Below are 115,343 nucleotides of genomic sequence, written 5' to 3'. Positions count from 1 at the left end.
GTACAATAACCTTCTGATTTTATTTTCGAATATATATGTTCATTTTTATTAGCGATATCTTTTTTCTTGAAAAATAATTCTTCTTTAATTGAAAAATGTTTATCTGAACTTATAAACATTGATGTTATTATAACTATCGACCCTAATTTGTCATTATTAGTATCAGTTTTACCTAAATACTTATTAATTTTATTAATAGTACTAACATTATCCTTGTATACCCAATCTTTAGCATTATCTTGTTTAAAATATAATTTACCTTCTTCTAACTTATATTCCTCAATCGAAATAACCTCATTTTCTTTTGTATAGTTAGATAGTTTGCCATTATTATCTTTTGCAGAAAATTGTTCTAATTTACATTCCCACTTACCAACAAGGTACTTATCTGAATTAATTGTATCCTCATTATCTCCACAACCAGATAACGCAAAACCAATCAAGACAACTAAAATTATTCTTTTCATATTATCCTCGTAACTTTTAAATAATGGTAAGTTATTTAAAAAATCTGAGCAATAAAAAGAATGCATTGCGAGTAAATGAATTTTGATGATGAGTTTTATTACTAGCTACATGACGGTTAATATCCCAATATCTAAAGGAAAAAATTAACTTTTATCTATAATAATATTGTGTTGCTTAAATTAAAAAAACAATATATCCCAATTGTTAATTTTTGACCATTTCCCTTACATCCATAACGAAATTAGAATTCAATAGTTTCTTTTTGTGATATCCTTAAACCTAAAATTGTCATCTATAATCTCAGGTAATCTCTTTAATAATGTTAAGAGTTACTCTTAAAGTGCTATTTTATTTTTTTATCTGCAGGAAAAAACTAAGAGCATAATTATGTACACAGCTGCAAATCAAAAAATGAAAAAATATTTAAACTAAAATGAGTAAAATTAAACAAATCAATAATTAATCGAAGATTAATAAATAAATGAACAGATGAGATCAAAAAACAATAATGGAAAACAGCACAAATCAACCTACTTTTTACTTCCACGATTACGAAACATTTGGCATAAATCCTGCTTTAGATCGCCCCGCCCAGTTTGCTGGCGTAAGGACTGACAGTGACTTTAATATTATTGAAGAACCTTTAGTCATTTATTGTCAGATAGCTCAAGATTATTTACCTGATCCTGAAGCCGTGCTAATAACAGGAATAACACCCCAAAAAACGAATCAAAATGGTATTTGCGAAGCTGAATTTACCAAATTAATCCATCAAGAATTTAGCCGACCAAATACCTGTATCTTAGGCTATAACAATATTCGTTTTGATGATGAAGTTACTCGCAACATCTTATATCGTAACTTTTATGACCCTTATGCCTATAGTTGGCGCAATGGCAATTCCAGATGGGACCTGCTTGATGTCGTTCGTGCCTGTTATGCTTTAAGGCCGGAAGGAATTAATTGGCCAACAAATGATTCAGGTTTTCCTAGTTTTCGGTTAGAAGATCTCACTAAAGCTAACAATATAGAACATGAGCATGCGCACGATGCTATGTCTGATGTCTATGCCACGATTGCGATGACAAAATTAATTAAACAAGCACAACCCAAATTATTCAACTATTTTTTTAATCTACGCAATAAAAATAGAGTTGCCGAACTGATTGATATTGCCAATATGACACCAATCATTCATGTGTCAGGCATGCTAGGTAGTCATCGTGGTAACATGACATTAGTTAGTCCTATTGCTTGGCACCCGATGCAAAAAAATGCTGTGATTGTTTGTGATCTCAGCGGTGATATTGATTCGCTTATAAGGCTACCAGTTGAAACTATTCGGGAGAAACTCTACACCAAAACCGAAGATCTTGAAATTGATGAACAGCGGATTCCATTGAAATTAATTCATATTAATAAATGCCCAATAGTCGCACCATTTAGCACTCTTCTACCTGATAATGCTAAACGTTTCAATCTTGATAAACAAAAATGCCTAATCAACCAACAAAAATTGTTAGAAAACCAAAATGCATTGCAAAGTAAAATGTATGAACTATTTAATGTGAGCAATGAATATTCTAACAATAATATTGATGTTGATGCGCAAATCTATGCGGATTTTTTAAATGGTCAAGATCTGTTGAAATGTGAGACAATACGATCAACTCCCCCCCATTTATTAGACAGCTTATCTCTAAATTTTGACGATTCACGATTAGCAAAATTATTTTTTCGTTATAAAGCAAGAAACTACCCACAAACATTAACTGAACAAGAGCTGCGTATTTGGCAAGATCATTGTCGCGACAAATTAAATCCGCATAAGATTCAAGATTACTTACAAACCCTTGAACAATTTGCAGAAATTTATATACAACAGCCTGAAAAGTTGGGCTTATTAAAGCAGCTATACCAATATTGTCATTATTTAGTTGGATAATTGAATCTGAGGAGCGTATCATATAATTCTGTTCGGAGTTCTGTGTCATTTTTCAATCAATAACTAACAGCCAAAATTTTAGCTTAAAATATCTAGCATTTAACTTATGAAACACTTTTTAGCCAAACATGCAACAATTAAGCATCGACTCTATTCTTTATATTACACACTATTTAGTTATGGTCGAGGCCTACTTATTTTAACTCTCTGTCTATGGGCAGGTAATATTGTATCTGCAATATTACCGATCATGATCCCTGGCAGCATTATTGGTTTATTGATTTTGTTTTTCTTATTAGCTTTTCAATTAATACCAACCTGTTGGATCAAAAATAGCTGTAATCTTTTCATGCGATACATGACTATACTCTTTATTCCAGCTGCAATGGGTATCATGGATAATTATTCATTACTTTTAGCTAATTGGATCCCGATTATCTTTGCTAGTGTTGGTGGTTCGATTATTGTCCTATATTTAACAGCTTATTTAACTGAGCATTTACATAAGCCAGTAGCTAAAGCGTCTGACAATAAGGAAAAACAATCATGATATGGATGCTACCATTAACTATTGTGGTTTTTCTGATTATTCGAAGAATCTCATTTAAAGTAAAAAACCCGCTATTTAATCCATTAGTTATTTCGGTAATTGTCTTAATTCCTATTTTATTAATAACTAGAACGAGCTACATTGAATATGTTAAAAATGTAAAAATTATTAACGATTTACTTCCCTATTCTGTCGTAGCTTTGGCTTATCCTTTATATGAACTTATTCCACAAATAAAGGCTCGTTGGAAATCTATTATGATGATTACCTTTACTGCTTCTATCGCTTCTATGGTGACAGGTGTCTGTATTGCATTATGGCTAGGTGGTAGCAAAGAAATTGCAGCGTCAGTATTACCTAAATCTGTAACCACCGCCATTGCAGTCACCATTGCCAGTAATGAAGGTGGTGTTCAATCTATCGCAGCATTATGCGTAATACTTGTTGGGACATTAGGCGGTATTTTTGGCCATCAATTGTTAAACTTTGCTAAAATCAAAACGGCTTCAGCAAGAGGATTGTCAATTGGCGCAGTGTCACATGCCGTTGGCACGGCACGCTGTATTGAAATTGATTATAATGAAGGAGCTTATAGCTCCCTATCACTGGTATTATGTGGTATTATGACCTCATTAACAGCCCCATTTTTATTTCCAATAATGATCTTTATTTTTGATTGGTTTTAGCATGACGTTAAAAAAGTTTATTGCTTATTTTATTGCCTTTTTGTTATCACTATTTGCTTTGGTGATTGCTCTCGACTTTTGGATTAGCTATAAAACAGCGCCTTACATCTATCATGATGAAAACCAACTTCCTTATCAAAAAATTGGGGTGGTATTGGGTACTTCAAAATATGTCAAACATGGGGGAATTAATGGCTTTTATCGAAATCGAATAGATGGTGCTATTGATTTATATTGGCAAGGTAAAGTCGACTATCTATTATTAAGTGGAGACAATGCTCAATTAAATTATAATGAGCCAATTATGATGCAAAAAGATCTGATTAAGGCTGGTATCCCCAAAGAAGCGATTGTATTAGACTATGCTGGATTTCGCACCTTTGATTCTGTTGTTCGTGCCAATAAGGTCTTTAACGCGGATAAATTTACCATTATTACTCAAGAATTTCACTGTCAACGTGCGATTTTTATAGCACTCGCTCAAGATATCCAAGCACAATGTTTTGCTGTTCCTACTCCTAAACAAATGAAATTGGTTCGCATCCGAGAAATGTTTGCGCGCGTTAGTGCTTTTATTGATCTTTATATCCTTAATAAAGAACCCAAATTTCTTGGTCCATCCATCCCTATCATTAATAATGAAAATTAATAAAGATTAAGCGACTAAAACAAGTTGAGGAATGCTGTTTTAGAGCTTATATAGGATTAAATTATAAGAACTAATTTATAAGAGCTATAGTATCTTTATGCTTTTTTTACAATTTAGATGATTATCTATGACATTATTCTTAATAATCATAAAGATAAATTTATATAGCGTTAATATTATGAGCATAAAAAAGGTGAGGAACAGAATTTTATAGCATAAATATCAGACTAAAACACGTTTGTCTAATAATTTAGATTGCATTTTTATGCAGAAAAAAGTAATATTTAGTCAATTAAAATTTAAACAATTTATCAAAAAATAATGAATATTGAATTAAGCCATATTAACTGTTTTTATGGTAAACATCAGGCATTGAATGATGTCTCTTTATGTTACCCTTTAGGTGAAACGATTGTTTTACTAGGTCAAAGCGGTGCAGGTAAAAGTTCTTTGTTGAAAGTATTTAATTTACTTGAAATTCCATCATCAGGCGAAATGACGATTGCTGATTCACATTTCGATTTTTCGCAAAAGATAAGTGAATCAACGATTCGGTCGCTACGCAAAAATGTTGGCATGGTTTTTCAAAATTACAACCTATGGCCACATTTAACCGTGTTGGAAAATTTAATTGAAGCACCATGCCAAGTATTAAAATTATCGAAACAAGAAGCTAGTTATAAAGCGATGTCAATTTTAGCTCGTCTACAAATTGATGAAATGGCTCATCGCTACCCTCTCCATCTTTCAGGTGGACAACAACAACGCGTCGCGATTGCTAGAGCATTAATGATGGAACCTAAAATTTTGTTATTTGACGAACCGACTGCGGCATTAGATCCAGCAATCACATCGCAAGTTGCCGAAATTATTAATGAACTTTCACGAACCGGCATTACACAAATTATTGTTACTCACGAAGTCGATTTTGCGCGTAAAGTGGCTTCACAAGTGATTTACATGGAACATGGTAAAATTATAGAGCAGGGACAACTCGAGTGTTTTGCTCATCCCAAAACCGAAGAGTTCAAAGCTTATTTATCACATTAATATTAATAAAAATCTGATTGGGTGGATATATGAAAAAAACATTACTAGCTATTTTACTTGCAGGATCTGCATTTGCTGCTCAAGCAGCGGAAACTTTAACCATTGGTACCGAAGCAACTTATGCGCCTTTCGAATTCACTAATGATAAAAATGAAATTATCGGTTTTGATATAGACGTTATGAATAAACTTTGTGACGAAATGAAAGTATCTTGTAAGATTGTTAATCAATCATTTGATGGTTTAATTCCTAGTTTAAAAACCCGTCGAATTGATGCCGCTATTGCCGGTATTGATGTGACCCCAGAACGTCAAAAACAAGTTGCTTTTACTAAAATCTATTATGATGATAGTTCAATCCAATTTATTACCTTGAAAGATACATTAACTAACCTTGACCAATTAAAAGGTAAAAAAGTAGGTATTCAAAAAGGTACCACTTACTTGAAATACTTAACCGAAAAATATCCTGATGTTAAAGCGGTAAGTTATGACAGCTATCAATTTGCTTTCCTTGATTTAAAAGCTAAACGTATTGACGCCATTGTATCAAGCTCTTTTGTTGCGGGGGAATGGTTAGGAAAAGATACTGAGATCGTTCCTTTAGGCGATAAGATCACCGATCATGAATTCTTTGGTGAAGGTTTAGGTATTGCTCTGCGTCAAGGTAATGATCAATTACTTGAACAATTTAACCAAGCAATTGATAAATTAAAAGCAAATGGTGAATTGGATGCTATATATAAAAAATGGTTTAGCAAATAATCATTAATTATAAAATCTGTTCTTTGAGATCTCGCCGCAAATCTTGCGGCGAGTTTATTTTTTAATTTAACTACGGTTTTTTTATGTCAGACTTTTTTGCACACAGTATGGAGTTGTTACTCCCTTCTATGGATGGGTATATTTTGCCGCTTACGAAAGCAACCGCGATTACGTTATCATTAGCGTTAGTATCATTAGTCGTTGGAATGTTTTTTGCGTTCATTTTTACTATTTTAGAAGCGGTACCATTCAAACCTGTTGCATGGCTAATGTCGTTGTTCAATTTAACCATCCGGGCATTACCGGAATTATTAATTGTAGTTGCAATCTATACCGGTTTACCTCTGTTATTAATGGCACTAGATGATGGTTTTACTATTCCGCTAACATCAATCACCATTAAAATGAATATTGAAAATACTCAGCCCGATCCATTTTTATGTGGTGTTTTTGCTTTATCTTTACTTTATGCCGTTTATGCCTCACAGACATTACGTGGCGCCTTCAAAGCGATTTCCAGCGGTCAAAAACAAGCGGCTCAAGTGTTAGGATTAAGTAAATCTCGTACCTTTTTTCGCATTATCATGCCGCAAATGTGGCGACATGCATTACCAGGTTTAAGCAATCAGTGGTTAATTTTATTAAAAGACACCGCGCTTGTTTCCGCAATTGCGATAGATGATTTAATGATGCAAACCAAAACAATTGTTGCTAGAACCAATCAACCTTTTTTATGGTACTTTATTGCGATGATTGTTTATTTAGTGATATCAATTTTAAGTCAAAAAGTTATTACACGTATTGAAAAACGTGCTACCCATTTTGAACCATCAGTCAATAGTCAGTAAGGTCATTTTATGTCTGATAATTTTATTTTCTATCTTAAAATCATTCTTCAAGGTCTACCTGATACATTAAGCCTGAGTATTTTTGGAATATTATCGGCTGGTATTTTGGCTATTGTCTTTTCATGTCTTTTATCATTGAATTCTAAGTTGTTAACGAAAACAATTCGGACTTATATTATTATTTTTACCGGCTCACCATTATTAGTGCAGTTATTTTTAATCTATTATGGACCGTCACAATTTGGTGAATTCTTAAGCAAGTATCCTGCGTTTTATGATTTTATTTCGTCACCTTGGTTTTGCGCTTATATAGCATTAACCCTTAATAGTGCCGCTTATACCACCCAAATTTTTTACGGTGCATTAAAATCTATACCACAAGGGCAATGGCAAGCATGTAGTGCTTTAGGGATGAATAAAATACAGACTCTTAAAATTTTGATGCCATATGCATTAAAACGAGCGCTTTCTACTTATTCTAATGAAGTCGTATTTGTGGTTAAAGGAACAGCATTGGCGTCAATGATTCCGGTTATGGATTTAATGGGTTATAGTAATGCACTAAATGGTGAATACTATGACTTCTCAATTTTTGTGGTCGCGGGGCTTATTTACCTCTTGATAAATGGCATTTTAAGCACCATTATGAGGATAATAGAGAAAACAGCCCTCACCTTTGAAAACTAAAATGAGCCAATTTGATTCAACAGCTTTCTTAAAAACAGTCCCACATAAACCTGGTATCTATCAAATGTTTAATGATAAAGATACCATCATCTATGTGGGAAAAGCGAAAGATCTAAACAATCGTTTAAAAAGTTATTTTAATAGTAGTAAAAAAACCATCAAAACGGATCGATTGGTGAGCCATATTCATCGTGTAGAATTTACTATCACCAATACTGAAACCGAAGCACTATTACTTGAACAAACTTATATCAAAAAATATCAACCAAAATACAATGTTTTGCTTAAAGACGATAAAAGCTACCCTTTTATCAAATTAAGTAAAGAAAGACATCCACAATTGTCGTTGTATCGTGGGGCGGTTAATCGTAAAAAGGATGAGTTTTTTGGTCCTTATCCTAGTGGTTATGCGGTTAAACAAATTTTAGCTTTATTACAAAAAACCTTTCCGATAAGACAATGTCTAAATAGTACTTATCGAAATCGAACGCGTCCTTGTTTACAGTATCAAATCAAACGCTGTCTAGGCCCATGTGTACCGGGTTTAGTCAGTGATGAAGATTATAATGAACAAGTTAATTACGTTAGATTGTTTCTTTCCGGACAATCAGACCAGATTTTGCAAAAAATTACTGCAGATATGCAAAAAGCCAGTAGTGAGCTTAATTTTGAAAAAGCGGCCGCACTGCGTGATCAGTTACAAGCAATTAAACACATTAATGAAAAACAGGCGATATACAATAATAATGATAATTTAGACGTGATTGGCTTCCACTATGAACTTGGTTTAGCCTGTATTTATGTACTCTTTATTCGAAATGGTCAAACATTCGGGCATCGTTCTTATTTTCCGAAAGTGCCGTCTAATACCGAACTTGAAGAAGTGATCGAGACATTTTTAGGGCAATTTTATCTACAAGGCAATCAAAATAGAAATATTCCGAAGAAAATTCTTCTCAATTTTTCATTGTCTGATAAACAGGCAATGGAAGACACTTTATCACTCGTTGCTGAACATCAAGTTAAACTAGTCGATGAGCCTAAAGGTGATAATCTAAAATTACTAAATATCGCGACAGTTAATGCACAAACTGAAGTTAAAAATAAATTACTTGAAAACTCAACCATTAAACAAAGATATGATGCATTAAAAGCCTTTTTGGGCATTGATAAAATCAATAGAATGGAATGTTTTGATATCAGCCATTTTATGGGTAAAAACACCATTGCCTCTTGTGTGGTTTTTGATGATAAAGGCCCAGTTAAATCTGAGTTCCGTCGCTATAATATCACCGGTATTACTCCAGGTGATGATTATGCAGCAATGGAACAGGTTCTAACTCGCCGTTATAGTAAGAAAGATCTTCCTGAAGATAAAGTGCCTGATATCATTTTTATTGATGGCGGAAAAGGCCAGCTTAACCAAGCATTGAGAGTTTTTGATAATTTACAAGTAAACTGGGATAAAAATCACCCTATTTTAATTGGTGTCGCCAAAGGTGCTGAACGTAAAGAAGGCTTAGAAACACTTTTCTTTGAAGCGCATGGTAAAGGTTATTATTTAGATTATCACTCCCCTGCTTTACTATTGATCCAACAGATCCGTAATGCATCACATGATCATGCGATAGTTGGTCAACGGAAGAAAGGCGTTAAGCAGTTAACCGACAGCGCTTTAGAGCATATTGAAGGCGTTGGAGGCAAAAGACGCCAAGCATTACTTAAGCATTTTGGTGGGCTTAGAGAGTTAAAAAATGCCAGTATTGATGAAATTGCCCAAGTACAAGGCATTTCAAAATCATTAGCTGAAAAAATTTATCTAAATTTACAGCAATAACACATTGAAAAATTAACATTTTTCAGGCAACATAAGCAAGCAGAAAACCCTGTTTTTTTAATTATCACTAACCATTTGATTAATAAAACAATATGAGCTAATGTCACATGAAAATTAATTTACCTACATTCTTAACGTTATTTCGAGTCATACTGATTCCATTTTTTGTGTTGGCATTCTATCTATTTCCTCATGAATGGTCCGGTTTTTTTTCGGCATTGCTATTTTTAATTGCTGCCGTTACTGATGTTTTTGACGGTTATCTTGCCCGCCGATTAGGTCAAACAACTAAATTTGGTGCATTTTTAGATCCTGTTGCCGATAAAATAATGGTAACAATCGCCTTAGTACTCATAACCCAATATTATCAAGCGTGGTGGATTTCTATTCCGGCTATCATCATCGTTTCTCGAGAAATCATTATCTCTGCATTAAGAGAGTGGATGGCTGAAATTGGCAAACGCAATAATGTTGCCGTCTCATCAATTGGCAAAATTAAAACTATTGCCCAAATGACAGCATTAACTTGGTTACTTTGGCGTCCTTGCGATCTGGTTATATATGCAGGGCTAGCTGCCCTACTTATTGCAACTGTGTTAACTTTATTATCTATGTTGCAATATCTTTGGGTTGCTCACAGTGATTTATTAGACGAAGATTAAACATATTTATAAAAATGGCAAAATTATCTATACAGTGCCTTAATAATTAAGTTCGCTAAATAATTTTGCAAAAATAGGCAAAATAGCCTAATTTAACAACTAATCAGTCAAACATTGAGCAATCAAACGATTAATTTGAAATTTTTATTGACTGAAATGATAAGATAGGTAAAATGCACAGCATCCAAAGCGCAGTTACCTTTCGGTACTAAGCTTTGAGCCCGGGTGGTGAAATCGGTAGACACAAGGGATTTAAAATCCCTCGGCCTTTTTGGCCGTGCGAGTTCAAGTCTCGCCCCGGGCACCATTTAAAACACTTCTCATGCGGGAATAGCTCAGTTGGTAGAGCGCAACCTTGCCAAGGTTGAGGTCGCGAGTTCGAACCTCGTTTCCCGCTCCAATTTATCATTATTATATAGTTTATTATTTACCACAAGTTAGACAAGAAAATAATATTTCCACTATAGAGATGATTAATACGGAACTATCCTAAAATATTTAATTAAGCAATTAGTCAAACCAATATACTATTTTGATAACGTATTTTTGAACGTTTATCTAAATATAAACTAACTATCCTTACGATTATTCATCAAAAAAACGTTTATTGTAAAAGAATTTACTAAATATAAAATAAGGTAGAAAAAGCTCAACATAAGAAATATGCCTTAAATTTCAATTAATTAAACAGATTAATCATGGTTAAATTAACCTGTTCAATTGATTATTCGATAAGATGATATTTAGTTATAACAAAAATGAAAATAAATTTTACTACCTTTTGTTAAATTTGTAGTTTTTTCTATTAAAATTTCATCAATTAAATTATAACCCCTTTATTGTTGGATATATTCTATATTTATCTACGTAGACGTAATGCGCTGGCTACAGATGAAATTGCTGCTATAGCACTTGCTATACCAAATACCCAAATGGCAAATTGTGTATTGTCGGAATCAGTTAATCCGTTTAATAATGCTATCACCGCAGCTACAAGAGCTGCACCTATGGACTGTCCAGTTGTTCTTGCTGTAGATAATACTCCAGAGGCAGTTACTGTTCGATTTGCTTTGACATTGGTAAACATTTCTTTATTGTTTGGAGGAAGAAATAAACCATAACCTATTCCGCAAATAGTCACCCTCCACAGAAAGTCTTTTACTGTAGCCATCTCAGGTAAAAGAGCTAATGAGCCCAATCCCAGACACAAAAATATTACACCGATAGTGGATATCTGAGTAGGATTAAAACTATTTGAAAGTTTTCCTGCTAACGGTGCACAAAATGCAACTGCTACAGGCCATGGCGTAAAAATAAATGCTGATTCAAGTACAGTATAGTGATAAGTATGTTGTAATACAAAAGGTAAACTAACCAATGCCATACCCTGAGCAATAAACATTGAACTTGATGATAGAACTGCGAACGTATATGCGCGAGAACGAAATATATCTAAAGGCAATAAAGGATACCTAGAGCGTATTTGAATTACGAAAAAAATGCCAAATAATAATATCGATAGCAAAGAACAAAGTAATAGTGTACTATTTCCCCAACTCCCAATTTGATCGACCACAACAACCATCAAACCCAATGCAACAGCTGAGGTAATTGCCCCACTCCAATCAAAGCCTTTCTCCTTTCCTTTTTCTTCATCATCTCCTAATGAAATAAATGCAAAGATAATAGCAAGTAGTCCAAGTGGGATATTAATATAAAAAAGCCAAGGCCAAGATAAATAAAAAATAATCAGACCTCCTAAAGCCGGACCTGCCGCTGTCCCAACGGCAAAAGCCATTGCATTTAACCCCAATATTGTTCCTAATGCGTGAGGTGGAAATATAACCCTATACAAACCCAATCCAACACTTATCATTATTGCATAGCTCACTCCTTGAATCATCCGCATAGTGACAAGGATGGCAAAGTTTGGTGATAGGCTACAACCCAGAGAAGAAAGTGTAAATAAAACTATACCTAACTTATAAAAACGCTTTTCACCGATTCTCGATCCTAACGATGCACAAATTAACATCATAGCAGCACTAGCTACTTGATAGCCGTTGACAATCCAGATGCTTGATGACGAATCAATTTGTAATGACATGGCAATTGAGGGTAATGCAATATTGACAATAGAACTATCCAAAGCCGACATAAGTACACCTATTAAAATAGCCGTGGCAGCTAAATAACGTCTAGGAGCCTCAAAACCTTGTTCAACATTACTTCCATTGTTTATCAACGACATATTCACTAGTCCTGTATTAGAATTAAATTATGCACAACAATTTTTACTTTTTACATTTGTTCCTTCAAGATAGTTCAACATTCCCAACATGAGAACCTCCTCAGGCTTAGCTGTTGTAGGACAACAAGGTGCTTTCCATTTCTGTTTACTGCCATTGATACGAATGCTTCTGAGGAAACAGTAAGTTGTTAATACATAAAATCTATTCCGCATAGATTTATCCATAAATGGCATGATACCGTCAATATTACCTACTTCTGGAATTTCACTTAAAATATTACTATAATCTTGCTTCGCAAGAACAAACATAAGCGAGTCAGGCATCGGTACGATTTTAACTGCGTCTTGAGCTTCTGTTGCAAGTTCGTGCCAGAATGAAAAAGCAAACCGCGAGAAACCAAAAACAGGATCGATTCCATTAACAGAGAAATCCGGATCAATGAAATTGGTCAATGATTGAGCTTCATCATAAAGTACATTACCAAAATGAAAATTGAAATGTGCTTTCTTGACAGATAGAAATTTTTCGTTGCCTGCGAGGGCTAGAGCTTTTTCAAAAATATCTTTGGCTGTAAAATTAAAACGATTACCATTGAGCAAAATTGGTTGTTCAAACAAAGCGTGAGCAAAGCTCGTTCCCTCCCATTCTTCCTGTAATTTAGAAGTCATATAATCCAACGTTGGAATCTGTTGATCAATCTCTCGTTCAATCGCTTTTTTTATCTTTTCCAATGTATTTTGAACTATTTTTCTCCTTTCTGAGAGAGGTCTAAATTCATCAAAAACTATATTGGATAAAGGTAGTGAATTTTTCTTTTCAAGAATATAAAATTGACGTCCACCAGCTAACCCTTCATGTAAAATAGGTACCATAAATTCTGGATAAAGCGTATGTAACAAACGGATCTGCTCCACTTCAGCCTTCAGTTTATTGTTAAACGTTTCAGCCATTGCTGTTTTTACAACAAAACCTGAGTTTAAAAAGTCAACAGTATGCGATTTTGCCATTTTAAATCTCCTTGAAAGTTGCCACAGGAAGTCCATGTGCAATATTGCTCGCAACTGCGCGGACAACTGCTGTATAACCTACTGTATTGTTAACAAATGATTGAATTATGATTTCACTTAAACCTTTCTTTGCTAAATAATCTGGGCGAAGAATAAGTAAATGGTTTGAGTCAGATAAGATAGTCGAGCAGCGACGTTCATATGAATAAGCTCGACCACCTAGAGGCGATTGTGAATGCGTTACAACATAAGGGAGAGCATTGCTCACACTTTCAATGGATTTTTCAATTAAGTTAGTTGTTAAAGCCCCATTATCTTCTACAATAAAACGATTTATTTGATAACCTGGTGCGTGAACAGGAGCTCTTAACGATACAGTGTTTATTAATGGTGCCCAAGGCATAACTTTTTTCTGGCTCATAGATATTTGTGAAAAACTTGGACGCAAATTATCACGAGCATCTTGCATTCGACCTTCAAACGATCGAGTACCTAATACTCCGTTTGGGGTATCGGGATGCACGATATCAGTCTCAATTGACAAAATATGCGAAGCGTTGCGATTGATAGCATGCAAGGCCTCAACCATTACTCGTAAAGAAGCATGCATACCATTTGTCTGGCACGAACCTAAGCAGTACATACCTGCACTAACAACCATACTGTTTATTGTACTAATTTCATTACTTGTCAAATCAACAAGACAACCATAGATACTTTTTAGGCTATCTGACTCAGCAACACCCAAGACGATATCCGACAGTCTAAGCATATTGAGAGCCACTGGGCTATTGAGATCCATATCCTTTTTGTTCGTCGCAATAAAACCAATATCGTAATGTTCTTGAATCGGTGGGCATTCTTTAGATATATCCCCGAAAAAAAAGTGAATTTCTCGACCTTGAATTTTTAATGTATTGTCATTAATAATTTCAACTACAGACTGTATTCCAGGTTGTGCCATAGCCAATCGAGCAACTATACCATCGATTGGACGTAGTTTTGGATAATGTTTATCAATCGCTGGGGGATTTGTGACTACCATCTTAATGGCGAAACCATCTTTTTCAGAATCATTTTGAATCAATAAATTCGCACCAATTTCGGCACCACAGCCAACTAGTATTGCTTTTTTCACTTAAATCTCCTTTAACTATATTAAGTTATGTAATTTATTAAGTCCTGATTAATCTATGCAAAACATTTGTAAGAATTCTATAATTGATAAATCCTCCAATTTATTATCAGTAGTAAATATCTCAGAAAGTTCATCTGTCCGCTCGCTTAAGCGACTGTCGGAAAGATTAAGTCGAAATTTTGTAATCAATGCATCTAAACACTCTTCGCGACGTCGAACATGACCAAGTGGGTATTCAATTAACTCAAAAATTTCATCCTTCATACCATGACATTTAATATAGAGAGCATTTGGAATCGCACGTCTTTCCGAATCATAATAACTTTCAGTAAAAGATATCTGTTCGACGCAAGTAATTTTTTGACGTAAAATTTCCAGCTGCAAATTTGAGGCCATTGGCTCGTGAAAATCTTTGATCGTTAGATTTCCTGTTTGCAGTCCAACCGCTATCATATATTGAAGACAGTGGTCACGATCTGCTGAGTTATTCAGTACCCCTGATTTATCAATAATTTGAATAGCCGGACGAGTGGTTTCTACACGGACATATTCTATATTTTCAATAGAGTATCCGGCAGAAAGAATTTTGTTACGTAGAATAATGGCGGCTTCCACTGCAGTTTGTGCATGATATTCGGCGGGATTGGGAACTTTGAATAATATATTTTTAATGACGAAGTCAGATGGTTTCTGCTCTAACTTAAAAGATTGTCCACGTAAAACTGCATCATTAAATCCCCATTTTTTCGCTGTTAACGCGGTTGGATATCCCATCTCCTCTGCTTCGGCAAATAAAGCAAATAACAATCCTCGTGAAGTAGCATCACCGGCCGCCCAAGATTTACGGGTACCTGCATTGGGTGCATGCCGATAAGTTCTAAGGGCATGACCATCTATAATCACGTTAGATAACGCACTCAGCGCTTTATCTTTCGATAATCCCATGATTTGTGCTGAGGCAATTGTTGAGGCCACTTTAACTAACACCACGTGATCAATGCCTAACACATTAAAACAGTTCGACAAACACAGTAATCCATGTATTTCATATGCACGAATCATTGTGTTCAATACAGTAACCATGTTAATTGGGGCTTGAGTATTATCCGTAAGGCTTTTCCATGCTGCAGCCGCTAATATAGCTCCCAAGTTATCAGATGGATGCCCCCATTCTTGAGCCAACCAAGTATCGTTGAATTCAAGCCAACGAATCATCGAACCTATGTGAAAGGCCGCTTCAATTGGCCCCAACCGTAGTGAAGTCCCTACAATAGGAACACCATGGCTGTTTTTACTGAACTGAATACTTTTCATCAATCTGCAACAATCAGAATCTGTAGATGCAGCGATAGCACATCCCACAGAATCTAACAAACACAAACGTGCCATTCGAAGTGTTTCATCATTAAATGGTGTTTGTTCATATGCATAATCAACCAAATCGACCATTGTTTTATCATACTTAAGCTGCGACATACTTCATCCTATAAGTAAAAAATTTATCATTATTTCTAATTAATATCTGACAGAAGATACCAATAAAATAAATCAACCTTACTACCTGATTATTACGGTATTTGATTCTGTAGATATTTGGTAATAGAATAGGTAATTATCTTATCCTAGGAAAAATAATAATTATCAGCATATTAAAAAACCAGCGAATAAAATCGAGTCAATCATCGAAAAGATAGATATCTTAATGATGTTGAAGTGTGGACAGTTAAGATGGTGAAATTATTTTGTATGTGTGATAGAAATAAATTATCGATGTAGTTTCATTTTACTTCAAGTTTGGTGTGAGGATGGAACCACAATTTGCATATTCCATTACAATATTGATGGAAGAAAAATAGTTATTGATATTTTATCAGCATCAAATTAACTTTTAGTATGAGGTATTACATGAAACTAAGTGAACTTCTCGCTTTCGTGACAGTCGTGGAAACAGGGAATATAACACAAGCAGCAGAGCGATTGAATCGTGTACAATCTAGTATTTCTCACCGGATAAGATGTCTAGAAGAAAATCTAGATGTGACCTTGTTGGATAGGAAAATTGAAGGCTGTATTCCAACTGCACAAGGTAAAATACTTTATGAGTATGCACTTAAAATTTTGAATCTAGCAGATGATTGTAAAAACAATATATCTTATTCCAAAGGTTGTCAATTGACTATAAGAATAGGAGTAATAGAATGTTTACCACCTTATATTATTAGTTCTTTGATAGATTTAGGTCAGGAATTGGGTTGGAATATTAATATTTCAATTGGCAACACAGTTAGCCTACTCAAAGCTTTTGATAAAAATGAATTTGACGCAGTCATCATTGGTGCTGGATTTTCTAACGATCGCCATGCAAGTACTATCTTATTATCGAGTGAACTTGTAATTGTTACTGAAAAAAGTCATCCACCAATTACCGATATATCATGTTTGAATGGACAAGTCTTTTTGTTAAGTAGCAAGAAATGTGCAACCTCGACAAGAAATTTCAACACATTATTTAATGAAGGCAATATTACACCTAAACGCGTAGTTGAGTGCGGATCATATCTCGTTTTATTCTCAAATATAGCGGCTGGAAAAGGAGTATCATTGGTATTGCGATGCTCAATTAGCGATGAAGTTAAAAATAAGATAAAAATTCATAAGTTGGACTCTCAATTTAATGATTTCAAAATTGAGTTGGTTTACCGTACAGATTGTCCGTATCTAGATATAACAAAGTTAACAAATATGATGGTTTCGGTGTTTCAAGATCCGAGATTGCAAAATGTTGGTTATTAGAAGTATTTTACTCATTATTTTCGGCTAATATTGAAGAGTAAAACCTTTAAAGGACAATTTGTAAAGAAAAAAATCAATTGACAAACAAAATACCACAATAAGCTATCCTAATTGGGTATTTAAATATGTTGAAGGTCACACTGATACCTTTTACCCATGTGAGTAAACCATCTCGTACCATTAAGATGATTTACTGATAACAATTCTAATTTTGCATTTGATTTGTCTTCATGCACTTTTCGCTATAGTTCTTCGAAATCTAGACAAAATGATTTTCATCATAGGAACTTCGAAGTATTTATATAAAAAAGCTGAACAAGAAATTGTTAAAATCAACGAAATAACAATAAGCCCTGTTCCTTCTGCCAAATTATATTTATTGCCATTAGTTAAGTTCAAGAAATAGAATAACACTAAAAAATGAACCATATAGAATGCATAAGAGATTTCTCCTAACCAAACTGACGTTTGAGAGTTAAATATTGTTTTTTTCATTTTTAGGTCATCACCAGCTAATGAAGTAATCAGTAAACAAACAGGAATAATAAATATAACACTCATACTAAATTGAAATGGAACATACATTGAACAAATATATACTATAGCTAATAACGCTAGCGACACTGATTTAGCTAGCATAATTGTTTTCCCACTTATCAACATTCGTGCTGCATACATACCAGCGAGAAACTCAAAAATATGTGATGGCGGAAATATATATGAGATCCAAAAATGATTCTGAGATATTGGGAACGCTCTCATCATTTGATTTGGTTCAACTTGTAGATAAGTATATATTTGAAATATAAAGGCTAACAATATGACAATCAACAGAGCTAATAGATTGTGTTTTTTGGATATAGCATTGGTTAATTTATATAGGAATGGAAAACAGAGATAAAAAATAGCCTCAACACATAACGACCAGCTAGGTCTGTTAGCTACAAAAAAATAATGAACATCATTGAACCAGGTATTAATCAACAACAGGTTTGATAACCATAGTTTATACTGAGTTATACTTATCGCACCAATTATAAATGCAATTATCCATGTCAAAAAATGGGTTGGATAAATTTTAGCAAAACGTCTTAGATAAAAATTACCAACAGTATCTGACTCTTTTGCTGACCAGACCATAATAAATCCACTTAGAATAAAAAAGAATGACACGCCTAACCAACCTGCTTTCGCAACAGTTACGGTAAAAATATGCTCTACAGTTGGATCAGCAAAAGGGGCAAGATCACTTGGCAAAGAGGAATGAAATAGAAAGACTAAAAGAGCCGCCCAAAATCGGCTTCCTGTTATGGAAGGTAGTTTAGGACGGACTGATACTTTATTTGAGGATAGCGGATCAAAATCAGACTTTTTATGTGTTTCATTACAAAAATGATACTGAACAATTTTTTTTGTTATTGCTAAATTCATTGTATTACTCCATAAGATAATATCTTTAAATATCCAAATAACTCTGAAATTAAATCATGTGACTTATATTAGATAATGATATCAACTAGATTAATAAGCCATGCACTTCAAAATAACAATATGCATAAATTAGTTACAATAATGCATAGCCTGTTTGATTTTTTTTGATATAACCAAAACCATCATTTCCAAAGTGCATCCCACCTACGAGAATATGCTCGGAACTCACCATATCAAGGACTCGAAGACGAGTTTCTATTGCTAATTTTGGATCATAGTCAAAAGCAATAGAGACATTAGGTTTTAAAAGCTGAATATGTGGAAAATGAACGATGTCACCCCAAATTAATAAGCTTCCATTACTACCTTCAATTCTATAACCAGTATGTCCTGGAGTATGGCCTTTCATAGGAATTGCATCTATACCCGGTAACACCTCCCCTTGTTCAATTATCTGTAAATGACTCTTATATTGCTCGAAAACATTACGAGCAAAAATGATGTTACCTTTGGCGCGATCATTGAATGAATTAAAGTATTTATCATCTTGTATGAAATTATACTCATCGTGACTAATCAATAATTCCGCACCTGAAAATACCGCTTGTCCATCGGATGTAATCAAACCTCCAATATGATCAGGATGTGTATGGGTGAGAAGAACCGCATTTATGTCGGTAGGCTTCAAATTAAGTTTAGCCAAATTATTAACTAATTCGCCACCCCAACCTTTTATGCCGCCTGCACCACTATCAATCAGGATATTTTTCCCTTGCTGTCTTACTAAGAAAGCATTAATATGTACTGAATTGAGTTTATTTGGACATGCCTTTTGCTGAATAGTTTTACATTCCGTATCATCAATATTTGCTAACAAGTCAAAGCCAACTTCGAGGTAACCATCACTAATTGCAGTCACTGAGACATCTCCCAATTCTCTCATCGGCAGTTTCTCTTTCATCATTTCTATCCTTCAGTTTTTTCCGAAAATATAATTTTTTTCATAAAGAAAACATCGGATTCTTGCAACGACGCCTATATTTTCTTTAATCAATAAATCAACTTGCTTTAGAAATTCATTCATGACCATTTCATTACGAAAAACTTCATTTCTAAGCTTTGCTTCAAGGTAAACAGGTGTTCCATAACCTATATCACCTGTTAAGTAGGTTATATGGATATTACTGTCTTTTGCTTTCAAAATATCTTTAGCTAGATTAGCCAAAGAAACCGCAAATTCAGCAAAAACAGGAGGATCCATCTTGTAACTGGTTGAAGTATATATGGTAATACTTGGCATTTAATAACCTCTCTTATGTGTAAGTATTTTGATGACAGTTTATAAGGTACCTCGATTTACACTAACCGCATTTTTTTAATCATATGTGGGTTAACAACCGTACCCAATTCGGCATCACCACACCGAATTTGGTCAATAAATTCCATCCCTTTTATAACTTTGCCAAATACAGTATAATTTCGATCTAAAAATCGAGCTCGATCGGTAGTTATAAAAAACTGATGGCAAGCACTGTGCAAATTTCGCGTTCTTGCCATTCCTAAGGTGCCTCGTTCAAATGGGAGATGCGTAATTTCTGTAGCTAATTTAGGCAATCTTTTATGATCAAATAGCGGTTTCTTTATCGGCTCGCCAGTTTGTGCCATAAAGCCGTTTATCACTCGAGCGAAAGGCATTCCATCATAAAAATTGAGATTGATTAGAGTTTTAATTCGTGAAACGTGATTAGGCGCAAGGTCAGGAAATAGCTGTATCATGACTATGCCACTGCTAAGTTCCATTTCAATTATATTACCTTTAGAATACAAAAATTTTATAACAGATGGCAGAATGACCGCCCCGGCACACATACCCAAACAGCCACTTATAAATAACCTACGGTTCATATCATTGTCTCCATTTTTGACACAAGCATTATTTACTATCACCTAATTTACTATCACCTAATTTACTAATTAAATTAATTAGTTATAAGCTTATTAGGTGCATTGGCTTTTTCAATAAATGAAATAATTTCTTCTGTAAGCTCATCTGGTTTTTCTAAATTTGGTAGATGTGAGGCTCCAGAGATAACATGTAGTTCAGCATTACGCTTTTGTGCTAGACGTTGAGCGTAATCCTGTGGAGTTAATTTGTCTTCCTCACCTCTGATCACGACTGCTCTCACATCAGAGATATGCATATTCGTTAAATCGGTATCAGCAATCGCTAAAGAGCACCCAGAAAACGCCTCGACAGTCGTTCGCCTTAACATTTGCCTTAGACCATCAGCCTCAGGAGAATCAATGAATTTTGCAGTAACCCAATTACCGATAATTCCTCTCTCAAGATGTTCTAAACCATGCTGAAAAACATCTTCTGCTCTTGCACGCCATAAAGATGGAGGCGCGGCATTTACCAGTGAAGTATCGATAATTACCATTCCTTGAACTTGTTTAGGTAATTTAAAGCCAATCCATTGTGCTATCGTGCCACCAATCGAAACACCAACTACATAAAATTTATCGATTTTCAGATGATTAATAACCGCAATAACATCATCAGCTAGATCTTCCATTGAAAAAGGTAATGCATCAACTGCACTAAGCCCATGCCCTCGAATATCTAATCTGATTACTCGATAACGTTCAGTTAACCTTGGCATTTGCAGATCCCATAGGTGCATATCAGTACCTAAAGAATGAAGAAGAATCAAAGTAGTGGTGTTTTCTGAACCTTGTATATCAATATGTTGAGTGAGTTTCAGTGGTCTTATAAACATTTGTATCTCCATTTACTTTTTTTATTGCTGCAATAAGGTTCAAGTGAATAGATTATCCCTTGTAATCCATCATCTTTTTAGTTATTACATAAAAGAAATCATTACTAATTAACTGATGTTGTTTTCAACAACAATATTGGATAAATATATTTATCTTTTTAGAACAGATAATATTATTAGAATATTTTGTTATTTTGTTCTAATGGATAATTTCGATGTCACTATCGAATTGTTTAATATATGCTAAGAAGTTATTCAGACTTCTCATTTGTAACACTAATATCCATTATTTATAATGGTGAGCATAAAATGATTTTTTATAAATAGATAAAATTACTAAATGAAATATAATTCACTTCTGTACATATTTCATTGTTAAAACACGAACTATCTATAAAACTATGTTATTTGTTTGATATATCATAATTTAACAGGTGTCATATTATTTAATGCTAGATGTGATCTTTCTGTGTTATACATCTTTAACTATTCTTCCGTTATTTTTTCTTACTTGTTCCAGATTTTTAATTAAATGAAAATCTAATACTCTGTTGAATATGTACGATTAAATCCTTCTATCTAGGAGTTTAGATAAAGATCGTTAGGTTTATAGTGTAATCTATGATTATTTCGTGTGATTTTGCCCACTTTATAAATCTGTTGCGTTAAATTCCGCTCCATTATCAACTGATATTTTTAATGAATACTATGGTATTAAGCTAATCAGTCTAATTAACCAGTAACTCTACCTGCGGAAAACTGCCCCATATATCAATAGCTAATGCTTTATGATTAAAGTCATCAATAACATTTAAAGTTCTAAATCGACAATGGTTTTCTTAACTATCACTCATAAAATACATAGAACAATATTCTCTCCGACGATTTGGTGATGATAATGGCTTTGACTTACGCTGAGGCAATGGTTTATTTCGCATAGAATGAATTGAGTTTTGATTGACAATAAACTTGATAAAGTAGCATATGATTCAACTTATATCCCTGTTTTTTAATTCGAACAAAATTTAGGAAATCTCAATGTAGCTACTTATCTGTTATTGACTTGAGTAGCAAAATAATCATTGAGTCATCTACCAACATACTTTGGTAGCAATAAATCTAGCGACTGAAATTCACAATAGCAAAAATCATTTTAATTGTTACGCAGTATTGCGACTGTCTTAACTGCTTAATATGCGATGTTTGCTTACCGCCATACTAATCTGTAATTTATAAAAAATTGAGACTGTTATATCACTATATTTATGGGAAAACTCTTTGACAAGCACTAAAAACTTCAGCTTTTTTAAAATGGTAACAATTTGATAGTCTAAAAATTTTTTATATTAAAATTCTCCTTAAAAGTATAGAGGTTTAATAAACCCCGATACCAAGTTTGATGACAAAATAAAACCATAAACGAGGTGAAAAGAGTCGTCGATATTTTATACAGCAGAATTTAGATAAGAAGCAGCAAATTTAGTGATTGAACTTGATTCTTCTATATCAGAAACCTCCCTCGACCACCGCCATACCCCAAATCCATCGACACTTTAGCCAACACCTCTTGTGCGCTGTGTTTTACTACCTTCATTTTAGTAAGTACCATGATACTTATCCGGTTTCATAGACTGATGAGTTTAGGTAATTTCATATCTGTTTAGGCTATACGTTTCAATTTTTATGAAGATTGCTGACGAGCATATTCAACCATATCTTTTGGGTAATACATAAAACGATGTAATGTACTATCATCAATATTTTTTAAATATGCAACGGCTGTTGCTTCAAAACACCAGTAGCCATAAAAACAACAACATTCTCGTGAATCACCTTGTTGAATTAAATGGCTATCAATATAAACATAGCCTGTTTTACGTAGACCATCATACCAACGACGTAAATATTCATCTAAGAATTTTAAAGTATCTTTAGGTTTTTCTGCATGAATCGCTTTATAAAGAGGATTACGAAAGCTGAGTGATCGCGGTGTTTTTTCTTCAGTAATCGGATAGTTAGGAATTTTCATTGCAATCAAACTATCTAATGCTTTTTCTCGATTTTCATAATCTAAATCGACCGCTTTAACAATCGTTTCTAACCAGTCTTGCCGTCCAAATAAAATACATAAACCTAATAAATTTGATAACATTTCTGCTTCAAAGTACTCGGTTAAAATTGAAATATATTCCCTATCATCAGGATGAGCGTGATTATATCGCTCAATACAATCAATTGAATTTTCAGTATAATTTATTATTTTCTCCATCGTCGGCAATAAATCAGCAATCGGTTTACCTGCTGTATAATCAAGACATAATTGTTGATAATAGAGATCTATCAATGATGCTAGTAAAGGATCTTCAGTAGCTTGTGCCTTTTTTTTAAATTCGTTTATCTCCCATTCAAATCTTTCTTGAACAAATGGATAAAAATCTTCATCCAATAATTTTTGGCGACGTTGTTTTTCAAATTCTGACATATTTATTTCATTTCCTTGGCTTATTTTTTATTTATTCTGCTTTTTACTACCTTCACTTTAGTGAGCAGCATAATACTTATCTAGTTTCATAGACTGATGGGCTTAGGTAGTCTATATCCGTTTAGGTTATGCGCTTCAATCGATTATGAAGATTGCTGACGAGCATATTCAACCATGTCTTTTGGATAATACATAAAACGATGTAATGTACTATCATCAATATTTTTTAAATATGCAACGGCTGCCGCTTCAAAACACCAGTAACCATGAAATGTACAACATTCTCGTGAATCACCTTGTTGTATTAAATGACTATCCATGTAAACATTACCTGCTTTATATAATCCATCATACCAACGGCGTAAATATTCATCTAAGAATTTTAAGGTATCTTTTGGTTTTTCTGCATGAATCGCTTTATAAAGAGGATTACGAAAGCTGAGTGATCGCGGTGTTTTTTCTTCGGTAATTGGATAGTTAGGAATTTTCATAGCAATCAAACTATCTAATGCTTTTTCTCGATTTTCATAATCTAAATCGACAGCTTTAACAATCGTTTCTAACCAGTCTTGACGTTCAAATAAAATACATAAACCTAATAAATTTGATAATTTTTCAGTCTGAAAGTATTCGGTTAAAATTGTAATGTCTACCCTATCACCTGGATGAGCGAGATTATATCGTTTAACGTGCTCAATTGTATTTTCGGTATAATTTATTACTTTCTCCATCGTCGGCAGTAAATCAACAATCGGTTTACCTGCCGTATAATCAAGGCATAGTTGTTGATAATAGAGATCTATCATTGGTTCCAGATAAGGATCTTCAATAGCTTGTATTGTTTTTTTAAACTCGTTTATCTCCCATTCAAATCTTTCTTGAACAAATGGATAAAAATCTTCATCCAATAATTTTTGGCGGCGTTTCTGTCCAAACTCTGACATATTTATTTCATTTCCATGACTAATTTTTTAGTTATCGGTTTATTTTTACTATTTTGATTTTAATTGAAAACTTCTTGTGCAGTAAAGTTCTGTTCGATTAATGGCTCAATAACTCATCAATTGATAAATTTTGATGTTTAATAATGACATTTTAAACTTAGCCAACTATTGCATTAACTTCCTTGTCATTGTTTATCATGTTTTTTGATTTATGCATCCCAAAATTTAAATTTTTCTTCATCCAAATTATAGATAAAAGACCTACGCCAAGCAGTACTGAAGTTACAAATTAGATGATGCTACTTAAAATTATTATAAAAAGTGAATTATTATTAACACTAATTGAAGTAACAAAGAGCATACAAAAAAATACCTGCCCAAATAGAAGTAGCATGATATTCGTCAATATTTCATAGTCTGATGGACTTAGTTATAGATAGTTTTGTAATATTTGTTTTAACGGATACGTACACTTCAAACACTTTTTTTACAATGAATTATCTTGAATATTATCTACTTTGCATTATTATCTACCTGATTAAAAATGAGATTTTAATTATTTTTCATCCTAACTAAAAAAACATATGAATAAACAAATATGATAGTAAGTACGATGAAAGTAATACCCCATAATGTTTGATAGTTAGAATTGTACTCTAATGGAGAAATATCTATTTCTAACAACGCTAAAGAGCATGCCGCTCCAATAATAATTCCGCCATTTTGAAAAAGTCTTAACAAGCCACCAATCGTGGATTGTTTATCTTTTTTTTGATCCATTGCTATCTGTATTAATGAACTTTGAAACAGTCCGCCACCTAATCCGTAGCACACAGCAGCTATAACATAATTAAAGACTGAAATATTAAAACTAACCAAGAAAAGCAAGGCAAAAGCAGATAACATAAGCGGTAAAGCATAAATTAGTATAATTTTTTTATAATTTGGATTTATTACTTTTTTGACAAACACACTTAAAATAACGCCAATGGGTGAAGCAGTACAAATTAATCCTATTTCGTCAATAGGATAGCTAGTCTCTCTAGTAAATATGATAGGTGATGCTGAAAAAATAATGCCCGCGGTCAGTCCAAAAATCAAACTGCCAATTGAAATGTATCTAATTGACGAAATTGATAATAATTTGACAGGGAAAAAAGGATTGGAGTGTTTTGATTCAATCTTCCCAAAAAATAAAAATATGATCAAAGAAGAAAATCCGATGAAGCTTGTTTCAACCGACGATAGTTTTATATTATTAGAATAAATGAGAGAAACACAACCGACTAACATTATGAAAAATAGTATCATTCCTTTTAAATCGAAAGTCTCTTCATTTAGTAAGATTACTGATTTATTTATTCTCAAACAAAAAAGAGAGCCCACAATACACAAGGGAACATTAATTAGAAATAAGAATTGCCACCCCCATAATTTTAAAATAATGCCGCCAAAAGAAGGGCCAAGAATTGGTCCTAAACTTATCGCCAACATTATGAAAGAATTTAATTTTATTTTTTGTTTGCTTGATTGTAAACCAGCCAATCCCAGACAATTTGCTTGCAATAATGCGGCACCTATTCCTTGTCCACATCTAGATAAAATAAGCTGATTAGCAGAATCTGAAAATCCAGCAATCATTGAGGTTAGACCAAAAAGCAAGAAGCCTACTATTAACGCTATTTTTTGCCCTAAAAAGTCACCAAGCCAACCGCTAGGAACGAGAAAAATAATTAGCAATAATAAATATAAAGTAATTGATAATCCGATATATTCTAAAGAAACATCAAAATCGATTGAAAAGGAATTTAACGCTAAGTTTATAATCCCAGTATCTAATGTTGATAAGAATAATCCTAAAAAACATATAATATAAATAGAATACATTGGTTTAGTACTATTAACTGCTTGAGTCATTTAAAGGTCTCACCTTACTAAAATTTCGCTTTTAACTGACTACCTACAGAAAAAAGTGAATGCAAAAGTAACCAACCATTAGAATAGAAGTTGCAAAAATGAAATATTTTTTTTCATAGAGTTTCATGTACTTTCTTTTTGTGTTGGTGAAAATATCCAATTAGCTTATTTACTTTTTATAAATTATGTTTAAAAAGAAATTTAAACAATTTAGCTAAAAAGCATATATTAATATGCTTTGCTTTGTTGGTTGCCAATTGAATAATAACTAAAAACATCATTGATTTTTTTTGGAGATTATAAAGAGTGAATAAATTATATTGTGAGGATTTAATACGATTTTCGGATGTAATGTCTGACGTTAGTAGAGTTATGATTATTACGGAATTAATGAATGGTAGAGCGCTTTCAGCCTCATGGTTAGCAAATCGACTGAATTTATCACCACAAGCTACTCGTTTTCATTTAAAAAAATTAGAAGATGTTGCACTTATCCATCACAGGACATGTGGTAAACACCGCTACTATGAAATAAAAAATCAAGATACAGCAACGTTTATAGAGTCAACGTTTAACATTATTCCACCAAATGATTGCTTATTTTTATCTAATTCTAAAACTAAAGAAAAATTTAAAGAGGCAAGAACATGTTATAAACATTTAGCTGGCTCATGGTCTGTAGCACTGACCCAATCATTTATTAATAATGAATTTATTGTTATACAAGACAATTTTTTTGTGGTTACTGAAAAAGGTAAAATCTTTTTTAATGAACATAAGTTATTATTTAACACATCTAACACAACTTGTGTTGGCAAGCGCTGTATAGATTTTACTGAACATCGGGATCATATTGGTGGCACCTTAGGGACTTTACTACTGCAATCAATGCTACAACAAGGATGGTTTAAACAAGAAGATAATAAACGTGAATTAACAATAACCCAAAAAGGAAGGAAAAGCTTAAATCTATTATTAATTGATATATAAGGGATCTAAAATAAACATCAATTTTTCAATTAAATCTTTTAAAACTAGCAACTAAGTTACTTTAACGTATTAATTATAATAAAAAACACCATTGCGTTTAGGTTGTTAATCATCCATTGAAATTAAATGATATCCCCTAACCTTCTGCAAAATAGTCCATTGCAAGCAAAAATTTAATTCATTTAGTCAAGCTGACACGCCAAAACTAAATCATATTTCGTTAACGCAGTTAGAGCACAGTCTTAACGTTGGTAATAGTTCTTTGAACTTGAACTTGCCTGACATTAATTTTCGTTTTTAACAGATCTTACTGTAATGATAGGTATAGTTAGTTACATAACCGAATAAATAAATTTATTGGTTAAAACAAATTTTCTTAATAGGTCATGGATATCGAATAATTAAGTATAATAGTCAATAATTAACGAAAAGGATTTCCTTATGTATGTAAAGAAAATAAGATCATTTATTGTATTAGCGACAAGTGATAGTTTTCGCGATGCTGCTGAGAAACTGAATATAACCCAACCAACACTTACCAAACAAATTCAACTTCTTGAGGAAATATTTGGTTTTAAACTATTTCTTAGAGATAATCAGGGTTGTTACCTAACTGAGGAAGGTAAAATAATCTACAAATATGCGGTTAATTTAGCCAATGAGTTAGATAGATTATTCTGTGTTGTAAAAAAAATAAAAAATGGTACAACGGGCGTCTTGAATATCGGCTATACATTTTCCTGTATAAATAGATTACCGGAAATAATAAATAATTACACTGAACATCATCCAATGATAAAAATTCAGCTACATGAGTTGTCTTCAGAAGAGCAGGAAAAGAAGCTTTTATCAGGCGAATTAGATATCGCTTTTATGGAAAAACCGACGAATAAACAAATAAAGTATACCGAAATAGGCTCAGATCATTTAGTCTTTATATTCAATCAAAAAGAAAATTTTCAGATAAATGATTTTAATGATGTTAAGCAAATTTTGGATAAGAATACACTTTGTCTACCTGATTATGATTCACATTTTGATCTGTCACAAAAAATTACCAAATATCTTTCTAGTAATGCGTTAAATTATCCAAATGTATATTACACAAATAATGTTTACAACATTATATCTATGGCTAATTTACATTCGAATGTAACGATACTACCCCATAGTTTAGTTGATAATCTTAAATCAACCATCAAATATAAAAAACTTATGGGGAAAGGATCAAAATGGAAAATTGGCGTGTCATGGAATGAAGAAAAAGCAGGCAAAGATGTTCTCACATTTATTAATGAGATAAGAGATAAATAAATTTTTTATAATTATTAAAATTCATGACGTTAGTTGCAATTATATTGTTTAATCATTAATTAACAATCATCTCTGCCCTACTCTAAAGCAAAAATAACCGTATAAACTAAAGAGATATTACAACTACATCTTTTCATAGATACTTATATGAAGAAACATATAAGATGACAAGTAGTTCTAAACCTTTGGATATTTCTCAATATAACTTAAGTGTTACTTTGTTTTTTATACAATTTTAATAATTTCATTAATATCAATGGTGAATTTAAGGTTTTCAGCATAGGTTAATAATTCTGACAAAGGGGGCTTATTTGCTTCATTGTTTTTATTAATTATACTATTTACAAATAGAGGAAAATGGAAACCTATCACGACTTAATCTATTGGTCTTAAACATATTATTGTCATAATCAATACTTCCATCCTAATACATTGGTTTAAATTCTATACCTTAAAGTATTTAGACATTATCTTGATTGCTCAAAATTAATGCATTGATATTTAAGACATCTTTTCGCTGAGGAAAATCATCTAGTCCGAAATATGTTCAGTGATCCAGATGATTACCCTTTTTGCTTTTTAGTCAGCTTTATATGTTTGGATACTAAACTATATCTACAACATCTTTTAATAGCGTAAGTTTGCAAATCAATTAGCTATTGAATCCCCCCGCTTGGATTTGTAACACCCAATTTACCGGCATATAACACCAGACAAAGTGCAAAAATTAACAAAATAGACATTATGATAGGTAAAACTTTTGCATCGAAAACATTTAGTAACATTCCCCCACAAAATCCACCACCAGCTATTGCTAAATTCCAAAGTGAGACAAGTAAAGACTGTGCAATGTCGGCTGATTGTCCGGTTATTTTTGCTGAAGCAGTTTGAAATAATGTTGCGCCACCGCCAAAGGCCAATCCCCAAACTACAACTGAGATTAAAATTAGCCCATAAAGATGGTCAAAGGCATAAAATAACAATCCAGATATAGCAAATAAACTGAGGGATAAAATAATTAATTTACGTAAATAATTATCGATAAAGATGCCAACAATGGTAATACTAATTATTGAAGAAATACCAAAAATAAATAGCACAACATCGACATTTGCATCATTACCAGATAGTTGTAAATATGGTGATATATAGGTGTAAAAAATATTATGCCCAAATGCAAAAATGAAGTTTATTGCTAAGATAGATTTTACGTAACGTATAGATAATACAGAAAAAATGGAATTCTTTTTCGCTGCTTTTAACGCTGCTAAATTAGGTAATTTTAGCCATATAAAAATAACCAACAACAAAGAGATGATAGTAATCATATGAAAAGTTAATCGCCAACCAACTAACTGCCCTATTGCAGTCCCCAATGGAATACCTATAGATAAGGCAATTGGAACCCCTAACATAACTAACGTTATTGCTCTGCCTTGTTTATCAGCACTAACCATTCTGGTTGCATAACTTGCTACCATTGCCCACAAAAGTCCGGCAAAAATACCTGCTAAAAATCTAGCTATTAATATCAGGATAAAAGACGAAAAATAGGCAGTCATAAAATTAGTAATAGCAAAACCAAGCATAACAATTACTAATAATTTTTTTCTATTCCAACTTTGTGTAGCAATTGTTAATGGGATAGCTGATAGTAGAGAACCTAATGCGTATAGCGTCACTACTTGTCCAGTTTGAGCCTCGGTAACACTTAGATCTTCACTTATTAATAGTAAAAATCCAACAGGCAAAGCTTCAGTCATAATAGAAATAAATAGTGCGGTTGCTAAAGCAAGCAGACTCAATGTGGGGAAGGTATTATTGGTTTTTTCCATGTCATTCACTCATATTATAATATTTTTTAGTGGGAGATATAGTGAATTTATGCTAGCAAACAATCTTATAACTGTATAATTCCAATCATTTATTGCATTATGAAAATTATTTATCGCAATTAACTATATTGACTATCTAAAAAAATGAACACCACGGAAAGTACGTAAATCCTTCTGGGTATTTGTTTGGGATGATTCGAAAGGCTCACTTAGGGCCGTTTCGAGCAACTGAGTTGGTGAGCAATGAAGAGAGTATGTACAATATGATTATTGTACTTACTGACCATGCCCCAACACGTCCCATAAGAATTTACCGGTTATGTACCGTTTTATGAGCACCAGATCGTTCACACTCCGTAACTCACTATGGGCAACAGCACATTAATGCCACAAATGAGGTTAATTTTGCTGAAGATACCAAAACTCATTATAAATCCCATTTTGTTGCAATAACTGCTGATGAGTACCACTTTCCACAATTTCGCCTTTATCAATTACTACAATTTGCTCAGCACCGATGATAGTAGAAAGTCGATGAGCGATCACTAATACCGTTTTTCCTTGCACTAGCTTATTAATCACCTTTTGCACTGCCAGTTCATTCTCAGTATCGAGTGCGGCAGTTGGCTCATCGAGGATAAGAATAGGGGCATTTTTCAAAATAGCTCTGGCAATAGAGATACGTTGCCTCTCCCCACCAGAAAGACTTTTGCCAATATCATTGAGTTGTGTTTGATAACCGTCGCGAAAATTCTGGATGAATTCGTGGCAATTTGCTTGTTTACAAACTTCGATGACCTCCTCGTCACTAGCGGATAATTTTGCCATTCTAATGTTATTAATAATGGTGTCTTGAAACAAATAGACATCCTGAAATACTACAGAGACTAGACTCATTAACTGACTCTGAGACATATCTCGAATATCAATACCACCGATTTTAATACTGCCTGATTTTACATCAGCAAACCGAAGAATAAGCTTGGTTATTGTAGTCTTACCGCAACCACTGGCACCGACCAAAGCGGTTAATGCTTTTTCTGGGATCTGAAGGGATATATCCTTAAGAACATATTTGTCTTGCCCTCGGTAGGAAAAGTTAACTCGTTCAAATTCAATATTATAGTGATCAGGCATAATCTCTGCCTTTTTTTCAGGTAATGATGGTGCATTCAACAGTTCCTGCAATTTTTCGTACCCTATAACTAATGATTCAAGCATTGATGACATTTGTACAAAATAGTTTAATACATCCGTGGAACGAGCAACGATTAATAACACGCTGGCTAGTAAGAGATAGGAAATGGTCGCAGCATTCACCAAATAGGCACCTAACGAGATGATAAGGATCAAACCAACTTGAATTACAATGGTGATAATTAAGTTAGGTTTTTCGCCTTTTTTTGTGCCAATACGCAGTATATTTGCCACATCTGTTGTTACCTTAATAAACTCTGTCATCTTCTCTTCGGTTTGGCCTGTGGATTTCAATACATCAAGTCCTTGTACAAACTCAACAGCTTCCCCTTTTAATTTGGCATTGGCTTCTGCCAGAATGCTAAAACCTCTGCGATAGGCCTTCCTACGCCACAGGTAGAGTGGAATTGCCATTGGAAAGACCAAAAACATCATCAAAGAAAGTTGCCAGCTGTAAAAGAACAAGGCGATTGCAGCTGATAGTGGTACAACCACGCCGGTAATGATGATATTGAGTAGCATAAATGTAAATACTGCCGCTTCATTGACACTTTGCATCATAAGGTAATTTATTTCCCCAGATCTAAACTGACTTAAATAATCTAAGGAAATATGTCTTAGCTTGTTACCTAATTTTTCCCTTAGCTCGGTAACTGCCAATGTCGAATAACCATCCGCATCATAGCGTTCACAAAGCACCTTAAAAATAAAACTACCCATCAATAGAACAACGACAATAATTAAATGAGTAACTGTTGCAGTAACATTTTTGGTTTCTAGCGCTGCAAATAAGGGATATAGTAAAACCAACGAAACGCCAAATAGACATGAGGAGATCACAGTATAAATCAGACTGCGGATCAATATTTTTTTTTGCTTTCCAGCCGCATTGATTAAGCCAATATACGTTTTCAGCAATGATTTTGTTGTGCGTGTGTCTGTATTAATATACTCTTTCATCACTTTTCTCCATCAGCCAAATTATTGACTGGAATCGACCAATCTTTTGCTTTGTTATACTCTTGCCATAACAATTTATAATCACTTGAATTTTCGATTAGATCATTATGTGTCCCATGAATTTTAATCATTCCTTTATCCAATAATATTATTTGGTCAGCATTGACAATCGTCGATAAGCGGTGGGTTACCATAATGACAGTTTTATTTTTATCAATTAAACGGTTAAAGGCTTTTAACAACAAGGCCTCATTTCGAGCATCAGAAAAAGCCGTCGGTTCATCTAAAATAACGATCGGTCGATTTTGTAAAAAAACTCGGGCAATGGTGATCCTCTGTTTTTGACCACCGGATAATAACTGCCCTCTTTCTCCTGCCAGAGTGTTATATTGTTGAGGAAGTGTCAAAATGAAGTCGTGAATTTCAGCTTTTTTGGCGGCTTCAATAACATCTTCATCAGAGATATCGTCTAACCCATAGCGTATGTTATCTGCGATCGAGCATGAGAATAAAAAATTATCCTGAAAAACAAATGAAATTCTCGACATAAGTTCAGCGTATTCAATCTCTTTTATATTAACTCCACCTAAAGTTATCGTTCCAGAGGTTGCATCAAGAAAACGTGGAATAAGATTTGTCAGAGTTGTCTTACCAGAACCAGATGTACCAATAAGAGCGGTAAATGAATTTTCAGGAATTTTGATATTGATATTGGATAAAACAGTGTCAGAATTCAGGTAAGAAAACCCAACGTTTTTGAAAATTATCTCATTATTATCAGGTAATAGCGGGGTGGAAGGCGCTTCTAAAATTGGCAGATTTTCAACTTCAAATATCCTCTCTATTGCTGCTTTTGACTTTTGTAATATCTGAAATAGACTCATCACTGGATGGACACTTTCTGTAATACCGATAGCCAACAATAAAAAACAGAAGATTGTAATAAATGAGATTTGGTCATTTAGTTGGGCTAAACTCAATCCAACAACTAATATGATACTCATCGGCATAGCGGAGAAAAGGCTGCGAGCAATTTTTGTAGACAATCGCATAGATTGCAACCAATGAAAGACCACCTGGCTATAGTTTTCCAGTGCTTTTTGATATTGACCAAATGCTCCCTCCCCAGCATCAAATGTTCTTACCGCACTCATTCCCTGAATATATTCAATTATTTTACTGTTGATTTGAATAGTTGCATTATTATAGCTTTCCTTCAAAAGCTTAGCTTTTTTCATGATAAAACTCAGCAGTAGAAAAGTAACTAAAGTGATGGCAAATACAATGCTTGCAAAGACCCAATTAAAGATAAATAAAACCAGTAAGGTAAAAATTGGTGTAACGAATGCCTCGGCTTTTAAGGGCGGAGCATCAGCCACAAAAGCATGTAATTCTTTAATATCATCGATTAATGTTTTAACAAGATTCCCGTTGCCCATGTTTCTAACCGTTTCAATAGGCAATTGATTGATCTTTTTGATAAGCCTAGTTCGTAATATTTTTTCTAGTTCAAATGCCGCATAGTGAGACTTATCGTGAGCATAAGTTCTCAGCGTATAAAAAAGAATGCTCAGAACAAGTAGAGAGACAATCGGCAATCCCGGGAAGACGCTGGTATCCAACATCAATTGGTGTAAAACCCAGATCAACATTAGCCAGATACTCAGTTTAAGCACCTGTGCAATTGAAGCCAAAAATATAGAATGAGATACTTTATTCTTTACTGGCAGAAATATATCCGTGTGATTCATAATTAAGTGTCTCCTTAGCCTATATCTATCATGCACAAACTAAATAAACTTAATTTTGACTTTAAACTGCTCATATACAAATCCTATTACAATGTTATTCTCATATTGCAGCATATTAATGACCAGCTAGTACCAAATCCAAAATTCCGATTTCTTTTTGTTAGTGTATGTGTTTGATTGATTGAAAAAACAGGGCAACTATATATTCCAATCATTCGAAAATAAGTGTGAAACTCTTACTGAAATATGTATATCAATTCGAAATTAACACCAACTTCCCCTCAAGGTTTTGATTTGTCACTTTTTATTCAATAATATTTTATTAAATAGCTATTTTTTACTTTTTTGAAAGAATTTTATTTATCGGTATATAGATAAAATTGAGCGCCAATGATATTGATAACCATTATCAATTAAAGATTTTTATCATATTGAACACTTATTGTCAAACCCATCGAACGCTTACTTTTGTATCATGCAAAACTTAATTAATGTATTGATATTAAAAGAATTAATTCAAATAACATTTGTATTGAGCCATTTTTTAACGATATACTTTCCCTTTATTATCATAGGTTAAGGTCGTTTTTGGGGCAAAATTGAATTATTAATTGCAATACTAAATATTTTGATTTTGATCACTTATTTATAAATTTGATTGTCATCTTCAAATCTGTTGATGCAAGACGTTTATCATGAGGCAGGCTTATCAGAAAGCAGTAATCAAAATTAACTGTAAATATTTAAATTGAAACGAACTGTCAACAAGTGTTTAGGATCTGAAAAATTTCGCCACCCCCTCCCCCTTGAGATCAGTACTCTATTGGTGTTTGTATGAATATCTGGTGGTTTTATGAAAAATTTATACTTACCACGGTTTCTTTCGCCTTGCTTATCTATGTTTTAAAGCAGTTTATGCAATAAATTTAATACAATTTAAACAGCATTAAAAAACCGCTTGTTTATGTGGAGTCGTAGTTCTTACATAACTTAGATGTCATAAATACTTATATAATTTGCTTTGTTTACAACTATATAGCAAGCAAAAGAGACAAAAAATAATAAAGTAATACCAACACTCGATATCTTCAAGAATAAGATGGTTAAAAATCTACTAACATTAGAAAACAAACATCTTTGTAATTTAAGAGAGATTTACTCAGTTCACTCTATACGATGTAGTAGAATTGGTTGTTTTATGTAATCAAAGAACGACATAAGTATTTATTCTTATAATTCACTGTTTTCAAGAATTATTTTGCTCATATACAGCGCTTTACAGATGCGGCTACAACCTTAGCACAAATGAAGTAGATAATTTTTGAATAATGCCAGACCATGCTGAAAATTTTAGATTAATTCATCTTGATTATATTCGCTTAGTTGTTGTAATTCAGAGCTCTTTCGGCCAATGTCCTGTGGTTTGATATAACCATCTTAAAACCCGTTTGGCATAGGAACGATCATTAAGATATGAAAATAGCGTATAAAATAGTAACAGAAGTAAAGGAATAATTTGTGCTCCGGATATTATCCATAAAAAACCATTCATTATAAAATCAAACTCTTTAATTGGATATATAATTATCAGTAATAAAAATGGGGCAAAAATAGTATAAAAATACCAATTACGTAATAACGTTTTCGCTTTTTGTTTACTTATCCAACTACAATGAGGAATTAAATAACTTGAACCATCGGTATGATTAATAATCCCTTGTATTTTGTTATTTTCAAATATTAAACTGAGTTTATCTCCTGATGCAATAAACGTCGGATGGCAAAAAGAATAAACAACCGGTATATGATAATTATCTAAAGCAAGTTCATCGAAAAATAGTCGAACACCATTAAAATCAAATAAAATTTTCCTTCGTTGTGATCGATAAATTAATTGGCTATCTATATTAGTCGCAATCCCTTCATATATAGGTAAGTCTGTGGATGAACAATTAAGGGTTTTACGATGTTCTAAAAGCGGGGTTTTCATAAAACCAAGATCGCCTTTTTTTAATTTATAATATCGTTGACGTAAAAAAATTTGTTTAGGTAAAACCAAATTTATTAGACGAAATAGCGTTGAGCAAATACACCATATCAAAATTAGAAATAGCCCAGCAGCTAAAAATAGCGTTATAAATTGAAGATCTAGCCAAAATCCAATCAAGATCAAAAATGGTAAAATTAACGTAGAAGGATAAGGGATAGCACAATGTAATTTATTACGAATAGCTAAGTCCCCTTTGCATGAAACCAACCAGTGGAGCCAAAAAGTGCCATCATTAAGTGCGTGAGAAGCAATATGGATAACATCGCCTTCATCTAATTTATCTAAGACACTTACATCGATAAATTGGTTTTTATAAAAAAAATAAACTCCCTCATTGGTAATAAGACGATAACAATCAGATTGTCCATAGGGAATGCAGTCATATCGATAAAATTTAGTAGTAATAAATTGGCAATTATCTCTCATTTTGTGTTCTTAGTTTGTTAGATCACAATCCACTTATTCGTTGGTTTATCAATGTATCAGCATTGTTTAGGTTGTGGTATTACATTATTTCAATAGTAAATATTATTTATTATTTTAATCTTTTATTGCAAATTTAACAGATCTGTAATAGTGTAAATGTGAGTATTATTCAATACATATCAATCTACACTATCTTGTCTAAAAAATGGATTTAATTATCTTATTCAGATAAATTCCTAATTTCTTTGTTATTCTGTGGTAAAAAGCTAATCTTGCCAAATCTCTTTTGCTAAACGAAACGCAGCCCAAGCTTTAGGCCAACCAACGTAAAATGCTACATGAGTTAAAACTTCTGCTATTTCTTGCTTCGTGATGCCGTTATTTTTTGCAGTCTGTAAATGAAATTGTAAAGAACTATCTAAGATACCACTGGCAAGTAATGCCGTAACTGTGACTAAACTTCTGTCTCTTGCTGAGAGCTCTTTTTCTCGAGACCAAACTTCACCAAATAATACATCATCATTAAGCTCAGCAAACTTAGGTGCAAATTCGCCAAGTACATCTCTTCCCGCTGTTACTTTGTTCATAATTTTTTTCCTTCTATTTTGTGTTATGAAAAAATCAATTTAAAAATCTAACAAATTTGGAGATTTCAATATAGTATAGTTCTCTTTTAGTCATAATGGATAATTATCCTAATAAAGAAATAACTGAAGGAAACTATTATTATCAATAAATCTTTTCAGTTAATTACAGTTTGTTTATTTTCTTTTTTAGTCATTAATCGCCTACTTTTCCTATTCTACCTAAATATCAATATCTAATTTATTGAATATATTATGGATTAATTAAAATATATTCTCGCTACCTATAGTTAGAATTTTCATCTTTTTATCAAGACAAAAATATTAGCAATTACCTTCACTTGCAAGTAAATTGAAAATAACGACGGGCCATATTCTAATTTCCATAAAAATAGACAGATAAAACACAAGAACTCAAACTAACTTATTCCCCGACCAATTTGATTGCAAATTTAAGTAGCAAAATTATTCACTATCCGCCATTTATAAAGAATAAAAATCACTCATTTAACAATATTACCTAATACGAATTAATTAAATAATATTCTGAATATTGTTAAATATTTAAAGAGTCTCAAATTTATTTTCCTTAAAAATTAATTTATTAAATAAAAAAAAATAAAATTTAAACGAATTTAAAACCGATACGGCTTTTTTAACCCGATCTGGGGAGAACTTTTTTAGTAAAACCTTTACTTTATAAATGATAATTATTCTTATTTAAATTTATCTATTGTTATGAATTAAATGGAATGTCAAAGAGTGTTTATACCTTTATAGAGCATATCAGAATGCTTTTTATATGTAGTTTTAGGAAAAAATATATGAGATACAAATTAGCTTTTATTGATAGAGTAACTAATCTCCCCATATCTTCGAAAAAAATTATTATTAATTCACCGTGGTTAATGGCCGGTATTTTCTGTTTATCGTTCAATGCTATGGCAGATACAGTTGAAAAAAAAGACGATAGTGATCAAGTAGAACAATTAATCGTTACCGCTAGGCATGTAAAAGAGTCTGCCAAGGATATTCCGTTTACGGTTAATATTGTTGACGATAAAAAACTGGTTGACCGACGGGAAACAACTTTAGAAAAAGCTTTAAATGATACTGTGGGCGTGCAAGTAATTAGTAATATGGGAGCGGCGAAATCGATACGGATGCGTGGCGTCGGTTCGGTATTACCAATGAGTGGCGATGACAGTTCGGTTAGTATTAATGTCGATGGGATGCCACAATCAAGAAGTAATACGACCTTAAATTTACTTGATGTTCAGCGTGTCGAAGTATTAAAAGGTCCACAAGGAACACTATTTGGCCGAAATAGTGAGGCTGGCGCCATCAATGTTATTTCGAAAAAACCAACTAGTTATTTTGAATCAACTTTTAGAACCGAATTAGGACAAGACCATCAAATATTAACAGAAGGTGTCATCAGCGGTCCTTTAACCGAGCAGCTAAGTGGCCGTTTTGCTGTCCGTTATGATGAAGCAGATAGTATTTTAGAAAATGTTAATGATCATAAACCAGTGAGTATTCTTAGAAATAAAATCGCTAGAGGTTCATTGCTATGGGAAGCTTCAGAACTCACATCTATCTCATTTATTACTGAATTAGAAGATGCAATGGGTATGGATGATATGTATGTTATGCGTCCTTACGGTCACCATCCAAAAATTAACATTCCTAATAGCAGCGATAAGAATGACAAAAATATTTATCGTTTTAATTTTAAAGTTGAACATCAACTTGATAATAGTGTTTTAAGTTCTATAACAAGTTATTCTTACTCTAAAAATGACAATCGAGCACCGATTTACGAAGGTAAATTATATAACCATTTAATAGGTATATCTCCTCCTTCAAATTGGTCGTTTTTAACTAAAGAGAATCTTTTCAATCAAGAATTTAGAATCTCTTCAAAACCTGATGCATCTATATTTTGGGTGGCAGGAGTTAATTATTATACTAATAACCGACATAGAAACACCTATGATGTTATAGATGTTTTTTACCCTACTAATCCTTTAAATGCAGATATTAAGAGAAAATTCGAGACAGATAATGTAGGTCTGTTTGGGGAAATTACTTATCCTCTTACCGAAAAATTGAAATTAACAACCGGCATTCGTCAATCTTACGAAAAGAAAAATTATCGAGCAAAATGGTCAGCTAACGCAATTTATACCGACAATGCGCCGGGGATGCCAACTTTAGCATTTGATAAACAAAAAATAACTGATCATTATACTACTGGTCGACTCGGATTAAACTATCTTCTCAACGATAATGCCACCCTTTATGGACTCTATTCTAGAGGTTATAAAACAGGTGGCTTTAATGATGAAGGGACCGATTTTGCCACATTGGGTTATTCAGACCAAGCCTATAAATCAGCTTATGTAAACACTTATGAAATTGGATTAAAAACTGAAAATAATACCGTCGGACTAAACACCGCACTCTTTTATAACGATACAAAACGTGAACATTTAATGGCTTACAATCCAGCAACATTTGTATCTGTGGTTGAAAATTATGATATTCGAAGTTATGGTGTAGAGCTAGATGGTTTTTGGAAAGCACCTGGAAACTTAGACTTTACCGGCGGCATAGGTTACACCAATGCTAAAATCGTCGGCACTCCAAGCCAAAGTTTAGCTCATGTGAAAAAACATAACCAAGTACCGGATACATCGCATTGGAATGCTAACTTAACCATTTTGCACTCTATACCGCTTAATTTAGCTTCAGGAATATCATTGGAAACACAAATAACTGATCGTTATATTGGCTCTCGTAAAGCCGATGTACAAAATAATTTTGGTTTGAAAGCTTATAACAAACTTGATGCTCGAGTTGCCGTTAAAACTGAAAATGCTGAATTTTATGTATGGGGCGATAATCTGCTCAATAAATCTTATGATATATGGGGATATTATATCCCTGCCATGTATCCGGATGGTCCAGATGCAACCATTGGATCACCAGGCAGAGGGAGAACAATCGGCGTTGGTTTCATTTATAACTATTAACATGCATTATGTAACAACCTAATATTACTAGCTTTGAACTGTGCTGCCACTATTTAACATTATTATATGAATGCTGGCGGCGCATCTCTTTAGGTAACATACCAAACTGTTTCCTAAATGCTGAACTGAAATGACTAATATTACTATATCCCAACATAATAGCTGTTTCGGTAACACTATTTTCGGTTAATAATTGTTTAGCTTTATTCATTCTTTCCGTCAAATAATAGGCGTAAATACTTTTACCAAAAATCTGCTTAAATCCTTTTTTTAACTTGCTATGATTAAGACCAACCTGCTTAGCTAACCAATCAATGGTTGGTGGATTGGTTAAATCACGGATTAAATAGTCACGTGCATCATTAAATTGTTTATACTCCCATTGGGTAAATTCTTGATGTCCTAAATGATTATCAAAAGATTTGAAGTACCAATTTAAGTATTTTAATACATGGGCATAGACTAATAATCGATTTGACTGGTCCGTGTTTTGCATCAAGTAAAATAGCTCGCGAGCACAAGATAATACATTGCTATTTTGATGAATAGGATGATGATGCAGGAAAAAATTCACTTTCTTATCCAAATTAGAAAATTGAAAATCCATTTCGCCAAGTAAAACATCCAATAATTCAGGCATTATCATAACTTCAACGTTACAAAAATCTTTAGAGTGCTGTAGATGGAATGTCTCACCATCAGCAAAGCCGAAAGTCAAATCCCCTTTATGGGTAACAAGTTTCCTATTTTTAACTTGCATACTCAACTTACCTTGCAACTGACAATTAAAACATAAACATTTATCACTACTAGGAAATGCTTTACTGATATCGATGGCATTTAGATCATCGGCACTATTCACACATACCGCTAAACCAGGTTGTAACTCAATGAATGAACTGTTCTTTTTATTATTGGGTAATTTATCTAAATGCATATATCCTCCAAACAAATAAACGATAACAAATATCATTTGCGTTTACAACAAAATAAAGCTACCATTTATCAGCTAATATCCTTTGGAGCATAGAATTTATAATATTTTTATTATAGAAGCTTATAAAACACCACATGGACGATAAAACCATCTCCGCAGATAAACAAAAAAACTATTTTTTATATATTATTGCTCAGCTCTATATTATACAAGGAATTCCAGTAGGACTAGCTTTTGACGCCTATCCTATCTTATTACGAGATTCAGGTGTTTCACTGGCAGTGATAGCCATGATTCCGCTAGCTGGTTTACCATGGGTCGTTAAATTTTTATGGGCCCCTATTGTTGAAAATCACTGGATAGCTAAAATTGGCTATCGGAAAAGTTGGTTACTACCTATGCAATGTTTATTAGCAATACTTATAACCATCATCGCCTTCACCCCTTTTACGGCAGAAACTACCACTTATCTTCTTCTAGTTATTATTTTATCTTGTATCGTTTCTGCAACACTCGATATTGCAACTGATGGACTGGCAGCTGATTTATCGCAAAACAATACTATTAGCCAGATAAATAGTATTCAAGTGATGGGCAATATTACTGGTATGCTTATTGGTGGAGCTGGAGTAACAGTTTGTTATGATTATTTAGGAAAAACCTATAGTATCTTAATTTTAGTAGCTCTTATCATATTTTCAATCATACAGCTTATTATATGGAGAGAACCTGACTTATTGCGTAATTTGCAAAACAATCGAAGAGCAAAAATTAGCCAATTTTTTAAAAGACAAAACGCTTATCATATGTTGTTGATTGCTTTGCTAGTTCCTTTTGCTGGTGCTGTAATCTTATCCATAACTAAATTTATTTTACTTGATGTTGGATTTTCTGTGGGTGATATCGGTATTTATACCGGTATTGGTGGTTATATTACCATGCTGTTCGGTTGCATAATTGCATCCTATTTATTAAAAATCATGCCTCCTTATCAAACACTGAAATTAGGCTTTGGTATATTATCTTGTTTAATTATGTTGTGGTGTGTCATTTACTATCTACCCAATTTTATTAATCCTATTATTATCATTATTCTGATGACCATATTAGGTATTGGTATTGGCATTATAAATGTTAGTATTTATACCATTACGATGATCTATGCAAAACAAGGCAAACAATCAGCTACAGATTATGCTATTTTTCAAAGCACGCTATTACTTTCCGAAATTATCGCATCCTCACTTTCAGCGGCAGTTGCAGAATATTTCAGTTACATAACCGCATTTTTATTAGCTTTGATAAGTATTATAGTTATCCACTTAATAAAAAATAATAAATAATAAATTAGGTCGATTATTATTGGCAAAAATAATAACCGACACTAACTCTATTTAAAATTGATTTTAATAAACAGACCAATTAGTCACAATTTATTTTCTCTTCGGTAGAGCGATATTGCCTAGATTCTTGTTATAGTCCGAAGAACTGTTATTAAAAAATAGTGCCCAAAAAAGAGTTAAAATAATACCGCTAACAACAATAGTTAAAATTGTTAAGAGAATTTTTAATAGATTAACATATTGAAAAATATTGACATCCCATATCAATAATATTATGCCCATTGAAAAAGCAAAAAGTGCAGCAAGAAAAAAGCTGGCTAAGATTGTTTTCATTTTTTATTCCTTAATTAAAGCTTATCAATATATTCTTTTTTCTTCATATTGAATTCATCTTGGGTTATAGCCCCAATATCTAAAAGTTGTTTTAATTTAGTCAATTTGCTATATATATCATCATCCGGCTCTGATGATTGGTTAGTTGCAGTATTTTGCTGAGGTTCGGTGTTTGTCATTGTTTGTGAGTAGGTTTTAGACAACTCTGCCCCTGCCACAAACTGAGCACCTAAACCAGCAACACCACCTTCATTTTTTGCTGCATCTCTTAAAGCTTGCAATTTTTCCATTTCCACATAACTTAAATTCGCTTTTGAAGCAGCAATAACATCTGCTGAAATATTGGCTATTTTGGCGATTCTATTTTCAGTTTCACTATCAAATTCTGAAGCTAAAATACGAAAATCACACAAGTTAAGACCAAGTTTATTGATATCATCATATAAACGGGATTTTACTAGCTGGGAAATTTGACTAAGTTGAGAATCAATTGTTTGATACGCATATTGATTTGCAGCCAGTACACTGGTTATTTCTTGAATTATACGATTTGAAATAAGTTCCTTTGCTTCTGTGACGGAATACTGTTGACGATTCCCTATAATTTCCTGATAAAACTTGCGAATATCATTAATTGAAAACGAGTAATTACCATTCATTTTTAATTGAATGGGGAATTGATACTCAGGATCAATATATTTAACCGGAGATGCAGTTCCCCATCCTTGATTAACAACTTCCGTCGTCTTAAAGAAATAGAGATATAATTTATGCTCACTATTAAAAGACTGTCTTATTTTTAAAATAGTAGTAATAAAAGGATGATTATCAGTTTGTAAATTATAGATACCTGCATCTAAAATTACATCGGCAATCTTACCTTCATATACCAATATACACCCTTGTCCAGGCGCTACGATAAGTTTACTAGCATTGATAATCTGATTATTGTTTATGGTTGGAAATTGATACCATAATATATCAACTGAATTATCATTCCACTCTATAACGGAAGCTAATTGTTTTTTGAAAAATTTGAGCATAATTATTCCCTACTATTTAGCGATTGGATATCAAGAAGAAAATCTTGTTTTCCTTCATGATTTAGTCCAATAAAATGATCCTCTGTCATTAATAAAATATGATCTTTAGTTATTTCAGCATTTAATTGCTTAAACTCAAATGGAAAGTTGTAACTAAATATAATATCGGTATTTTTTGCATTTAATAATTGGACAATATAATTTTCTGTTTTTACTGGCGATGTGGTAAAAGCAATTAAAACCGCATCGTCATTAAAGGTCAGTAGTTTTGGAAAAAAGTAAAGACGATCAGGGGTAAAATCGGCATATTTTATAATTCGCGAATCATTTTTTTTCGTTGGATGAATTAACAGTTTTTTAAAAGGTGTGTTTTCATATATAACAACAACTGCTTGATTTGAAGGATTATCATATATTTTTCTCCAACGAAACATTGGTTCTTCTCTTGGAAAACCAGGCAAATATTTATACTCATATTTTATTAATTGATGATTCTCGTCCGGATAATCATAACTTTCTAAATCAAATTGATAACTAATACGTGTGGATGCATTTGCTGGTAATGATTTAAAACCATCCCTAGCATTATAAAATGCATCTTCATCATAAAGTTTATCAATCATTGGATAGTAATAAAAATGTTTACCTTTATTGGTGTAGACATACAAACCGCTACCCCATTGTGGTCTAACGAACTCTATTTTAGCCAAACCTTGTGAAAACTCAGTATGATTAGTGAAAAAGCGCTGTTCAACATCTTGAAATGTTTTATTTTTTTTGTTCAACTGATAAAGTTTTTGATTATTAATAAGTAATAAAATTTCATCTTGATCCCAAGTTTTTATTTCATAGGATATTTTTTTATTATTGTCATCAGTCACATTAAATTCACTAACAAATTGTTTGGCATTGAAGTCAAAAATCTTAATAAAAAATTGATCTTTTGATTGCGCAAACAGGTCTGGATCTTCTACATGTAATTTGCTTTCCATGATTAAAAATGGTGTTTCATTGTCAACAAACATTTTGATATTTTTATGTGTCCATTCTTCTTTTTTAATCTTATTTATTTCTGATGAACTAATAGTTGACTGATAACTATCAGATTCAATAACCGGATCAATATCGTTGCTGTTTTCAGTGAGATAAAAATATAAAACAAGAACCAATGGAATTAGACAACCCAATAAACCCAATATTTTGAAATTTGTGATTTTGTTTACTTCAAGTGTTTCTTGAGATTGATTTTGTTGATGAATATAAATATGTTGTTCATTTTTATCAATAAAATAAATAGCGCCACAGCTTTCACACTTATATTTATCATTTCCTAATGAACTATGTTTAATGCTACTACATTGAGGACATTTGATGGTTAATATATTTACAGTCATTGTCTAATCTTAATTTTATATCATTTCATATTATCAAATTAACATATATTATAATCTTTTGTATGAGTAAACAAAATAGATTAAACAATTCTTGATAAAAAATTCAGTTAAATATTTAATTGATTAACATTAGTTTTATTTTATTATATTGATTAAAGACATAAACTGACAAGGTTTTGTTATAAACGACATTTATCTGAAAGGTATTTTTGGCAAAGTTGCGAATTGCCTACATAGGGTATCAAAGAATATCGAAGAAAAATTAGTTTTTTTGAATTTATGAAATATCACTACAACAAAGCTGATGATGCTATAAAATCGAGAAAATAATAGACAGCAATTATCATTAGGTAAAAAAATCACTACCAGAGAATCGTTAAAAAATTAATTATCACCAATAATAACGATTATTGATTATTTAGATAAATGACAATATTCCCTAATTCTCATAGAATAAATTTGGGAAAGATAGAATAACTATCGAGAATTAGGAATATTTTAAATATTAAAATCGATATGAAAGACTCGCTTTAAAGTTGCGCGCCAATCCATAAGTATTTTCACCAAGATAGAGTCGATAATCCTTATTAAATAAATTATCTACAGCTAGTTTTACCTCTGCCTTTGGTAAAAAAGTAGGTTGCCAACTGGCAAACAAGTTATGTAACGAATAACCAGATGAAGGACCTAAAGCGTAAGCGCCAAGATCAGGCAACCCATCATGATTTCTATCTTCATGCCCTGTTCTATCCTGTTTTCGGACAAATTGCGCATTCCAACCAGCTCTTATATTCCATTGGGGTACTTTAAAACCTGTCGTCAATGTAGCCGTTCGAGGAGCAACAGTTGCAACATAGGTTTTATTATGCATCCAAGGAGCTTGAGGGGCTGTATCTCTCTCCCCTTTTTGCATAGAATATGTCGCACTTGAAAACCAATATTTACTATCGTAAAACGCTTCAAGTTCAAAGCCTTTAACAATTAATTTACCAGGAAGATTTCGATAATTAGATTGGCCTAATGGGCATGGTTTACCTGGCCCGCAGATAGATCCATTAAAGCCACGAGTAACAAATATTTCGTTAGTCACTCGTTGTCTAAAGAGTGTAGCGCGAATCTGCAATTTATCATCATCCAATACTAAATTATTAAAATCTAAAATATTACCAAGGCGGATGGATAAATCACGTTCTTTATCTAAATTGCGGCTTGTTGCAGTGATCTTACCACTTCCACCATTTTTAGGGGTAAATTGCACTTCATAGCTTTCATCTACTGTTGGAGCTTGCCAAGCGTAACTGATATCACCGAAAAAACCAATATTATTGGTCGCTTGCCAATAAGTACCCAATCTTGGTGTCCAACCACTATATGTCACTGGTGAATAATTATGTCCAAATTTTGGATCAGGATCATTATAAGCGGAAGCGTAATTCTTTTTACCATGATTGCGCACATAATCGTAACGGAAGCTTGGTGTTAACACCCAATTACTTACCGAAATTTCATCTTGCACATAAAAACTATAAGTCTGTTGTTTACCTGATGGCATATACGCCGGTTGAAAATAACCATAATGATAATTTGGTTTTTTCTCATAATTTTTATAATACATTAGCGTATCTCGATCATGTAAATGAGTTTGTACGCCAATCTTTAAGGCATTATTCACATCACCAATATTAATTAAACTTACATTTTCCAATTCAATCGTTTTATCGGTATAACTAACCCAACTTTTGTTGCCCATTGTTCCTAACGAGGCAACCGGGTTATTTTTAGCTGGACGCTTATCATCTTGTTTGGTTTTGGAGTAAGTTGTATGTAGTGTTAAATCAATGAGTGGGTTATAAGTGGGTTGGTAATTCCATTTAAATTGTGCTGAGTCATCCGTTTGGTATCTTTTTACCAATTTCCTTAACCATGCAGCTTTATAACCATATTTTTTAATCTGTGCTGCTGTTGGCGGCATCATTTTTTCGACATACTTTGCCGCCCACGGTTGCCAGGAATCACGTTTTGAGTGAATGCCAGATAAGGTAAAAGTGTGTTCTTCGTTAGGCCTAATATTCAACTTACCCATGTAGCTTTTCATATCATCTTCAGAAAAAACAAATCTTGAACCATCTGGACGTTTAAAATTACCACTATTTCGTTTGGTATAGTAAAATAAACCATCAAAAAAATTATTCTTAGTTCGACCGTAGACGGCACCGGTTTCCATATTTTGATGATTATTGGAATGAAAACTATATTTAAGCAATCCCCCCACATATCTATTTGGATCTAGTAAATCAATAGCATCTTTAGTCTCCATTTTAACCACACCACCAAATCCACCATTACCAAATTTAACATCATGTGGACCTTTATTGACTTCAACTTGCTTCAGTAGTTCAGGCTCCACAAAAACTGAGCCTTGTTGATATTTTTGGAAACCTTTTTGAGCACCATCAACGATTATTTTGACATCTTCAACTTTACCAAATCCCCAAATATTTAATGTCTGCCCACCCGGTCTTATCGAACCAGCCGAACTTACACCAGGTAAGGTATTAAGTAATTCCGCGACATTATCTGCCTGCTTTTGCTCAATCATACCTAAAGACAGTGTAGAACGACCAGCGATCACACTATTAATTTTTTTTAACTCATCTGGTGATGAAGATCGCGCAATAACAGTGATTACATCCTCAATATCTTCATTAACAGTTTTGTTTTGATTATTTTTTTGTTGATCAGCTATATTGTTAGTCAATTTATTCTCTTCAGGCTGTGGTGTAGCTTGAAGAGAAAAACTCATAAAGAGCATTAGGGCACTCACCTTTTTATAATCCATATCTCAATCCTTCATAAAATGCATATTTAAATTTAGATTAACCACACAAATAGTAATGATAATGATTATCATTACTATTTGTGTGGGGTGGCAAGTATATTTCGTTTAACAAAAAATAAACAGCAAAATATAAAGTTTATTTTAATTTGTAATATTATTTTTAATAAAAAAGCCATCATAATAGATGGCTTTATTTTTCGATAAATAAAAGGAACAATTAATATCGATTAACTGATCCAAATAATTTCATTCTTTCGGTTATTTTTTCTGCTACCGGATTTAATCCATGATTAATTACCTTACGAGGATCATTGATATCATGATCTTTTTGTTCAGCAAATAATTTTCCTACAGCAACGCACCAAGTATACATATTTTCAGTATTAACATTAATTTTGGCAGTTCCTAGAGAAATTGCATGCAACATATCTTCGTCGCAAATCCCTGTTCCGCCATGAAGTACTAATGGTATATTTATTAAATTAGAAATATGCTGCATTTCATTAAATCCTAATTTAGCTTTTCCTTTATATAGACCATGAGTAGAGCCTAATGCCGCCGCTAAACAATCCACATTCGTTTCTTTAACCATGGTTAAACATTGATGTGGGTCGGCATAGATGACTTGAGAATTAACTATGCCATCTTCACTTCCGGCTATAGTTCCTAATTCAGCTTCTACCGAAACCCCTCTTTTGTGCGCATAATCCACTATACGTTTGGTTATTTCGAGATTTTCTGCAAATGGTAAATGCGAACCATCAAACATGACTGAACTGAATCCAGCATTAATTGCGGCGAAACAGGATTCATAACTTTGACCATGATCTAAATGTAAAGCAATGGGCACATCAATATCTAAATAGTCCATTGCATTTTTGACAATAGCATGGATAGTATTGAAGCCCAGCATATGCTTAATTGTACCACCTGATACACCAAGAATTGCTGGCGATCGATTCTCTTTTGCTGTTTTTAAAACTGTAGCTACCCATTCCAAATTATTGATATTAAATTGTCCTACCGCATAATGTTCATGATAAGCATTATTTAGCATGTCTTTCATTGAAACTAACATAATCTACCTCTTAATCCTATATTTATTAATTAGTTATTTAAAATATTCAGTTAAATTTCTTTCAAATCGGCGTTGTGTTTTATTGACTTCAGATAAATTAGGCATTGCTTTACGGACACCTTTACGTTCAATCGAAATTGCTGCGGTTAAACTTGCAAATGAAATAATCTTTTCAATGTTCCAACCGTAACTCACGCCATAGGCAAACGCTCCATGGAATATGTCGCCAGCACCTGTCGTATCAATTGATTGACATATAAAGCTAGGAATAACTTTAACTTTTTTATCTTCTATATAAGCACATCCCTTTTCACCTAATGTTATAAAAGCCGAACCTCTAGCTATTGATGTTAATTTTTTCAATGCGAGCTCTAATGACTTTTTATTTGTAAATTCATCTATGTTGGCATAAGCGAGTGCAAAATTTTCACTAGCAACTAGATAATCCGTATATTTGGCTAAATAAAGATTACTTTCCCGTAGCGACCCAGCATCCATGACAACTTTGACATTAGGTAATTGTTTAATGACATATTCACTTAACTCTGGCTCATGCCCATCGATGAGAATAACCAAATCACGCTTATTCTCTTGTAAATATTGAATAAACTGATTTAATTTAATTTTTTCAGTAGTGGTTATTAATGGTGGAGTATTTAATTTGCGCGTAATAATCGTTCGCGAGCCATTTTCTTTATTTACGGTAATAGCCGCGAGTGGAGTAATCATCTCATCTGAGAAGATAATTTGATCGGTTTTCACGCCTATTTGTTTAAATTCAGAGACAATTTTGTTGCCATATATATCATCATGTAAATGTCCTAAATGGTAAATATCTTCTCCCCATAAACCCAATAAATAAGCAGCATTGGCACATGGGCCACCACCACTTTCAAAAAAATCATAAGCAAATGATTTACTGTTTTCCTTTGGATAACTCGTGGTAAAATAAAACTGATCATAACAAGCAAATCCAATTGTCAGTATTGTCATAATTAATCCTTAATTCATCATTTAACTATAAAAATTGTTTTTCCTAAGATTCATTCATGTAAATAATTATTAATTCATGGTTGAGTATTAAATTACTCGACCATGAAGTTTCAAATTATGCTTGGTTTACATTTCTGGAATCACCAACAACTTTGATAGATTTAAAGAAGAATGGCGCACAAAGAACAATGATTAAAATTAAGCAGATAACATAAATCGCAGTTTGACCGAAAATATTAAATAATTTACCAATGATGATCCCCCAAACGGCAAAGTCAAAATCAGCAAAAGTTGAATTTTGGAAACCTAGATCGCCTAATGTAGGTAATAATAATGCTGGTAAGAATGCTAATAAAATTCCACCGATAAACGATGCAATAATACATCCACGTTTACCACCTAATTTGTCAGCAAATACACCTGAAGTACCGCCACAGAAGAAATGAGGCACCATGCCAGGAATAATTAGTGCCATACCCATTCCACCTAAAATGAACATGCCTACTAATCCACCGATAAATGAACAAATAAAACCAACGACCACAGCTGTAGGGCTAAAGGTAAAAAATACAGCACAGTCTACTGCTGGTATTGAATTAGGGATAAGTTTCTGGCTAATACCTTGGAAGGCAGGAACAAGATCACCAAGAATTAATCTAACACCGTTATAAACAATGGCGACACCAACCGCGAATTGTAAACCACTTAGGATCGAAAAGATGATTGGGCTTTGTTCTGTGATAGTAGACATATATTCACTACCCGCAACTAAGCTACAAATTAAATATATGATTACCATTATGATACCTGTTGTCACAGTAGTATCTCGTAAAAATCCCCATTTTTCAGAGATTTCGGTATCGGCAAATGAATTATTTTTATCGCCAACTATTTTAGCAATAAACCCAGATAAATAATAACCAATTGAACCAAAGTGCCCCATGGCAATCCCGCCGTCATCTGTAACTTGCTTGGTATAATTTTGACCAATTGCCGGGGAAATAGCTGACCATGAACCTAGTAAAAAACCACCAATAATAACGAGTTCCCAACCATCGAATGTAGCGGCTCGTAGAACTGCTGAAAATAAGCAGGCAAGAAAGAATGAATGGTGACCAGTTAAAAAGATATATTTATATTTAGTAAACCGAGCAAGAATTAAATTTATAACAAAGCCGAGTAACAAAATACTCATAGTTTCAACACCTAAAACTTTTTGTGCTACTGATACTATTGCTTCATTATTAGGAATAACACCGCGAATACCAAATCCTGCTTCAATAATGCTACCCAATGGATTTAAGTTGCTAACAATAACACCCGCTCCGGCACTCAACATGAGATAACCTAAAATAGGTTTTAAAGTTCCTGTTAAGAGTTTATTTAATGGAGAACGCAAACAAACTAATCCAACAAAGGCAATAATTCCCATTAAAAAAGCCGGTTGACTAAAAATTTCCGTTAAAAATGAAAGTAATAACTGCATAATAATATCTCCTTTGAAAGCACATCAAATTTCAGCTAATTGCTGTAATTTTTCACTAATGTCTTCCTCAATTTGCTTTTTATTGACATAGCTACGAATAACTGCAACTTTTGATTGATCAGAAAATTGTTTAGCTAAATCTTTAATGGTCACATATAAATCTGCTTTTTCACCTTCGGCATTAGCAAAATCAATTGACGCTACATCAGCTTTGATATTCAAAGCGGCACAGATATTCTTAACGTGATTGGCTGCCATTAATGAACTACCAATACCATTTCCACATACTGTTCGAATTTTCAACATTGCTAATCTCCTTTTTTGACTTTTTAAATAACGTTGGGTTATTTTTTTACTTAAAACTAAAATATAAATTTCTTACAAATTTCTTATTTATTAAGCTATTTGGTAATTTTTATATTAAATAAGGAAAAGTTACTGATTCGTGATGAATATCACACTGTTCGATACAGCGGGTGATTCAAGTCACAAAGTAATCATAAAGTTGAAGTCAAAATAATTAGATGAAGTGAAAAGATAAAAAGTTAACATTATGATTATTATCAATAAATAAAAAATTCATTAAAACCACTAAAAATTGATAAATTGAATTCTTCAAGGTAAAAACGCTTATTTTTGTGATCTAGTTCAAAAAAGACACTATCAAAAGAACAAAAAAACAGCGATTTTTTTGTGAAAGGCAAATAATGAGATCGAATATCGAAATAAACAGTAAATTTTACTTAATAATTAAGTTGAAAAAATTAAAGAAGAATTAAAAAGCGCCATTAAGGCGCTGATAAATTATAGAAACAATCCTCAAAACATTGTATTGCTGTTTTCAGCATGTTCTGGTACGTTTTGGATCACATCCCAATGCTCTACAATCTTGCCATCTTTAACCCGAAATATATCCACTACCGCTTTACCAAGATCATCATTATTAACTTTAGAATGGACATGCAACCATACGATATCCCCATCCACTGACGAGCGAATTATCTTAGCACTTGATTGAGGATTTTCTTTAAAAAAACCTTCGAAATAAGTAATTGCCGGTGATCTACCATCTGGGACATATGGATTGTGTTGTTTATAATCTTCAGCAAGCGTTTTAGTTGCCACATCGACTTGGTGTTTGTTAAAAAAGTTATCATAAAAATTGATAACCAGTGCGCGGTTTTCTTCCTCTTGAGTTAAATTTCTTGGAGTTAAATCTTTTGCAGCAACAATACTGGTAATACTTAGCAAACAAAATCCAACTAAAAAACGCTTTTTAATTACATTCATATAAGTCCCACTCCTATTTGACTTTAAATTAATTCTAGCTATAACATATAATTAGTCTACAATATAGACTATTTGAATGGTAACAATAAAAATAAAATAAAACAAGAAGTAACATAAATATGACTAGGTCAATCCAAAATGACTTAACCTTTTTAGGAAAAAAATAAATATGAAAAAAAACGCAAAAAATGAATTGATCAAATACGATCATCCTTGCCCTATTCGTGATGTTCTCGATAGAATTGGTGATCAATGGAGCCTTTTAATTTTAAAATCGTTAGAACATGATGTGATGCGATTTAATACATTACATAAAGAAATCGGTGATATATCTCGGCAAATGCTTTCGCGAACATTAAAAAGGCTTGAAAATGATGGCTATATTACTCGAACCGTCTACGCTCAAGTTCCTCCTCGAGTAGAGTATGCTTTAGCTGAACTTGGCTTATCGTTCCTTAAACCAATGAATACCTTAATACAGTGGGCGGATGAAAATCATGAAGCGATTTGTCGAGCGAGAAAAACACAAAATTTATGATTATGCAAATATCTCTTTTTGAAAAAGTTAAAAACTAGCTAACCCAAAATATTGGCTAGCTAGTGATTAAATTACTGACAGATAAAGTTTTCAGGATTGTTAGTATCACCTTCACCTTTATATATCGTTTTTTGTGGATATTGGCAAAGAGGACGTTGTAGGGTTATTTCACCATCTTCAATTTTTTGCGCGATAAGTCTAGTCGGTGCTTGTTTTTTTTCTACCCAAACAACCATTGACTCAAAGCCATTAACTTTATCTGGACCTTCACCACCATTACAATGGTCAACACCCGGCGCTAAATAGAGTTTTAAAAAATCATCTACCGAATCGTTGCCACCCATCATTTTCCATACATTATTATAATATTGAATGGTTCCTTTGGGCGCTATTAAACGATCATTCAAACCATGCCAAATTATCATTTTACCGCCCAATCTTTTAAATTCGGTTAAATCTGGGTTATCTGTTCCCATAATTGGGCGAAATAGTTCAACCGATTCATTAAAATAGTTCTCAAAACCTTTGTAGCCTAACCTTCTCCAGTCAAAATTCGGCGATTTTTTAACCCAATATTTTAAATAATCAATTGGAATTGGAAAAGGACCTTTACTACTAGCTAATACATCAAGTGGCGCAGTCGGCTCAATACCAAACCATAAAAACTTGCCATTACTATCTGTTGGGCCTTGCCAAATTTTTTGCAATGCTCGAATTTCATCATCATCAAGCCCGGCGTTAATTAACAACTCTTGATTAACGAATAATGTTGTTGGATCGCTAACTAAGCCATCATTAATACCATCTTTTTCATCAGCAAGCTCAATAATCATTTTTCTGACTTTTTCGAGTTTTTCTTCTTCGAACGGCCTACCTAACTCCTCTTGCATGACCACTTGCGGCCATAATTCTGCAGGTACAAATTTATCCCAATGGATTGCGGGTGCGGCTATGAATAAACCATCATAATCATCAGGATATTTTTGTGCTTCCATTAACCCTTGTCTTCCCCCGGTTGAACAACCATTCCAATATGCGTAATTTGCTGCTTGACCGTAATATGACATTATTATTTGTTTGGTTTTGACAGTCATTTCATGCACACTACGATAAGCAAAATCAGTTAGCAAATCGTTTTGTAATTTTCTATCTTTCAGCACAAATTTACCGTCCATCAAATTACCTTTATGTCCGGTATCGGTAGACGCGGCAACATAACCATGCTTAACGGCTTCAGCTAATTTATCAAATGGTATAAATCCAGCATAACCACCACCACCAATTGATTGTAATCGTTGATTCCAATTAGTAGGCAACCATATTTCAACATTAATAGAGGGTTGAATTGTTAATTCGACGCGGCAAAACTGTGGTAAATCAACAATCTCTTTGGTGGTAGCACCTCTTAAGGTGTCAGATAATTGAGAAGATGGTGAAAAGCTATCAACAATTATTTCGGTATTTACAACTCTTGCATTATCTAGATGCAAGTTATTTAAAGCGAGACAACGTTCTTCTACATTAGCATTGATCGCCATCGCATTAGTTGAAGCTCCTAAATAACTTAAAACTGATAAAACCAATAAACCATATTTTATCATTTCCCTATTCCTACCCTCAAAATATAATTTCTATTACTATTTTAGAATTAATATTAGTCATTAGTTCTGTAAATAACAACATTAATAATTATTATTTCCCATCATTAAATATCATTTTGACAGATTTTAATCTAAAATCTAAATTATCTTGTCGCATCTATTTCAGCTAAAAAAATATGAAAAAGAATCTATCTGCTTATAATACAGAAATTTTTTAATTTTTCTTTATCATTTTTTCTCCTGAAATTTTTCACCATAGAAGATCAATTGGCTATTACCTCTTAATATAGAATAGTGGAACTGTTGACGGATATTTTTTTGTTGTTCATGTTGATCCACCTCATATTGCGCTAATTTGTGCGCCAATAGTAATTTGGCTAACCGTTTATTCGCATGTTGACTACGTTCGGTTTGCACTTTAACACTAATACCGGTCGCTAAGTGTATTGCTCGCACAGCTGATTCTGTTTTATTGACATGTTGACCACCTGCTCCTGATGATTTCATAGTAGTAAATTCAATGGTATTATTCTTTAACTCCATAGGGTTAGGTAAACAAGTTACCCCCAAAAACCAATTTTTACGCTTATGGGTTGGACGATAAGGACTTTGACATATCCATTGTATTGTACCTAGCCAACGCTGTATTAACGCCTCACTTTCTATACCTTCAACCGACAATAATACTGACCGAAAAGTATTGGGCTTATCGCCCAATACACTTTCGATAATTTCAGTAGTTACTGACTTTTGATCGGCCTCTATTAAAAATTGCGTTACCGCTTTAGCAACAGCTAAAGTACACTCATCAGGTCCTCTAGCGGAGGAAAAAAACAGCAATGCCATTAGTGACCTCCTTGTGTTTTATAGTTCAATATTGGTGTTAATTGTGCAATAACAGTAACAATATTCGCTTGCTGCATTGATTCAATTACACTATCAATTGATTTGTAAGCTTGTGGTGCTTCTTCAAAAATAAGACTACTATCCTCACAAATAACACGACTACCTAGTTTGGTACGTTTAAGTTCTTGCATTGAATAGCGATTCTCCAACTTACCTTTACAATCAGCTCGACGCCATTTACGTCCAGCACCATGTGCTAATGACATAAGTAGATCTTCGCGTTGAATCGGTTTAACTAAATAGCTGTAATCACCACGTGATCCTGGCACAATCACTAGCTCATCCATTGCTGATGATGCACCTTTACGATGTAACCAATAACTCTGTTTATCTATAGTAACTTTTTGTAAAAAATTATGGCAAACATTAAGCACTTCTTGACCTTGAGTATTCAAATTAGTCATTAATCTGTCAGCCACTACTTGACGATTTAACTGAGCAAAAGCCACCGCATTATCATGTTTTTCAAGATATCTTAATGCATCATCACTATTATCTGCTAAGCCTTGATAACCAAAGCGTGATAATTGATTTTGCAAAATAGCATGTCCTAAACCTCTTGAACCACTATGTACTAATAAAAACAGTTTTTCGGCATTAAGTTGGTAGTGATTAAATAATGTTGCATCAAAAATCTTACTGACTTTTTGAATTTCCGCAAAATGATTCCCGCCACCAATAGTGCCTAAATTATATTTATGATGAGTATCAGGCAAATCAATATTACCTATTTTCTTAGCTAATTTATCAATACTCAATTTGGCAAGATTAATATCAGTTTGCCAAAATCCCATGCCACAACCGATATCGCTACCAATTAATGCCGGATAAATTATTTCACGACTTAAATATGCTGCACCAATCGGGTAGCCTTTGCCTGGATGAAGATCGGGCATCCCCATGACTTTAACCATATTGGGTAAATCGGCCGTTGTCAGTAATTGTTGTATTGCTAAACCTTCGATCCAAGTATTTTTAGATGCTATTAGTGACGCTTTATCAGATAGCACCTGTATAGAATTGTCCATATATCAATCCATTTAAATAAATATTATTGTTATTTTTTCTAATATTGTTTAAAGACAATTTTTTAAATGAATTATTTAAATAAAACGCATAGGCAAATCAAACATTGGCCGTTAAGAAATGTTTAATTTTATCTAGTGACGATGTGATCACTATTAATACGTTTTTCAATAATTAGTTTTACTTGAATAGTATCAAGTTGTCTTTAAACAATGGGTATAAATTAATTGGCAGGTTAAGGTCAGCTAACTGAATTGAAGTAAGAATAGAAAAAGTTACTTAATTATTGGCTGATCAGCCCACAAAGGTTTGTTAAATAAATCATAATAAAATCTCCTTCGCTATTTATAATGGCGCATATCCTAATTAAATTTTAGTGACTTGTAAAGTAACAAATTATCCTTTTTAGTAATCTATTTTTATCTTTTTTTACACTCATTTTTATTGAATTAAGAATTTTACACTGTATATTTATACATATTTCTTTTTTTAATGCGAATAATCTTGCATTATTCGTTTTTTATTATTTTGTTGGAGTATTTTCTTGAATAAATATTGTGTAATTCTTGGGCAGGCAAATAGTTCGCTCGCCGTTTATTTACCTTTGGTTGATACACCCGTAAGAGCAGGATTTCCTTCGCCTGCTGATGATTATTTAGAAACAAAATTAGATCTTACTAGCCACTTAGTCAAACATCCAAGCGCCACTTACTATATTAAAGCGATTGGCGACTCAATGATCGATTATGGTATTTATAGTGGTGATTTGCTTGTTGTTGATCGCTCTTTAGAACCGAAAATCGATGATATTGTTGTTGCTGCTGTTGACGGTGAATTAACTTGTAAATGTTTAAGTTTTATTAATGGCGAACATCATTTATTGTCTGGTAATCGGCTTTATCCACCTATTTCACTAGCTGGCAAAGAAGTACATATTTGGGGAGTAGTAATACATACTATTCACTCTCTACGCAAACGGGGGCATTGATGATTGGTTTAATTGATTGTAATAATTTTTATGCATCCTGTGAACGAGTATTTAATCCCAAATTAGAAGGAAAACCAATTGGAATCCTTTCTAATAATGATGGTTGTGTAATCGCTCGTTCTAATGAATTAAAACCATTAGTCGCTATGGGTATGCCGGCCTATCAAATTCCACCCCATATTCAAAAAAAAATTACCTTATTAAGCTCTAATTATGAGCTTTATGGAGATATGAGTCAGCGAGTATTTGATACCGTTCGCCATTATACTGCGGATATCGAGCTTTATTCTATCGATGAAGCCTTTATTCATTTAAACGGATTTAGTCATGTTTTAAATCATTGCCAAAATTTAAAAGCAATAGTAAAACGAGATACGGGCATCCCTGTCAGTATAGGGGTTGCCACTACTCGCACATTAGCAAAGTTAGCTAATCATATCGCCAAAAAACAACCCATCTATCAAGGTGTTTATTGTTTTCCTACTAATCAAGAAGAGATAGCAACCACTTTAAAACAATTTTCGGTTGAAGATATATGGGGAGTTGGTTGGCGAATTGCTCAACGGTTAAAAGTATTAGGTATTCACACCGCTTGGGATTTATATCAAGCTAATTTAAAACAAATCAGACAGTTATTTTCAGTTGTCCTTGAGCGTACTGTGCTTGAACTTCGTGGTATTAGTTGTATTGAATTAGATGATCTGCATACCGCTAAAAAAAATATTATGACATCACGTAGTTTTGGCCATTTAACCAATAATCTATTTGATATACAAGAAGCAATTCGTGTGCATGCCAGCCGTGGCGCAGAGAAACTAAGAAAGCAAAAATCAGTTGCCAGTTCCGTATTGATCTTTTTAAAAACCAACCGATTTCGACCAGAATTACCTCAATATAATCCGTCAGTTGTGGTGCCATTATTATCGGCGACCGATGATTCAAGATTAATCATTCATGCGGCTCAAAAAGGGTTACGATCCATTTATAAACCAGGTTTTTTATTTATGAAATCAGGTGTGATGCTACTTGATTTAAAAACTAAAGATAATTATTGTCAATCGGATTTATTTACTGCTGAAACATCAGCAACTGAAAAACACAAAAGTGAACAATTAATGAAAACCATAGATGACATCAATCAGAAAATGGGAAAAAATACTATTCACTTAGGTGGTATCAGACAAACTGCTGCATGGCAAATCAAGCGAGAGCGACTTAGCCAACGATATACGACTCGTTGGGATGAGTTACCTTTGGTAAAATAGATAACGGATTAACCGCTAAGATAATAATTTAATCAATTGATTGAATTGAATTACCTTGTTCATTTCTTACATCAACATATACATCCCATTTTCTATGATCACTATCAATAGATTTTTGACAAGAGATTGAAAGCACATATTTGTGAGGAAGATTTTTTAAGCCTAAATGTAGTTTATGCCACTTTACCTTTAATGGTAAAAGGCAGTTAGATGCGTAAAATTTTCTATTTGCTTCAAGTGTATGTAAATTAGTATGATGTTCTTGATTATAGGTGGCTATAAATTCAGTCGCCTTATTATCAATTTCACCGAAAACTTCATCAAGCGTCATAGCCTGTGCCAAAGGAACTGTAATAACAGCTACAATTGCGATACTATATTTTAGTAAATGAATCTTTTTCATAAAAAACTTTAATAATTTAAATTGTTAAGTGAAAAAACATTATTTTCGTAACTTTAACATTGATAAAAAATAGATGTCAATATCAACAATTAACTACCAAAACGTTTAAGCGCAATAATAAAGAAGATAATACCACTAGCAACTAACCACGCATGCAACAAAACAGCCAAAAAATACTTAAACCACGATAAGATTTGTCGGTTTTAATTCAATAGAATGAATACTATTTACTAGGCAATATCAGACAAACCGTTGCTTAGCAAATCAAGCGAAATTTACTCAGTTAATGGTATATTAATCATTGGTACAAGTTAACTTTTGCTAAATAGACAATTGATTAACTGATAAATCAAAAAAATAGACCTTTAATCAATCGATTGAATTGATTTTCCTTGTTCATTGCGAACTAGCACATCAATATACCATTCTCTATATCTATTATCCGTCGATTTTTCACAAGAAACAGAAATAACATATCGAAAAGGAATTTTACCACCATGAGCTTGAGATATCTTCCAATCAGCTTTTAATGGTACAAGGCAACTAGGTAAACAATATGTTCCATTTACTTCGACAGTATGTAAATTAGTATGATGCTCTTTGTTATAAACGGTAATAAATTCAGTTGCCTTGTTATTGACATCTAAAAATTGTGCTCTTGGATTATAGACGTGAATAGCTTCAGTTGTATTATTATCAATATTATCTGAAGATTCGGCCATTGCAAAAGGAATAGTAATAACAGCTACAATTGCGATAATATATTTTAATAAATGAATTTTTTTCATAAAAAAACTTCAACAATTTAAATTGTTAAGTGCAAATAAAGTTAATTTTTGCACTTTTATTATTCATAAAATTAAGAACCCATATTAACAATTGAGCTACGAAAACGTTTCAGTGCAATAAGGAAAAACACACTACCGATTCCTAATAACCACGCATACGAGGTCCAAACCACACTTAAACCAGCTCCTCGATATAAAATTGCCTGCCCTAATTCGACAAAATGAGTGGTTGGCGCAAATAACATAATATTTTGTACCACTTCCGGCATACTTTCTCGCGGCGTACTACCACCAGAAAGCATCTGTAACGGTAAAAGAATCAAAATAAATAGCATCGCAAATTGTGCTGTTGATTTAGCCACGGTTGCCATAAAGATCCCAAGTGACGTTGTCACGAATAAATGTAACGCTGCACCTATTAAAAATAAGGTAATCGAGCCTTCAATTGGCACATTTAACCAACCATGAACGACAACTAACAGTGCACCCCAAGTCGAAACTAGTACCACTAGCCCCATAGACCAAACTTTTGAGATCATAATTTGAAATGGTGTCACAGGCATTGATAGCAAGTGATCGATAGTACCATGCTCGCGCTCTTTCATTAACGCAGCACCGGTTAAAATAATCGACAATGTGGTAACTATATTAATAATCTCCATGACAGAACCAAACCAAGAACGGGTTAAATTAGGATTAAAGGCCGCATGAACTTCAATATTGACCGGCAAACTGGTTGGTTTATCCATTTGATTAAAGTATTTAGTTATTTCACTGGTGACAATTTGCGTAATATAACCATTACCAACAAAAGCCTGCCCCATTCGGGTTGCATCAATATTAAGTTGAATCTCTGGACTTTGGTTATTTAACACATCGCGTTGAAAATTAGGCGGTATATTTAATGCAAAGGTATAACTATCGGTATCCATTCCGCGGTCAACTTCATCCATTGAATTTAATTTAACAGGTTTATTAAACATTGGTGGATAAAGTGCTGCGATAATTTGCCTAGATAACGGTGAATCATCTTCATCAACCACCGCAATTGAAGCATGATGAAGTGAGTCTGAAGTTGCGGTAGCTGCGGTATAAATATCCAGTGTAAAGCAGTAGGCGATTAACAGTAACATGATTGGATCACGAATCAATCCCCATAACTCTTTAATACCTAAGCGATAAATATTAATAAAACTTTGCATAATATCTATCCTTCTTGTTTCTTGAGGAGGAATATACTTGCACCAAGTATAATCGGAATAGTAATCAGTAAGGTAAATATCGAGTTATGTAAATCAAAAAATCCTAATGCCTTATTGAAAACACCACGGGCAATAATAAGCATATGGGTTGTTGGATAAACTTCACCTATATATCGCCCACTCCCTTCTAATGATGCTACAGGATTGAGTAACCCCGAAAATTGTATCGCCGGTAACATAGTACCAACACAGGTTAAAAAGATAACCGCAATTTGGCTACGTGTTACTGTCGATGCAAGTAAACCAAAACCAGTAGCAATAATACAATAAGCTAATCCGGCTAAACATAAAGTTAGCAAACTGCCTTTTATCGGTACACCAAATATAGTAACGGCCATTAGCAACAGCAATAAAAAGCTAAGCATCGAAATAACAATATAAGGAACCTGTTTACCTAGTAAAAACTCTGTTCGTGTAACTGGGGTTACATATAAGTTAATTATTGATCCCATCTCTTTTTCGCGCACTACGGATAATGCCGCTAACATTGACGGAATCATCAAGAGTAAAATAGGAATGACGGCTGGCACCATGGCTTGCAAACTTTTAATATCCGGATTATAACGATAACGCGTTTCAATATTTGCCAATGAGCTAGATGCGGTGCCGGTGGTGGTTTTGATTTTGTCACTTAACCAAGCAAGGTGCATACCTTGTACATATCCTTTAATGGTATCGGCACGTAATGGCATGGCGCCATCAATCCAAATACCGATATTAACCGGATCACCACGCTGAATATCACGACCAAAATTAGGTGGAATTTCAATAGCTAATGCTATCTCATTACTTCTCATTCTATGATCCATATCATCATAATCAATGATTGGCGGTTTCTCAATAAAGTAGCGTTTAGAACCAGAGAGATTAGTAACATAATTTTGGCTAGTAATCGTTTGATCACGATCTAATACCGCAAAATTTAGATCCTCGACATCCATAGTGATACCATAACCCATCACTAACATTAAGATTGCCGAACCGAGTAGTGCTAACAATGCTCGCAGCGGATCGCGTGATAACTCTAACGTTTCACGCCATAAACATCCAATCAGACGTGTTAAACTAAACCCTTGTAGATGTTGAGTACCTGTCTGAACTGGTTCATTCGGTACAGTTTTCGGCTCTTCACTGATTTTTTCATCGCTATGAGTATCATCTGCTCCGGCATCGACTAAATATCGGATAAAGGCATCTTCAAGGGTTTTCGCGTTTTTGGAATGGATGATATTGTCAGGCGTATCACTCGCTAATACCTTACCTGCATGCATTAATGAGATCCTATCACAACGCGCCGCTTCATTCATAAAGTGGGTAGTGATAAATACGGTGACTTTATCTTTTCGAGAAAGTTCAATAATTAAACGCCAAAAGTCATCACGAGCAATCGGATCGACCCCAGAGGTAGGCTCATCTAGGATAAGAATTTCAGGATTATGCACCACAGCAACAGATAAAGAAAGTCTTTGTTTCACCCCTAAAGGTAGACTATCTGGCAAACTTTTCAACTCATTTTCCAGACCAAAACGCTTAACTAACTCCTGAACTCTTGCTGGTATTTTGCTCTCTTCAATACCAAATAACCGGGCATGTAATACAAGGTTCTGTTCAACAGTTAATTCACTATAAAGTGAAAACGCTTGCGACATATAACCTAAATGCCGTCTAACATTAATATCACTGGCATCAACCGGTTTACCAAACAACCAAGCTTCACCAGATGAAATCGATAATAAACCGGTTAACATCTTCATGGTTGTTGATTTACCACAACCATTCGATCCTAAAAAACCAAAAATCTCACCTTGCTTTATAGAAAAATTAACGTGATCAACCGCAATAAAATCACCGAATTGCTTGGTTAAGCCTTTGGCTTCAATCGCTACTTGTAAATCTTTGTTCAGATCTAATGGTGGGATTTCAACCGCTTGATAACCTTCTCTAGCATCTTCTGGCATCAACTGAATAAAGGCATCATCTAAATTATCTTTGCCTGTTTTAGCCAATAAGGCTTGTGGCGTACCGGTTTCAAGGATCTTACCGCCATACATCGCGACTAACCAATCAAAGTTTTGCGCTTCATCCATATAAGCAGTAGCAACAATAACACTCATTTGCGGTCGTTGCTGGCGAATTTTATTGATTAATTGCCAAAATTGCGCGCGAGAAAGTGGATCAACACCGGTGGTCGGTTCATCAAGAATAAGTAAATCAGGATCATGAATCAAGGCAGAGCATAAACTTACTTTTTGCTTCATCCCTCCAGACAAACGTCCAGCTGGTCTGGATAAAAAAGGATATAAGCCAGTGCTTTTAGTTAACTCATCGATGCGGCGTCGTCTTTCGGCGGCATCATTACCAAATAGACGAGCAAAGAATTGTAAATTTTCTTCAACGGAAAGTGTTGGATAAAGGTTTTTTCCTAAACCTTGTGGCATATAAGCAATACGGGTACACACGTTTTTACGATGTGATTTATCTTTCATATCACCATCTAAAACGTTGACTATTCCTTCTTGAATGACGTGCGCACCCGCTATTAATGACAACAGACTAGATTTACCTACTCCATCAGGACCAATCAATCCCACCATACATCTTGGTGGGATTGCAATACTAACATCATTAAGTGCACAGGTTTTTTTATAATGCAATGTGACATTACTCACATTTACCACCGCATCATCAATGGCCTTACCATCCGCAAGTAACGTCAAATCCTTTTTACCTGATTCTGACATATGCTATCTCCAATTATTTTGTTTGGCATTTTGCAACATCAGATAAACCTGAAGGCCACTCCGTATTAGGATCAAGTCTTACCCAAGCCACACCAGGAAGACCTGTTTTAACGTGAGTAATATAACATCTTAACAATTCTGGGCTTAATTGAGCTTTAACTCTAAACATCAATTTTTGACGCTCATCTTTGGTTTCAACAGTTTTAGGTGTAAATTGCGCAACACTTGAAACAAATGAAATTTTTGCTGAAATCGCTTTATTCGGAAGCGCATCAAGTACTAATCTTACTTCGTCGCCAATACCTACTTTACCGGCAATGGTTTCTGGTAAAAAGAAAGTCAAATAAACATCAGAAAGATTAACTAGATTTAGTACCTTACCGCCTGATGGTAAAACCTCACCGAGTTGCGCAATACGATATTGAATCCGACCATCAACTGGCGCAGTTAAAGTACTGTCATTAATATCAGCTTGAATTTGATTGATATTGGCTTGGGCAACATTGATTGCTGATTTAGCACTTTCTACCCCAGCTTGGGCGGCTTCAATAGCCGCATCTGCCGCAGTCACTTGTGATTTAGCCGAATCTAGTGCAGCTTTGGCACTATTTACTTTAGCGGTATCATCATCAAATTGTTGCACAGAAATCGCCCCTTTTTGATAAAGAGTTGCCGTACGTTGTAAATGTTTTTGGGCGATATCTAAATCACTCTCTTTTTGAGTGACGCCAGCTAATGCCGCAACCTTATCACTCATCTTTAAAGCAACTTGGGCTTTTGAGGTAGCTTCATTACTCATTGCTTGTCGATATTGTGCTTGAGCTTCATTTAGCTGAGCTTGCAAAGTATCCGTTTGCATAATGACTAAAGGCTGACCTGCAGTAACAAAATCACCTTCATCAACATTAATTTTTTCAATTCTACCGGCTAATTTTGTCGAGATATTGATTTCAGTCGCTTCGATGCGCCCGTTACCACTAGTAAAATCGGAACCATAACCATCAGGTTTAAATTGCTGCCACAAGATAAAACCGAGAGCAAAAACCGCAACGACAATAATAATCCATTTTTTGTTTATTTGTTTCATGAATAATTCCTATTCTAAAGTGCCCAATTTATCATAACCATTAACAAAAAATTTAACTGTTATAAGCTATTTATTTTCAATTAATTCATAATAACAGATGTTTTTTACAAATAAAATCGACTCTGAAAGCAAGCGCAGTAAATGCTAAAAAAAACAATTTATAATTTTGAGCGTAATTGAAACTATTGTAAATTCTTAGTTATTTAGAAATGAATATTAATATAACCACTGACGATGTACATTGTAGATTAATAGAGGAAAGTTATTAGTTAAAGGTAGAAAAGTAGCAAACGAGAGTTATTCATGCAAAACTCCAAATAACAGTAAGCTTTATTTGGAGTTTGATGATTAATGTTGAAAAAAATTATAAATCAGGTCTAAAACGTCTTAATTCTTTTATTGGAATATCGCCCTGAATAGTACATTTAATCGTCATTTCATAACTATCTTTATCCACCCCAATAAAGAATAAACTTTCAGCTGTACCTTTTGCTGGCTTGGTGTGGGTTATAACATAGCGATTTTGAGACCAATAGCCATTTTTATAAAAAAACGCATTGGCAATATTGATATCAGTATTTTTAGGTTTTTCCCATTCAATCCAAGAAAATGCTTTTTTAATCTCTTCTAATGATGCATCGGTAGTAAAACCCCAATAATGGAACTGTTCTTCATCATTAGTAAAATCACTATTTTCTTCATAGCTTTCTAATTTAACACCATTAAAAATGATCGGTGGATCAAATTTTATGCTCTTTTTTCCTGACTTCCCTTCTGGTTTAACGGCAAATTTACTATAACCAGTAGGTAAGGCTTCAATCGGAAAATATTGGTGATAGTTTTCTTTATTTAAATCAGAAAAAAAAGTTCTATCACATTGAGTAAAACTTTTTAATAAATCTGTAACGTCATCATCAAATGATGAATTTTGTGCGCTTACCAAAAAAGGCGCAAATAATCCAATTAAACAAAATGATTTAATTTTCACTTCCCATTTCCTTGTTAACGATGAATGAAAAATTTTTTACTTTATGTCGAGGTAAAATAAGATATTATATAAGTAATTACAAGCAATATTTTCGTTAGCTTGATGAAGCATTAACATAATTATAACATTAAAAACTTTCAACTAGTAATATAGCTAGACGTTTTTTCTTAAATAAAGGTGATTTTATGGCACTTCCCTCTTTTTTGACCATCTATAACGAATTGATCTCTACCCCAACAATTAGTAATGTAACCAACGAAAAATTAGACTACTGCAATAAGCCATTAATTGACAAACTAGCAACTTGGTTTACCGATTTAGGCTTTAGTGTTGAACTTCAAGCTGTGCCTAACACCCGCGATAAATTCAATATGTTGGCAACCTATTCAAACAGTGAAAATCAAAGCCAAGGAGGCCTATTACTAAGTGGTCATACTGACACGGTTCCTTTTGATGATGGACAATGGACCAAAGATCCCTTTAAATTAACCGAAGAAAACAATAAGCTTTATGGATTAGGTACGGCGGATATGAAAGGATTTTTTGCCTTTATATTAGATGCCTTACGAGATATCGATCTAAAAAAACTCACTAAACCAATTTATGTCTTGGCCACCGCTGACGAAGAAACGTCCATGGCAGGCGCTTCATTTTTTGCTGAGCAAACAAAATTAAAGCCTGACTGTACTATTATTGGTGAACCTACCTCATTAATTCCGATACGTGCCCACAAAGGATTTATATCTAATGCAATTAGAGTCATTGGTAAGTCTGGCCATTCAAGTGATCCGGACAGAGGCATTAATGCCATCGAAATCATGCATTTGGTGATTGAACAATTACTTCTTTTAAAGCAGAAATTCAAAGAGCAATATCATAATGATGGCTTTAGTGTCCCCTACCCAACGATGAATCTAGGTGTTATTCATGGTGGTGATGCCGCCAATCGTATTTGTGGTTGTTGTGAACTGATTATCGATATTCGGGTATTACCTGATAATGATGTTGACGCAATCTACAATGCACTTTGTCAAGCATTACAACCTGTTATGGATCAGTACCCAAATCGAGTTTCCATCGAATATGAGGTCGCGCCGATTCCTGGTTATGAATGTAAAAAAGATCATCCCGCTTTAACGCATATCGAAAAACTGGTTGGCCACAGCGCGCAAACCGTTAACTATAGTACCGAAGCACCGTATCTCAATCAAATTGCCCCGACCATTGTTTTAGGTCCTGGTTCAATAGAACAAGCCCACCAACCGGATGAATTTATCTCAATGGATTTTTTAAAACCAACTAAGTTAACCATTGAAAATTTGATTAAAGATTTTTGCTTATAAATAGATACATTCGTCGACACAGTCGACGAAAAAGCTTATCGCAGTATAGGTAATAATTAAATATCTCGAGATTTAGACGATATTGACTTGGTAATATTTTTTACAAAAACCCTCTTTTTCTTCTTACCTATAGCGTTAAATGAGCAATTTATCTCAATCGATTTTTCAAAATCAACTAAGTTAACCATTGAAAATTTGATTAAAGATTTTTGCTTATAAATAGATACATTCGCGATACAGTCAACGAAAAAGCTTAACCCAGTTAAAGAGAATAATTAAATATCTTGATATTTAAATAATATAGATATTGGCAATATTTTTTACAAAAACCCTCTTTTTCTTCTTACCTATAGCGTTAAATGAGCAATTTATCTCAATCGATTTTTCAAAACCAACTAAGTTAACCATTGAAAATTTGATTAAAGATTTTTGCTTATAAATAGATACATTCGTCGACACAGTCGACGAAAAAGCTTATCGCAGTATAGGTAATAATTAAATATCTCGAGATTTAGACGATATTGACTTGGTAATATTTTTTTCAGACCTATTGTTTAATTAATCTAACTCATCATCTTTATGTATATTTCCCCATTGGCAAAGCATATCTAAAATAGGTACCAATGTTTTGCCTCGTTCTAACAATCCATATTCAACTTTAGGCGGAATTTGAGGATATTCTTTTCTAAAAATTAATTTATCTCTCTCCATCTCTTTTAGAGTATTACTCAATGTTTTAAATGAGATTTCCTTTATGCTTCGTTTTAGTTCATTAAAACGCATAGATGGTTGATTTTCATTTAACCAATAAAGAATAACGATCTTGTATTTTCCTCGGATCATCGAGAGCGTGTAATTAAATCCGCTATTCTCGAAATTGCCTTCTGCACAATGATGATTTTCCATATTTACGCTCTCCCTAAAGATAGTACATAACGATAATTACCGTACTTTAAAAATAGTTGTATCAATACTACTATGAATACAATATTTATCACAATAAATAGGAATAGTTAAAAATGAAACATACTTTAGTGATTGTTGCTCACCCTGATTTATCATCATCAAGCGTTAATCGCTGCTGGCTTGATAGATTAAAACAATACAAAGAACAAATAACCATACATGATCTCTATTCATGTTATCCATCCTACCAAATAGACACTAAGTTCGAACAAAAGCTAGTTGAAAATCATCAAAATTTAGTGATTCAGTTCCCAATATATTGGTTTAATTGTCCGCCATTGTTAAAACAATGGTTTGATGATGTTTTTACATATGGATGGGCTTTCGGTGCCCTAGGCGATAAATTGAAAAATAAAAAAGTCACTTTAGCGGTTTCTGCCGGTATAAAGAAAGCTGACTATTGCCAAACAGGAAAATATCAATCTACGCTTGAAGAAATACTAAAACCTTTCGAATTAATAATGAATTACGTTCGTGCCGATTATCAACCGATATTTGCAATTTATGGCGCTAACAATGAGCCTGACTATCCAGATAAAATTACCTTGAATGAGATAAATAAAAGCGCGGATGATTATATTAATTGGATGAAGAGATTAGGAATGTTAATCTAAAAGGCATAACGATTACCAATGGCTTAATTAAAATGGTTTTATTAAGACCGTTGAATAACAAATTAGTCCTAATGGATTACGTTCAGATAACTAAAAATAAAATGGTATAAACTACTCAATATTTTTTACCTAACAATCATCTTAGACTGGTAAAAATACACGAGAAAAGTCATACTTTAGCTTCAACTTTGATAAGTTTAATCAGCAATGGCCGACGATGTCGGCGTTATTGATTAAATTTGAAAATTGGCAAAATCAGTGGCAATTTCAGTATTAGCAAAGATGCTCCTAGCTTCAGTAACCAGTTTTTGATTATCTTGTAAACTATACCTAGGGCTAATATGCGTTATGATTAACCGTTTAGCATTAGCTTGTTTAGCTATGCTAGCGGCGTGCACTGTCGTTGAATGTCCTCGCTCAATAGCTTTTGCCTCAAGAGCTTGCTCTTGAGTGGCCTCATGCACTAACAAATCGACGTTTTCAGCTAAATCAATGGACGCCTGACAAGGAATGGTATCACCCAAAATAGCTAATTTTTTGCCTTGTTTAATAGCACCTTGATAATCCTTACCATTAATTGTTCTACCATCTTCTAAAGTAACGGTTAAACCTTCTTTTAAATAAGTGTAATGTGAATCTATTTGGATGTTATCTTTTTTTAATTTATCAATATTCAGTTTTGCTGGAAGATCCTTTTCAACAATACGATAACCAAAACTAGGCACTCGATGTTGTAATAATTTGGCTTCGACGCGAAATTTACTATCTTCAAACACTAAGCTATCTTGTTCAAGTTCAATAATATTTAAAGGGTAAGTAAGCCATGAAGAACTAATTTCAATCACTGTTTGAATAAATTGCTTAATACCTTTAGGTCCAACTAACGTTAATGCCGATTGCTTTTGCATTAATGAACGAGAGGTCAACACACCAGGTAGACCAAATAGATGATCACCATGCAAATGCGTCAAAAAAATCATTTCCAATTTAGATAAACTAAACTTAGCCTTTTGCATTTGCAACTGCGTTGCTTCACCACTATCAAACAGCCATAATCTCCCTCGTTCTTGTCGAAGATCAAGCATAATACTACTTACATTACGTTCAGCGGTTGGAGAACCGGCACTTGTTCCTAAAAAAGTTAAATTCATACCAAAATCAAATTGTGATTGAAAATCTTATTATATACTGAGAATAACTATTGATAATTTTATTTTGTTATAAAGAACAGAAAAATTTTTATAGTAGCTTTGTTCATTAATTCATTTATAACTGTACGATAAAGCCCAAATGTTGATATTGCTAAAATTAGTAGAATAATTTAAATAATGATTTTATCTTCTACGCGGTTTAATTAAAATTAGACCGATAAAGATCAAGTTGTTTTGTTCGTTGAAAATTTAGTTCGGCAAGGCAAGAGAATTTAAACATATTAAGCGCATTTTCAATTGCCCCACCACCTAACGAATACGCAAAGTCACACTGCAAATCACGATATTTAATAAATTCTTGGTTAGTTCTTTTCAGTTTGGTTTTAGCAATTATGATGTACTGTTTGTCTTCATACCAATTGGTAAGTGCATCGAAAAATTTCTGCTGCGATTTATCTAATTCAGCTTGACTGGTATAAAAAATTTTTTCTAAACATTTAGTCAATTCTGCTTCTGAAGAAGTAGACCCACTACAGTAACTGCGTAATTCAAGCTGATTTAAATCAGCTAACTTCGAATTAGCATAAATTTGTAGTGGCATAGAAATAATAAATATAGTCATTAATTTTATTAATTTCATAACACATTGAAACTCAATTTATAGTGCAGAATTTAGTTAAATTCGTGATTTTTAGTATAGATTAGACGTTTTTACGTTCAATGGTCTGTTCGCCCCAGAAGAGCTTATCAGCTTTAGTTTTAGCGAAAGCGCGTTGTAATACTTCATCGCTGCCTTCTTCCCAAATTTGTTCTGCTAATTTTTCATCATTATTAGCTAATTCAAAAATAGCCTCGGCAATTTCGATAGAAGTTTCACGAATGTTTGCCCAAGAACGAATATCATGTATTTCTTTTTTGGTACTATTCATTTTTATTCTCCTTATTTGCTAAGATTACAGGTAAAATAAACCCAATTGAAACAAAACACAATAGGCGGTATTCTTTATGCTGACAATTATCTCTCCATCCAAAACGCTTGATTATCAAAGTCCCCTCACTACCCAAACCCATAGCTTACCCGAATTTTTGCAATCGACAAAACAACTTGTGGCGGTTTGCCAAAAACTTAGCAGTGATGACTTAACTAAATTAATGTCAATCAGCCCAAAACTTGCTACCGCCAATTATGAACGTTTTCAAAACTGGCAGGCTGATTTTAATTTTGATAATGCAAGACAAGCTATTTTGGCTTTTAAAGGTGATGTCTATGAGGGGTTGCATGTTGAAGATTTTAATGATGGTGATCTAAAATTTGCCCAATCCCATTTACGCATTTTATCAGGATTATATGGTTTATTACGACCACTTGATTTAATTCAGCCCTATCGTTTAGAGATGGGGATCCGTCTTAAAAATGGTAACTATACTAATCTATATCAATTTTGGGGAGATAAATTAACCGATAAACTCAATGATGAATTAGCCAAATCATCGCAGCCAACATTAATTAATTTAGCTTCTAACGAATATTTCAAAGCAATCAAACCCAAACAGCTAAAAGCCAAAATTATCCAACCTATCTTTTTAGATAAAAGTAAAGAGGATTATAAAGTGATTAGTTTTTACGCCAAAAAAGCACGTGGCTTGATGAGTCGATTCATTATAAAAAATAGCATTAATAATAGTGACGATATTAAAAGTTTTAATTTGGCAGGTTACCAATTTGATTCACAACGCTCAACTGAATTAGAATGGTACTTTACCAGAAATCACGCATAAAAGAGTCATGGAATTTCTAATCACATTATGGCAACAGTTTTTAACAACTTTGCCTCTGTTCGTTTTGATTTTATTAGGTTATATAGCGGTAAAAGCAGGTCGTTGGCAAAAAACGGTAACAGATAGTGTTACCAAATTTACCTTCTATATTGCCTTTCCGATTATGTTATTTCAAATTATGAGCCACTTTTCCGAACATTCTGAAATTGACGCCAATCTTTTATTGGTCTTTTTTGGTGGCTCATTTATGGTGTTTGCCTTAGGTTGCTTTATCGCCGTTAAATTTTTCAAACTAAATGGCTCACAAAGTACCATGTTTGCGATGGGGGGAATTTATACTAATACGGTGTTTGTCGGTATTCCAATTATCAAAATGTTATTAGGTGAAAAAGCCATTCCAATTGTGGCCATTATTGTAATCTTTAATGCTCTCATTTTATGGACATTAGCAACCGTATCGATTGAATTTGTACAGATGGGCAAACTATCAGCTAAAGGCTTTATAAAAGCGTTTAAAAATGTATCAAAAAATCCAATTATTATTGGTATCTTTGCTGGAATTGTCGTCAATTATGTGCGAATTCCACTACCATTCTTTATCAATCAAGCGACAAAGATGGTAAGCGATATGACCGCGCCACTCTCATTAATTGTATTAGGAATGGGACTTGCTGAATATAAGATCCGCGATGACTTACCGATCACCATAACAATCTGTATTTTAAAACTGTTTATCTTACCTATTGTTACCTATATCCTAGCAATACTGGTGGGATTGCCGCTATTAGAACTGCAGGTTATCGTATTATTAAGTTCAGTATCAATTGCGATAAATTGTTATATGATGGCAAGACAGTTTGCAGTATTGCAAGGGCCTATTGCTTCGAGTTTATTGATATCGACGGCATTATCATCTGTGACAACGCCGTTAATTCTATCAATAATGTTACAGTTACCTTTTGCTTAGACAAGATTATTTCGATCCTTTGAATTTATGATGAAGAATCAAGGCAAAAACAATAACTGCACTACCTACAGAAAACCGGCCCCAATCAATCGATTGGTGCCATATAATGACGTTGACTAAAATTCCGGTTGGAATAACCAAATTATTCATAATCGCCAGTGTACCAGAATCGACTTTAGTCGCACCTAAATTCCACAAGAAATAACATAATCCCGAAGCCACAACACCTAACCAAATAATAATCCCCCACTGTAATTGCGTGGTAGGAAGTTTGTCAGCATTACCAAATAATAACCAACCAATAGTGGCTACAACAATCGCCCCAAAATAGACCCAAGCAAAAGCTTGATGTTGCGGTAATGGATAGAGTTCCATAATACGTTTATAACCGACTTGTCCTAAAGCAAAGACAATATTGGCGCCCTGAATGAGTAAAAAGCCGATGATGAAATCTCGACTAATGTGATCATAACGGATAATTGCCGCACCAATGACCGCTATAATCGCCGTTAATAGATAATTAAGTCTTAGTCGATGTCCCTGCAGTAAATCATAGATAATGGTGACATAAATTGGCGTGGAAATGGTAAATAATAAAACCTCTGGCACCGAAATATATTGGAAAGAGTTGTAATAAAAGAAGTACATAATTCCTAATTGGCACGCACCTACCCCCATCAATAGCAGCATCTGCTTAATAGAGACATTTTTGAAACGTAAAAAAGGAATAAAGGTAATAAAAGCCAGCAAAACGCGCATGACTACCGCAAACCAAGTATCCACTTGGCCACTTAAATAAACCGCAATAAAACTAAATGAAAACGACCAAACAATAGTGACAAAAATAAGGTAATACATAATAGGATAATTGAATAATGATAAACAGGCACGCATCCTAGCAATTCATATCGCAGTTGTAAACCTTTTGAAATATAAATTGATTACAATACTTATACTAATTAATTTCTATATCGAATTATTAATTGATTGTCTTTTCAATGTAGATAAATTTATTTTCATCCGTTATAGGAATATCGTCAGCATTCCACATATATTTTCTAACAATTTTAAACAAAAACTTATTATCTTTGTTGTAAATTGAAATAAAATATTTTGGATTAATATAAATTTCATCAAAATTTTCAGCACTATAGTTATTCAATATTGATAACTGTTCATTATCTGTAACGTTAGAATCCTGTAATAATTTTTTAGCTTCGTCAAACGAATAGATACCAGCTCTTCCATAATCAAGGTAGAAATGATTAACCAACTTAGTTTTATCCAAGATTAAAACATAATAACCTACTGTACCACGTTCAGACTCCCCCTCAATAAGAAACACGTTAAATAAATTATTTGCAGAACTTTTGTATAGATATGCATTGAATGAAGTACTGTCTAGGAAATCAGGAATTGCTATTGAAAAATCAAAGTTTTTCTTTGACTTTAAAAAAATTACATGACAATTATATTCCTCTTTATCTGGGAGCCAATCGCAACTAATTTGATTATCATCAAATGTCCAAGAGTCACCACTAATTTCTTTGAGGGGAATTTCATGATTATAATATTGCCAAGATGTTAAATTCTTATAATTTGTGGCTTCACATAAACCAATATTACCAATCATAAAAAACATGATAGCGAAGAAATAAGATTTCATGCCATATCCTTATCTAATTTTGAGAGTGATCTTTAACAAATTTAATTAGCTAGCTAAATTAATAAATCGTAATATAAATAAATCCTATCTTAAGACTTAGCGACTAACTGATTACTGATATAGTTTAACAAATCAAAGATCCTCAAAAAAGTCATTTTATGGCATAATGTATGCCAATTCACATTTCAACGGTTTTGCTTAAAATGATCGATATCTTCAAGGCAAAACGTATTAAAAACGAGAGAAAAGCTTAGTGTTAAGTACAAATAACATCACAATGCAATTCGGCAGTAAGCCACTATTTGAAAATATTTCCGTCAAATTTGGTAATGGTAATCGTTATGGATTAATTGGTGCCAATGGTAGTGGCAAGTCCACTTTTATGAAGATTCTTGGCGGTGATTTAGTACCAACATCAGGAAATGTTGCATTAGATCCTCATGAGAGATTAGGTAAATTACGCCAAGATCAATTTGCTTTTGAAGACTATAGCGTACTTGATACCGTAATTATGGGGCACACCGAGCTATGGCAAATCAAACAAGAGCGTGATCGCATTTACGCATTAGCTGAAATGAGCGAGGAAGATGGTTTTAAAGTCGCCGATTTAGAAACCCAGTACGCCGAAATGGATGGTTACAGTGCCGAAGCTCGTGCGGGTGAATTATTGTTGGGGGTTGGTATTCCTATTGAACAACATTATGGTTTAATGAGTGAAATCGCACCCGGTTGGAAATTGCGAGTACTTTTAGCCCAAGCCCTATTTTCAAATCCGGATATTTTATTATTAGATGAACCGACCAATAACTTGGATATCGATACCATTCGTTGGTTGGAAGATACCTTAAATGAACGCGAAAGTACCATGATCATCATTTCGCATGACAGACACTTTTTAAATATGGTCTGTACTCATATGGCGGATATGGATTATGGCGAGCTTCGAATCTATCCAGGTAATTATGATGATTATATGACTGCCTCCACACAAGCTAGAGAGCGACTATTAGCCGATAATGCGAAAAAGAAAGCGCAAATTAGTGAACTGCAATCTTTTGTCAGTCGTTTTAGTGCGAATGCATCAAAATCAAAACAGGCGACCTCTCGGGCAAGGCAAATTGAAAAAATTAAACTTGAAGAAGTTAAAGCATCAAGCCGACAAAATCCATTTATTCGTTTTGAGCAAGACAAAAAATTATTCCGTAATGCTTTAGTTGTCGAAAATCTAACTAAAGGATTTGATAATGGACCACTATTTAAAAATCTAAACTTAATGGTCGAAGTCGGCGAAAAAGTGGCTATTTTAGGGACGAATGGTATCGGTAAAACCACGTTACTAAAAACCTTAATGGGCGAGCTAACGCCAGAGCAAGGTGATATAAAATGGTCTGAAAATGCCAATATTGGTTATTATGCGCAGGATCATGAATATGAATTTGAAGAAGATCTAACTGTGTTTGATTGGATGAGTCAATGGAAACAACCAACCGATGATGAGCAAGCCGTACGCAGTATTTTAGGTCGCTTATTATTTTCACAAGATGACATCAAAAAACAAGTTAAAGTCCTATCAGGTGGTGAAAAAGGCCGTATGCTATTTGGTAAATTGATGATGCAACGCCCTAATATCATCGTGATGGATGAACCGACTAACCATTTAGATATGGAGTCAATTGAATCACTGAATATGGCATTAGAGCTTTATCAAGGAACGCTATTTTTTGTTTCCCATGACCGGGAATTTGTTAGCTCACTTGCTAGCCGAATTGTCGAAATCACCCCAGAGAAAGTAATTGATTATACGGGTAATTACGAGGATTACTTGCGTAGTCAAGGAATTGAGTAAAACAAGATATCTTTCTATATAAATAGCCACATTTGTGGCTATTTTTAATTTAACGTTTGGAAATTAGAAATCTAATTCATCCCACCAAATGTCAATTAATTCGCTTGTTTTGACATTTTTTAAGCCATGGCTTTCAAGCCATTTAGTGACAACGTCACGGTTTTCTTCGGTACAATTACCCAATTTTTGCGTACAGACGATCCCTTTCCAACTTAAATAACCACTTCCTTCATAGGCCAAACCATTTGCTTGAATCACTTCTATGATAAATTGATCGACAACATTATCAATGGTTTCTTCACTGGTACCTTCGTCAAATGACCAACTTACGGTGAATCCTAACTCTTTAAACTCTTCGATATGTAATTTTTTTCTTAAACGACGACTACGATTAACCTTTGCCATAATAATATCCTTCTACTGTAGATAATTTAGTTAGTTTTAGAATCTGTATGATGGCTAGATTGCTTCATACTATTCTGGTTTTTTTTAGAAGTTGATGTTTTATCAACACCTCTTCTTTTTGCTGGAGCACGCTTTGTTGCTTTCTTTACCGGCTCCGCTTTAATTCGAGGATCAACTTCGAATCCTTGGGTAAAAATTTCTGGGATCGATGTTTTGAGCAATTTTTCAATTGATTTTAATTGAGAAAGCTCATCAATACAAACTAATGATATCGCCTGCCCTTGATTTTGAGCTCGCCCTGTTCTACCAATACGATGCACATAATCTTCTGCCACTTGTGGTAGTTCATAATTGACAACATGAGGTAATAACTCAATATCTAAACCTCTGGCCGCGATATCGGTAGCGACAAGCGCTCGTATTTGTCCCGACTTGAAGTCAGCTAAAGCTTTTGTTCTTGCCCCTTGACTTTTATTACCATGAATCGCCGAAGCTTTAATACCATCTTTGGTTAGCTGTTCAGCCAAATGGTTGGCTCCATATTTGGTTCTGGTAAAAATTAATACCTGCTGCCATTGATTTTTACCAATCAAATAAGAGAGCAATTCACGTTTACGACGCTTATCTACCCGATGTACATACTGGGTAATTTGCTCAGATACGCTATTGTCTTTAGCCACAGCAACAGACTCAGGTGATTTTAAAATGGTTTGCGCTAATGCTTTTATATCATCTGAAAAAGTCGCCGAAAACATTAAATTCTGTCGTTTTTTAGGTAATTTGGCTATCACACGCCGAATATCATGAATAAATCCCATATCTAACATGCGATCGGCTTCATCCAGTACTAACACTTTTACCGAAGAGAGATCCACCGCATTTTGATGTACTAGATCCAATAATCGTCCTGGTGTAGCGATTAAAATATCCACTCCACCACGAAGTTTCATCATTTGCGGATTGATACTGACACCACCAAATACCACTAGGGAACGAATGGCTAAATAACGGCTATAATCGCGAATATTTTCACCAATTTGTGCTGCTAATTCGCGAGTAGGAGCTAAAATTAATGCATATAAGCGACGTTTACCTTTTCTCGGCTCTGCTTTAACGGCTGTTTTGAGTTGCATTTCATGCAATTTCTGTAAAATAGGCAAACCAAATCCGGCCGTCTTCCCTGTACCTGTTTGTGCACTGGCCATTAAATCTTTGCCTGATAAAATAACGGGGATAGCTTGTTGTTGAATGGGAGTGGGTTCAGTGTAGTTTTGCTCGTGGATGGCTTGTAAAATCTTGGTATCTAAACCAAGAGAGTCAAATGACATGCAATGATTCCTAAATAATCGAAAAAGTGAATAATCTTAACCATTATAAAACAATTTGATAATAATTGTCTGATTATTTTATCTTTTCATGATAACTTGTTTATACTATGCTAATATTTAAAAGAATAGACCTATAAAGTATAGTGTTATACAAAAGTTAAACTGAATAATAGTGTTCGCTTGTAAGATAATCAAATGATATTGATTATCATTATCAATCATTGTATCATTTGCATCCCTTATATCAATTATTTCGTGGAATAGGTATGTCTTTTAATTTCCCTCATTTAAAAAAATTACTTATCGTTTTGATTTTAAGCTGCTTTAGCCTTAACTGTTTTGCTAAAGATGATATTACTTTCGCCAATTTTCGTGATATTCGTGATTTGAATCCCCATTTATACTCAGGTGAAATGTGGGCGCAAAATATGTTGTATGAATCTTTAGTTCACTATAACGAAGATGGCAGTTTTTCTCCTTGGCTCGCGGAAAGCTGGGCTATCAGTAACGACGGTAAAACTTACACATTCAAACTCAGAAAAGATGTTACATTCAGCGATGGCGCAAAATTTGATGCGCACAGTGCCAAACTGAATTGGGATGCTGTGTTATCAAATAAAGTCCGTCACACTTGGTTAGAAATGGTGCGCTTAATTACTGAAGTCAAAGCGGTAGATGATTATACGCTACAAGTTAACCTTTCTGAACCTTACTACCCTTTCATGATTGAGATTGCCGTAACTCGTCCAATGCGTTTTATTTCACCTAACTCTATAATCGACGGTGAAACTAAAAATGGGGTTAAGTCTTACATTGGTACCGGCCCATATGTTTTAGGTGATCATAAAAAAGATCAATATGCGGTATTTAACGCAAATCCTACTTATTGGGGAGCTAAACCAATACTAAAAAAAGTGACTATGAAAGTTATCGCGGATAATCAAAGCCGACTAATGGCTTTGGAAAAAGGCGAAATTGATCTGATTTATGGTAAAAATATGGTTGATGCTGATTCGTTCGAACGTTTTTCTAGCATGGATAAGTTTCAAACCTTAATGTCTAAACCAGTTTCAAGCCGAATAGTTCTAATGAATACAACCCGAAGCCAACTTAGTGATGTTAATGTGCGCCAAGCGATTGAACACATCATCAGTAAAAAAGATATTTCAGAGGGTATTTTCAATAACAGTGAAGCACCCGCTGATACATTAATGGCAACCAATATTCCTTATGCTAACCTAGGTTTAAAACCTTATGAATATGACACTAAATTAGCCGAAACCTTACTTGATAAAGCCGGTTGGGTGAAAGTTGAAGGTAATGATTATCGTCAAAAAGATGGTAAACCTTTTGAAATTACCCTCTACTACGATAGTAATACCGCCTCTCAAAAAACGATTGCCCAATATATGCAAGATGAATTTGCCCAAGTCGGATTAAAACTTAATATTCATGGTGAAGAAGAACAAGGTTATCGTGATCGTCAAAAAGCCGGCGATTTTGATATGGTGTTTGATATCTCATGGGGTACGCCATATGATCCACAATCATTTTTATCAGGGATGAAATTACCAGTATATGGTGATTACATGGCCCAACAAGGCTTAAAAGAAAAACCACAAATTGATGCAAGTATCAGTAAAGCATTAATTTCAACTGATGAAAAAGAGCGCCAAGATCTATTCCGTTATGTGCTAGAAACCTTGCATAATGAAGCGGTTTATATTCCACTAACTTATGAACGTAATCGTGCGATTGCGGTTAAAACTCTAAAAGGAATTGAGTTCGCCCCTTCTCAATTTGATATTCCGTTTGAGAAAATGCATTTTTAAAAGACTAATATTATTGACCAATAATGTTAAATTATATTATTAAACGCTTAACGATGATGATACCGATATTATTCGGTATCTCTTTTATCGCCTTTTTGCTTATCAATCTAGCGCCTTCCGATCCGGCTGAAGTTGCATTACGCTTAAACGAAATCATGCCAACCCCTGATGCTATTGAAAGTATGCGCCAAGAGCTAGGGTTAAATAAACCTTTTTTTGAACGATATTTTATTTGGCTCTATGATGTTTTACATCTTGATTTTGGTCGTTCTTTTATTCATCGAGACAGACTCGTTTGGGATGAGATGATCCGTAGCTTAATTCCCACATTAGTTTTAGCAATGTCATCATTTGCATTTACCCTCATCATCAGTTTAATTTTAGGCGTGTTATGTGCGATTTTTGCTAATTCAGCGTTTGATCATATCGTTCGTATTGTTATTTTTCTTGGTACGGCAATGCCAAGTTATTGGTTAGGTTTACTCTTTATTTGGCTGTTTGCTAATTATTTGGATTTACTGCCCACTAATGGTTATGGATCATGGCAAAATCTGATTCTACCAACTTTAACGTTATCGTTTGTTTATATCTCAACTTATATCCGTTTTATTCGCAATAATATGCTTGAAAATATGCATAATTATTCGGTCTTTTATGCTCGTTGTCGAGGTTTGAAAGAAAAAACGATTATAGTTAAACATGTGCTTGTTAATTCACTGCACACCACTATCACCGCCTTAGGCATGACTATTCCGCAATTAATCGCTGGCTCTTTTGTTGTCGAATATATATTTTCTTGGCCGGGATTAGGGCGTTTGTGTATCGCGGCTATCATGAATCGCGATTATCCCGTCATTCAAGCTTATATATTGATTATGGCTATTTTATTTGTAGTGTGTAATTTTATTGTAGATGTTATTCATCAATGGCTAGATCCCCGATTACGTGATAATGGTGGTGCCATATGAATCTAACTAAGAAACTGATTAACAATAAAACGGCGTTAATTTGCCTGATCATCATCACCACAATGATTATTTTAGGGATATTAGCCCCTTATATTGCACCGTTTGATCCCAATAAAGTTCGTATCGTTCGTAAATATGCTGCGATATCGAGCGAACATTGGCTTGGATGTGATCATCTTGGTCGTGATATTTTTTCACGACTACTGTATGGTATTCGCACAACCCTATTCTTATCACTGTTAACCATGATCATTACAATAATCGTTGGTAGTGTCATCGGCCTTATTTCTGGTTATAGACGCGGTAAACTTGACGAATGTATCATGCGCCTTTGTGACATCATGCTGTCATTTCCTAGCCAAGTGATGATTTTGGCGATTGTTGGGGTATTAGGCGTAGGTATTGAAAACGTCATTATTGCTAATATTGTTGTTAAATGGGCTTGGTACAGTCGGATGATTCGTAGTTCAGTAATTAAGTATAGCAGAAAAAATTATATTCTTTTTTCACGAGCCATTGGCGCACCACATTCTTTTATTATTTGTCGTCATTTATTGCCTAATGTAATGTCAGAATTGGTTGTATTAGCAACCTTAGATACTGGTTGGGTAATCTTAAATATCTCAGCTTTATCTTTTATTGGATTAGGCGTCCAAGCTCCTACTGCTGAATGGGGATTAATGTTAAGTGAAGCAAAAAATGTAATGACGCAGCACCCGATGCAAATGGTCTTCCCGGGGATAGCCATTTTAATCGTTGTGGCAGCATTTAATATGTTGGGTGATTGTTTACGAGATATTTTAGATCCAAAGGAAAAACTGCATGAGTAGCCCATTGTTAGCCGTAAAACAACTGACCGTTACCCTTGATAATGGTAACAAGCTACTGAATGATATATCGTTTATGGTCAATCATCATCAATGCTTAGGCATTGTTGGGGAAAGTGGCAGTGGCAAAAGTTTAACCTGTAAAGCCATCATCGGCTTATTAGAATCCTACTTTAGCGTGACTGGGCAAATCCTGTTTAAACCGCAAAATGCTAATTTAGCGTTAGATCTATTAAAACAGAATAAAAAGACGTTGAATCAAATGCGTGGTAGTATCATTTCGATAATTTTACAACATCCAATGAGTGCATTTGATCCACTTTATTGCATTGGTAAGCAAGTGGTCGAAACCCTGCAAGCACATCTCTCTATAGACAAAAACGATGCTATTGCTAAAACGTTAACGATAATTGAAAATATAGGGCTTGAAAAACCCAAAGAGATTTATAAAAAGTACCCGCATCAGTTAAGTGGTGGCATGTTACAACGTATAATGATTGGTATGGCGTTAATGCTTGAGCCTGAGCTTATTATCGCCGATGAACCCACAACGGCATTAGATTCGATTAGCCAGTTTCATATTCTAAAAATGCTGGAAAAGATCAAATCCAAAACGACCATGATCTTTATTTCTCACGATCTAGGCGTCATTCATCATATTGCCGATGAGATTATTGTGATGAATAAAGGAAAGATTGTTGAATCGGGGAGTCGTGATCAGATTTTTTATCATCCCAAACATGAATATACTCGTTACCTAATCGATACTCGCAAGCAATTATTAAATAAATTTAATGCCGTTGCTTGTGCGAAACATTTAAGTTTAATCTCGGAGACAATTTAATGCCACCGTTATTACAAGTTGCTAATGTTAAAAAATCTTTTCTACAACCCAACCAAAGTTTGTTTCGCCATAAAAAAACGGCGGTTATTAAAGGGGTATCGTTCGATTTAAAACAGGGTGAGTGTCTCGGTATTATTGGTGAAAGTGGTAGTGGCAAAAGTACATTAGGCAAGCTAATTTTAGGCTTAGAAAAACCTGACAGTGGCAAAATCTATTTTAATGGCCAAGATATTAGTACTCGAGCATGGAAAAAATCAGCCATGCGTAAAAATATCAGTGCAGTATTTCAAGATTATAATGCGTCTGTTAACCCCTATTTTACTGTTGCTCAGATTATTGCTGAACCACTTGATATTTATGAAAAGTTAGCTAAAAATGATCGAAAGCGGCGTATCAATGCTCTGTTAGAACAAGTAGGATTAGACAGCTCTTTTTATGAACGGTTGCCACACGAAATGAGTGGTGGTCAATTGCAGCGCGTCTGTATTGCAAGAGCAATCGCCTGCTCTCCTCAATTTATTTTATTTGATGAAGCAGTTAGTTCGTTAGACATTTCAGTCCAAACTCAAATTTTAGCACTACTTGCCGACTTACAAAAAGAGCTCAATCTGACCAGTATTTTTATTACCCATGATCTCACCACAATTACTTACCTTTGTGATAAAATCGCCTTTTTTTATAAAGGTGAAATCGTTGAATACATTGATAAAATAGATCAACTTAGTCAAGTTAAAAATCCTTATTCTAAACAGTTACTTGAATCAATTTTAGGTTTTTAAAAATGACCCATTCATCAACATCGAATCATCAATATCAGTTTAAAGATTATCTTAAATTAGTTATTCCATTTATTCTCTCAACCATCACTACCCCACTACTGGGTGTGGTCGATACTGCTTTAGTTGGTCATTTGCCTAATCCTGCCTTTATTGCTGGTATTGCCATAGGAACAGTAATATTTAATACCATTTATTGGTTATTTGGATTTTTAAGGGTCAGTACCACTGGTTTTGCCGCGCAGGCTTTGGATGATTGTTTATTATTAAGATCTTCTCTTATCAGACCTCTGTTTATTGCTATCTTTTTAGGTTTGATATTTATTATTTTTCAAAAGTTAATTTTTAGTGCCTCAATGCACATCATCCAACCTAATCAAGATGTAGAGCATTATGCGGATCTCTATTTTTCGATTTTAATTTGGGGGGCGCCTTTTGTTCTGATTAATTATGTCCTAGTTGGTTGGTTAATGGGGATATCAAAAGTTAAAGCCGTGCTTTTTTTACAAGTCTTTATCAATCTACTGAATATTATAATGGCAATGCTTTTTGTTGGGTGGATGCATTGGGACATTCAAGGAGTGGCTTTTGCAACATTGATTGCGCAAATATGTTGTACTTTGGTCGGTATTTGGTTTATTTATCGGTACTTACCGAAAACTAAGCAAAAAATAGATGTTAAATCTATTTTGTCATGGCAATCATTAAAAGGGGTCATTTTAGTTAATACAAATTTAATGATTCGCACCATCTGTTTATTAACGGTAACTAACCACTTTATTTCGATTGGCTCAACGTTCAATACTGAAGTATTAGCCGCCAATGCCGTTCTATTTCAGATTCATTATATGATGGCTTATCTATTTGATGGTTTTGCGAATGCTTCAAGCGTCTTTAGTGGTCGAGCTAAAGGTAACCAAAATATTCAACTTTATAATCAAACTTTGCGATGGTCTCTACAAGCTTGCATCATTTGTCCAATAATTTTGATTGTCATTTGGTTAACCTTTGATACGGCAATTATAAAACTACTAACGAATCAAATTGAGATTATAACCCTAGCGCTCAAGTATCAATCTTGGTTAATGGTATTCCCTATTGTTGCAGCCGGTGGATTAATCTATTATGGCGTGTTTTCAGGTATTAGCTACACCTCATCTATACGCGACTCAATGCTATTGGCGTTATTAGTTTGGTTTATAGCGCAATACTTTGCCGTACCTCTCTTGGGAAATCATGGATTATGGCTAGCTTATAGTTTATTCAGTTTTGGCAGAACGATATTTTTAATTATCTGGATAAAAAAATCACGTACCTACATTACCGGGTAATTGTCATTATAGCCGAATAGCTAGAGTACTTAGTTCAATATTAAACAATTTTTTTGAACGCGTTACTTCTATCTTTTTCAGATGAACAGGCGTAAAATTCGCCTTCATTTGCCAAATTATATTCAATATTGTGCCTAGTTATTCTGCTATCAAAAAAAGGATCCAACTTTATCATAAAATACGTAGTTTTCAGGATAAAGCTCCGCTAATTGTTTTAATCGTTGCTGGTATTATCGGCTCAATTACGGGTATTGTTGGCGTGTTATTTCAATATGCGGTGAATTGGATTATCTCTCTGCGTAAAACGCTGTTATTTAATCTTGTTGATGATTTAGTGATTAATTATCTTTTAATCTTCACTATTACTGGAACGATGGGATTACTGGCATATTATTTAGTAAAACGCTTTGCGCCCGAATCTGGTGGTTCAGGAATACCAGAAATAGAAGGCGCATTACTCAATTTAAGACCGGTACGTTGGCGCGCGGTTTTACCGGTTAAGTTTATCGGTGGTGTGGGTGCTTTAGGTTCAGGAATGGTGTTAGGTCGCGAAGGTCCTACCGTCCAGATTGGTGGTAACATCGGGGCAATGGTATCAGATCTGCTTAAAGTCAAAAATCAAGCCTATCGACATACATTTTTAGCTACAGGAGCCGCCGCTGGCATCACCGCCGCTTTCAATGCCCCTTTAGCGGGAATTCTATTTATTATTGAAGAGATGCGACCGCAGTTTCGCTACAATTTAACTTCAATTAAAGCTATTTTTGTTGGTGTCATCATGGCTAGCATAATGTACCAATTTTTATACAATCAAGAATCCGTTTTCCAAATAGGTCACTTTAGTGCCGTTCCTATTGAATCTTTGTGGCTTTATCTTATTTTGGGGACATTTTTCGGTGCTATTGGGGTTTTATCCAACAAATGCATATTAACGTTACAAGAACGTTTCAAACAGTTTTATCAATTAAATCAATACTGTTTTATTTTAACCGGATTTTGTTTGGCCGGATCGTTTGGCGTTATAAGTTTTATCTTTCCAGAAATAACCGGTAGCGGTTTTGATTTTATTCCCGATGCTGTTTCCGGTAATTACGCTATCAATACTTTGATGATAGTTTTATGTTTACGCTTTATCACTACGGTTTTATGCTTTAGTTCCGGCGCGCCAGGAGGAATATTTGCTCCAACCTTAGCTTTAGGAACAACGGTCGGTATTACCTTTGGTTTAATTGCACAACTGCTCTATCCCAATTATCATATCGAACTTGGCGCCTGCGCTATTATTGGTATGGGTGGGCTGTTTGCCGCTACAGTGAGAGCGCCACTAACCGGTATCGTTTTAGTAATGGAAATGTCCGATAATTATCAGCTTATTTTACCGATGATTATTACTTGCTTGGGAGCGACATTAATTGCCCAAGCGTTAGGTGGAATGCCACTTTACACATCTATATTGGAAAAGATATTATTGCGAAGTAAATATCAGCAGGATTTAAATACTCAAATACCAACAAAAGCATCTTAATCAATTCTGTTATTTGTTAAACGAAAAAGATAGGTGCGTATCAACATTGAAAAACGTCAGTAGGTTATTCGACATGAGCCGTTTACCAAAAAAGGTAACACTTAGTGTTACCTTTTGAAGTTACAACATAAAATTACTACTACTTTTTAGTATGATGAGGATCTTTAACTGAATCACCTTGACCACTAACTACATACCAACCATTTTTACTGTGTGGTTTTTTGTTATGCTCTGGACAAGGAGGTAAGGATTTTTTACTTTGGTTTGAATATATATAGCCACAATCAGCACACTTATAAGTGCCAGCCGAAACATCACTACCGTACGCAGCAAATTTTTGTACCATTATAAGCTCCTCTAGTAAAATGTTATAAATAATAAGCCGATTTGCTTATTACAGTAATATATAAACGCTGATTGAAACAAAAATCAAGTCAAGATTGAATAAACTCTCAATATCTTCGCTAAAATAGCTTTAAAATATAAAAAAATTTAGATTTTAAAGCTTAAATACTTGATAACAAAAGCAATGCAATTCTATCTTATTTTAAATTGATAATAATGGGTTATTAAAAGCAATTAACAAAAGCTACCCAATCATCTTAAAATAACTGGCGAATAGTTAATAAAATTCAGCTAATTTTTTAAAAGACCTTTTTAAAATATTTTATTTTACGGATAAGACTTATTGGCTTGTTTAACAAGGAAAAAACAACATAAACATCTTAAAATTTTAATTAAAACTAAAATAATGTAACCAATAAAACAACCGTATGCAGGAATAAACAACGCAATGATAAATCCTATATCACCATAACAATTACTAACATATTCTAAATAAAAATATAAAATACCAAACCAGCAAAAAGAAAAAATTAATCCACAAAATAATCCTAAAAAAGAAGTTAATACATGTGTTTGAGGGATGATAAATAATTTTATTAATTGTATTAGGAAAAAAACAATTTCAGAGATTATTATTATACAAAATATTATCAAACAGATATGTGGAACTATATGACTAATATAGAATTCGATTTTTAATAAAAAAAAATCAAAAGTAATTATGAATGTCAAATAACTAACCCAAAAAAGACAGATCCATAATTTATCTTTAGATAAATATTTAATAATTTTTGGCATAATTAATCCCTATAAACTTAAGTTAACTTCACTGTTAACCTAAAAAATCTCATCCAAATAAATATGGTTTCACTCAGATAAAATTAATATTTAACTGCTTAATAATCAGTTATGCATTCTACTTTAGATGGCGAAATAATTCTCTCAAGCAATATCGAAAAATGACAGTTAATCAAGGAAAAATGTTATTTAGATCTTTCAACAAATATAAAACAACATAAAGAATATAACATTTTGATAAATATTAAAATAATATAACACATGAAACTGCCAATCGCAGGCAAAAACGCCCAAACGAGAAACTTTAAACCATTCCATCCCGCACCATTATATGAGACGAAATAAACATATAAAATAAATAGCCAAACAAAAGAAAATACTAACCCCAATATTAATCCTAAATAAGAGGTTAACAAATGTGTACTATTAACAACAAAAAGTTTTATCAACATTGAGAGAAAGAAAATTATTTCAACTACAACCGCTATAATAAATAGAACATCAACAATTGACTTACCTATATTGGTAATAAACGAGTGGCGATTTTCTAAAACTACATAATATGTTATGTCCATACTAAAGTAGAATATGAAAAAGAGACCGATCAATACAGAATCTTTAAGCAAATATTTGATCACGTTTAACACATCTAATCCTTAAAAATATCATTAAACTTCCCGTTAATCCTTTGGAGAATTGTTTATAAATGATGTTTTTTTAAGGATACAGATTAGTTTAATATTATTCAAAAAGCAATTTAGATATGGTGAAATTGATATCTATGTTTTTATAAATTACTATCACTGATAGTGCATAAACGATCCCTATCAAATAAAGAAATCGAATTATTCTTAATATCTCACATTGAGCATTCGAATGAATGCTGATATATGGTTTTTAACTTACATAATTGAAATCAGCATTATGATTTCAACTTTTTTTTCTGTGAAAAACTACCTTTATTGAAAATCATTTAAGATCGTTTTAGTCAAACAAATTTGTCTTACCAATTCTCCCCTTTCTTGACCAATCAATTTACAAACCATTAGTTTACTTATCAATTGATAATATTAATATTGGATAATTCCTAACTAGCCACTACCACTTATAGTTGTTTTAATTTCTTAAATATAATTAATACATTATTCAAAATTTGCCTAGATAATGTTGGCTCCATAAGACTTGATAATACTAAGCAAAATCCTCTTGATTGATTATCAATGAAACGGTGATATTAAAAGTTATTATACCTTTTTAAAAGGCTTAAAACAGGATATTAAATTAATTAAATTAAATTTTTTTGTGATCGCCATCACTAAATATGGTTTTTATATTTGTGAATTACAACTTTATTATTTAACTTATTATACCAATTATTTGCTTTTAAATATTTATCTAAATTAGAGGGAATTATGTTTTTTACTGAAAGGAAATTAAAGCAACGAGTTGAAGAACTATTGCGGTTTGAATTACATGATCTTCAAACAATACAAAGTTTTGATTTTTGTTATGACCGTGAAGGAGTTAATGGCGCCCCGCCCCCAGATGAAAATGCCGATTGGCAAAAAATTGAGCAAGGATTTGAATGGAAAGAAAAGGATATCTATGTTTGGTTAAGATTAAGTCATACTTTCCCTAAAGCCGATCCGAAACGTTCCACTCATATAGGTCTTTTTAATTTTTCTTTATCTTTTTTACGTGATGAATATGAAGCACTACTCTATGTTAATGGTAAACCATGGCATGGTTTAGATAAAAATCATAATGTTATTTCATTTCCCGATGACTTTTCTGGTAAAACAGTTCAATTTGATATTCGCATATGGTCAGGGGTACTTGAAGGAAAAGTTAGACAACATTTTGATGAGTTTCATGTAGGTAATAGTATAAAACAAGTTGCCTTCGGTTTAAGAGATAAAGCCACTCATGATTTGTACGTGACTTCTACCGCTATATTACAAACGTTAGATGTTATCTCTACCAACGATTTTTATTATTCGCGATTACTTAATCTTTTAGATAGTTCATTTCTACTAGTTAATTGGCAAAATCCATCTAGTAAAGAATTTTACCAATCAATCAGCAATGCATCTAGGTATTTAGAAGAAAATTACCATAAAGATGCGGTGAAATCTCCAGTTGTGATTAATAGTGTTGGTCACACTCATATTGATCTCGCTTTTTTATGGCAGATAAAACATACCAGAGAAAAATGTGCGCGTTCGTTTTCGACTGTTTTGAAGTTAATGAAACAATTTCCAAAATATAATTTTTTCCAGTCTCAACCACAACTCTACGAATATATTAAAAGTGATTATCCTGAAATTTATGATCAAATAAAACAACGTGTCAAAGAGGGGCGTTGGCAAGTTGATGGCGCTATGTGGGTCGAAGCTGACTGTAATATACCTTCTGGTGAATCGTTTGTCAGACAAATTATGTATGGCAAAAATTTCATGGAAACCGAATTTGGTATAACACCTGAATGTTTATGGTTACCTGATGTATTTGGATATTCTTGGGCATTACCTCAAATTTTAAAAAAATCAGGCATTAAATATTTCATGACAACAAAAATTAGTTGGAATGAATTTAATCAACTACCACACGATACTTTTAAATGGCGAGGAATTGATGGTAGCGATATTTTAGCTCATTTTGTTACAACACCTGAAGAGGGACATCCGCGATATACCTATAATGGCATTGTTAATGCTAAGTCTGTTCAGGGTTTATGGGATAACTATAAAGATAAAGGTTTAACCAAAACACTGTTGTTACCGTTTGGTTATGGTGATGGTGGCGGTGGGCCAAATGAGCAGATGCTAGAATTATTAGAACGATTCGAAAAAATGCCAGTATTGCCAAATATTCAATTTGGTACCGTTAAGCAATTCTTTCATGAATTAGAAGATAACATTAGTCACAGTAATGATTGGTTCCATACTTGGGATGGCGAATTATATTTTGAAACCCATCGCGGAACATACACCAGTCAAGCGCAAATAAAAAAAGCGAATCGACTAGCCGAATTAGATATTCGTTTCATCGAGTGGTTATCGGTGACCAACTCAATCTTAAATAATGACTGGTCTAGTTATGAAAAAAATAAACTAGACTATTGTTGGAAACTCATTCTTAGAAATCAGTTTCATGACATCATTCCTGGTTCATCTATACATGAAGTTTATCAAGATGCCAAACTTGAATTTCAGGATCTAAATAATAAACATAACGAAATTCTTAACCCACTGTTAAAAAATATTACCGACAGTGATGATAATAGCAAAATTATCCTTAATAGTTCTAACTTTGAGAGAAAAAATGACGTTGTTTATTTTGCTACTTGTGCAGAAAATCTAACTATAAAAGATGACTCCAATCAACATTTCACTATACAAAAATCAAAACAAAATGATGGTTATTTTGTTGAAATACCATCAATTGCACCACTAAGTTGTATAAATGTAAGTTATGAAAATAACGCTACACATGAAAATGATAAGGCAAAAGATGCTTTTATCTATAATGATGATGAGATAGATACTCCTTTTTATCTCATTAAGTGGAATGAATTTGGCCACCTTACCCGTATTTTTGATAAGAAGAATAATCGAGAAGTATTATCAGGTTGTGGCAATGTATTGACTGTGTATGAAGATAAACCAATGAAATATGATGCTTGGGATATTGAAATATTTCATATTCAGAAAAAATCGCCAGTTGTACAATTGCAATCGGTTGAACTTACTGAAATAGGGCCATTAATTTGTGAAGTCACATTTAAATGGATTTTTAATAAGAGTTCAATTTGCCAGAAAATGCGAGTCTACAATAATAATCCAAAAATTGATTTTATTACTGATATTGATTGGCATGACTGTAATCAATTACTTAAAACAGTATTCCCTGTGGATATTAGAGCGGTTGAAGCAACCTATGATATTCAATTTGGTAATGTTAAACGTTCAACTACCTGGAATACTAGTTGGGACTATGCAAAATTTGAAAGTGTAGCACATCAATGGGTCGATTTATCCGAATATGGTTATGGCGTTAGCCTATTAAATAATTGCAAATATGGTCATGCTATCAGAGACAATATAATGCAATTAACCCTGATCAAATCAGCTATAAGCCCTGATTTACAAGCTGACCAAGGACAACATCAATTTACCTATTCTTTATTTCCTCATACTAAAAATTGGCAAGAAAGCAATGTTGCCCAAGAAGCTTGGTTCTTAAATGAACCGCTAAGAATTTATGATGGCAAATTAAAACCATTTATTAAGCCATCTAACCTATCAATTCTTACATTAGATAATCAATTAGTTCAGGTTGATGCTTTGAAAAAGGCAGAGTCAGGTGATTGGTTAATTCTCAGAATTCATGATTTCTCCGGTGGAACACAAAGTGTCAATATCAGCTCTCACTACAATATCAACTGGTGGAGAGAGTGTGATTTGATGGAGAACTTTATTGATCAAAACATAAATAAAGGGAATTTAAAAATAAAATTAAGCCCTTTTGAAATTAAAACGTACGCAATTTCAATAAATTAATTGCTTAATTCTATTACGAGGTTTGGAAAAATGAAAAATCAAAAAATAATCACTATCCCTAAAGCTATAGGTTTTGGGATGATTGATATCATTGGAGGGGGAGCATTCACCATTATAGGTGCATGGTTGTTATACTTTTTTACTACTTTTGTTGGATTAAGCCCGATTGAAGCCGCATCTATTGTAGCAATTGCTCGAATATTAGATGCCATATTATGCCTTTTCATGGGTAGTTTCACCGACCACTTTTATAAAAATAAATTAGGTAAAAAATTTGGGCGCAGAAGATTCTTCTTAATAATTGGCGCACCATTAATGCTTTCCTATGCATTATTATGGATTAATGGTATGGGCTACCTATATTATCTAGCTATCTATTTAACTTTTGAGGTAGTTGTTGCCATGGTAATGATTCCTTGGGAAACCCTACCATCTGAAATGACCAGTGATTATGCTGGAAGAACAAAACTATCTACTTGTCGAATGTTTATTTCTGCGGTGGGTACTTTCATGGCAACATTTGTACCGGGCAGATTAATTGCAATTTATGGTGAAAATGATCCAAATGCTTATTTATTTAATGGTATATTTTTTGCCGTATTATTCATGATTTGTGTAATTATATCCTATTTTTCAACATGGGAGAGACCACTTACTCCGGAGATGCTAAAAGAATTAGAAAAATCTAAAGCTGATAAAAAAGTTAATCCAGTTATCTTTGTTTTTGGTCTATTTAAAGAATATTTCTCTACTCTGAAAGTTAGAGCATTCAGAAAGCATTTAGCTATCTATTTATTATCTTTTACTGGTAAAGATATTTATAACACTGTATTTGTATTTTTCTGTGTATATTGTTTAACGCTTGATGCTTCTGTAGCCGGAAGTCTATTATCTTTAAGTATTATTGGATTACCCGTTACATTAGTAGCAGGATTCGCATTCGTTAAATATGGTCCAAAAAAACTTCTTGTTAGTGCTTATTCGACCATGCTTTTATGTTTAGCTGCTACCTATTTCGTTTTTGTCTTTAATCCATCATCAAAAATAGCCATACTATTTGTTATTGGTACTGTATATCAAATAGGCAGATGTTTGATGGAGTTCACACCATGGAATATTTTCCCATTCATTCCAGATATTGATGAAATGATCACTAAAAAAAGAAGAGAAGGTTTGTTTGCCGCTGTTATGACATTCTCTAGAAAAACAACGGTCGCCCTATCAACTCTATGTGTTGGCTTAATATTAGAATTTGGCGGTTTTGTGCAAAAACAAGCAGATCAATCTCCAGAAGCTATAACCACCATTGCATTAATTCTATTTTTAGGAACTGGATTACTGGTTTTCTTAGCGATGTTAGTTACATTTACATTTAATCTAGATAAAGAAAAACATAAATTATTAGTTAACGCAATCGATGTCTTGCAATCAGATGGAGATATTAATCAGTTATCTGAAGAAACTAAATTCATAGTTAAAGACTTAACTGGTTATCCATGCGAAAAATTATTTGAGAAAAAATAAATTCTATTTATAGGCTGAAATTACTAATAAAAATGACTATAAATAGTCCTAACATAAATTAGTAACCTTTGAAATTAGATACTAGATGAAATTCAGCTAGTATCTAATACCTGGTATCTTATTTAAATAATCAGTTAAATAATGTTTATATACTCTTCATTAATCATTTTTTCTTTATTGTTCCTCTGGCTTACGCCATTCTATCGATGATTACCTGTGAAACAACGCAACCTACTATTGACCAAAGAGATATCGCAACATGCTTTTACACTTGTATTATCTTTATTGGAACAGGTTTAGGTTTATTTTTACCTATTATTTTCATGTCTAATACTCTAATTTTACTCATCTCAATTTGTGCCTTTACTGCTTTGGTACAACTGATATTACTTAATAAAAAATGATTAATCGTAAATGATAGATTTGATGAAAAATAGCACCAGATTTAACTTAGTTCGGTAAAGATTATGTTTCATTTCTATTTGATAACCATTTAGGAAATTTACATGATTTTGTTAGATAAATACCCGAATATATTTCGACTAAAAATCAGATATCAAAAGAAGATACATTCAATGTAATAATAAATTTATTAGAAGGTTATACAATAGATAAAAGTATTATATTTTTTAAACGAGATCTCACATGTGAATTTATAAAAACAGGCCTTTAGACACAGAAATGGATATATGACGGTTAGTTGAGTAATTTAAAACAGCAAAAATTTATCCTTAAAATAAGAAATAATTTTAAGAACAATTAATATCTATTCACAAGATAATAACCCTACTGGACTTGAACCAGTGACCAATCGATTATGAGTTCTTTGCAAGGTCTTTTTAAATCAATAATTTACATATTAATCAATAGGTTGAGATTGCATATAAACACATATAAAGCGCTATAAAATCATATTCGATCGCCAGTTTACCGCCTTTTTTTGTTTAAGTGGCGTTTATTTTTTGTTTTATAGCATCTGTAAATCACGGTGTTATTAATCATGTTCTAGCGGATTTAATCTCACCGCATCTTCGAAGTGATCTGGTGCAAAGTGGGCGTAGCGCATGGTCATTTTGATGTCGGTGTGGCCTAAGATTTTTTGTAGGACTAATATGTTGCCACCATTCATCATGAAGTGGCTGGCGAAGGTGTGGCGTAATACATGGGTTAATTGGCGTTCGGGGAGTTCGATGCCGGTTCTATCTAGTGCCGAGCGAAAGGCTGAATAGCAGGCGGTAAAAAGTTGGCCATTTTTGTTTGGAATTTGTTGATATAGTTCGTCACTGATTGGAATGGTGCGGTTGCGTTTACCTTTGGTGTTGATATAGGTGATTTTTCCATCTTTGACTTGTGCGCTTTTTAAGCTTTCAGCTTCACTCCATCTGGCGCCGGTTGCTAAGCAGATTTTGACAATGATGGTAAGATCTTTAGCACTACTTTGCTCACATGAGTTGAGTAGTGATTGGATTTGTTCTTTGGTTAGATAAGCCATCTCTTGTTCGTCAGTTTTAAATGAGCGAACCAGTTCTAGCGGATTTTTATGTTGCCACTCCCCCAATCGAATCAACTCGTTAAACATCGCTTTGAAATAGGTTAATTCAAGGTTCATTGTTCTGGGCGCAACCGTTTTAATGCGGTCGGTGCGATATATCTCACCCTCAATTCGTTTTTGGCGATAAGTTGTGAATTGTTTAGCGGTGAAATTGTTTGCTAATGGATTATCCATACATTCACTCGCAAATAGCATGGCTTTTAAGCGAGTTTGCCCATCTTTAAGGGTTTGGCCATGCAGCGAATACCAGCTTTGGATTAATTCCGATAAGCGGCGTTTATCGATTTTTTCATTAATCCATGGTTTTTCATTAGCTTGCTCTTCAAGATAGTTTTCATATGCCAATGCCTCTCCCTTGGTGGCGAAGTTCTTACGGATTCGACGGCCACCAGGGAGATATTTTTCAAATAACCACTTTCCATTAGGTTGTTTTCTTACTGACATAACGGCAATTCATCCTAACTTAATTTAAATTAACTGCGCTTTTAATTCATTAAACTCTTGTTCAGTAATAGCTCCCTTTTCTTTTAAGCTTGCTAATCGTTCAAGTTTTATTAATGTTTCGTCAGATATTATGGTTTCTTTAGTCTGATCTGCAGGATTAAATTGCCCTTCTCCGGTCGCTAGCCATTGTAATGATGCCCCCGTTTCATCCATACATTTAACCACCAGATCTGATGGAAATAAATCTCGTCGATAACGGATTGATAAGCTTGCTGCCGATGTACCTAAATAATTGCTGTATTCCACTTTGGATTTGAAACCATATGCTTCAATAATCCGGTCCAATACTTTAGCACCACCAGAATTAAAATTAATACTCATATTAAATTAAGCCTAGGTTAAATAAAAGATAAAAATATAATTGACATTAAGCTAAGCTTAATGATAAATTATATTAAGTTTAATTTTACACATAAATACACATAATTACACATAAGCATATTTATGCTAGGAATAATGCACTATGATGACAACAATTTCAATCACTATTTCTGCTCCTTATGTCACGGTGGATGAATTTGCCCGTGTTTCGGGTATGAATCCTCGTACTGTTAAAAAATATGTCCATGAAGGATTGCTGCCAATTCGTAAAAAGAAGATCACCGGTAAGCATGATCGTTCAACCACCTTAATTAACATGACTGCTCTGACGCTTGAAGGGGCGAAAGCATTTAATCCTGAATTAAATTTGCAGGAGCATTGATATGAAACGATCTATCTATTTAAGTCAAAAAACGACCACTGAACCAGTAGTTATTTTAATTGCAACCAATAGACATAATCCTAATGGTTGGATTGAAAAAAGTAACGGTAAAGCCATTAAATTATGGCCAGTTAAGCATCGCTAAAACTAACTTAATTCAATTTAAATGCCTTTGGCTTTTTCGAAAGACATGGCTCTTTTTTGGATCTCACGACAGTCAAGGTAGGAGTAGCGATGAATAATATTGAGCGGTCTCGTCAACTTGAACATATCAGGCGGTTATATCAACTGATTCATGGCCATCGAAGTTTGGTGCGCAGTAATTTTAATCGGTTAAAACCCGGACAAAAAAGGTTGTTATTAGCCGCCGCGGGAATCACACCTTTATATGCAGGATTCTCATCTTCAGCGCGTAACCTTAATTATGATCTGCTGAATGATGAGGAAATAGACCATTTAGAAATCGGACTTCGCCGTTTGCAAGCCATCGTTGATGTTTTTGCCCACTGCGAGCCTCAAGATTTTACCAAACAATAATAACTAACCAGATGAGGAAATATGATGTATTTAAACAATATCACTCAAAGTAAATTACAAGATTTAACCGAGCAAATTAAACAAGAAACCGAGCAACGACTTTGTGATCGCTATATCAGCCGTTTAATGCAATTAGGCGGACATATTGTTGATAAAGGTTTAACCGCCAGCGAAGTAAATGAACTCCTTTATCAAGAAGGGCAAAAGCTTCGTAACCAAAGCTATGAGACTGAAGCCTAATGCGAGATATTATAGACCAAGCTAACGATTTGGCTCAACTTGAACTGGATAATCTACTTGCTAATCGCCAAGTTTTTAAGGGTGAATCAGCAAAGGATTGTATAGAGTGTGGTGAGCCAATCCCAGAAAAACGCCGACAATTGTTAAAAGGTTGTCAACTGTGCGTGGATTGTCAAAATCTAAAAGAACAGTTTGCTAAACGATAATTGCGACCGAGAATTTATGACTAGCCAATGCCAATCTTTCTCCTTGCCGGCTATTCCCGCTAAACATAAACACTCTTTATTATTAGCGATGCGTGATTACTATGAAAATATTGGCCAATATAAAGCGAATAAAAAAATAGTCAGAACGCCAATAGCACAATATGATTGTGGAAAAAAAATGCCACAATCTTTAAGCTATAATGAAATTAAATTGTGGCAAGTAGATCAGGAAGACCATCCATTTCGTGCGCAATATTTTGCTGATTTGCCTGATTTTTTAGCCGGTTATTTTGCCGATAAATATATTCATCTGTTGCAAAATGAGAGCCGCAAAGCCGCCAATAGTTTTTTACGGCAAACTTTGGGTGGTAATATTCAATCACGGTTATCACAAGTCAAAGCTCGTTATCAAGCGGCTAGCCCTAGTGCCTTAGCGATTAATTTTGCTGATGAATTTGCTCAATTAGCGACTTTAGGCACTAAAAAGTTGGCTAATTTAAGTGTTGAAATAAGTAATTATCTGAATAAACACATTCAACGTTGCCTTGCAGATCAGGACTTTTGCTTAACCGCTAATCATATTGAAAGCGATAGTTTGGAGCAGAAACTTTATCGTAGCGTTTTAAAAGAACTAAGCGGTATCAACATTCCCCCACCTTATTTGAACGATTTTAATCATAATAAATTAACCAACGAAAATTGCATTAAAGCATTGGCTAAAATAACCAATCATGAATGGTGGCAGCGTAAATTAAAGACGCGTCGAGATTTTGAGCATGAGCATTTAGCCATTGCTGTAGGTCAAGTGCAAAAAAAGGCCTCGCCGTATGCTAGCCGTAGCTGTCAAATGGAGTGGAAGGAGCAAAAGCGTCGCAATCAAAAATATCTTGAAAAGATGATGATTGAAAATCAAGATACTGGCGAACAGATTCCTCTTGATTTGCAAGTGTATAAATCAATTGCGAATCCGGCTATCAGACGGGTAGAACTGATGACACGGATGCGAGGTTTTGAGGATTTGGCCGATGAGCTAGGTTACCAAGGCGCATTTATAACCTTAACGGCTCCCGCCAAATATCACAGCGCGCATGCCAAAGGCGGTTTTGTCGAAAATTGGCAGGGCAACACACCTCGAGAAACACAAGCTTATTTATGCAAAGTCTGGTCACGTATTCGCGCTAAATTAAATCGTGAACATATTCAATTTTTCGGCTTTCGGGTTGCCGAACCGCATCATGATGGTACACCTCATTGGCATATTTTAATTTTTATGCGCCCAGAAGATATCCAAAAGGCTTTTTACACTATGTGGATCTATGCCATGGATGAAGATGGCGAAGAACAAGGAGCCGCCATCAATCGCTTTGAATTTAAGGATATCGATAAACAAAGAGGATCAGCAACCGGTTATATCGCCAAATATATTGCCAAAAACATTGACGGATATGCGCTCGAAAATGAAATAGATACCCAAACCGGCGAAAACTTAAAAGCGTCATCGAAAGCGATCACCGCTTGGGCTAGTCGCTGGAAGATTCGTCAATTTCAACAATTGGGTGGCGCACCTGTCAGTGTTTGGCGAGAACTACGGCGTTTAAAAAGCAAAAAAGTGACTGATGATATTATCGATCCGGTATTAGCATCAGCTGATATTGGGGATTGGGCAGCTTATACCGCGCATCAAGGAGGACCATTAGTCAAACGTAAAGACCTTAAAGTCCGCCTGGCTTATGAAGATAAGCTGAATCAATATGAGGAGATCATCAAAAAAATAAAAGGCATCTATGCGCCAATTCATGGGATTGCATCGACTATTTACACCAGATTAACAAAATGGCGGTTAGTACCCAAGAGTAGCCTAAATAATGTAAAGACCAATCAAGCATCACCATTGCGGGCGGAACGCACGCCTTGGAGTTCTGTCAATAACTGTACGGTTACTAATGATTGTGAACAACAAAGGCGAATCATCAAACAACAACTGAAAATTATCGGCTTAGCGGATAATGATTTCAATGTGAATCGCCTCTATTTAAGGGAGAGTATCAAAATCAACCCATATCAACATTTGATGCTAACCGACAGGCTCGATGGGCTGCATTTAATAATTAGTAACCATTCTGTCAAAAACCACTGTATCGACAGCCAAAAAATACCGCCAAAAAGGTTATATAAACATGAATTTCAATCTATTAAAAAAGAGCATTTAAATGATGGTTATTGAGTGCATAACTCAAAAAAATATCTTAATAAAATCAATAAATAAATATTATTGATGATCTTAACGAATCTTTAAAAAAAAAGGACTTGATCGAATTATTAATTATTATATACTGTATATAAATACAGTGATACGATGGTAGAGGTGATTAAAATGGATGAATTAGAAAAAATCAAAATAATTGAGCGAGCTGAATTACTTTCTCGCCTAATTACCGAATATATACATTTAAGAGAAAATGATAAGGACATAATATTGTTCTGGTTCCGCGATTTGCTCGAACCTTTAAAAGAACAGTTACCTCATAACTCTATTGAAAAACGAAATAATTCTTAACATTTTGGGATAGTTGACAATAATTCATGCCCCACTCATCTATAATCATCAACTATCCCCCATTTCTCAGCATAACTGCTTAAGGATTTTGAGAATAAGGTTTTCAACCGTCAAATAACCCTTCTTTAAGTCATTAGCCAATAATTGCCTGGTCATGTAGTTACTGCCGCTAATTAACTTTCCATTCGCATTATTGCTATCCACTTTTTAAAGTGAGTTAACGTTTTAAATCCATAATAAATAAACGGTATTCATTGTCGAACGGCAAACGACAAATCATCATTAAAAGACAATGATAACATCATGATTATTATTGATTTTTTAAAGTTGTTTTTTAGCCGTTTAAGGCCTAATAATTAGGTTTAACAAGCAAAATACTGTATAATTAACCAGTTAAATTAACCCGCTTAATTCAACGAAATCTTAAGAAAAAAGGACAAAAAACATGGAAATAAAAAAACCTATTGTACAAAATTGGGATAAAACTGATCGCTTCTATTTTAGTGAAATTAAAGATGAAGATTTACTGTCAGCCCAAAACATTGCTTTATCTAACGAGCCTAATAACACTTTAAAAATTGATAAGGAAGGGCTGCTTTGCTTACCATCCTATATTATATTAGGCAGTGGGCGTTTTGAAGAGGACATGAAAGCTTATAAAAGACCATTTGAAGTCATTTTCCCTTGTTATAAATCTTTTTCTAAGGAGCAACTCATATCAATTGGCAAGCAATATCAAATTTTTGTACGCTTTAATTCCTATTTAGCATGTGAAAAAACAAAACCTTTTCCTCAAAATATAACTCATTGTCTATATGAAGCTTACGGCAATCAAGTTGAGCCATCTTCTCTATTATACCTTCGTGAAGACTTTAAGATAAAACCGGCATCCTACCAAGAAAAAAGAAATATTATTTTCAACATTGTTAAAAGAGCAGACAACGAAGAGATTGAATACGCTATTTTTTCAATAAACAACGAAATTTATCCATTAAGATCTGATATAAACCTAGGTAATCAATATATTTGGGCTAACTTTTCAATTGAGAATTTAGCTAGTATGACTGCAGACTTTAAACATTTTTATGAATATGAACTTTTTGCAGTCAAAAAGAGTTAAATAAATAAATAAATAAATAAAGAAAGAAAATAACTAATAATTACACAACTAAGATTTATAAAAGGATGAAAATATGGCATTAGTAAAACCTGTCGTAATGTACAATAACCCACCTTATTCAGGCGGTTCCCTTAGAGTCCTTCGGGAAGATGATTTTATTCAACCAAATGTTATCCAACGAGACCCTAACCCACTTAACAAAATCTCTTTTGGTTATAATGGAATTCTTTACATGCCTGAAACATTAATTTTAGGTAAGGGATCGTTTTTACACGAAGGAATATTATTTGAAGGTAAATATCCAAGTATGGATTTTGATGTATCTATTCCTACTTTTTCCCGATATACAGCTGAGCATCTAAAACAAATTCATCTTTATTACAATATCATAATTAATATTAATTATTTTATATTATTTGATCAGTCAGATGAGCCGGGATTTGTCGGAACTGGGATATATGCGCTAAAAGGATTTCGAGATGAATGGAGAGTAAAACTCAATAATCCACCTAGTCATTTGAAACCTGCAAGTTATAACATAGAGCAGCGTGGTAAAAATGCATTGGAAAATGATAGATTTTATTATAACGGTAAAACTTATAAAAAATATCCAACCTATTCTAACATAATTATGGTTAATCCAAATTCAGATGATTTTTTCGATAAAAATACTTTAGCCTATATGCTAAATTGCCGTATCGATCGTGTGACAGGTTACGGCAAAGATTTGCATCCAACCCTATATTACAAGTATGAAATTATCGCCCATAAATGTCGTGATTAATCGTAAATTCTCAATCATAGCAAACTTGCTTGATTTAAAAGCTAAATTCACCAATAACGGCTTAATTCACTAACCCAAATGGCTACCAAGCTGCAAAATTTTAAACCATATCTTGGTGGCCATGTCTATTTTGAGAATCAATTATGCCAATTAAAGATCCTGATAATGTAAACTGGTATGTGGTCATTTATTTGTTCATCATCACCGCGCTCGGTTCATTAGCCAATTACTTTTATAACGTTTTAAAAGGCAATAAATTCCGTATTGGTATCCTAATCGCCCAGATGTTAATTTCAGCTTTTGCTGGAGCACTGGCGATTTTAGCCGCAAGTTATTTTGATTGGCGATTTGAATTAGCGGGAGGAATAGCGGGCCTAGCAGGTTGGTCTGGCGCAACATTAATTAAAACTCTGGAAGAAAAATTAATTAAACATGCTAAAGGAGATAAACAACAATGAAATTAACCGAACATTTCTCATTAGAGGAATTTAGCTGTTCAACCACCGCAAAACGGTTAAAAATCGAGAATAAAATTCCCGATCACTTGATGGCAAATATTCAATTTACTGCCAACAAACTTGAATTAGTCAGGAAAGTTTTAGCCCATCCAATCATCATCACATCAGGCTATCGTTGCCCGGCTCTCAATACTCAGGTAGGTGGTTCGCCAACTAGCGCGCATACCAAAGGTCTCGCTGTTGATTTTCATTGTGCCTATGGTGATCCTAAACAAATCTGTCAACGTCTAATCGCTAGTGGTATCGAATTTGACAAACTTATACAAGAGCATAATCAATGGGTTCATATCCAATTCAACCCCACAGGTCATCGCCAACAGGTCCTTACGGCTATTAAACAAAACGGCAAAACTATTTATTTACCAGGATTAGTATGAATAAAACTAACTTCACAATCGCTTTCGCGTTTATCTTACTCATTTATATTATTGGCGATTTGCTGCATGATAAACAATCTGCACGAAATGAAGTGCAGCAATTATCTGAAAAATTAGGCCAATTAGAGCAAACAATTTTGAGGAACAATCAACTTATTGCCGACAATGAGCAAAATAAACAGTCATTAGAGAACCAATCATTGCAAAATCAGGAGCAGATTCATGGTCAACTCAAAGATAATTATTGCGCTAACCAGCTGGTGCCTATGCCTATCTCTGGTAGCTTGTACAACCGAGCGAAAAGTCTTCGTGACGCAACCAATACCCGCTAATTTACTCAATAATTGTCAGCCAAATTTACCGCCTAAGCCAATGACTTTTGGTGATAGCTTAAAATACAATGAACATTTATTGAATGTCATTGAAAAATGTAATGCGGATAAACAGACTATTCGCGAGATTAACAATACCGATAGCAATTGATTTTTGGTTAACTGATTGATAATACCTTTTAGCTTTGTATTTCAATTTGCCACAATTTTGCTTGATTGCTTAAAAACGATTTAGCAACGACCATAATCGTAACTAATTGTTTATAAAGAGTGACCCCCACATCTCGGCGGTTCAAAGGTTTTCAGATCGACAACTTTGTCTACCGCCGAGCCCTATTTTATTGATAAATCGGCGATGTCGCGGTTAACAATAAGTCAATAATCAACTTTGGAGTAATTGAAAATGATCGTCTATACCATGCAAAATGAAACCATTGATGCGCTAGCCTATCGAGTTTTTGGCAGAACGGCAGGCATTGTGGAAATAATTTATCAAAATAATCCAAAACTATGTGAGCTACCGGCAATATTACCAATGGGCACCGAGGTCAATGTACCGGAAATGGTAGCCGAAAAAACTAAAAATACCATCAATTTATGGGACTAACTTAATGACAGAACCCACCAGTTTAACTTTTACCGCTGTTTTTAGTGCTTTTTCAGTATCAATGATTTATCCCAACATCGAAAACGGCATTATTTTAGGTGCACTTTGTGGTTCGATTTTATTAGTCATTAGTGAAGAACGCATCTCGGTTTTACGTCGTATCATCTTATTTTTTATCTCATTTGCTATGGGATTGCTGTTAGCTGAAATGACACTCTACTTATTGATACCCATTTTTCCAATCAGCATCCAAAAAAAAATCCCACTTGGTTTAGGCGCCTTAGTTTCCTCGGCAATAAGTGTTAAATTGTTACTTTGGTTGATTAAAAAATTTGATGATCCAACTGAATTATTCAATATCTTTAAGGGTAAAAAATCATGATAACCACCACCCTCAATGCTATTTTTTGTTTAATGATTGCTGTGCGATTATTTACCTTTGACCACCACAATTCTCGCTACAAAGTTGTATACAGTTGGTTAGCATGGTTAATGATTGTCTCGAGTGTCGCCGTTTGCTTATTTACTTTTTTCAATCTATCACATCGCGCTTATCTGGCGCAGATTGTGATGAATCTAACAATATTACTCTGCTTATTAAAAAGTAAAGGAAATATCGGTACGCTTTGTCGAAAACCAAAATCGAGCAAAAAAAGAAAATCATCATGATTATTCACAACATTAAAGGATTTATATGAAAAAAATTAATCAATTAAAGCAATTTTTACTTGAACGTAATCTGCTCAATAACAGTACAACAGGCACCCATCAATTTACCATCAAAGACGGCTTCATTGAGCCCTTCTCAGTCGACAATTCGGGATTTCAATACCATTTCACATTGACGATAAGTTTAAGCGCTTATTGCTATCCTTTTAATGAGTTGATCGCTAGCATTGTCAGTTGGATGCAAAGTAATCAACCTGAGGCATTGATTAACACCCAGTCTCGTCAACAAGCAATTAAATTTAATTTGGATAATATCACTGACAACCAATGTGATTTAACCATTGAATTAAAATTATCGGAACGGATCAAGGCGACAAAAAAACAAGATAAACTGGAATTTGATTCATTATCAGATCGGCTAATTCTGCAAGAACCGTTAGAAAAGTATGGCCATAAATAACTTTTACTTGGCTTAACCAATAAAATGGGCTGACATTAATATTTTAAATTTGCTGTCTAAAAGATGATTTGAAGGGGTTAAAAACCCCCGTTGCTCAATTTTTTCTGAGATTAAAAAGTGCTCTCCTCAAAATTTTAACTAAAAATTCATAGGCCAACAAACGTTTAGTTAATAATTGCAGATTATAACCATGGTACTAAACTTCTGCTTGATTGAGCAACTAGCACAATATTTAGATAAACCATTGAATTCTAATAAACAAGATATGATCTGGTTAAAAACGCTTATTGAGGTAGTTATTATCTATTTAAAATGGATTAGTTGAATTTAACTAATCCATTTTACTAATCGAAAACTAACGCTTAAAATCGACAAAACCAAATTAGCCATAATAAGACATTAAAAATAGAACGAGCGAACTTAATACAGCCTACACGGCAGTGAACTTTCAGCATCTTTTTTTGAAGATGCATAGTAATTTCTAAACAACCTACACGGCAGTGAACTTGAAGAGGAGCTAAGAAAAGTTGTCAATGCATTTCTAAACAACCTACACGGCAGTGAACGAATCAGGAATATTGAATTCATCACCTCCAATTTTCTAAACAACCTACACGGCAGTGAACGCACTAGCTGAGTCCGGGAGATATGATGGTAATTTCTAAACAACCTACACGGCAGTGAACTAGAAAGGGGAATATCTTATGGAAAAAGCAAATTTCTAAACAACCTACACGGCAGTGAACCTTCCAGTTCTTTTATCTTTGATTGATATGCATTTCTAAACAACCTACACGGCAGTGAACTAGAACAATATATACTATAAACTCTGTTAGCAAAAAGGTAAAGTGCTATTTGGCTTTTAAAAACCCTTTTTTTAACCACTTAATTAATGTATTGATTTTATTGTTATTTTTATTTTAACTAAAAAAAGGGTAAAAAGAAAGTTAGTGATCGCATTATTCAAACTACACGCTGTTCTAACTTAACTCTTTGAAAATTTGTAAGCCTATTTGCTACAACTAAGCTTACTTTATTTTTATTTGATAAAATTTCATTATAGGCGTTATGAAAAATTATCATCCCGCCGACTTAGTCGACATTCTACGAAAAATTGAAAACCTGATTCGCCCTGGCGTTGTTTATCAAACCAATGGTGATCGGGTTAAAGTCCGTACCGGTGAATTAATTACCGCGTGGTTACCTTGGTTCACCCATCGTGCTGGTAAAAGCCGTACATGGTGGCGACCATCAGTTGGTGAGCAGGTATTTATTTTAAGCCCTAATGGTAACTTAGCGTTAGGTTGCGTATTACCGAGTATATTCAGTGATGCCAATCCCGCTCCTGCTAAATCTGAAGATGGTTATTTGGTGACCTTTCCTGACGGAGCCTCATTTGAATATGAACCAGAAACCAGTCAATTAACCATTAAAGGGATCAAAACCGCTATCATTGAAGCCAGTGACCAAATTACGGCTAAAGCGGGTAGCAAAATTCAACTTGATACCCCATTGGTTGAATGTAGCGATCATGTAACATTCAAATCATTCAGTGCTAGCGGTGGTGGCGCCAAAGGTAGTACCGGCACATTAACCGGTAATGTGATCCACACTCAAGGGCAATTATCATCAAACGGTATTGTATTAGATTCTCACACCCACAGCGGCGTTAAAGCTGGTGGCGATTCAACAGGAAAACCGCAATGAGTTATATTGGCATGAATAGCAAATCAGGACGAACAATTACCGATATGGACCATATCAATCAGTCCATTAAAGATATTCTCACCACACCGATTGGTTCGAGAATTGAGCGACGTAATTATGGTTCGTTACTGTTTTTACTTTTAGACAACCCAAATACAGAAGCAACTAAACTACGTGTGATTTCGGCTACGGTATTGGCACTTACTCAATGGGAACCACGAATAAAACTTGATACGGTCGATGTGTTCCCTGATAAAGAAAAATTAACCTTACAAATAACCGGTTCACGGATAGACAAACCGAACCAAACCTTTAATAGCGAAATCGAGGTAGCAACATGGCAGCATTAACCGACCTTTCAAAATTACCCTCCCCAAATGTAATTGAATCCCTAGATTTTGAAGAGATCTTTAACCGCCGCAAAGCCAAATTCATTTCACTTTATAGTGAACAAGAACAGGAAGAAGTTGCCAAAACATTACAATTTGAAAGTGAGCCGATTGTCAAACTGTTACAAGAGAGCAGTTATTATGAACTGATTTTACGGCAACGAATCAACGAAGCCTCACAAGCATTAATGATTGCCCATGCTAAAGATCAGGATTTAGATAATCTAGGCGCCAACTTCAATGTTTATCGTCTAACCGTGCAAGCTGCAGACAATAGTGTCGTTCCGGCTATCAAAGAAATTAAAGAAGCCGATAGTGACTTTAGAGTCCGCATTCAATCAGCCTTTGAAGGATTATCGGTTGCCGGACCGCGCGCAGCATATGAATTTTTTGCCCGTAGTGCTGATGGACGAGTCTTAGACGCGGCAGCTGAAAGCCCGTCCCCTGCCTGTGTTACTCTCGCAATTTTAGCTCGGGATAATAATGGTATTGCCTCGGATGAGTTGATTGAAGTTGTCAAAAAAGCGGTCAATCAAGATGATCGTCGACCGATTGCCGACAGGGTGACCGTTAAATCAGTCGAATTAATTGACTACCAAATTAAAGCGAAACTTTACTTATATCCAGGTCCCGAGTCAGAACCGATTAAAAAAACCGCCATGGATAATTTACAAGCTTACATTAGCGAAAAACATCGAATTGGCCGAAGAATTAGCCGAAGTGCTATCATCTCAGCGTTACATGTGGTTGGCGTACAACGCGTTGAACTCCAAGAACCGGCACAAGATATCATCATCAACCGGGAACAAGCGAGTTATTGTTCAGACTATCAAGTTGAGGTAGCAGGTTATGGCGAATAAAACGCTACTCCCCCCTACAGCTACCAAACTGGAGAAAAAACTTTCACAAGCGATTGCTTGTGAGCCGCCAATACCGTTACGCTCACTTTGGGATCCGCAAACTTGTCCTTACGAATTACTTCCCTATCTGGCATGGCAATATAGTGTAGACCGTTGGGATGAAAATTGGTCTGAGGAGATCAAACGTAAAGTCATCGCCGAAGCCTTTGAAATCCATAAGCTCAAAGGCACCAAAGAGGCAATTCGTCGGGCTGTCGAGCCATTTGGTTTCTTAATCAAGATTACCGAGTGGTGGCAAAACAATCAAACACCTGGTTCTTTTGGGCTGGAAATTGGCGTATTAGACAAAGGTATTACCGAAGAGTCTTATAACGAACTTAGCCGTATCATTGATGATGTCAAACCGGTATCACGTCAACTAACCGGATTGGCTATCCAGCTCGTATCTAAAGGTTCATTAACCATGGGAGCCAGTAGCTATGATGGTAATACTTTAGATATCTACCCTTATATTGCTGAAACTGTCGCTACTCAATCTGAAAGCCATTCGGGCGCAACTATTCATTTAATCGATACAATGAGCATAAAACCATGAATCAAACATACTACACCATCTTAACCAAACAAGGCGCGGCATTATTAGCTAATGCCACGGCACTTGGCATTCCTCTTAAAATAACACAAATGGCAGTTGGTGATGGCAATGGTAACATTCCTAAACCCAATGCAAGCCAAACCCAATTAGTACACGAAGTCAGACGTGCTGCTGTCAACACACTATTTGTCGACCAAGAAAACCCCAATCAAATTATTGCTGAACAGATCATTCCTGAGAACGAGGGTGGCTGGTTTATTCATGAGATTGGTCTATTTGATGAGCACGGTAATCTGATCGCCGTGGGTAACTGCCCATCAACCTACAAACCTAAATTAGCTGAAGGCAGTGGCCGAACGCAAGTAATTAGAATGGTCATTATTGTCGACAACACCCAATCTGTCGAATTGAAAATCGATCCAGCCGTTGTCTTGGCAACGCGGCAATACACGAATGACCAGATTACCGCCAAAATGACAGCTCATGAAAAATCAACCAACCACCCAACGGCGACAACATCATCCAAAGGTTTTGTGCAATTAAACTCCGCCACTGATTCAACAATTGAAAGCCAAGCGGCTACCCCTAAAGCGGTTCATGATACTTTTGAATATGTTCGATTTACTGACCAAAAAGCGCAGTCTGCCTTTGACCATGCCAGTAATGCACATAACAGAATCACTGATGTCGATAATGTTCTTTCAAATGTAACTGACCGGTTACGCACTCCAGATTTTGAATCAGAATTATTTTCTGCAGATAAACGATACCTATTTGTTGTACGCAATGACGGAGTTGCTGGGGTATATAATACCTATAAAAACGATTTTTCATGGTTTTTTAATTCCGATGGATGGTGCGGAGGATTTATTGAAGCGCCTCGAGTGGGTGGCTTAGATCAGTTTGTTAGAGACAGAACTCCTCCGGTAGGCGTGCCATTACCTTGGCCACAAGTCTATCCTCCTGCTGGCTATTTTGAATGTAATGGCTCGACATTTAACAGAGATCACTTTCCTAAACTCGCTGCTGCATACCCTCATGGCTTTTTACCGGATTTGCGAGGTGAATTTATTCGTGGTTGGGACAACGGCAAGGGAGTTGATGCAAATCGTGGTATGTTGAGTTGGCAAAATTGCATGATCGAAAGCCATAACCATAGTACACCTATCCGCCTAGTAGGTGAGCAAGGTGGTGGTAACCCATGGGGATCTGGTGGTGACAGATACGAGGGGGATTATACTTTCAATACAACACATACCGGCGGACATGAAACTCGCCCTCGCAACGTCGCATTTATGTATATCGTTAAAGCAGAATAATAAAGGAAAGAGAAAAAATGAAATACCAATTACAACCAGCATCAGCCGTATTAAATAAAAATGGTCTAACCATCAGCGCCGGCTGGGCAATTGCTTATCATGTTGATGCAAAGGGTGAATTTTCACAAGCTACCTATCAATATTTACCAGTTGGCGTTGGCTTACCGGCCAATGCTTATTTAGAAGCCCCGAAAAACGTGCAAGAAAATCAAGCCATCATCCACAATGGCCAACAATGGACCTACCCTAAAGATTTACGCGGCACCAAGATCTACTCTACCGAAACTGGCGCAGAAACGACTATGCAAGAAGTTGGTGAGATTCCTGAAGGTTACACCACCTTAAAACCAGGCAGTAAATTTGATAAGTGGGATGGCAAAAAATGGCAATTAGATAAAAATAAACAGCACCAATCGCAAGTCAACCAAGCGACAACTCAAAAAAATCAACTTATCGCGGAAGCAACCTCGCAAATCAGTTATTTACAAGATGCAGTTGATTCGCAAATTGCCACTGAACAAGAAATTCAATTACTCGCTGAATGGAAAAAATACCGTGCACTAGTCAATCGCATTGATGTAGAACAAGCACCAAATATCGACTGGCCAAAACAGCCTAAATAGCGTTAATAGATAAACAAAAACCTTGGTCTTATGAAGTGCCCCCCAATAGTTGGACAACCAATTACTGGGGGGCTTTTTATATCAAAATATAGTCGAGATTTAAAAATTATCATAGCTAATGAATTCTTATCAGGAGAATCATCGGAAATTCTTTCAAAAAAATATGCGATATCTGCTCGTCAGATTCGATATTGGTCCCAAGTGGTTGCGATTCATGGGGGTAACGCCTTTCAACCAACACCTCACCTACGCCACTTGTAACCTAGATTATTACATATCCATTCATTACCTCCCTTCATTAGATTATGTCACTATCGTGAGTAAACCATTTTATGAAATGCAAATCGCATGCAGTTTATAAAGTATTCAAAAACTAGACATAACAACCGACACTAATAACGCATTCAATTGCCTTATGAGCGATTCGAATTTTTATTTATAGGATACAAATATGAGTCAAAAATTTTGTACATTAATAACCGAGCATGGCGCCGCCTTACTGGCAAATGCTACTGCTTTAGGTGTTCCGCTCAAATTAACTAAAATGGGGGTTGGTGATGGCAATGGTGATGCAACCACACCAAATGCTGCTCAAACCCACCTTATTCATGAAGTCTATCAAGCACAAATCAATACTTTAACCACAGACGAAAATAATCCAAAGCAAATTATTGCTGAATTAATCATTCCGGAACACCAAGGGGGATGGTTTATTAATGAAATCGGCTTATATGATGAGAACAATACCTTAATTGCGGTCGGTAACTGCCCTGCTACCTATAAACCTCAATTGCCTGAAGGCTGTGGCCGTACACAAGTAATCCGCATGATTGTTGCAGTAGATAATGCAAGTGTAGTTGAACTTAAAATTGATCCGGCTGTAGTATTAGCCTCGCGTCAATATGTAGATAATTTAATTATTAACAAACTGGCAATCCATGAAAAATCGACTAATCACCCAAATGCCACTACTTCTTCAAAAGGTTTTGTGCAATTAAACTCGGCGACCAATTCAACAATTGAAAGCCAAGCGGCAACCCCAAAAGCGGTTCGTGATGCTTATGAATATGCTCGATATTCTGACCAAAAAGCACAGGCTGCCTATGACCATGCAAGCGCCGCGCATAATCGAATTGATCCAATTGTAGATAAGTTCCGAATGTCCGAATTTGAATCGCAGGTATATTCGGGAGACAAAAGACATATATTTGTTGTGCGTAATGATGGTATAGCTGGAGTATATAATACCTATAAAAACGAATTTTCATGGTTTTTTAATCAAGATGGTTGGTGCGGAGGATTTATTGAAGCTCCTCGTGTGGGAGGTTTAGATCAGTTTGTTAAAGATCGTGTTTTACCGGTTGGGATTCCACAACCTTGGCCTAGTGACCATCTACCTGCCGGTTGGCTCGAATGTAATGGTTCACCATTTAATGTTAATCAATTTCCTAAACTAGCTGCCGTCTATCCGTGGGGAACTCTACCGGATTTGCGCGGGTTATTTATCCGAGGGAAAGATAACGGCCGTCTATTAGACCCTAACAGAGGTATTTTAACTTATCAGGGAGATGCCATCCGAAATATTTTTGGAACATTTGTTGCCGCCGATGACAATGACCATCGGTGCCCGCCAACTGGAGCATTTCACTCAATCGGTGTTGGAGGCTCAGGAACAGGTGGAGGCTCTAAGGAATGGGTGATAGAAATGGATGCGTCACGCGTTGTACCAGTTGCACACGAAAACCGACCTCAAAATATCGCGTTTGTATACATAGTTAAAGCAGAATAATCAGGAGAACAAATAATGAAATATGAATTACAACCAGCATCAGCCGTATTAGATAAAAATGGTCTAACCATTAAAGCCGGTTGGGCAATTATTTATAATGTTGATACAAAGGGTGAATTTTTACAAGCCACCTATCAATATTTACCTGTTGGCGTTGGCCTGCCGGCTCATGCTTACTTAGAAGCCCCGAAAAACGTGCAAGACAATCAAGCCATCATCCACAATGGTCAACAATGGACTTACCCTACAGATTTACGCGGCACCAAGATCTACTCTACTGAAACTGGCGCAGAAACGACTATGCAAGAAGTTGGTGAGATTCCTGAAGGTTACACCACCTTAAAGCCTAGCAGTGAATTCGACACCTGGGACGGCGAGAAATGGGTATTAGATACTGAAAAACAGCATCAAAATGACATCGATGTAGCAACATCACAGAAAAAACAATTATTAAGTAAAGCAACCGAACAAATCAGTTATTTACAAGATGCGGTTGATTTACAAATTGCCACTGAACAAGAGACTCAATTACTCGCCGAATGGAAAAAATACCGCGCACTACTAAATCGCATTGATGTACAACAAGCACCAAATATCGACTGGCCAAAACAGCCTAAATAACGTTAATTGATAAAAACCTTGGTTTAAACTGAAGTGCCCCCCAGTAATTGGTTGTCCAACTATTGGGGGCACTTCAGTTTTTATTAATTGTTTATTTTTTCAAAGAACCTCTCCTACCCCACTTGTAATCTTGTTTATTACATATCCATTCATTAACTCACTTCTTTAGATTATGTCACTATCGTTAGCAAGCCATTTTATGAATAAAAGTCATATGACTTAATAAAGGATAGATAAACTGGCTTCTTAAAACCAAACAAGTAGCTCATTCGATCGCCTTAATGGCGATTCGAATTTTTATTTATAGGAATGAAAATATGAGTCAAAAATATTATACTCTAATTACCCAACAAGGTGCTGCATTACTGGCGAATGCGACCGCTTCAGGTATTCCACTGAAATTAACTAAGATGGGAGTTGGCGATGGTAATGGTAAAGTAACTACACCAAATGCCAATCAAAGCAAATTAGTTCATGAAGTCTATCAAGCCCCCATTAACTCATTAACCATTGATGAAAATAATGCAAATCAAATTATTGCCGAATTAATCATTCCGGAAAGTCAAGGAGGATGGTTTATTCATGAAATTGGCTTATATGATGAGAGTAACACCTTAGTTGCGGTGGGTAATTGTCCGGCTACCTATAAACCACAATTATCCGAAGGTAGTGGGCGAACGCAAGTCATTCGTATCATTATCATCGTTGAAAACACTGATGCCATTGCCTTGAAAATTGACCCAGCAGTAATATTAGCCACTCGACAATATGTTGATAATTTAATTACCGCTAGAATGACAGCTCATGAAAAATCAACCAATCACCCGACTGCGACCACTTCATCGAAAGGATTTGTGCAATTAAATTCCGCCACTGATTTAACCATTGAAAACCAAGCAGCAACACCATTGGCAGTCAAAAAAGTAAATGAAGCTGTCAAAAGAGTGGATGAGAAAGTCACAAAAGTAGATGAGAAAGTCAAAATTGTGAATGATATAGCTATGGCGGCAGTTAAACGTTCAGGCGATGATATAACTGGTGAGTTGAAAATAAAAGGTCATCCCGTATTAACTAAATATTCTTACGGAATTGGCTTTTCACATGTTTTAGGCAATGAATCCATAGATGAGCCTAAGAACCAGTATAGTGGTTTTTTATTCACTCAACAACAATCACAAGGGTGTAAACCATTCGATTATAGCCATGTAATGCGATCATTTGTTGGTGATTCATTTGGTGATATTGCTATTGATATATTAAGCAAAAGGGTTAAATACAGGGGGGTTATATCTTATGAACAAAACCCATATTATACTGGCGATTATAGTTGGAATGAATTTATCACCACAGCCAATATTTCTAATTACATTCCTATCGGTGTGCCTTTGCCATGGCCAAATACTCAACCTCCTGCTGGTTGGCTAGAATGCAATGGTTCAACGTTTAATAAAAATCAATTTCCCAAACTCGCTGCTGCATACCCTCATGGTTTTTTGCCAGATTTGCGCGGTGA

At 34.2% G+C, this 115,343-nt stretch carries 105 protein-coding genes, 2 tRNA genes, 2 pseudogenes and 1 CRISPR repeat array (2 of these 110 cut by a window edge); of the genes and pseudogenes, 61 read left to right on the top strand and 48 right to left on the bottom strand.

Going from position 1 to position 115,343, the window contains the following annotated elements; translation table 11 throughout:
- Positions 1-467 carry the 5' portion of a hypothetical protein gene (locus DKK70_RS07825; RefSeq protein ID WP_110433468.1) on the bottom strand. The gene continues 13 nt to the left of window position 1, outside the view, so only the first 467 of its 480 coding nucleotides appear in the window; it begins with the start codon at positions 465-467; its stop codon lies off the left edge, out of view.
- Positions 468-976: 509 nt separating this feature from the next.
- Between DKK70_RS07825 and sbcB the strand changes: the two genes are divergently transcribed.
- The 12 genes and pseudogenes from sbcB (at position 977) to DKK70_RS07765 (ending at position 10,546) form a co-directional block, all read left to right on the top strand.
- On the top strand, positions 977-2,413 hold the full coding sequence (gene sbcB, locus DKK70_RS07820; RefSeq protein ID WP_110433467.1) for an exodeoxyribonuclease I: 1,437 nt from the start codon (positions 977-979) through the stop codon (positions 2,411-2,413).
- 106 nt (positions 2,414-2,519) lie between these two features.
- Entirely contained in the window at positions 2,520-2,963 is a 444-nt protein-coding gene (locus DKK70_RS07815; protein ID WP_110433466.1) for a CidA/LrgA family protein, read from the top strand.
- On the top strand, positions 2,960-3,649 hold the full coding sequence (locus DKK70_RS07810) for a CidB/LrgB family autolysis modulator (RefSeq protein WP_110433465.1): 690 nt from the start codon (positions 2,960-2,962) through the stop codon (positions 3,647-3,649). The genes DKK70_RS07815 and DKK70_RS07810 overlap by 4 nt, the downstream gene beginning before the upstream one ends.
- A gap of 1 nt (position 3,650) precedes the next feature.
- Positions 3,651-4,280: pseudogene (locus DKK70_RS07805) on the top strand (SanA/YdcF family protein); the annotation flags it as partial.
- 339 nt (positions 4,281-4,619) lie between these two features.
- Positions 4,620-5,348, top strand: coding sequence for an arginine ABC transporter ATP-binding protein ArtP (gene artP, locus DKK70_RS07800; protein ID WP_034882147.1), 729 nt, complete (start codon positions 4,620-4,622; stop codon positions 5,346-5,348).
- A 29-nt stretch (positions 5,349-5,377) separates the two neighbouring features.
- Positions 5,378-6,112 (top strand): transporter substrate-binding domain-containing protein, encoded by a 735-nt coding sequence (locus DKK70_RS07795; RefSeq protein WP_034882148.1) that lies wholly within the window; start codon positions 5,378-5,380, stop codon positions 6,110-6,112.
- A gap of 83 nt (positions 6,113-6,195) precedes the next feature.
- Positions 6,196-6,960, top strand: coding sequence for an arginine ABC transporter permease ArtQ (gene artQ, locus DKK70_RS07790; protein ID WP_219999717.1), 765 nt, complete (start codon positions 6,196-6,198; stop codon positions 6,958-6,960).
- Positions 6,961-6,969: 9 nt separating this feature from the next.
- The gene (artM, locus tag DKK70_RS07785; RefSeq protein WP_110433462.1) at positions 6,970-7,647 is read left to right on the top strand and encodes an arginine ABC transporter permease ArtM; all 678 of its coding nucleotides are present in this window, start codon (positions 6,970-6,972) and stop codon (positions 7,645-7,647) included.
- A 1-nt stretch (position 7,648) separates the two neighbouring features.
- Positions 7,649-9,484, top strand: coding sequence for an excinuclease ABC subunit UvrC (gene uvrC / locus DKK70_RS07780; protein ID WP_110433555.1), 1,836 nt, complete (start codon positions 7,649-7,651; stop codon positions 9,482-9,484).
- Between the two features lie 107 nt (positions 9,485-9,591).
- Positions 9,592-10,146, top strand: coding sequence for a CDP-diacylglycerol--glycerol-3-phosphate 3-phosphatidyltransferase (gene pgsA / locus DKK70_RS07775; protein WP_034882154.1), 555 nt, complete (start codon positions 9,592-9,594; stop codon positions 10,144-10,146).
- A gap of 219 nt (positions 10,147-10,365) precedes the next feature.
- Positions 10,366-10,453: transfer RNA gene (locus DKK70_RS07770), tRNA-Leu, on the top strand.
- Positions 10,454-10,470: 17 nt separating this feature from the next.
- Positions 10,471-10,546, top strand: a tRNA-Gly gene (locus DKK70_RS07765).
- 459 nt (positions 10,547-11,005) lie between these two features.
- On the opposite strand, the gene DKK70_RS07760 is transcribed toward DKK70_RS07765, so the two are convergent.
- The 4 genes from DKK70_RS07760 to prpD are packed head-to-tail and all read right to left on the bottom strand — an operon-like array spanning position 11,006 to position 16,019.
- A complete protein-coding gene (locus DKK70_RS07760; protein WP_110433461.1) occupies positions 11,006-12,397 on the bottom strand; it encodes an MFS transporter in 1,392 nt (463 codons plus the stop codon).
- A 27-nt stretch (positions 12,398-12,424) separates the two neighbouring features.
- On the bottom strand, positions 12,425-13,405 hold the full coding sequence (locus tag DKK70_RS07755) for a hypothetical protein (protein ID WP_110433460.1): 981 nt from the start codon (positions 13,403-13,405) through the stop codon (positions 12,425-12,427).
- Between the two features lies 1 nt (position 13,406).
- Positions 13,407-14,543 carry a hypothetical protein gene (locus DKK70_RS07750; RefSeq protein ID WP_110433459.1) on the bottom strand — a complete coding sequence of 379 codons (1,137 nt, stop codon included), beginning with the start codon at positions 14,541-14,543 and terminating at the stop codon, positions 13,407-13,409.
- Between the two features lie 48 nt (positions 14,544-14,591).
- Positions 14,592-16,019: a 2-methylcitrate dehydratase gene (prpD, locus tag DKK70_RS07745; RefSeq protein ID WP_110433458.1), complete on the bottom strand. Its 1,428-nt coding sequence runs from the start codon at positions 16,017-16,019 to the stop codon at positions 14,592-14,594.
- Positions 16,020-16,448: 429 nt separating this feature from the next.
- On the opposite strand from prpD, the gene DKK70_RS07740 reads away from it, so the two are divergent.
- Positions 16,449-17,336: a LysR family transcriptional regulator gene (locus tag DKK70_RS07740; RefSeq protein ID WP_110433457.1), complete on the top strand. Its 888-nt coding sequence runs from the start codon at positions 16,449-16,451 to the stop codon at positions 17,334-17,336.
- Positions 17,337-17,564: 228 nt separating this feature from the next.
- Here the strand turns inward: DKK70_RS07740 and DKK70_RS07735 are convergent, their stop codons facing one another.
- The 8 genes from DKK70_RS07735 to DKK70_RS07700 form a co-directional block, all read right to left on the bottom strand.
- Positions 17,565-18,767 carry an acyltransferase family protein gene (locus tag DKK70_RS07735; protein ID WP_110433456.1) on the bottom strand — a complete coding sequence of 401 codons (1,203 nt, stop codon included), beginning with the start codon at positions 18,765-18,767 and terminating at the stop codon, positions 17,565-17,567.
- A gap of 133 nt (positions 18,768-18,900) precedes the next feature.
- Positions 18,901-19,728, bottom strand: a complete 828-nt coding sequence (locus tag DKK70_RS07730; RefSeq protein WP_110433455.1) for an MBL fold metallo-hydrolase — start codon at positions 19,726-19,728, stop codon at positions 18,901-18,903.
- A gap of 12 nt (positions 19,729-19,740) precedes the next feature.
- Positions 19,741-20,067 (bottom strand): hypothetical protein, encoded by a 327-nt coding sequence (locus DKK70_RS07725; RefSeq protein WP_110433454.1) that lies wholly within the window; start codon positions 20,065-20,067, stop codon positions 19,741-19,743.
- Between the two features lie 56 nt (positions 20,068-20,123).
- A complete protein-coding gene (locus DKK70_RS07720) occupies positions 20,124-20,672 on the bottom strand; it encodes a peptidylprolyl isomerase (protein WP_110433453.1) in 549 nt (182 codons plus the stop codon).
- A gap of 74 nt (positions 20,673-20,746) precedes the next feature.
- On the bottom strand, positions 20,747-21,547 hold the full coding sequence (locus DKK70_RS07715) for an alpha/beta fold hydrolase (protein ID WP_110433452.1): 801 nt from the start codon (positions 21,545-21,547) through the stop codon (positions 20,747-20,749).
- A 1,681-nt stretch (positions 21,548-23,228) separates the two neighbouring features.
- Positions 23,229-24,029 carry a PoNe immunity protein domain-containing protein gene (locus DKK70_RS07710; RefSeq protein ID WP_110433451.1) on the bottom strand — a complete coding sequence of 267 codons (801 nt, stop codon included), beginning with the start codon at positions 24,027-24,029 and terminating at the stop codon, positions 23,229-23,231.
- A 143-nt stretch (positions 24,030-24,172) separates the two neighbouring features.
- Positions 24,173-24,973 carry a PoNe immunity protein domain-containing protein gene (locus tag DKK70_RS07705; protein ID WP_110433450.1) on the bottom strand — a complete coding sequence of 267 codons (801 nt, stop codon included), beginning with the start codon at positions 24,971-24,973 and terminating at the stop codon, positions 24,173-24,175.
- A 552-nt stretch (positions 24,974-25,525) separates the two neighbouring features.
- Positions 25,526-26,890, bottom strand: a complete 1,365-nt coding sequence (locus DKK70_RS07700) for an MFS transporter (RefSeq protein ID WP_110433449.1) — start codon at positions 26,888-26,890, stop codon at positions 25,526-25,528.
- A 306-nt stretch (positions 26,891-27,196) separates the two neighbouring features.
- Here DKK70_RS07700 and DKK70_RS07695 point away from each other — a divergent pair, with 306 nt between their 5' ends.
- Positions 27,197-27,880, top strand: coding sequence for an ArsR/SmtB family transcription factor (locus DKK70_RS07695; protein ID WP_146210853.1), 684 nt, complete (start codon positions 27,197-27,199; stop codon positions 27,878-27,880).
- 441 nt (positions 27,881-28,321) lie between these two features.
- Positions 28,322-29,194 carry a LysR family transcriptional regulator gene (locus DKK70_RS07690; RefSeq protein WP_110433447.1) on the top strand — a complete coding sequence of 291 codons (873 nt, stop codon included), beginning with the start codon at positions 28,322-28,324 and terminating at the stop codon, positions 29,192-29,194.
- 656 nt (positions 29,195-29,850) lie between these two features.
- Here DKK70_RS07690 and DKK70_RS07685 read toward each other — a convergent pair.
- The 5 genes from DKK70_RS07685 to DKK70_RS07665 all read right to left on the bottom strand — a co-directional run bounded on the left by DKK70_RS07685 (position 29,851) and on the right by DKK70_RS07665 (position 38,000).
- Positions 29,851-31,029, bottom strand: coding sequence for an MFS transporter (locus DKK70_RS07685; protein ID WP_110433446.1), 1,179 nt, complete (start codon positions 31,027-31,029; stop codon positions 29,851-29,853).
- Between the two features lie 399 nt (positions 31,030-31,428).
- Complete coding sequence (locus tag DKK70_RS07680; protein ID WP_110433445.1) at positions 31,429-33,186, bottom strand: ABC transporter ATP-binding protein; 1,758 nt, start codon at positions 33,184-33,186, stop codon at positions 31,429-31,431.
- Complete coding sequence (locus DKK70_RS07675) at positions 33,186-34,937, bottom strand: ABC transporter ATP-binding protein (RefSeq protein WP_110433444.1); 1,752 nt, start codon at positions 34,935-34,937, stop codon at positions 33,186-33,188. Before DKK70_RS07675 ends, DKK70_RS07680 begins: the two co-directional genes overlap by 1 nt.
- 1,393 nt (positions 34,938-36,330) lie before the next feature.
- On the bottom strand, positions 36,331-37,413 hold the full coding sequence (locus tag DKK70_RS07670; protein WP_110433443.1) for a hypothetical protein: 1,083 nt from the start codon (positions 37,411-37,413) through the stop codon (positions 36,331-36,333).
- 266 nt (positions 37,414-37,679) lie between these two features.
- Complete coding sequence (locus tag DKK70_RS07665; protein WP_110433442.1) at positions 37,680-38,000, bottom strand: carboxymuconolactone decarboxylase family protein; 321 nt, start codon at positions 37,998-38,000, stop codon at positions 37,680-37,682.
- An 821-nt stretch (positions 38,001-38,821) separates the two neighbouring features.
- On the opposite strand from DKK70_RS07665, the gene DKK70_RS07660 reads away from it, so the two are divergent.
- Positions 38,822-41,035, top strand: coding sequence for a TonB-dependent receptor (locus DKK70_RS07660; RefSeq protein WP_181415946.1), 2,214 nt, complete (start codon positions 38,822-38,824; stop codon positions 41,033-41,035).
- 49 nt (positions 41,036-41,084) lie between these two features.
- Here the strand turns inward: DKK70_RS07660 and DKK70_RS07655 are convergent, their stop codons facing one another.
- Positions 41,085-41,972 (bottom strand): helix-turn-helix transcriptional regulator, encoded by an 888-nt coding sequence (locus DKK70_RS07655; RefSeq protein WP_181415945.1) that lies wholly within the window; start codon positions 41,970-41,972, stop codon positions 41,085-41,087.
- A 134-nt stretch (positions 41,973-42,106) separates the two neighbouring features.
- Between DKK70_RS07655 and DKK70_RS07650 the strand changes: the two genes are divergently transcribed.
- Positions 42,107-43,315: an MFS transporter gene (locus tag DKK70_RS07650; protein WP_110433439.1), complete on the top strand. Its 1,209-nt coding sequence runs from the start codon at positions 42,107-42,109 to the stop codon at positions 43,313-43,315.
- 90 nt (positions 43,316-43,405) lie between these two features.
- Here DKK70_RS07650 and DKK70_RS07645 read toward each other — a convergent pair whose 3' ends face one another.
- The 9 genes from DKK70_RS07645 to DKK70_RS07605 all read right to left on the bottom strand — a co-directional run bounded on the left by DKK70_RS07645 (position 43,406) and on the right by DKK70_RS07605 (position 53,771).
- A complete protein-coding gene (locus DKK70_RS07645) occupies positions 43,406-43,648 on the bottom strand; it encodes a hypothetical protein (protein ID WP_110433438.1) in 243 nt (80 codons plus the stop codon).
- A 14-nt stretch (positions 43,649-43,662) separates the two neighbouring features.
- On the bottom strand, positions 43,663-44,691 hold the full coding sequence (locus DKK70_RS07640) for an SPFH domain-containing protein (protein WP_110433437.1): 1,029 nt from the start codon (positions 44,689-44,691) through the stop codon (positions 43,663-43,665).
- A 2-nt stretch (positions 44,692-44,693) separates the two neighbouring features.
- Positions 44,694-46,085, bottom strand: coding sequence for a hypothetical protein (locus tag DKK70_RS07635; protein WP_110433436.1), 1,392 nt, complete (start codon positions 46,083-46,085; stop codon positions 44,694-44,696).
- A gap of 505 nt (positions 46,086-46,590) precedes the next feature.
- Entirely contained in the window at positions 46,591-48,924 is a 2,334-nt protein-coding gene (locus DKK70_RS07630; RefSeq protein WP_110433435.1) for a TonB-dependent hemoglobin/transferrin/lactoferrin family receptor, read from the bottom strand.
- Between the two features lie 217 nt (positions 48,925-49,141).
- The gene (fba, locus tag DKK70_RS07625) at positions 49,142-50,002 is read right to left on the bottom strand and encodes a class II fructose-1,6-bisphosphate aldolase (protein WP_110433434.1); all 861 of its coding nucleotides are present in this window, start codon (positions 50,000-50,002) and stop codon (positions 49,142-49,144) included.
- Positions 50,003-50,035: 33 nt separating this feature from the next.
- Positions 50,036-50,995, bottom strand: coding sequence for a carbohydrate kinase family protein (locus DKK70_RS07620; protein WP_110433433.1), 960 nt, complete (start codon positions 50,993-50,995; stop codon positions 50,036-50,038).
- A 115-nt stretch (positions 50,996-51,110) separates the two neighbouring features.
- On the bottom strand, positions 51,111-52,481 hold the full coding sequence (locus DKK70_RS07615) for a PTS ascorbate transporter subunit IIC (protein WP_110433432.1): 1,371 nt from the start codon (positions 52,479-52,481) through the stop codon (positions 51,111-51,113).
- Between the two features lie 24 nt (positions 52,482-52,505).
- Positions 52,506-52,787: a PTS sugar transporter subunit IIB gene (locus DKK70_RS07610; protein WP_034882183.1), complete on the bottom strand. Its 282-nt coding sequence runs from the start codon at positions 52,785-52,787 to the stop codon at positions 52,506-52,508.
- Positions 52,788-53,300: 513 nt separating this feature from the next.
- Positions 53,301-53,771 carry a nuclear transport factor 2 family protein gene (locus DKK70_RS07605; protein WP_110433431.1) on the bottom strand — a complete coding sequence of 157 codons (471 nt, stop codon included), beginning with the start codon at positions 53,769-53,771 and terminating at the stop codon, positions 53,301-53,303.
- A 169-nt stretch (positions 53,772-53,940) separates the two neighbouring features.
- Between DKK70_RS07605 and DKK70_RS07600 the strand changes: the two genes are divergently transcribed.
- Positions 53,941-54,309: a winged helix-turn-helix transcriptional regulator gene (locus DKK70_RS07600; protein WP_110433430.1), complete on the top strand. Its 369-nt coding sequence runs from the start codon at positions 53,941-53,943 to the stop codon at positions 54,307-54,309.
- A 71-nt stretch (positions 54,310-54,380) separates the two neighbouring features.
- Here DKK70_RS07600 and DKK70_RS07595 read toward each other — a convergent pair whose 3' ends face one another.
- The 3 genes from DKK70_RS07595 to DKK70_RS07585 form a co-directional block, all read right to left on the bottom strand.
- Positions 54,381-55,910, bottom strand: coding sequence for a tannase/feruloyl esterase family alpha/beta hydrolase (locus tag DKK70_RS07595; protein WP_110433429.1), 1,530 nt, complete (start codon positions 55,908-55,910; stop codon positions 54,381-54,383).
- 228 nt (positions 55,911-56,138) lie between these two features.
- A complete protein-coding gene (prfH, locus tag DKK70_RS07590; RefSeq protein WP_110433428.1) occupies positions 56,139-56,756 on the bottom strand; it encodes a peptide chain release factor H in 618 nt (205 codons plus the stop codon).
- The gene (locus tag DKK70_RS07585; RefSeq protein WP_110433427.1) at positions 56,756-57,844 is read right to left on the bottom strand and encodes an RNA ligase RtcB family protein; all 1,089 of its coding nucleotides are present in this window, start codon (positions 57,842-57,844) and stop codon (positions 56,756-56,758) included. The genes prfH and DKK70_RS07585 overlap by 1 nt, the downstream gene beginning before the upstream one ends.
- Positions 57,845-58,386: 542 nt before the next feature.
- On the opposite strand from DKK70_RS07585, the gene DKK70_RS07580 reads away from it, so the two are divergent.
- Positions 58,387-58,830, top strand: a complete 444-nt coding sequence (locus DKK70_RS07580; RefSeq protein ID WP_034882192.1) for a LexA family protein — start codon at positions 58,387-58,389, stop codon at positions 58,828-58,830.
- Positions 58,830-60,095, top strand: coding sequence for a Y-family DNA polymerase (locus tag DKK70_RS07575; protein WP_110433426.1), 1,266 nt, complete (start codon positions 58,830-58,832; stop codon positions 60,093-60,095). Before DKK70_RS07580 ends, DKK70_RS07575 begins: the two co-directional genes overlap by 1 nt.
- Before the next feature lie 28 nt (positions 60,096-60,123).
- Here the strand turns inward: DKK70_RS07575 and DKK70_RS07570 are convergent, their stop codons facing one another.
- The 6 genes from DKK70_RS07570 to DKK70_RS07545 all read right to left on the bottom strand — a co-directional run bounded on the left by DKK70_RS07570 (position 60,124) and on the right by DKK70_RS07545 (position 67,364).
- Positions 60,124-60,498, bottom strand: a complete 375-nt coding sequence (locus DKK70_RS07570) for a hypothetical protein (RefSeq protein WP_110433425.1) — start codon at positions 60,496-60,498, stop codon at positions 60,124-60,126.
- A 365-nt stretch (positions 60,499-60,863) separates the two neighbouring features.
- Positions 60,864-61,286: a hypothetical protein gene (locus DKK70_RS07565; protein WP_110433424.1), complete on the bottom strand. Its 423-nt coding sequence runs from the start codon at positions 61,284-61,286 to the stop codon at positions 60,864-60,866.
- A 71-nt stretch (positions 61,287-61,357) separates the two neighbouring features.
- Entirely contained in the window at positions 61,358-62,488 is a 1,131-nt protein-coding gene (locus tag DKK70_RS07560) for an ABC transporter permease (protein WP_110433423.1), read from the bottom strand.
- A 5-nt stretch (positions 62,489-62,493) separates the two neighbouring features.
- A complete protein-coding gene (gene rbbA / locus DKK70_RS07555; RefSeq protein WP_110433422.1) occupies positions 62,494-65,289 on the bottom strand; it encodes a ribosome-associated ATPase/putative transporter RbbA in 2,796 nt (931 codons plus the stop codon).
- 13 nt (positions 65,290-65,302) lie between these two features.
- Positions 65,303-66,376 (bottom strand): HlyD family secretion protein, encoded by a 1,074-nt coding sequence (locus DKK70_RS07550; protein ID WP_110433421.1) that lies wholly within the window; start codon positions 66,374-66,376, stop codon positions 65,303-65,305.
- A 364-nt stretch (positions 66,377-66,740) separates the two neighbouring features.
- Positions 66,741-67,364 carry a hypothetical protein gene (locus tag DKK70_RS07545; protein ID WP_110433420.1) on the bottom strand — a complete coding sequence of 208 codons (624 nt, stop codon included), beginning with the start codon at positions 67,362-67,364 and terminating at the stop codon, positions 66,741-66,743.
- 185 nt (positions 67,365-67,549) lie between these two features.
- Between DKK70_RS07545 and argE the strand changes: the two genes are divergently transcribed.
- Positions 67,550-68,707, top strand: a complete 1,158-nt coding sequence (argE, locus tag DKK70_RS07540) for an acetylornithine deacetylase (protein WP_110433419.1) — start codon at positions 67,550-67,552, stop codon at positions 68,705-68,707.
- A gap of 558 nt (positions 68,708-69,265) precedes the next feature.
- Here argE and DKK70_RS07535 read toward each other — a convergent pair.
- Positions 69,266-69,613 (bottom strand): winged helix-turn-helix transcriptional regulator, encoded by a 348-nt coding sequence (locus DKK70_RS07535; RefSeq protein ID WP_110433418.1) that lies wholly within the window; start codon positions 69,611-69,613, stop codon positions 69,266-69,268.
- A 113-nt stretch (positions 69,614-69,726) separates the two neighbouring features.
- Here DKK70_RS07535 and DKK70_RS07530 point away from each other — a divergent pair, with 113 nt between their 5' ends.
- On the top strand, positions 69,727-70,287 hold the full coding sequence (locus DKK70_RS07530; RefSeq protein WP_110433417.1) for an NAD(P)H-dependent oxidoreductase: 561 nt from the start codon (positions 69,727-69,729) through the stop codon (positions 70,285-70,287).
- Positions 70,288-70,520: 233 nt separating this feature from the next.
- Here the strand turns inward: DKK70_RS07530 and rnz are convergent, their stop codons facing one another.
- From rnz to DKK70_RS07515, 3 genes are all read right to left on the bottom strand, one after another.
- Positions 70,521-71,438: a ribonuclease Z gene (rnz, locus tag DKK70_RS07525; RefSeq protein ID WP_110433416.1), complete on the bottom strand. Its 918-nt coding sequence runs from the start codon at positions 71,436-71,438 to the stop codon at positions 70,521-70,523.
- 199 nt (positions 71,439-71,637) lie between these two features.
- A complete protein-coding gene (locus DKK70_RS07520; RefSeq protein WP_181415944.1) occupies positions 71,638-72,060 on the bottom strand; it encodes a lysozyme inhibitor LprI family protein in 423 nt (140 codons plus the stop codon).
- Between the two features lie 79 nt (positions 72,061-72,139).
- Positions 72,140-72,367, bottom strand: a complete 228-nt coding sequence (locus DKK70_RS07515; protein WP_110433414.1) for a YccJ family protein — start codon at positions 72,365-72,367, stop codon at positions 72,140-72,142.
- Between the two features lie 76 nt (positions 72,368-72,443).
- Between DKK70_RS07515 and yaaA the strand changes: the two genes are divergently transcribed.
- A complete protein-coding gene (gene yaaA, locus DKK70_RS07510; RefSeq protein WP_110433413.1) occupies positions 72,444-73,217 on the top strand; it encodes a peroxide stress protein YaaA in 774 nt (257 codons plus the stop codon).
- Between the two features lie 7 nt (positions 73,218-73,224).
- Positions 73,225-74,184 (top strand): AEC family transporter, encoded by a 960-nt coding sequence (locus DKK70_RS07505; RefSeq protein WP_034882209.1) that lies wholly within the window; start codon positions 73,225-73,227, stop codon positions 74,182-74,184.
- A 6-nt stretch (positions 74,185-74,190) separates the two neighbouring features.
- Here the strand turns inward: DKK70_RS07505 and DKK70_RS07500 are convergent, their stop codons facing one another.
- Both DKK70_RS07500 and DKK70_RS07495 read right to left on the bottom strand, forming a co-directional pair.
- Positions 74,191-75,042, bottom strand: a complete 852-nt coding sequence (locus DKK70_RS07500; protein WP_110433554.1) for a carboxylate/amino acid/amine transporter — start codon at positions 75,040-75,042, stop codon at positions 74,191-74,193.
- A 121-nt stretch (positions 75,043-75,163) separates the two neighbouring features.
- Entirely contained in the window at positions 75,164-75,850 is a 687-nt protein-coding gene (locus tag DKK70_RS07495; protein ID WP_110433412.1) for a hypothetical protein, read from the bottom strand.
- A 253-nt stretch (positions 75,851-76,103) separates the two neighbouring features.
- Between DKK70_RS07495 and DKK70_RS07490 the strand changes: the two genes are divergently transcribed.
- On the top strand, positions 76,104-77,696 hold the full coding sequence (locus DKK70_RS07490; protein WP_110433411.1) for an ABC-F family ATPase: 1,593 nt from the start codon (positions 76,104-76,106) through the stop codon (positions 77,694-77,696).
- Positions 77,697-77,759: 63 nt separating this feature from the next.
- Here the strand turns inward: DKK70_RS07490 and DKK70_RS07485 are convergent, their stop codons facing one another.
- The gene (locus DKK70_RS07485; protein ID WP_110433410.1) at positions 77,760-78,101 is read right to left on the bottom strand and encodes a YggL family protein; all 342 of its coding nucleotides are present in this window, start codon (positions 78,099-78,101) and stop codon (positions 77,760-77,762) included.
- Between the two features lie 107 nt (positions 78,102-78,208).
- A pseudogene (locus DKK70_RS07480) lies at positions 78,209-79,429 on the bottom strand (DEAD/DEAH box helicase); the annotation flags it as partial.
- 266 nt (positions 79,430-79,695) lie between these two features.
- Between DKK70_RS07480 and nikA the strand changes: the two are divergent.
- The 7 genes from nikA (at position 79,696) to clcA (ending at position 87,532) form a co-directional block, all read left to right on the top strand.
- Positions 79,696-81,261, top strand: a complete 1,566-nt coding sequence (gene nikA, locus DKK70_RS07475; protein ID WP_110433408.1) for a nickel ABC transporter substrate-binding protein — start codon at positions 79,696-79,698, stop codon at positions 81,259-81,261.
- A gap of 23 nt (positions 81,262-81,284) precedes the next feature.
- Positions 81,285-82,229 carry a nickel/cobalt ABC transporter permease gene (gene opp1B / locus DKK70_RS07470; RefSeq protein ID WP_034882214.1) on the top strand — a complete coding sequence of 315 codons (945 nt, stop codon included), beginning with the start codon at positions 81,285-81,287 and terminating at the stop codon, positions 82,227-82,229.
- Positions 82,226-83,059, top strand: a complete 834-nt coding sequence (gene opp1C, locus DKK70_RS07465) for a nickel/cobalt ABC transporter permease (RefSeq protein ID WP_110433407.1) — start codon at positions 82,226-82,228, stop codon at positions 83,057-83,059. Before opp1B ends, opp1C begins: the two co-directional genes overlap by 4 nt.
- Complete coding sequence (locus tag DKK70_RS07460; RefSeq protein ID WP_110433406.1) at positions 83,052-83,900, top strand: ABC transporter ATP-binding protein; 849 nt, start codon at positions 83,052-83,054, stop codon at positions 83,898-83,900. Before opp1C ends, DKK70_RS07460 begins: the two co-directional genes overlap by 8 nt.
- Positions 83,900-84,679: an ABC transporter ATP-binding protein gene (locus DKK70_RS07455; RefSeq protein WP_110433405.1), complete on the top strand. Its 780-nt coding sequence runs from the start codon at positions 83,900-83,902 to the stop codon at positions 84,677-84,679. The genes DKK70_RS07460 and DKK70_RS07455 overlap by 1 nt, the downstream gene beginning before the upstream one ends.
- Before the next feature lie 2 nt (positions 84,680-84,681).
- On the top strand, positions 84,682-86,007 hold the full coding sequence (locus DKK70_RS07450) for an MATE family efflux transporter (RefSeq protein WP_110433404.1): 1,326 nt from the start codon (positions 84,682-84,684) through the stop codon (positions 86,005-86,007).
- Between the two features lie 127 nt (positions 86,008-86,134).
- Complete coding sequence (gene clcA / locus DKK70_RS07445) at positions 86,135-87,532, top strand: H(+)/Cl(-) exchange transporter ClcA (protein ID WP_375334978.1); 1,398 nt, start codon at positions 86,135-86,137, stop codon at positions 87,530-87,532.
- Positions 87,533-87,671: 139 nt separating this feature from the next.
- On the opposite strand, the gene DKK70_RS07440 is transcribed toward clcA, so the two are convergent.
- Positions 87,672-87,878 (bottom strand): hypothetical protein, encoded by a 207-nt coding sequence (locus DKK70_RS07440; RefSeq protein ID WP_110423416.1) that lies wholly within the window; start codon positions 87,876-87,878, stop codon positions 87,672-87,674.
- Positions 87,879-90,087: 2,209 nt separating this feature from the next.
- Here DKK70_RS07440 and DKK70_RS07425 point away from each other — a divergent pair.
- Both DKK70_RS07425 and DKK70_RS07420 read left to right on the top strand, forming a co-directional pair.
- Positions 90,088-93,237, top strand: coding sequence for an alpha-mannosidase (locus DKK70_RS07425; protein ID WP_110433400.1), 3,150 nt, complete (start codon positions 90,088-90,090; stop codon positions 93,235-93,237).
- 30 nt (positions 93,238-93,267) lie between these two features.
- The gene (locus tag DKK70_RS07420) at positions 93,268-94,761 is read left to right on the top strand and encodes an MFS transporter (protein WP_110433399.1); all 1,494 of its coding nucleotides are present in this window, start codon (positions 93,268-93,270) and stop codon (positions 94,759-94,761) included.
- Between the two features lie 994 nt (positions 94,762-95,755).
- On the opposite strand, the gene DKK70_RS07415 is transcribed toward DKK70_RS07420, so the two are convergent.
- Together DKK70_RS07415 and DKK70_RS07410 are read right to left on the bottom strand one after the other, a co-directional pair.
- Entirely contained in the window at positions 95,756-96,757 is a 1,002-nt protein-coding gene (locus DKK70_RS07415) for a phage integrase (RefSeq protein ID WP_110423410.1), read from the bottom strand.
- 24 nt (positions 96,758-96,781) lie between these two features.
- Complete coding sequence (locus DKK70_RS07410) at positions 96,782-97,138, bottom strand: helix-turn-helix domain-containing protein (RefSeq protein ID WP_065651187.1); 357 nt, start codon at positions 97,136-97,138, stop codon at positions 96,782-96,784.
- A 142-nt stretch (positions 97,139-97,280) separates the two neighbouring features.
- Between DKK70_RS07410 and DKK70_RS07405 the strand changes: the two genes are divergently transcribed.
- From DKK70_RS07405 to DKK70_RS16975, 27 genes are all read left to right on the top strand, one after another.
- Entirely contained in the window at positions 97,281-97,520 is a 240-nt protein-coding gene (locus DKK70_RS07405; RefSeq protein WP_110423409.1) for a MerR family transcriptional regulator, read from the top strand.
- A gap of 1 nt (position 97,521) precedes the next feature.
- The gene (locus DKK70_RS16710; protein WP_181415943.1) at positions 97,522-97,665 is read left to right on the top strand and encodes a hypothetical protein; all 144 of its coding nucleotides are present in this window, start codon (positions 97,522-97,524) and stop codon (positions 97,663-97,665) included.
- Between the two features lie 89 nt (positions 97,666-97,754).
- Complete coding sequence (locus DKK70_RS07400) at positions 97,755-98,057, top strand: hypothetical protein (RefSeq protein WP_110433398.1); 303 nt, start codon at positions 97,755-97,757, stop codon at positions 98,055-98,057.
- A gap of 21 nt (positions 98,058-98,078) precedes the next feature.
- A complete protein-coding gene (locus DKK70_RS07395; protein WP_110423407.1) occupies positions 98,079-98,297 on the top strand; it encodes a DUF2732 family protein in 219 nt (72 codons plus the stop codon).
- Positions 98,297-98,503, top strand: a complete 207-nt coding sequence (locus DKK70_RS07390) for a TraR/DksA C4-type zinc finger protein (protein ID WP_034882229.1) — start codon at positions 98,297-98,299, stop codon at positions 98,501-98,503. Before DKK70_RS07395 ends, DKK70_RS07390 begins: the two co-directional genes overlap by 1 nt.
- 16 nt (positions 98,504-98,519) lie before the next feature.
- Positions 98,520-100,727 carry a replication endonuclease gene (locus DKK70_RS07385; protein ID WP_110433397.1) on the top strand — a complete coding sequence of 736 codons (2,208 nt, stop codon included), beginning with the start codon at positions 98,520-98,522 and terminating at the stop codon, positions 100,725-100,727.
- Between the two features lie 150 nt (positions 100,728-100,877).
- Entirely contained in the window at positions 100,878-101,060 is a 183-nt protein-coding gene (locus DKK70_RS07380) for a hypothetical protein (RefSeq protein WP_110433396.1), read from the top strand.
- Between the two features lie 445 nt (positions 101,061-101,505).
- A complete protein-coding gene (locus DKK70_RS07375) occupies positions 101,506-102,180 on the top strand; it encodes a hypothetical protein (RefSeq protein ID WP_110433395.1) in 675 nt (224 codons plus the stop codon).
- 73 nt (positions 102,181-102,253) lie between these two features.
- Positions 102,254-102,964 (top strand): hypothetical protein, encoded by a 711-nt coding sequence (locus DKK70_RS07370; RefSeq protein ID WP_110433394.1) that lies wholly within the window; start codon positions 102,254-102,256, stop codon positions 102,962-102,964.
- Between the two features lie 143 nt (positions 102,965-103,107).
- Complete coding sequence (locus DKK70_RS07365; RefSeq protein WP_110433393.1) at positions 103,108-103,422, top strand: phage holin family protein; 315 nt, start codon at positions 103,108-103,110, stop codon at positions 103,420-103,422.
- Complete coding sequence (locus tag DKK70_RS07360; RefSeq protein WP_110433392.1) at positions 103,419-103,859, top strand: D-Ala-D-Ala carboxypeptidase family metallohydrolase; 441 nt, start codon at positions 103,419-103,421, stop codon at positions 103,857-103,859. The genes DKK70_RS07365 and DKK70_RS07360 overlap by 4 nt, the downstream gene beginning before the upstream one ends.
- On the top strand, positions 103,856-104,191 hold the full coding sequence (locus DKK70_RS07355) for a hypothetical protein (protein ID WP_034882241.1): 336 nt from the start codon (positions 103,856-103,858) through the stop codon (positions 104,189-104,191). Before DKK70_RS07360 ends, DKK70_RS07355 begins: the two co-directional genes overlap by 4 nt.
- The gene (gene lysC, locus DKK70_RS16705) at positions 104,169-104,342 is read left to right on the top strand and encodes an Rz1-like lysis system protein LysC (RefSeq protein ID WP_181415942.1); all 174 of its coding nucleotides are present in this window, start codon (positions 104,169-104,171) and stop codon (positions 104,340-104,342) included. Before DKK70_RS07355 ends, lysC begins: the two co-directional genes overlap by 23 nt.
- Before the next feature lie 252 nt (positions 104,343-104,594).
- Positions 104,595-104,798, top strand: a complete 204-nt coding sequence (locus DKK70_RS07350) for a tail protein X (RefSeq protein ID WP_110423402.1) — start codon at positions 104,595-104,597, stop codon at positions 104,796-104,798.
- Between the two features lie 4 nt (positions 104,799-104,802).
- Positions 104,803-105,180, top strand: a complete 378-nt coding sequence (locus DKK70_RS07345; protein WP_110433391.1) for a putative holin — start codon at positions 104,803-104,805, stop codon at positions 105,178-105,180.
- Positions 105,177-105,467, top strand: coding sequence for a phage holin family protein (locus DKK70_RS07340; protein ID WP_110433390.1), 291 nt, complete (start codon positions 105,177-105,179; stop codon positions 105,465-105,467). The genes DKK70_RS07345 and DKK70_RS07340 overlap by 4 nt, the downstream gene beginning before the upstream one ends.
- A 25-nt stretch (positions 105,468-105,492) precedes the next feature.
- Positions 105,493-105,927 carry a phage tail protein gene (locus tag DKK70_RS07335; protein ID WP_110433389.1) on the top strand — a complete coding sequence of 145 codons (435 nt, stop codon included), beginning with the start codon at positions 105,493-105,495 and terminating at the stop codon, positions 105,925-105,927.
- A gap of 477 nt (positions 105,928-106,404) precedes the next feature.
- Positions 106,405-106,733: a CRISPR direct-repeat array (repeat unit 29 nt; unit sequence ATTTCTAAACAACCTACACGGCAGTGAAC).
- 262 nt (positions 106,734-106,995) lie between these two features.
- Entirely contained in the window at positions 106,996-107,634 is a 639-nt protein-coding gene (locus tag DKK70_RS07330) for a phage baseplate assembly protein V (RefSeq protein ID WP_110433388.1), read from the top strand.
- Positions 107,631-107,984 carry a GPW/gp25 family protein gene (locus tag DKK70_RS07325; protein ID WP_034882260.1) on the top strand — a complete coding sequence of 118 codons (354 nt, stop codon included), beginning with the start codon at positions 107,631-107,633 and terminating at the stop codon, positions 107,982-107,984. Before DKK70_RS07330 ends, DKK70_RS07325 begins: the two co-directional genes overlap by 4 nt.
- Positions 107,972-108,883, top strand: coding sequence for a baseplate J/gp47 family protein (locus DKK70_RS07320; protein WP_034882262.1), 912 nt, complete (start codon positions 107,972-107,974; stop codon positions 108,881-108,883). The genes DKK70_RS07325 and DKK70_RS07320 overlap by 13 nt, the downstream gene beginning before the upstream one ends.
- Positions 108,873-109,478 carry a phage tail protein I gene (locus DKK70_RS07315; RefSeq protein ID WP_110433387.1) on the top strand — a complete coding sequence of 202 codons (606 nt, stop codon included), beginning with the start codon at positions 108,873-108,875 and terminating at the stop codon, positions 109,476-109,478. Before DKK70_RS07320 ends, DKK70_RS07315 begins: the two co-directional genes overlap by 11 nt.
- The gene (locus DKK70_RS16980; RefSeq protein ID WP_219999714.1) at positions 109,475-110,797 is read left to right on the top strand and encodes a phage tail protein; all 1,323 of its coding nucleotides are present in this window, start codon (positions 109,475-109,477) and stop codon (positions 110,795-110,797) included. Before DKK70_RS07315 ends, DKK70_RS16980 begins: the two co-directional genes overlap by 4 nt.
- 17 nt (positions 110,798-110,814) lie before the next feature.
- Positions 110,815-111,420, top strand: a complete 606-nt coding sequence (locus DKK70_RS07305; protein ID WP_110433386.1) for a tail fiber assembly protein — start codon at positions 110,815-110,817, stop codon at positions 111,418-111,420.
- Between the two features lie 30 nt (positions 111,421-111,450).
- Positions 111,451-111,681: a hypothetical protein gene (locus DKK70_RS07300; RefSeq protein WP_181415941.1), complete on the top strand. Its 231-nt coding sequence runs from the start codon at positions 111,451-111,453 to the stop codon at positions 111,679-111,681.
- Positions 111,682-111,871: 190 nt separating this feature from the next.
- The gene (locus DKK70_RS07295; protein WP_110433385.1) at positions 111,872-113,209 is read left to right on the top strand and encodes a phage tail protein; all 1,338 of its coding nucleotides are present in this window, start codon (positions 111,872-111,874) and stop codon (positions 113,207-113,209) included.
- Between the two features lie 15 nt (positions 113,210-113,224).
- On the top strand, positions 113,225-113,830 hold the full coding sequence (locus DKK70_RS07290) for a tail fiber assembly protein (RefSeq protein ID WP_110433384.1): 606 nt from the start codon (positions 113,225-113,227) through the stop codon (positions 113,828-113,830).
- Between the two features lie 317 nt (positions 113,831-114,147).
- Positions 114,148-115,343, top strand: the 5' portion of a protein-coding gene (locus DKK70_RS16975; RefSeq protein WP_219999713.1) for a phage tail-collar fiber domain-containing protein. It continues 304 nt past the right edge of the window; only the first 1,196 of its 1,500 coding nucleotides appear in the window; it begins with the start codon at positions 114,148-114,150; the stop codon falls past the right edge of the window.

It is taken from the genome of Gilliamella apicola (genome assembly GCF_003202655.1).
Lineage (GTDB): Bacteria > Pseudomonadota > Gammaproteobacteria > Enterobacterales > Orbaceae > Gilliamella > Gilliamella apicola_R.
The sequence above is the reverse complement of the archived record's forward strand: the minus strand, read 5'-3'. Positions and strand labels throughout refer to the sequence as shown.

Bases quoted from the DNA above. Each gene is read 5' to 3' on its own strand.
- sbcB (WP_110433467.1), top strand. From the start codon at position 977: ATGGAAAACAGCACAAATCAACCTACTTTTTACTTCCACGATTACGAA.
- DKK70_RS07815 (WP_110433466.1), top strand. From the start codon at position 2,520: ATGAAACACTTTTTAGCCAAACATGCAACAATTAAGCATCGACTCTAT.
- DKK70_RS07810 (WP_110433465.1), top strand. From the start codon at position 2,960: ATGATATGGATGCTACCATTAACTATTGTGGTTTTTCTGATTATTCGA.
- artP (WP_034882147.1), top strand. From the start codon at position 4,620: ATGAATATTGAATTAAGCCATATTAACTGTTTTTATGGTAAACATCAG.
- DKK70_RS07795 (WP_034882148.1), top strand. From the start codon at position 5,378: ATGAAAAAAACATTACTAGCTATTTTACTTGCAGGATCTGCATTTGCT.
- artQ (WP_219999717.1), top strand. From the start codon at position 6,196: ATGTCAGACTTTTTTGCACACAGTATGGAGTTGTTACTCCCTTCTATG.
- artM (WP_110433462.1), top strand. From the start codon at position 6,970: ATGTCTGATAATTTTATTTTCTATCTTAAAATCATTCTTCAAGGTCTA.
- uvrC (WP_110433555.1), top strand. From the start codon at position 7,649: ATGAGCCAATTTGATTCAACAGCTTTCTTAAAAACAGTCCCACATAAA.
- pgsA (WP_034882154.1), top strand. From the start codon at position 9,592: ATGAAAATTAATTTACCTACATTCTTAACGTTATTTCGAGTCATACTG.
- DKK70_RS07760 (WP_110433461.1), bottom strand. From the start codon at position 12,397: ATGTCGTTGATAAACAATGGAAGTAATGTTGAACAAGGTTTTGAGGCT.
- DKK70_RS07755 (WP_110433460.1), bottom strand. From the start codon at position 13,405: ATGGCAAAATCGCATACTGTTGACTTTTTAAACTCAGGTTTTGTTGTA.
- prpD (WP_110433458.1), bottom strand. From the start codon at position 16,019: ATGTCGCAGCTTAAGTATGATAAAACAATGGTCGATTTGGTTGATTAT.
- DKK70_RS07740 (WP_110433457.1), top strand. From the start codon at position 16,449: ATGAAACTAAGTGAACTTCTCGCTTTCGTGACAGTCGTGGAAACAGGG.
- DKK70_RS07735 (WP_110433456.1), bottom strand. From the start codon at position 18,767: ATGAATTTAGCAATAACAAAAAAAATTGTTCAGTATCATTTTTGTAAT.
- DKK70_RS07730 (WP_110433455.1), bottom strand. From the start codon at position 19,728: ATGAAAGAGAAACTGCCGATGAGAGAATTGGGAGATGTCTCAGTGACT.
- DKK70_RS07725 (WP_110433454.1), bottom strand. From the start codon at position 20,067: ATGCCAAGTATTACCATATATACTTCAACCAGTTACAAGATGGATCCT.
- DKK70_RS07720 (WP_110433453.1), bottom strand. From the start codon at position 20,672: ATGAACCGTAGGTTATTTATAAGTGGCTGTTTGGGTATGTGTGCCGGG.
- DKK70_RS07715 (WP_110433452.1), bottom strand. From the start codon at position 21,547: ATGTTTATAAGACCACTGAAACTCACTCAACATATTGATATACAAGGT.
- DKK70_RS07710 (WP_110433451.1), bottom strand. From the start codon at position 24,029: ATGTCAGAATTTGAAAAACAACGTCGCCAAAAATTATTGGATGAAGAT.
- DKK70_RS07705 (WP_110433450.1), bottom strand. From the start codon at position 24,973: ATGTCAGAGTTTGGACAGAAACGCCGCCAAAAATTATTGGATGAAGAT.
- DKK70_RS07700 (WP_110433449.1), bottom strand. From the start codon at position 26,890: ATGACTCAAGCAGTTAATAGTACTAAACCAATGTATTCTATTTATATT.
- DKK70_RS07690 (WP_110433447.1), top strand. From the start codon at position 28,322: ATGTATGTAAAGAAAATAAGATCATTTATTGTATTAGCGACAAGTGAT.
- DKK70_RS07685 (WP_110433446.1), bottom strand. From the start codon at position 31,029: ATGGAAAAAACCAATAATACCTTCCCCACATTGAGTCTGCTTGCTTTA.
- DKK70_RS07680 (WP_110433445.1), bottom strand. From the start codon at position 33,186: ATGAAAGAGTATATTAATACAGACACACGCACAACAAAATCATTGCTG.
- DKK70_RS07675 (WP_110433444.1), bottom strand. From the start codon at position 34,937: ATGAATCACACGGATATATTTCTGCCAGTAAAGAATAAAGTATCTCAT.
- DKK70_RS07670 (WP_110433443.1), bottom strand. From the start codon at position 37,413: ATGAGAGATAATTGCCAATTTATTACTACTAAATTTTATCGATATGAC.
- DKK70_RS07665 (WP_110433442.1), bottom strand. From the start codon at position 38,000: ATGAACAAAGTAACAGCGGGAAGAGATGTACTTGGCGAATTTGCACCT.
- DKK70_RS07660 (WP_181415946.1), top strand. From the start codon at position 38,822: ATGAGATACAAATTAGCTTTTATTGATAGAGTAACTAATCTCCCCATA.
- DKK70_RS07655 (WP_181415945.1), bottom strand. From the start codon at position 41,972: ATGCATTTAGATAAATTACCCAATAATAAAAAGAACAGTTCATTCATT.
- DKK70_RS07650 (WP_110433439.1), top strand. From the start codon at position 42,107: ATGGACGATAAAACCATCTCCGCAGATAAACAAAAAAACTATTTTTTA.
- DKK70_RS07645 (WP_110433438.1), bottom strand. From the start codon at position 43,648: ATGAAAACAATCTTAGCCAGCTTTTTTCTTGCTGCACTTTTTGCTTTT.
- DKK70_RS07640 (WP_110433437.1), bottom strand. From the start codon at position 44,691: ATGCTCAAATTTTTCAAAAAACAATTAGCTTCCGTTATAGAGTGGAAT.
- DKK70_RS07635 (WP_110433436.1), bottom strand. From the start codon at position 46,085: ATGACTGTAAATATATTAACCATCAAATGTCCTCAATGTAGTAGCATT.
- DKK70_RS07630 (WP_110433435.1), bottom strand. From the start codon at position 48,924: ATGGATTATAAAAAGGTGAGTGCCCTAATGCTCTTTATGAGTTTTTCT.
- fba (WP_110433434.1), bottom strand. From the start codon at position 50,002: ATGTTAGTTTCAATGAAAGACATGCTAAATAATGCTTATCATGAACAT.
- DKK70_RS07620 (WP_110433433.1), bottom strand. From the start codon at position 50,995: ATGACAATACTGACAATTGGATTTGCTTGTTATGATCAGTTTTATTTT.
- DKK70_RS07615 (WP_110433432.1), bottom strand. From the start codon at position 52,481: ATGCAGTTATTACTTTCATTTTTAACGGAAATTTTTAGTCAACCGGCT.
- DKK70_RS07610 (WP_034882183.1), bottom strand. From the start codon at position 52,787: ATGTTGAAAATTCGAACAGTATGTGGAAATGGTATTGGTAGTTCATTA.
- DKK70_RS07605 (WP_110433431.1), bottom strand. From the start codon at position 53,771: ATGAATGTAATTAAAAAGCGTTTTTTAGTTGGATTTTGTTTGCTAAGT.
- DKK70_RS07600 (WP_110433430.1), top strand. From the start codon at position 53,941: ATGAAAAAAAACGCAAAAAATGAATTGATCAAATACGATCATCCTTGC.
- DKK70_RS07595 (WP_110433429.1), bottom strand. From the start codon at position 55,910: ATGATAAAATATGGTTTATTGGTTTTATCAGTTTTAAGTTATTTAGGA.
- prfH (WP_110433428.1), bottom strand. From the start codon at position 56,756: ATGGCATTGCTGTTTTTTTCCTCCGCTAGAGGACCTGATGAGTGTACT.
- DKK70_RS07585 (WP_110433427.1), bottom strand. From the start codon at position 57,844: ATGGACAATTCTATACAGGTGCTATCTGATAAAGCGTCACTAATAGCA.
- DKK70_RS07575 (WP_110433426.1), top strand. From the start codon at position 58,830: ATGATTGGTTTAATTGATTGTAATAATTTTTATGCATCCTGTGAACGA.
- DKK70_RS07570 (WP_110433425.1), bottom strand. From the start codon at position 60,498: ATGAAAAAGATTCATTTACTAAAATATAGTATCGCAATTGTAGCTGTT.
- DKK70_RS07565 (WP_110433424.1), bottom strand. From the start codon at position 61,286: ATGAAAAAAATTCATTTATTAAAATATATTATCGCAATTGTAGCTGTT.
- DKK70_RS07560 (WP_110433423.1), bottom strand. From the start codon at position 62,488: ATGCAAAGTTTTATTAATATTTATCGCTTAGGTATTAAAGAGTTATGG.
- rbbA (WP_110433422.1), bottom strand. From the start codon at position 65,289: ATGTCAGAATCAGGTAAAAAGGATTTGACGTTACTTGCGGATGGTAAG.
- DKK70_RS07550 (WP_110433421.1), bottom strand. From the start codon at position 66,376: ATGAAACAAATAAACAAAAAATGGATTATTATTGTCGTTGCGGTTTTT.
- argE (WP_110433419.1), top strand. From the start codon at position 67,550: ATGGCACTTCCCTCTTTTTTGACCATCTATAACGAATTGATCTCTACC.
- DKK70_RS07535 (WP_110433418.1), bottom strand. From the start codon at position 69,613: ATGGAAAATCATCATTGTGCAGAAGGCAATTTCGAGAATAGCGGATTT.
- DKK70_RS07530 (WP_110433417.1), top strand. From the start codon at position 69,727: ATGAAACATACTTTAGTGATTGTTGCTCACCCTGATTTATCATCATCA.
- rnz (WP_110433416.1), bottom strand. From the start codon at position 71,438: ATGAATTTAACTTTTTTAGGAACAAGTGCCGGTTCTCCAACCGCTGAA.
- DKK70_RS07520 (WP_181415944.1), bottom strand. From the start codon at position 72,060: ATGACTATATTTATTATTTCTATGCCACTACAAATTTATGCTAATTCG.
- DKK70_RS07515 (WP_110433414.1), bottom strand. From the start codon at position 72,367: ATGAATAGTACCAAAAAAGAAATACATGATATTCGTTCTTGGGCAAAC.
- yaaA (WP_110433413.1), top strand. From the start codon at position 72,444: ATGCTGACAATTATCTCTCCATCCAAAACGCTTGATTATCAAAGTCCC.
- DKK70_RS07505 (WP_034882209.1), top strand. From the start codon at position 73,225: ATGGAATTTCTAATCACATTATGGCAACAGTTTTTAACAACTTTGCCT.
- DKK70_RS07500 (WP_110433554.1), bottom strand. From the start codon at position 75,042: ATGTATTACCTTATTTTTGTCACTATTGTTTGGTCGTTTTCATTTAGT.
- DKK70_RS07495 (WP_110433412.1), bottom strand. From the start codon at position 75,850: ATGAAATCTTATTTCTTCGCTATCATGTTTTTTATGATTGGTAATATT.
- DKK70_RS07485 (WP_110433410.1), bottom strand. From the start codon at position 78,101: ATGGCAAAGGTTAATCGTAGTCGTCGTTTAAGAAAAAAATTACATATC.
- nikA (WP_110433408.1), top strand. From the start codon at position 79,696: ATGTCTTTTAATTTCCCTCATTTAAAAAAATTACTTATCGTTTTGATT.
- opp1B (WP_034882214.1), top strand. From the start codon at position 81,285: ATGTTAAATTATATTATTAAACGCTTAACGATGATGATACCGATATTA.
- opp1C (WP_110433407.1), top strand. From the start codon at position 82,226: ATGAATCTAACTAAGAAACTGATTAACAATAAAACGGCGTTAATTTGC.
- DKK70_RS07460 (WP_110433406.1), top strand. From the start codon at position 83,052: ATGAGTAGCCCATTGTTAGCCGTAAAACAACTGACCGTTACCCTTGAT.
- DKK70_RS07455 (WP_110433405.1), top strand. From the start codon at position 83,900: ATGCCACCGTTATTACAAGTTGCTAATGTTAAAAAATCTTTTCTACAA.
- DKK70_RS07450 (WP_110433404.1), top strand. From the start codon at position 84,682: ATGACCCATTCATCAACATCGAATCATCAATATCAGTTTAAAGATTAT.
- DKK70_RS07440 (WP_110423416.1), bottom strand. From the start codon at position 87,878: ATGGTACAAAAATTTGCTGCGTACGGTAGTGATGTTTCGGCTGGCACT.
- DKK70_RS07425 (WP_110433400.1), top strand. From the start codon at position 90,088: ATGTTTTTTACTGAAAGGAAATTAAAGCAACGAGTTGAAGAACTATTG.
- DKK70_RS07420 (WP_110433399.1), top strand. From the start codon at position 93,268: ATGAAAAATCAAAAAATAATCACTATCCCTAAAGCTATAGGTTTTGGG.
- DKK70_RS07415 (WP_110423410.1), bottom strand. From the start codon at position 96,757: ATGTCAGTAAGAAAACAACCTAATGGAAAGTGGTTATTTGAAAAATAT.
- DKK70_RS07410 (WP_065651187.1), bottom strand. From the start codon at position 97,138: ATGAGTATTAATTTTAATTCTGGTGGTGCTAAAGTATTGGACCGGATT.
- DKK70_RS07405 (WP_110423409.1), top strand. From the start codon at position 97,281: ATGATGACAACAATTTCAATCACTATTTCTGCTCCTTATGTCACGGTG.
- DKK70_RS16710 (WP_181415943.1), top strand. From the start codon at position 97,522: ATGAAACGATCTATCTATTTAAGTCAAAAAACGACCACTGAACCAGTA.
- DKK70_RS07400 (WP_110433398.1), top strand. From the start codon at position 97,755: ATGAATAATATTGAGCGGTCTCGTCAACTTGAACATATCAGGCGGTTA.
- DKK70_RS07395 (WP_110423407.1), top strand. From the start codon at position 98,079: ATGATGTATTTAAACAATATCACTCAAAGTAAATTACAAGATTTAACC.
- DKK70_RS07390 (WP_034882229.1), top strand. From the start codon at position 98,297: ATGCGAGATATTATAGACCAAGCTAACGATTTGGCTCAACTTGAACTG.
- DKK70_RS07385 (WP_110433397.1), top strand. From the start codon at position 98,520: ATGACTAGCCAATGCCAATCTTTCTCCTTGCCGGCTATTCCCGCTAAA.
- DKK70_RS07380 (WP_110433396.1), top strand. From the start codon at position 100,878: ATGGATGAATTAGAAAAAATCAAAATAATTGAGCGAGCTGAATTACTT.
- DKK70_RS07375 (WP_110433395.1), top strand. From the start codon at position 101,506: ATGGAAATAAAAAAACCTATTGTACAAAATTGGGATAAAACTGATCGC.
- DKK70_RS07370 (WP_110433394.1), top strand. From the start codon at position 102,254: ATGGCATTAGTAAAACCTGTCGTAATGTACAATAACCCACCTTATTCA.
- DKK70_RS07365 (WP_110433393.1), top strand. From the start codon at position 103,108: ATGCCAATTAAAGATCCTGATAATGTAAACTGGTATGTGGTCATTTAT.
- DKK70_RS07360 (WP_110433392.1), top strand. From the start codon at position 103,419: ATGAAATTAACCGAACATTTCTCATTAGAGGAATTTAGCTGTTCAACC.
- DKK70_RS07355 (WP_034882241.1), top strand. From the start codon at position 103,856: ATGAATAAAACTAACTTCACAATCGCTTTCGCGTTTATCTTACTCATT.
- DKK70_RS07350 (WP_110423402.1), top strand. From the start codon at position 104,595: ATGATCGTCTATACCATGCAAAATGAAACCATTGATGCGCTAGCCTAT.
- DKK70_RS07345 (WP_110433391.1), top strand. From the start codon at position 104,803: ATGACAGAACCCACCAGTTTAACTTTTACCGCTGTTTTTAGTGCTTTT.
- DKK70_RS07340 (WP_110433390.1), top strand. From the start codon at position 105,177: ATGATAACCACCACCCTCAATGCTATTTTTTGTTTAATGATTGCTGTG.
- DKK70_RS07335 (WP_110433389.1), top strand. From the start codon at position 105,493: ATGAAAAAAATTAATCAATTAAAGCAATTTTTACTTGAACGTAATCTG.
- DKK70_RS07330 (WP_110433388.1), top strand. From the start codon at position 106,996: ATGAAAAATTATCATCCCGCCGACTTAGTCGACATTCTACGAAAAATT.
- DKK70_RS07325 (WP_034882260.1), top strand. From the start codon at position 107,631: ATGAGTTATATTGGCATGAATAGCAAATCAGGACGAACAATTACCGAT.
- DKK70_RS07320 (WP_034882262.1), top strand. From the start codon at position 107,972: ATGGCAGCATTAACCGACCTTTCAAAATTACCCTCCCCAAATGTAATT.
- DKK70_RS07315 (WP_110433387.1), top strand. From the start codon at position 108,873: ATGGCGAATAAAACGCTACTCCCCCCTACAGCTACCAAACTGGAGAAA.
- DKK70_RS16980 (WP_219999714.1), top strand. From the start codon at position 109,475: ATGAATCAAACATACTACACCATCTTAACCAAACAAGGCGCGGCATTA.
- DKK70_RS07305 (WP_110433386.1), top strand. From the start codon at position 110,815: ATGAAATACCAATTACAACCAGCATCAGCCGTATTAAATAAAAATGGT.
- DKK70_RS07300 (WP_181415941.1), top strand. From the start codon at position 111,451: ATGAAGTGCCCCCCAATAGTTGGACAACCAATTACTGGGGGGCTTTTT.
- DKK70_RS07295 (WP_110433385.1), top strand. From the start codon at position 111,872: ATGAGTCAAAAATTTTGTACATTAATAACCGAGCATGGCGCCGCCTTA.
- DKK70_RS07290 (WP_110433384.1), top strand. From the start codon at position 113,225: ATGAAATATGAATTACAACCAGCATCAGCCGTATTAGATAAAAATGGT.